This window comes from Agrobacterium salinitolerans (assembly GCF_027498475.1).
Taxonomy (GTDB): Bacteria; Pseudomonadota; Alphaproteobacteria; order Rhizobiales; family Rhizobiaceae; genus Agrobacterium; species Agrobacterium salinitolerans.
Map to the genome: position 1 here is coordinate 442,241 of NZ_JAPZLN010000004.1, position 113,751 is coordinate 555,991.

Genomic DNA, 113,751 nt, shown 5'->3' on the forward strand with positions numbered 1-113,751 from the left:
CTCGGCCTTCGTAACTGGTGTGGTCGGCGATATTCAAGCAATTGCTCCCCGTTCTAAGTCTGACTTGATCTTCTGGATACCATGAATGTGGTAAAGTTCGACCGCTTCCCAATTTTGGTAAATGCGGAAGTTTATTTCCGAGAACAAGTAAAAGTTCTTTTCCAAATCCCTGCGTAGTGGACCCAGGCGCTTTTCCATATCGCGAAGTTCCTGGCTTGTTTGAGGGAGTTGTTTAAAGCTTACGAATTGTCGAAAAACATCCCGTCTCACGTTTGTACTTTTAAACTCGGCATCAAAATAGTGTAACCGAATGTAAACGTTCCATAACGAGTGGAATTGACCAGGTGACACTATAACAACGTCAATGTCAGACTCGGTATTGTAGAGCCTGAAATCGTTGTTTGGGTTTAAGCTGTAGCCAGTCTTTCCGGAGCCGATGAGGCAAACGTTGTGCCTCGATACTTCGAAGTGAGAAGCGATCTGTTCTTTGAATCTGTCGTACATTCGTGAGGCGGTTGCCTCGTCCTGATCGCGGCTAAAGACGTATGCCTGATTGCTAAATATCACATTTTGATAAAAATCAGCCGCTGCCGAAGTCCGCAGTTGGTCACGGAACTCTTCTTTCGAAATCCAACCCATTTTTACCCTCAGACCACCTCCGCTCCTGACTATCTGTTTCACCTAAAAGGTGCAACAGTCACTTTTCCAACTTGCCGATCCACATGACGCTCCCACGGGAGTTAACGTTGCGCTAACCATACCCGCCGATAGTCGGCGGCATGTCACACAGACCGCTCGATTCGTCACATCCGGATTACGCGACGCTCGCGCCGCTGGTGGAAACCATTCTTGCTCAAGCCGGCGGGTTCGACAGTTTTGCCGAGAACGTACCCCCCCTTCTTCGCAAGGCTATTGACGAAGTCATCGATGCTCCGCGAACCGATCGATTCACCATCGACCAGGCGGAGAAGACCGAGAAGACCTATCTCGGGACGAAGATCGAAATTTTCATCAGACGCTTCCTCAAATTGTCGAAGGGCAAGACGCTCGACCTCCTTGTTAACGGCGTGGAGGTTGATATCAAGAACACAACTGCCAGAGACTGGATGGTTCCCCGCGAAAGTGTGGGGAGACCTGCGATGGTCATCAGGACCAACGAGAAAAAGGCCCTGTGCGACGTTGGGCTCGTGGTGTTCCACAAACACTATCTCGGATTGAGCGAAAACCAGGACAAGAAGGGGCGGCTGACCGCTGCCAATCGTGTACATATCTGGTGGATTCTCAATGAGTTTCCCTACCCTCCGAATTTCTGGGAAGTCTTGCCTAAAAAACAGCGTGAAGAGATCGTCAATGCCGGCAGCCCAAACTCGATGGTCGCAAAGCTCTTCGAGGTCATGCAACGAATTCCGATATCCCGGACACAGATCGAAGTAGTCGCTAAACAGCACGACTACATGAGACGTCTACGTAAGGGCGGCGGTGCTCGGGACATTCTGACCACGAAGGGAATAGCAGTACTGTCTGGCATCTACGACAAGAAGCTGATCAACGCGCTGGGCCTCGGCCCAGCGACAAGTGAAGAGTTTATTTCGGTAACACCGAAAGATGCTGCCGAAACCGCGTTGCTACGAGCGGCGGGGCATATCGACTGATGCGGCGATCCCAATCAACCGCCAGTACGACACCGACGCTACCCGTGGGACCCGCTATCGGCGCTTGACCGATGCGCGGTATCGACCGACCATGAAAAAACCGCCATCACAGGGCTCGCAACCCTCCGGCGGTTTTCTCAAGGAATGTTCGATAATGATGAACGATCTTGAAATTGTTGTAAAGCCGCCGTTGACGGCTGAGTGACCGCCGGGCTGGGACATACCCCAGCCAAGCCAACGTCACCCCCAACCCTCAGACTCAAATTTGTTGACAACCTCTTCGCTGACAAGGGGGTTACGTTCGATTCATATAGTGAGGGCCAGGCGCGTGTCCGCGCTGCCGTTGACATATCGATCCCCACCGCAGCAGCTTCGGATTACGCACTTGCACGGAGCATGGTTGCGGCTTCCGTGGCGCGGGCCCGCGCCCGTATCGCCGAAGGCGATGAGCAAGCCGAAGGCGCGCAGGTAAGGCCCAGAAAGGGCCGCCTCGGGAGTGGAGGAGCTACGGTTCCGCATCGCGGGAACGGAGTTTCTACGCTCCCGCGCCAGGTTACCCAAGCCTCTCTTCCTGGATCATCTACGGTAAAGCGATGGAGCCTCCTGTCCAAAATCCAACGGCTCTGCCGGCCCGCCGAAGAAGGTGCTCGCGGCCCCGCCGTCGTCGGCTGCGGTATGCCAGGACACGACGCCACCAGCGTCAACATCCACCTCCGCACCGGAGCCGAAACTGGCGAGATACGCGCAGGCGTTTCCGGCATCTTCCGATGTGGCTCGCCGTGGCTCTGCCCCGTCTGTGCCACGAAGAAAGCTCACGACCGAGCCGAACGTGTTCAGGCTGCTGCCGATGCCACGTTCAAGCGCGGAGGTCGCGCGGCTCTCGTGGTCCTTACCGCATCCCACTCGCTCGACATGTCGCTTGCCGACATCAAGGGTCTCGTGGCAACCGCCTCCAGCACCGCCCGGAAGGGCCGCGCCTGGACGAAGGCAATCAGGGATTACGGTATTCTCGGCGTCGTCGTCGGCCAGGAAGTGACGTATAGCGTGGCGAACGGCTGGCACTACCATCAGCACCTTTCCGTTATGGTGGACGGCCCCGACGGCGAGGGTGCCGAGTTCTACGAGTTTCCCGACGCATACGAGCGCGCCGAAGCGGCTGGCGCTTGGATCGCCAGGGCCTACGCCGAGCAAGTCCGCGCCAGAGGCGGCAAAGTTTCTGATCGGCACGGTTGGCATGTCCGGGTTGCGCGGGATGCCGTCGACGCAAGCGATTATACAGCCAAGGGCAGCATGGCGTGGGAGATCGCTGGAGGCCATAAAGACCAGACCAAGGCCGAGACGTCGCTGACACCGTGGGATATCGCCATAGCCGCGGCGGACGGCGACACCGCCATGTTCGCCCGCTGGCGGGAATACATGGAAACCATGCCCGGAACGCGCTCTTGCGTCGTCTCCGCCGCGCTCGCCAAAAAGCTCGACATTCCCTCGCTGGCCGGCGACGGTGAAGGTGGCGAGCAGGTGTTGCACGATACCGACGAAGTCGTCGGCCGTGTCGAAGCGCCCATGTGGCGCGTCTGGATGCGCCACGGTCTCGCGGCCACCTTCCTGTCACGCGTCGAGTTCGGCGGCGAGGAAGGCTTTGACACCGCGGTGGACGCCACCGAGCAGGACGCCGCGCCGCTCGAAGCCGAGTATCAACGGCTCCGGGCAGAACGTTCCTTCGTCCGTCAGGCCGAGCGGCGCGAGGCGGACCGCGCCGACAGGGATACCGCCTTCGCCAAGGCTTATGCGCTCGACCGTCTACGACGTCTCGCCGATCGTCACGGTTCGAGGGATCGCATCGCGCGCGTGATCGCGGAAGCCGCTGCCGTGTTCCCCGCGGCCCGTCCGCTCGAAGCGGTCGAACTCTACAAGGCGGTGGCCTAAACGGAATGCCGATCCGGGGGCAGTCGGTCCCGGTTCCGGCCGTGCCGGCCGCGCTATGCTGAACCTCCTGCGGCTACCCTAGCTTCCGGTCTCGGCATGCGCGAATTCCCGCGCCCTCCTAGATATCGAGGACCACTATGTTGGGCGCTCCGATACGCTCTTCTTCACCACGGATGCGGTTACCGCATTCGGATGGCCCACGGGTCCATTTTCAAGTCAAACGTGCTGTACAAGGCTCTATATGCGCCCGTACAGCACGTTTGGCCGTTTAGATGGACAAGATACCCCTGAATCCATTTCCCACCCTCACCGCCGAGTCTGCCGGCGTTCTCACTCTATCAACGGCGGTGCCGTCCTGCACTCCGTTGCGGCCCCTGCGGGGTGACTGCCGCTCCGAGCGCCGGCCGTCTTGGAGGCATCGGGACGGGGAGCATCAGAAGACCGCGCTACGCGCGGGTTCGAAGCTCGGCCTGCGGCCCGCATCGAACAAGGAGCACGGCTTTCATCTAAGAATCCTAAAATTCTACCGATCCTGTTAGCTGCCTCTCCGGCACAACTCAACCATGCCGCGTTATTGCCTGGGCTCGATTCTCACGCTGTGATAAAAAGAAATGGTAGTGAAATCAGAGGCGAAAGGCGCTCCGATGCAGATCAGCACGACAACCATTCCGGGATTGACGTTCTCTATTCAAGTCGAGGAGGTTAATCATCGGGACAGCTTCGGGGGGCTCATCTGCTACATTGCCTTGCTCTACAAAGTAGACCCCAAGACGCAGGCCCGACACCTTATCCGGCGCTCGCGCATCCCAGGCGCTGCCGACGACATGAAGCGCGAATTTCAACGTGACGGCATCCAAGCATTCCGTCGCCTCGAAGCCTCAGCCTGAAACACGAGAGGACACGCCAATGCTCGCACTTCGCATCCTGTCCATGCCGATCGCAATGGCAGCCTTCACAACCCTCTACATCGTTGTGACCAAGGCCCCCGAGGCCGTCGAGGCAACGAACATCATCCTCTGGCTCCTGCTGCCAATCGTCCTGATCGCCAATCGGGCCCTGAAGGTTTCAACCTGCAAAATGGAGAACTGAAAATGGAGTTGTATATCATGCCTTGGAAACGCGACGTCGACGTGTACGGCGAAGCCGCAGGAATGATGTGTGACGGTCGAGTGCTCGACCTTGTCGTGACGTATCGTGATGACGGGACGTTCTTTTGGGAAGTCGTAGACGACAATAGCACTAACAAGCGTATTGCATCCGGCACCGCGGCCAGCGCCGCCGAGGCCCGTCGCGCTGCTGAGGCCGCCGGCCGTCGCGCATTCATCCGCGCTGCCTGACAAAATATCTCACAGCGTGATTTTTTTATTTGCCGCCAATCTCACGCCATGAGATCATGGACACAGATCGAAAACACGAGGTAACAGAATGGATTTCAACACTTGGAAAGCCCTCGATCCCGTCGAGGAAATCGCCCATAAGCTCGGCTTTGACGTCAGCTTGTGCGGCAGTTGGGACGACTATGGCAGCCGATTCCGGGCAGCGAACGACAAAGACGTCGGCCATCTGGTCACGCGGGCTGCAGAGATCGCGGACCACCTGCCGGCCGGCGAACTCTCTGTACTGGCAGCGATGCTCCATGCCGCAGACTTCTCCCGCCAGGCCGACACCCTGTGTGGTGGAGCTACGTGGAAAGGACTGGATCGGACTCACGGCGATGACGCCACCGCCGTTGCCCTCGCCATCCTGCGGCGGTAGCACAATGGCCGAAGTCGCACTGGACCACAAGAAGCGTCAAGCAGCGTATGCAGCGAAGAACAGGCGGAAGGACAAAGCCCTCCGCCGCCCCGACGCCCGCGCGATCGCCGATGCCTACATGGCCGCCGTCGAGGGCGGCGGTCTCGAACGCATGATGCGCGTTTACATCGCGAAGCTCGCGCCGGACAGCGACGTGGATGCCCGAACTCGGGATGCCGTGGAACTGGTGCGATCCGTCGCGGTCCTCGTCCTGCTCGAGCGAGGGTACGACCTCGAGCAGATCAAAGAAAAAATTGGTTCGTTATCAGGCAGACATAGTGAATGAGCCTACGCTCATTCAGCTGTAACGTCTTTCAATAAGAACGTTTACGCTGCTCTTTAGGCTATCCCTGCATGGGTCGGTTCCCCAGATAGCTCTCTCACTCGGTGTCAGCGCTTCAAGCTTTTGGACTACCAAGTTGAGCCCGTAGGTCAGCGTCGTGGCCTGAGATTGTGTGAATCCCTGTACTCGTGCCTTAACCATCGCCTCGACCTTCAGGAAAGCCTTGATGACGTGGTTCCTATGATTACCGTCGTCAACCATTTCTCTACATTTCTCCATGGCCTCAATTATCTTATCGAAGCGAGAAACGGCCTCTTCAGCCGGGTTAAAGCGCTCAATATCGCACAACAAGCCAAGGTTGTTGGTGTCCAACTGGTAGAACTTAAAGCCTGGTCGGGCTGATCCTCTCTCATACGCCTCGGCCATATGTGATTCTGCCAAGTCCCAACGCTGTTCATCCTGCCAAAAAATGCAGTATTGTAGCCAGAAAAGGGGCTCTTTTTTCACCAACTCATCTCGACGGCAGCCTTCATACACCTTTTTCACAAGTAGGCGCTTGTCTGGCCCTTTTCCGATCACGCTTTCAATGAAGCTAAATCGGAGGATCGACGAGAGCAGCGCTCGGGCTCGTCGGAACCGTTCGGAATTGTAGTCATCTGACTCGTCTAACCGCCGGGCGGCTTCGCGAGCGAGATTTAGTATTTCGTCGGTGAAGTCCTTTGGCGACACATATTTCTTCAATAGGTGTTCAGAAACCACGGCAGAGTGCGGCTCAATCTGATCAATATCATATCTGAAAAGGTCCCATGCCTTCTCCCCCAGTTCCGTCATGACGGTGTATGGGTCCTCTCCGGTAGCATCCTCAATAAAGCTCGTATCAACCTGCTGGCCGGCAGCCTTAAAGATTGCGCTTGCACATACAACCTTCCTCGCCTCTCTCTTCGAGAGCATCGGCTCGATAATAGACCGCAGCCTTGCAGCAATTTCCGGTTCGTCGAAAGCCGCCAACAAGAAATCGCGGAATTCGAGCCCTTTGTTTATTCGGTCGGATTTGGCCAATGATGACAATCCCGCCTCAGCCAACAGCGAACGCAGTTTTTCAGAATCTCTACCGTCTAATTGGTCAACATTGATTCGCGCGACACTCTTCCCAAGAAGACGGTTCACTTCCTGAAGACGGACCTGAAGCGTGCTCGTCTGCATCTCTACGACGTACCGCGTGCTCGCATGCATACCAGCGAACAAATGGGTATTTGCAACAGCGCTGTCATAGCTCGGGAAAAATACAATGACCTTTTCCATCTTCCCAAGGAACTCTAGGTCTTGAGGTGGAGGCGTGATGTTCTCGCGGATTTCGAAGCAATTCCACCCACTCTGCGTCATAACGATTTTCAGCTCAGTCGCTAAGACAGACTTTCCGTTCCCGATCTTACTATGAATTACCAAGGTGACATTTTCGCTCAGCAAATCGATACAGCGATCAATTGTCTTTTCGCGAAACACGACATATTCGGAACCCGGGGCGGTAGCGCGAACACCTTCAAACCTCAACTTCCCGAATGCGAGCAACTCTTGAATTTCTGCAGAGGTTGGCTTCGAAAGAAGCTTATTGTCCTTTGACAAGTCCACATAGCGAAACGCCTGTAGCTCATTCTCATGCTTGGGGCTCGGCATCACCTTTGAATTGATGAGTCGATCGACGAAGCCTGCCATCTCGAATGAGTGACGAACACCATAGTCTGCAAGTTTCGATGAAGCGACTGGGCTCTTGGCGTTTCTGAGGATGAAATGCCGAACATTTTTCAAGCCTGGATACTTTATCAAGTAGCTCGCAGGTTCGAAATCGTTCAAATCATATCCCAAGAAGAATATGAACTGTGATATCCGGACGTCTCTGTCAAACCATTCCCACCAAGCTGACTTTCTCACCCGTTGCTCAACGTACGATCGCCTAGACAATACTAGCGATTCGTCCACGTTATTAGGCTGACATTTGGCTATAGAGCCATGTAAATGGACTACGGCACCCTGTCTCAGTTGCCGAGGCACATCATCAGCGATATCGAATATGTCGTTGGTGGCGCTTTTCCCTTGCTCCGTCCTGAAGACAGAGACTGAGTTATCGTAGTTCGTTGTATAGATACGTCTCCAGGGCTGAGCCAGAACTGCACGTTGCAACGGTGTTATTGTTCGAATGGTATACAATCCATCCAGGAGTTCATAGAGGTCGGTGCCTTGCGCCAGTGCATAGCCGGCCGCGTCCAGCAAATCCGAGCTGTCGTCCTCATCTAGCTTTGCGAGCTTTTTCACCTCTTTTTCCAAGCCGCGTCCGACAGGTGGATTCCCTCCAGCCTTGTTCAATGCGTCCGCAGAAAAGCCCGCCCCGAGGAACAATACGCATCGGCTCGGATCGAAATTCTTAGGAAATTCACTGGTAGTCATCTGTCCCCCTTGGATGCGCGCTTGCATTTTCGACATCGGTAAATAGTTCACATGGTTACGATGCATTGACGCACTCAATCAAGGGTTTAAATTACGTCCCTGCGTAGCAGTTGACTGTCAGTAAACGACAACTTTGTGCCAGGTCGTGCGGGCCGGCTCCACGTAATCAGCCCCCCGCGACGGGCAGGCTTCTGTTTTGATGGCGACGTCATATGTTCCTCTGCCAGGATTGCCGTAGAGGTTCCCTCCGTTCGGTCCCCCACGACGAAACGCGAAGCCTGCCGGGTATTCAACGGACCAGCGGCCCGCACAATCAGGATGCATGGACACGGACATGGCAATGTCCACCTGCGGGACGCCATAAGCTGCCCGTGCCACGGCGGGAAACCGGAAGGTTTCGGCGCTGGCGTTTCCCGTCGAGATTGCCGCCAGGATGACGGTGACGATTGAAATGGATTTCATTCCGCGCCCTCCCGTTCGTCGGGAAGTCGCCACCACCCGGCACGCGATCCCAAGATGAGAGTCCACGAGATCACGCAGGCGATAGGAAAGAGCACCAAAAAGAGGAGTGATGCCGCGCCAGCCATCCAGAGAGCCCATATCGCGACCCGTCCGATCAGCCCAGAAATCAGCTCATATCTCTCCCAATTAATTACAGATTCTCCCAATATCGATCCGTCCCGGCAGTTCATGCGCCGCCCTCTCTCTTTCCCTCGGCTGAAACATTCGCCGCAGGTTCCACCCAAGCCGCGATACGATCAGGGAGAGACCACACGACACCAAAGGACCAGACGGCGAGGACCTGCAAGGCGCAAAACACCGTTAGCGTGACCAGTGTGGCAGACAGGTGGGGCAATCCCACCAGACCGCAGACCGTCGCTATACTAAGCCCGCCGGCCGTCCAGAATGCCAGTTTCTTCATTTCGATTTCCCTCCCTTTTTCGAAAGCCCAGGAAGAATATTCTTGGGCAACATGCCGCGTCCGGCAACAGTCATCATTCCGCCGAACGCACCAGAGACGAGCCCGGACTCGCCGTAGGACGTGCTTTGACCGGACCAGGCCAGAACACGGTCAGGGAGAGCCCATATCTGACCATACGTCCTCAAGACGACGTACCAGACCATGTAAGTCTGTCCGAAGGTCAGCAGGATGTAACCAGGAAGGCCGACAACATGTCCCCCCGACTGCGCCAGGAAGGCCGTGGCCCACATACGGTCGAGCATTCCGAGGATCGGATTAAACACTCCATACGCCGCGAAGATCGCGAGCATGGCCAATGCTGGACGTAGGAAGATATTAACGATGAAGAGCAGGCCGACCTTGACGCTGTCCCCCGCGAAATCATCGCTGCCGTCCATCTTGAGCCAACGGAGGCACCAGAGCGGCAAGGCAATCATTGCCTCCATCAGGTTGGCCAGCAAGGCAACGCCGGAGACGATCATGAAGACATGCGGCATGAAGGGGATCACGTAAGCTCTGAGCGCGCCGATGATCCAGACGGGGATGATGGCGAACTTCGACCAGTCCAGAAAGTAGTCGACTGCCGCGGCCCCGAAAAACTCAACGATCTGGTTACCTGCGACGCCCGCAATTATACCACCCGCAGCGATAGCAGCGTAAACGCCTGCCATCATCGCGTGGCCGGACGAAATCAGAGAGCCCATTTCATCGCGTGGCTCCCTGTCGTCAGCAGGCTTCGCTGCCCATTCGATGATCGAGCGGGCTACCGGAGCAAGAATCTTCGTGGACGGGTCGGCCGTTTCGTCGCCGGCCGCCGCGAAATCGTTGGCGCTCAGTGCCTGCCGCTCGGCTTCACCTGATACCTGCAATCGCAACGCATCGAACGCTTTCTGGATTACTTCGCCGAAGTCCCCGTCGATACGGGGCGGGGTATCTTCGGGTCGTTCGTTTGTCATCGCGGTCGTGATTTCCGAAACCTGCGCCAGAGTTCTCCAGTACATGCCCGTCGTCAAAAATCCCTCCTGACGGGCACCGTCAACGAGTGCGTCACGGGAGCCGGCCGCGATGGTATTTGCCTCTTCCTTCGCCGCGGCCGTTATTGCACGATCGTAGGCGGCACCCATGGAGCGGATGCGCTGGACTAGATCGGAAGACAGCACATTGGACGTCACCGCCTTTGCCGCTGCGTCCGCCGAGGACAACCCCGAGGTTTCGGCGGCAAGGCGCGCGTATCGGCCAGCCTCCATCCTGAAGACAATCACGAACGCCTTTATTGCCTCACGCCGCGCCTTCGAAAAAGACGGGCGATCGTCGAGAGCGCTAATAGAGAACTGGCCGCACGTCGGACCATAGGCCCAGGTGTGGCGGCGCTCTGACCCGAAGATGCCCGTGCCCGTCTCAGCACCCTCTGGATCGGGCAGACGCGCATTCCAACCCCAAAGGCTTCCCGCCTGATTGTAGACCGACGCGCAGACTTCGTGTCGCAATATCGTCATGGCGATGCTCGACCCGTTCGAGGACGCAGGCGTTATCGTGACGCCCTCCTTGACGACGGCAGTGATCCCCGTGTTCGAAAGGGCATTACCGAGATTTATACCCGGCCGGGCAATGAAGTCGCGCAGAAGGTAATGAACGCTGGAAAACCCCGTTGAAGACACGGGAACCAGAAGCCCTATCGCCAAGACAAACCGGAGAGGCGTCCATATGATATGCCAGCGTTCGCCAAGCGCCTGCCCCGTGCGCGCCGAGGCGACGATGCCCTGCACGGTCTGGTAGGCAATGAGGAGACTGCCGAGGAATGCGAGTGTCGCCGTGAAGACCCGAAGGACGCGGCCGTACATCGTCGTCGCCTCGCTCGGCAACACCGCATTGACGATTTGCCAGGCGATATCGGTTGAAGGTGGTTCCGCGAGCAGATCGATCATTTCGGGCCTCCTTGCATCTTTGGACCCGTTGGGCCGTTCGTTCCGTCCGGGCCGTCAGGCGTGACGTCATTCTTCGCGTCGGCGTCCGAACCGCGCTTGTTGAGGCCGAGCACCTTCCGCTCGGCCTCGGTCAAGACAACGGGGACGACCGGTATGGCCAGTCTTCGTGCGGGTTTCGGTTTCGCCGCCGTTCCCGCCGATCCCGACTTCCCCGCGCTCCCCTTGTCGTCGCCGCTGCTGCCGCTGCTGCCGCTGCTGCCGCTGCTGCCGCTGCTGCCGCTGTTGCCGGAGTTCGCGTCGGCGTCGGTGGAAACAGGCGCGACTTCGAAATCCGCCACGCTCTTGGGTTTGGCCCCGTCAAGGATCGTCTGGCCGATCGCGGCCAGCTCCGGCAGCGTGTGCCAGATCGCCGCGAGCCGAGGCTTTGCGCACGGCTGCATTTCCACGTCGCGGAGGATTTCTCCACGAAGCCGTATGCGTTCTTCCAGCGTCCGCCAGTCTGCCGCATCTCCGCTGGAGGAGAGTTTTTCGAGGTACACGAGCAACGGGGGACACTCCGCTTCAAGGAATGCCTGGCGATGGTATGTCGGACGCCTGCGGTGCAGTAGACACCGATGCACGATGTCCACCGCAGCACCATGGGCCAGATCGAGGTGCAACATACCTATGTCCCAAAGGACCTCGCGCGCCTGCTGCCAAAAAATCTTTTCGCCTGTCGTCATCATGGCGTCATCCCTCCCGGTGTTAGTATCGGAGCCGGCTCGTCCAGTGCCTCCGCAAGCGCTCGCGACAGATTCCGGATTTCCTGCTGCGCGGCGAGCAGGCGTTGCCGCTGTTGGCGGAGCGCATAGCTGGCATCGTTAGCCTTTCGCTCAAACTCGCGGCGTGAGTTTCGCTCTCTGACGGCGACCGCTCTGGCTTTCTCCACGGCAGCCTTCGCCGCGGCGATCTCGGCGGCAGATTCCTGCCGGAAACTCTCACGTAGAGAGGACTCCCGTGCCCCGTCGAGGACAGCGCGAACGGCCCCGCCGACGCCCTTCAGGCGATCCGCCGAAGCTTTCACCTTCGCGGCGTCCGCCCTGATCGCAGCAGCCTTCCGTTTCGTGCTTTCGATGTAGGCGCGGCCCTTCGCTTCTACGACGGCAGCCCGCTCTACGGCCTGCTTGAGTGCCGCAGCCTGCGCCTTCTCCTGATGCCATTGCGCCCGCGTCAGGCGACGCCTCCCGGCACCGATACGGGTAAGGCCGGCGGGAACGGCCACCCGCTGGTGGTAGTCGTCTAACCACTCCCGGAGACCCGCGACGTAGGCGCGGTTTGCGCGCTTATCCAGGGCCTTCTTGTCTTCACCTGGAAGCATTCCACCGTCGATAACGGCGTTCTTCGCAACATAGCCGGCGTGCAGCCGCCCCGCCCGCATCTCCGTGTCGTCGGGAAGCAGGTAGGCATGTACGTGCGGGTGGCTTTCGTCAGTGTGCCGCACGACCGACACGAGCCGATCCCCGTACTGTTCCCGAAGCCAGTCGATCGAGGCCTGCTCCCATTTCTGGACGTCGCGGCGGACGTCGGCGCTGGCGCGGTATTCCTCCATCGTCGCGGGATGGCTGAAGACAACGGCAGCCAGGGTGTTCTGACCCTTCCGGATTGCCTTGAACGTCGTCTTGCCATTCCTGTCCGTCCGCGGTGTCTTCGCCACCGCCGCCCGTTCGTCGTGCAGCGCGCGCAGCGCGTCCACGTCGAGGCCGTACACGACCTCCGGGGGCTTCGGGGATTGGACATGCACCGACGCCGAGGGAACCCGCGTCACCTCATTAAAAATGAAATCCGTAGTTCGTCCCGCCTTGTCGGAACGGGCAAAAATTTCGATGCGGGCGAATTGGTAGGCCATTGCAGGCGCTCGGAGAAATACCCAAAGCGTGCCCGCCGGCGAAGATCAGGACAACAGAAAAGTGTACTATATAGACCGAATATAGCTTATCACTGCGTTCTAAGCATCGGCCATTTCATGGAGACCTGGCAGGGGCCATGTCGCCGCCGGAGCGACGAGGCATCACGTAATTTTACGTGGTGCCACTCGGTTATGTCATCAATCAAGCACCTGGGTTGCCTATTCCACTAGAACTAACCGAAGCTGTAGCCTGAACGGTGGCGCGCTTAAAGGTGCCCGGAACAAAGCGTCCGTATTCGTCAAATACTGCGGTCCCGAAGAAACCTTCCGCGTTGTATAGGTCGACAGTTATTTCACGCTGCCCCGAAGGCATCAAATCGGGGATGGGTTCATCGCGATTTAGTTGATACACAAAATTGTTGGCCTCCTCGTCCCCGTAGGGGCCCAGAAAAATGTCCCCGTTGGCGTAAAACACAAACCATCCGAGGCTTTTTCCGGTGTGATCCAGAAGCTCATCGACATAATATGCCATACTCTCGCAGTACTCCTTATTTAACCACACCAGTTACCAGCAAATTAGTTGACGTTTCATGTCGCGGTCATTTAAAAAACGCGACACACAACATTGGTACACACAACACCAATCCGACGGTTTAAAACACCTTGTTTCCTGAGCTTTTTTGGCGGTTAGGCGGGAGTCCCACCCTCTCCGCCAAGTTGTAATCACTCTCCGCCAGATTACCTGCAAGACCTTGGATTTCCTCGCAAAACCTCTGCTCTCCAGCGGCCCTTGAGGAGTGAAAATCATGCAGGTATCGCGCCCGGTACACCTTCCGGTACACGTCGGGGTATCGCCCGAGCAGTCGAATCAGACTCCGTCTGCAAAGCCCAAAGGCAGGGGCCCTGGTCCCTACCTCGCCAAATCAGGGTCCGTTTACATCTTCCAGGTCAAGCTACCAAAGACGAGCGGCGGCACACGTGCTATTCCTCCGTTGCGGCTCAGCCTCGGCGCCTGCTCCCACAGGCGTGCCAGGCTGTTAGCCGACCTTCTGGCGGCGAAGGTCAGATTGATGTTCGATGAGATGAGGCACGGTAGAGGCATGCAAGATGACGACGACGGCGAGATGCGGGCTCTTGAAGCCGTCATCGAGATGAAAGGCGCGCTGAAGGCCTATCTCCGGATGATCGACCGCTCGGACGCGCCGATCCCTATTGGCGAACTGCAGGCGTCCGCGACCTCGTCAGCCTCAATAGGGGACTGGAGTAGCAGGCCCGCGGCGAGCCGTTCAACGAACTTGTTGTCGGCCATTCAGAGATTCTGAAGCAGTCCGCCCTCGCAAAACTCTCTGCGTCGTCCGCGCTCTCGGAGGCTGTGTCGAAACAGGCCCCGACCATTCCCCAGTCTACGGCATCGTCGTTGCCGCAACGGGAGACGGATAAAGGACACGCACCTCCTCAGCCCCTGCCGGATGACGAAGGCACCCGTCGCGATGCTCATGGGAGGCTCATTCCGGCCTTCGAGCTGGATCGACGAACGGTTAAGCGTCCGAAGTCGCCTCAGCCGGCACTGACCGATGTGATCCCGACATATATCACCGCGCGACGCCTCGGAGGCGGAGCTAACATCGAACGCGATCTTTCGACAGCACAGAGTCGCCTCGCGTTGTTCATCGAACTGATTGGCGACCGCCCCGTTGACACGTACCGGGACCGCAGTTGATGAGAGCGGCCGGGACGCGTGGCCGCCAATAGAAGATGTTTCCGCGGCGGATCAGATTCTCGACTTCGTGGCGCACGGCCATGACGAATGCCCTGTCTTTGCCCGCAGCTTCGTCCCTCGCGCTTGAACGGCGTGGGCATCACCTCTGGGCACCAGTTTTGGGCATCAGGTCGCCGATGATGCCAAAACACTATCCGGCACGACTGGAAAATCAAGGAATTCAGGGCTTTTAGGGAGAATTGGCTGGGGAACCTGGATTCGAACCAAGATCGACGGAGTCAGAGTCCGCTGTTCTACCATTGAACTATTCCCCAAAAGCCTTAAAGCGCGTGGCGCGTTCGCTTTGGTGGGTCGTCATATAGATGATTTATTCCGGGGCGCAAGTCGAAAAAATCGAAAAATGCGTTTTATCCCTGTTTTGCGTTTGCCCGTGGCTCAGAGCCGTGCGCGGGTGGAACGCGGGGTGGAGAGCAAGAGGCTGGTCTCACTGCCGGTAATGCCGGGCACCAAGCGGATGCGGCGCAGTACCGCGTCGAAATCGCTGAGCGTGGCGGCGTTGAGTTCCACGATAAGATCCCAGCGGCCGTTGGTGCTGTGAATTTCGGAGATTTCCGGAAAACCGCCGAGTGTGCGGATGACGCGGTCCGTCACATGGCCTTCAATTTCGATCATCATGATGCCGCGGATTGCAGCCTCCACGGCGTCGGCACGCAGGATGACGGTATAGCCGATGATCGTGCCGTCGTTTTCCATTCTTTCGATGCGCGAGCGCACCGTCGCGCGCGAGGTTCCCGTCTCGATTGCGAGATCGGAAATGCTGCGCCTGCCATTGTGGCGCAGAAGGGTTATGAGCCGCTCGTCGAGATTGTCCATATGACCAATTCGCTAAATCAATTTTACCACATCGATAGCTTATTTCGATAATATTGCCAATATTTGATGTTCATTTCGCCGGATCGCTGTGGTGAACTTGGGCTTGTTGGCAGGAAAGTGAGGACGGGAATGGAAATCAGGCTTGTTGGTGCGCCGTTGCAGATCGGGGCCGGGCAACTGGGATGCGAAATGGGGCCGAGCGCCTATCGCGTTGCGGGGCTTGCCTATGCTCTCGAAGAACTGGGGCATCGCGTTGTCGATACCGGCAATGTGACGCCGGCGACCTTCCGCGAATTTAACCATCCCAATCCCGCCGTGCATCATCTGCCTGAAACCGTGGCCTGGACCGAGGCGCTGACGGAGGCTGCCTATCGTGAGAGCGCGGATGCCGTACCGATCTTTCTCGGCGGCGACCATGCGATTTCCGCAGGGACGGTCGCCGGCATGGCGCGCCGGGTGGCTGAAAAGGGCCGTCCGTTTTTTGTGCTCTGGCTCGACGCCCATACCGATTATCACACGCTGGAGACGACGCGCAGCGGCAATCTGCACGGTACGCCGGTTGCCTATTTCAGCGGGCGAAAGGGTTTTGACGGTTATTTCCCGCCGCTTTCCCATGCGGTGCCTGAGGAAAATATCGGCATGATCGGCATCCGCAGCGTTGATCCGGCCGAAAGGGCCGCTTTGGAAAAAAGCGGCATCACCGTTCACGATATGCGCTCGATTGACGAGCACGGTGTTGCCGTCCTGCTGCGCGAATTCCTCGCTCGGGTTCAGGCGGCGAACGGGCTTTTGCATGTCAGTCTGGATGTCGATTTTCTCGAGCCCTCCATCGCGCCCGCCGTCGGCACCACGGTTCCGGGCGGCGCGACGTTCCGTGAGGCGCATCTCGTGATGGAAATGCTGCATGATAGCGGGCTGGTCTGTAGTCTCGATCTCGTGGAACTCAACCCGTTTCTCGACGAGCGCGGCAGAACCGCGACGCTGATGGTGGATCTCGCCGCCAGCCTGCTGGGCAAGCGGGTCATGGACCGCCCGACGCGGGCCGGCTGAAAGGGGTGATATGATGACCGTGATACCGAACCTCAATATCGTCCCCTTCGTCAGCGTCGATCACATGATGAAACTTGTGCTGCGCGTGGGCATCGATACGTTTCTGCGCGAACTTGCGGGGGTGGTGGAAGAGGATTTCCGCCGCTGGGAAAGCTTCGACAAGACGCCGCGCATTGCCTCACATTCGAAGGAAGGTGTCATTGAACTGATGCCCACCAGCGATGGCACGCTTTACGGCTTCAAATATGTCAACGGCCATCCGAAGAACATGAAGGAAGGCCGCCAGACGGTGACGGCTTTCGGCGTGCTTTCCGATGTCGGCAATGGTTATCCGCTGCTGCTGACCGAGATGACCATCCTGACGGCGCTGCGAACCGCCGCCACCTCCGCTGTTGCCGCAAAATATCTCGCCCGCAAGAACTCCCGCTCCATGGCCATCATCGGCAATGGCGCACAGAGCGAATTCCAGGCGCGCGCCTTCAAGGCTATCCTCGGCATAGACACGCTGCGGCTATTCGATATCGACCCTTCCGCCAGCGAAAAATGCGCCCGCAATCTCGCCGGGCAGGGTTTTGCCATCAAGATTTGTGAAAGCTCGCAGGAAGCGGTCGAAGGGGCGGATATCATCACGACAGTCACCGCCGACAAGCAATATGCGACGATCCTGACCGACAACATGGTCGGGCCCGGCATTCACATCAACGCCGTGGGCGGCGATTGCCCCGGCAAGACGGAGTTGCACCGGGACATTCTGCTGCGATCGGATATCTTTGTGGAATATCCGCCGCAGACGCGCATTGAAGGTGAAATCCAGCAATTGCCGGCGGATTATCCCGTCACCGAGCTTTGGCAGGTCATATCGGGTGAAAAGCAGGGGCGGGCAAGCGACCGGCAGATCACGCTGTTCGACAGCGTCGGCTTCGCGACGGAAGATTTTTCGGCGCTGCGTTACGTGCGCTCAAAGCTGCCATCCACCGGGCTTTATACCGAGCTGGATCTGCTGGCCGACCCGGATGAACCACGTGACCTGTTTGGGATGCTGTTGCGGTGTGAGGCGGCCCTCGTCTAGGGATTTCCAGCGCTGGCCGTCTATTTCGTTTCCCGGCGGTTCCTGCGGGCAACCACATGCTCCCGCCAGATGGTGAAGAGGCCGGCGGCGATAACAATCGCCGCACCGATGACCATGTTGGGCGTCACCACTTCCCCATAGACGGTGACGCCGATGATGGAGACGAGCACCAGCTGGTAATAGGAAAAGGGCTGCACGGAGGCCGCATCCGCCAGTTCGAACGCCTTTATCAGGCAATAATGGCCGCTCATGCCGGTAATGCAAAGCGCCAGCATCCAGCCCCAATCCTGCGGAGCGAGGTTGACCCAATAAAACGGGCCGACCAGCGTCAGGGCCGCCGCGCCGGCCACGCCGGTGTAGAAGAAGCTGGTCATCGCTGAATCGCTCTTGCTGCCAAGGCGGGTCAGGACGCTGTAGAGCGCCAACATGAAGGCGGCCACGAAGGTGATGATGAGCTTGTTATCAAAACCGTCGCCCTCCGGCTTGAGAATGACGAGAACGCCGATGAAGCCGACAAAAATGGCGCTCCAGCGCCGCCAGCCCACATGTTCTCCCAGCAAAGGCATGGACAGCGCCGCAACGATCAGCGGCGCGGAGGCGAGGATGGAATGGCTGTGCGCCAGCCCGACGACGGCGAAGGAGAAGATGGAAAAAACGATCTGTACGGCAAGAAGCACGCCACGGCCGATCTGCAGCCAAGGGCGGTTGGCCATGACGGCGCCCCTGATGCCGCCGGCGGATTTTGCAGCCATCAGCAGAACAAAAACGGCAAAGGCCCAATATCGCAGCATGGCGATAAAAACCGGCGGATAGGCGCTGCCCAGATGTTTCGATATGCCATCTTGCGCCGCAAAGATCGTGAAGGCGACAAGCGCATAAAGAAAGCCGGTTCTGGGTGATGGCATAAGAAAACCGCTATCCGACTGCCGTCGGCAAAAGAGTATTCGGGATGAATGAGGTGGGTGTCGGCCATATTTTATGACGGCACCTTGTCAGACAACCTTATTTTCCGAATAGCTGCCATGCAAGTGTGGAAGCTGCGTTTTCAAGGGTCGATTGCTGGAATGTAGCTTTGCGGTGCTTTCCCCTGTGCTTGTCACAGGGTTCCAGCCAGTCCAAGTCCTTGGACTGAAAGGAGTCTCTCCCGCCGCGCAGACGCGCGTCGCCCTGCAGGTCGACGTGGAGCTCGGATGATGTTAGCCTGCTGCCGAGGGCTTTGGGACAGGCGCGGCTGTCCGCCGTCAACGATTGCCCGGCGGACAGAAGGTTCAGCAAGACGCTCAGCGTCCCGGTTGTGGCTTCAGCCGATCGTCACGGCCGTCTTCGAGGTCGCGGATTTCAGCGCGGCGTCGGCCAGTTTCAGCGCGATCAGACCGTCCTTGATGGAGGGTGACGGTGCGACATTGTTTTCGATGCTGTCGATAAAGGCGGTGATTTCCGCAGCATAGGCCGCCGTGTAACGCGTCATGAAGAAATCATGCAGCGGCGGGCGGGTGTAACCTTCCGCATTGGCGATTTCGATGGAAACCGGGCGCTGGTTTTCGGCAGCCGCCGAGCCTTCCGAACCGTGCACTTCGATGCGCTGATCATAACCATAGGTGGCGCGGCGGGAATTCGAAATGATCGCCTGCCTGCCGCTTTTCGTGGTCAGGATGATGCTGGCGCTGTCGAAGTCACCCAGCGCACCGATCTGCGGATTGACAAGAACGGAACCGGTGGCGAACACGGTTTCCACTTCCTCGCCGAGCAGGAAGCGGGCCATGTCGAAATCATGAATGGTCATGTCGCGGAAAATGCCACCGGAGACCTTGATATAGTCGGCCGGCGGCGGGCCGGGGTCGCGGCTGGTGATGGTGACCATTTCCACCTTGCCGATGCGACCATCGTCGATTGCCTTGTGGACGGCCTGGAAATGCGGGTCGAAACGGCGGTTGAAACCGAGCATCACCTTCGCACCGGTTTCCTCGACCACCTTGGCGCAGGCTTCCGCGCGGGCGACATCGAGATCGACGGGCTTTTCGCAGAAGATCGCCTTGCCGGCGCGGGCGAAACGCTCGATCAGGTCGGCATGGGTGTTGGTCGGGGTGCAGATGATGACGGCGTCGATCGTCTTGTCGGCCAGAACCTCATCGATCGTGCTGACCTTGCACTGCGCTTCGCGGGCGATTGCTTCCGCAGCGCCGGCCATGGCATCGACAACGGCCGCCAGCTGCGCACGGCTGTCGGTGGTGATCGCCTTGGCGTGGACCTTGCCGATCCGTCCAGCGCCGAGCAGCGCCAATTTCGTAACCATCTTTCCTCCGGTTTCTCACACCCATCCCTCACTCCCGGAAGGACAGAATATGAATACAAGCAATGTTTCGATATGGAATATATGTTCTATTTTGCTAGATCGACATCGCAGATGTGTCAAGCGTTTTGACGATGATCCAGGGGGCCGAAATCACGCCTTCAGGAAGATGGTGCGGCGCGGATGGCTGGTGTCGAGAAAAGCCCCGCGCAACAATCAATCAGCCGAAGCTGTCAGGGCCGTATTATGTGGCAGGGCGTATACCTCAACGGGGGTTTCGAGGCCGCGCAACAGCCATGGGCCGAGATTTTCCAGTTTTCCCTGATATCCGGCGGTGCGCACGAATTCTTCTGAGAAAAGCACATTGCGCCCGGTCTCCTTGGTCAGCGTTTCCAGCCGTGACGCGATATTGACGGCAGGGCCGATGACGGTGAAATCGAGGCGGGTTTTCGAGCCGATATTGCCATACATGACATCGCCGACATGCACGCCGATGCCGTAGCCGAGAGGATCGTGTCCCTTGCGGCGATTGATCTCATTCAGCGCAACGAGGCTCTTCTGCGCGCTGGCAATGGCTTTCAGCAGGTTTTCGCAGGCCTGCGGGTCGCTGAGCGGGAAAATCGCCAGCAGCCCGTCGCCCATGAATTTCAGGATTTCGCCACCGAATTCCTCGATGGGATCGCACATGGCGTCGAAATAACCGTTCAGAAGCTCGATGACATCGTCGCGCGGCCAAAGGTCGGAAATATGGGTGAAATTGCGCAGGTCGCAGATCAGGATCGCCGCACCCACCGTCATACCGCTGCCGCGTGTCGTTGCGCCGTTGAGGATTTTTTCGCCCGCATGCGGCCCCACATAGGTTTCCAGAAGGGTGCGCGTCATGCGGTTCTTCAGACGTATTTCGCTGACGAGCGCCAGTGCCGGAAGCAGGTTTTTCAGGGCGAGGATTTCGCTGTCGGAAAAACCGCCGGGCCGGTCGCTGGAGAATGTGGCGACATGGCGCTTGCCGAAGGTATGCTCGATCGGCCAGGCGCAATAATCCGTCAGCCCCTCGGCCCGCAGGTCTTCGTAGATCGTATAGCCGGGCTCATCGATGTCTTCTCCGTTCAGCCGGTGGCGGACTTCGGTGGCGCCCTGATGAATGTCGTTGATGGGGCTATTGAGATATTCAGGCGTATTTTCAGATCCGTAGCCATAGGTGGCGATCTCGGCGGAGGACAGGCCGGCTTTCCACAGAATGCGCGCGCCAAGCCATTGCGGATGGCGAATGCGGAAAGCGAGCACGCCCCGCGCCACGGAAACTCCGCTCTCCCGAAGCCTGTTGCAGAGTTCGACGAATATCTCGTCGATAAAGCGTTCGTCCTTGGTGCCCGTGATCAGCCAGTCAAGAATTTCCGTCTTCTCCGCCGGCCACAATTCATCCAGTGCTGAAGAAACCCGTTCTTCGGTGTCGAGACTTAGTGTCATGGCAGGATTCCGGAGGTTGTTGCTGCTCTCGCGCAAGCGGGGCACATGTCGCAAAAGCGAAACATGGTCGCTCGCGAACCCCATGTGGTGCCGGATAACGAAAATGTTAAGAGAGGAGCGCGGAAAATGTTCCGGAAGGGATTGGCTTAATCAGGCCACGCGCGCCGCCCGGATGTTCCCGGGAACATCGTCCCCGGCGGCGCTGAGATTTTTAATGATCGCCAGGTGGATCAGATAACGGTTTCAACGGGAATATGAAGTGCTGCGGCAACGCGTCTGATGCGCAGCGGATCGCTGTCCGTGCCGTCTTCCAGCGCGCGTATTTCGCTGGTGGTCAGGCCGCAGGTCACGGCAAGCTGTTCGACCGTATATCCGGCGAGATTGCGTGCGGTGAGGACCTTTTTGGCAAATGGAGCATCGGTTTCGTGATCGGAATCGGGTTGTGAGATTGAAATTGTCATTATTGCATCTCCCTCAGAATGGACACTTAAATGCGGGCGGCACAGAAAAGTTGCCGGGGCCAAATGCGACCGCGTTGCCGGAGAAGAATATCGGTGCTGCAACGCAGCGAGGAACATAGCGGCTTCATCGACCTACGCAATAGTTAAATTTTGTTAAGATTCGTGATCGCCGCATTCCTGCGGCACGCCCTGCCCGAAAATGGCCGAAAATCCCACGTTTTCAGGGCTCTTGCGAGGACGGGCGGCTTTCGCTACAGCATGCCCCAGGCGCGAAACCGGCCACGGCCGGTCACTTCCCGCAATTCCAGTTGGTTGGCGAGGCCTATAGCGCCCTGCGGCGTGGTGCCGAGTTCCTTGACAATCATCGCCGCCGAAACCACCGGTCGAGAGACGACAAGCTCCACCAGTTCCGGCAGGCGAGAGGAAGAGCGTCGGCCGGCCAGTTTGCGCATCATGCGTTCTCGCGCATGGGTCAGGCGGTCATGTTCCTTCATGCCGGCCTGCGCCGCTTCGTAAAAGCTGTCGAGAAGTGCGGCAATCCGCTGCGTCTGGTTTCGGGCGTGCCGGCGCTCCCGTGGGATCGCACGCAGACCGGCGCTCAGGGCCGGCAGGTGAGCGGGTGTGACGGCGCCGTCGCGCAGAAAGGCGGAGACCAGAAGTCGGCCGAGCCAGGGGCTGCGTTGCAACACCTCGATCATGTTCCACGCGTCGAGCAGGATGGCGGTGCGAAGGATTGCCGGCAGTTCTTCCGTGCGCGCAAGGACAGCCCACCATTCTTTCAACCGTTCGTCTTCGTCCCAGTCGGGTTCGTTGATGATCGCATGGCTTTCCTCCCTGTGCATTGGCTGAAGCGCGCCTCCGGTGGTGATCGCATCGAGCGTTGCGGCGCTTCGCGCCAGCAGCGCGTCCAGCTCGGAAAAAGCGCCGTCCAGCGATGTTTCCTCCTCTGCGTCGGCATCTTCATCGCGGGAATGGTCGAGTGTTTGCCGTGGAGGTGCTGGCTCTTCGGCAAGCGCGGCCCTGCCGCGTAGCCTAGAAAGGCCCGGCGCGGTAAAGGCCCAGCCGGAGGCATTGGAAAAGATCAGCCGTCGCGAGCGGAGAATCCGGTGCGCCGCCGTCATTTCATGGGTTGGCGCGCGCACATCCATATGGGCGTCATGCAGCACGAGATCTTCCATGTGAACGAGTTCGCCATCCACCCACATGGATGAAATGGCATCGGTGAAATCCTGTCTTTCGATGAAGCCCTGTTTCATCGGTGACCGGTCGATCCGCTCGTCCAGCCGCGCCAGCGCCTCGCCGGCGCGGGCGGCGGCAATGAGGAGCTTCTCGATCTGTACGTCCGATATATCGTAAATCATTGATATTTTTTAGTTTGAGCACGGGCGGCTTACAAGGCGGATCACAATCGGGCACCTCCGCTTTCGCGGTTTTCACCCAAAATCCCGACGAAAAGCCGTGTGGTTACAGAAATGGCGCGACGAGGGTTTTGCTCGCCCTTGCTGTTTTTTCGTCAATATTGCGGCGCGGTATAAACTTGCGCACTGCAATATGGCGGGTATATACCCCCACCGAGAGCGACAAATTATCACACCTTCCGTTCGCCCTTCCATCTCCAGACGAAGATGAATTGGAGTTTACCCGTGAATATTATGGCAAATGGTCCCGCCACCGCGCCGGATCAGAAAACCCGTTTGAAATCCATCATCGGCGGATCGGCGGGCAATCTCGTCGAATGGTACGACTGGTATGTCTATTCGGCCTTCACCCTTTATTTTGCGCCGGTGTTTTTCCCTTCCGGAAACCAGACCGCCGAGCTTCTGAGTGCAGCCGCCGTTTTCGCAGTCGGATTTCTGATGCGGCCCATCGGGGCCTGGTTCATGGGCACCTATGCCGACCGCAAGGGCCGCAAGGCCGGCCTGACCTTATCTGTCACGCTGATGTGTCTCGGTTCGCTGCTGATCGCGATTACGCCCGGCCACGAGGCGATCGGCATTGCCGCGCCGGCCATTCTGGTTTTCGCAAGGCTTCTGCAGGGTATCAGCGTCGGCGGTGAATATGGGGCGAGCGCGACCTATCTCAGCGAAATGGCCGGCAAGAACCGCCGTGGTTTCTTCTCCAGTTTCCAGTATGTGACGCTCATTTCCGGTCAGCTTCTGGCGCTGGCGGTGCTTCTGGTGTTGCAGCGGATCCTGACGCCGGAACAACTCGGCTCCTGGGGCTGGCGCATTCCCTTCTTCATCGGCGGCCTTCTGGCGATTGCGGTATTTTATATCCGCCGCGGCCTTGTCGAGACGCAGTCCTTCGAAAATGCCAAGACCGGTGCTGTCGACAAGCCGAAGTCCAGCGGATGGGCGCTGTTCAAGCACTATCCAAGGGAAGCGCTGATGGTCATGGCGCTCACCTCTGGCGGCACGCTCGCCTTTTACGCCTATACGACCTATCTGCAGAAATTCCTCGTCAACACCTCCGGCTTCAGCAAGGAAAGCGCCACGGAGATCACCACGGCGGCGCTCTTCGTCTTCATGCTGTGCCAGCCGCTCGCCGGCGCGCTGTCCGACAAGATCGGCCGCAAACCGCTGATGGTCGGCTTCGGTATTCTCGGAACGCTGTGCACCTATGCGATCTTCAGCACGCTTTCGACGACGACCGATCCCATCATGGCTTTCGCCCTCGTTCTGGTCGGTCTGTTGATCGTTACCGGCTATACTTCCATCAATGCGGTGGTGAAGGCGGAAATGTTCCCTGCCCATATCCGCGCGCTTGGCGTGGCTCTGCCCTATGCGCTGGCGAACACCATATTCGGCGGAACGGCGGAATTCGTGGCCCTGAAGTTCAAGCAAATCGGCCACGAAAGCTGGTTCTTCTGGTATGTGACGATCATGATCGCTCTGTCGCTGGTGGTTTATGTGAAGATGCGCGACACGCGCGATCACAGCCATATTCACGAGGATTGAGCGACCCGCATCCAGACCGGCAAAAGTCCCGCCCTTCCGGCGGGGCTTGTTCTTTTCTGCAGTCAGGCGGGTTCGACAGGAAGGACGATACGGGCCTCAAAACCATCCTGCCGGCCCGGCGCCGGAGAGGAAAGCAGCAGCTTTCCGCCGGCTTGCTCCACGAGGCTTTTGACGATGGCCAGACCAAGCCCGGTTCCGTCCGCCGTGGTCTGGCCCCTGGTAAAACGCGTCGTCAGCTTGGGTAAGAGCCCCCCATCGATAGCCGCCCCGGAGTTGACGATGTGGATCGTGCCGTCTGCTTCGGCGACGACCTGCACCGGGCTTTCCGCCGGACTGTGGATCAGCGCGTTTTCGAGAAGGTTGCGAATGATGATGCCGAAGGCATCCGCGCCGATCCTGCAGGGTAAACCGCCGTCGCGGCGATTGTTGAAACGGATGCGCGACGTTCCGATTGTCGTTCTGCTCATGTCATCGATCACGAGTTCGAGCACGGGGATGACGTCGCTCGTTTTATCGGTGACCCCGATCTTTGCTTCAGCGCGCGACATCTGAAGCAGTTTTTCGGCCAGGTGGGCGAGATGCTGCAGGGATTTTTCGATGTTCTCCACACGCGGCGCAAGCTCCGGCGGAATGTCTGCATGCAGCCGCTGCGCCTGCGCCAGCGCGCCGGCAATCGGCGTGCGCAATTCATGGGCGCTGTTGGCGGTGAATTCCCGTTCCGCATCGATTGCCGATCGCAATCGTCCGAGCAGCAGATTGACCGAACGGGCAATGGGATGCAGTTCGCCCGGAAATGGTTGCGTCGGCAGCGGCGCGAGATTGCCGCCGTCCTTTTTGCCGATATCGTCGCGCAGGGTCTGTATCGGTCGCAGCGTTCTGCGCACCACCACAATGACGGCAAAAATGCTGGCGGGAATGAGGATGAGAACGGGGAGAAGCAGCGCGGCGCCCGCCTCTTCGATCGCCTCGCGGCGATTGGCGAAGGCGTCGGCGACCTGCAGGAAATAATTGTCGTCCGGCGAAGCGATCGTGAAGATACGTTGCGACGATGTCTCTGAAAAACCGGGATCGAGCGGTACCTCGAAAGGTTCCGTCGAACTGTCATGTGAATGCAGCACGACTTGCCCTTCACGGTCGCGAACCTGGTAGGTCAGATATTCCGCCCCCTCCGCCGGCTTGTTGAGTTTCTGCGCGGCGGGCGCGGTATTGTTTTCGCGAAGATCGTCCAGCAAAAGCGGCAGAAGCCTTTCTGAAGTCTCCTCAAGGCCCGCGTCGAAAATCTCGGCGAACTCATCCTGCATCACCATGACGCCCAGCGCGCAGGCAAGTAGCCAGGATATGGCGACAACGCTGGTCAGCGCCGTCACGAGCTTGCGGGTCATGCTGGTCGGTCTGGCCATTTCTGCCTGCTTGTAATTCTGACTATCTGATGGTGTAGCCGACGCCGCGCACGGTCTCGACGCGGTCATGGCCGATTTTCTTGCGCAGCCGGCTGATATAGACCTCGACCGTGTTGCTTTCTATTTCCGCGCCGAATTCATAAAGCGTGTCGTGCAATTGCGCTTTGGAAACGACGGCGCCAGGATGTTCGACGAGTTTCTCCAGCACGGCCCATTCCCGGGCGCTCAGCGTCTGCGCCGTCCCATCGACCGTGATGTTGCGCGCCACCTGATTGATCTCGATGCCGGGCAGGCGGATGACGGGAGCAGAACGCCCTTCGTAACGGCGCGAGACGGCCAGCATGCGGGCCGAAAGCTCGTTGAGATCGAAAGGCTTGACCAGATAATCGTCCGCACCGGCGTTCAGTCCGGCAATGCGGTCGGAGACCTGGTCGTGGGCCGTCAGAATGATGACCGGCGTCGCGTCATCGCGCTGGCGCAGGCCTTGCAGAAGGGTAATGCCCTCGCCGTCCGGCAGGCGCATGTCGAGCAGGATGAGGCCGTAAGCCATCGTCAGCGTCGCGGCCATGGCGTCACCCAGCGTCTTGAACCAGTCGACAGCATGACCCGCCGCTGCGACATGGTCCCGCAGCGCTTCGCCCAGCACATGATCGTCTTCAACAAGCAGAACCCGCAAGACAGCTCCCTCTATCGCTTCGTCTTGCGTATCTCTTTCTCCGGATAAGCGTCAAGCACAGTGTTTCAGCTGTTCTGACGCTGGGTGCAGCCGCCGAACACATCGAGCGATGGATCGTAGACCGATGTGGAGACATTCATCATGCCGAGGATGCTGTGGAAATAATTGTCGTGCGAGCGCCCGCCCTCCGCCGCGGTTTTTGCGAGGCAGGCTTTGTTGAGCCCCATGGATTTGGCAAAATCGTCATCGAACCAGACGAGAAACGGCACATGGGTCTGCTGGTCGGGCGCCAGCAGATACGGCGCGCCATGCAGGTAGACGCCGCTCTCGCCAAGCGATTCGCCGTGGTCCGATGCATAGATCATGCTCGTCGCCAGCCTGTCGGAACGGGCCTTCAGCTTGTCGATCACGGTCGAGAGGAAATGGTCGGTGTAAAGAAGCGTGTTGTCGTAGGAATTGACGATCTCCGCGTCGGAGCAGTTGCCAAGCTCGGCCGTGCGGCAATCCGGGGTGAATTTGCGGAATTCGTCGGTATAACGCAGATAATAGGTCGGCCCGTGGCTGCCCATCTGGTGCAGCACGATCACGCTGTCTCTGGTAACGTTATTGAGCCAGGAATCGAGCTTGTCGAAGAAGATATCGTCGCGGCATTCTCCGCCAGTGCAGAAGCGGCTGTCATTGGTCGAGGGCAGATCGAAATAAGGGATACGGTCGGCCACGTTCTTGCTGCCGGTATTGTTGTCCAGCCATGTGGCACTGACACCGGCATGGACGAGAACATCCATGACGTTTTCATTGGCGAGCGCCTTGTTGTGGCTATATTGCGAACGCGGGAACTTCGAGAACATGCAGGGAATGGAAATCGCCGTCGCGGTGCCGCAACTGGTCGTGTTTGGAAAATAAATCACGCCGCGTTTTGCGAGTTCGGGATTGGTCTCGCGCCCATAACCGTTCAGGGAAAAGTTCGCGGCCCGCGCGGTCTCGCCCGCCACGATGACGGTGATGCGGGGTTTGCGGACGCCGCCCAATGAAGGCAGGATTTTCGCATCCCTGCCGACCGGGCTGACCTGAATATCGACTTCCTTGCCGGCCAGCGTGAAATAATGAATGGCCGACATGATCGGCGACAGGGGATTGACGCTTTTGACAATGTCCTTGTGCTGGCGCACGGCGGTGGTGAAGGTCTTGGAATTGGCGAAGCTGATGATGCCGGCGATGGTAAGACAGATCAGGATGCTGATCGTGTTCCATAAAAGCTTGTCGAGGATCGTCCGGTGCCGCACACGCACGGCGACGATGAGGAGGGACGGCAACAGTCCGTAAATCGCCATGTGCCAGAGAAAGCCGGGCGTGATCAGATTGCCAGCTTCCGCCTGTGTCGTCTCCATGGCGTTGCGGATCATATCGCTGTCGATAACGATGCCGTAGCGATCCATGAACCAGGAAGCGGCCGCCGCCGCGAAGATGAGGAAGATCAAGAACGGCTTGATGAGATATTTGGCGGAAAAAATAATGATTAGCGCGCCGAAAAGGGCGGCCATGGCGCCATAAAGCGCGACGATGGCGACCGGATAGGCCGAAAGATAGGTGTGAACCTTCGACCAGAATGTCCGGTTCGTGAAAAACAGCAGATAGGCCGCCGTCAGCAGGCTGAGCGGCACGCTGCCGATTTCCGGACGATATGTTACTGTTCCCGTCGCTTTCGCGGTAAAAAGAGCCACTGTCAGATCCACCAGATTTACAATAGGCCGGCGGCAACGGAGACGGGGCGAAAACGCCTCCGGAAAGGCTGCCGCATGGGCCGACCAATGGCGGATGCGTCATTTTGCTGACATCAACCTGAAAGCTTGTCATGAAAGTGTCACACTCCGTGGTGGCCGTTTGGCGGATGACGATAGAGCCCTTAATTGAGGCCCACGATGCCTGTGGCGGTGGTGCGCGTTGCAAATATGCGCGTGGCCCTGACCGGCAGCAGGCTGCCTGCGGGCAGGTTCTGGAAGGTCACCGTCGCCCCGGAAAGCAGGGTCAGGCAGAGATGGCCGCCATTGCCCACATAGATGGCGCGGGTGGGGGAAGGAAGCGGGCTCGTATCGTCCGGAACCACATCGAAAGCGTGGGATGCCGGGGATTCGAGGCCGGCGGCGTGGTGTTCGTAAGTCTCAGCCATTGCTGTCTCCCGTGAATCGAAATCTGGTGCGATTATGGGATGCGCTGCGGCCATGGGGAAAAGCGGGTACAGGAAATATCCGGACAGGATTTCGGCCTCGTCTTGGGCCTGCCCGCAAGAGCGTCATTCTTTTCGCAATTTCATGGCGTTACGCCGCCCCCGCCTTTTGCCGCCAATGCGGCGCAAACGGATGATGTCGGATTTTTCCTCCACGGGATCGACAGGCGGGCGGATGCTGCCCGCTTCAATTGCGCATGTGGAGAATGAAGGCCCTGACGGCGGGAGAGGCTTCCGTTTTCCGGTGGGCGATGGCGAGGTCCGAGGTCGTGGAACTGGCGGCAAGCGGCAGGTAGCGCACACCGGGCAACCTCAGGCAATTAAGCGAGCGCGGCACCAGCGCGACGCCGAGGCCGATGGCCACCATGCTGGCGATCGTGGTGTAGTCCCTGCCTTCCGGGGTGATCGCCGGCTGGAACCCGGCTTCATTGCAGGCCTCTATCGTATTGTAGTGAAACCCGACATCCGGCGGCTGTCGCGGGGTAATGAAGGTCTCGCCGGCAAGGTTTTTCAGATCGACCTGCATCGCAAAGGCCAGGGGATGGTTTTCAGGAAGCGCGGCCATCAGCGGTTCGCGCAGCACCACATGGGTTGTCACACCTTCCGGAACGGGCGCGGGCGGGCGGATGAAGGCGAAATCCAGATTGCCGTCGGCAATCTTGGCCAGTTGCAGCCGCATCTCCATCTCGATCAATTGCATCTCCACATCGGGATGGGAAGCACGGAAACCGGCAATGGACCGGATCATCTGGCCGGAATAGGCGGCCGAGGCGACATAACCGATGGAAATGCGCCCGGTTTCGCCGCGGTCGACGCGTTTGAGCGCCGCAAGCGTCGCCTCGGCATTGGCGAGGATCTTCCGGGCGTCGTCATAGAGAAGCTGCCCGGGCGTGGTCAGTTTCACCGAGCGGCGCGTCCGGTCGAGAAGGGGCATGCCGACAATCTGTTCGAGCGCCATGATCTGTTGGCTCAGGCCCGGCTGGGCAATGCCGAGGCGGGCGGCGGCGCGCTCGAAATTGCGCTCATCTACCAGCGTGGTGAAATAGCGCAGGTGGCGTAATTCGAATGTCTCCGCCCGGCTTGCCGGTTTCCTGCCCATCGTCACGGCCTTTCCCGGCAGATTTGAATAATTCAAAGCTATTATCGATGTGAGTTTTCATAATCAACAGTTCTGAAAAAAACCGGCTGCGCTTATTGGATCACAATCCGTCCCTTGCGTAATAAGATGACTTAAATTCTCCAGAAAATACCGTCTTGTGGTGGCGCGGGTGATGAAGGGTCTTGGCGTGCAGGGAAAAATCAAACACATTTCCAATCTGGCTGGCGGTTGCGCCGTCATCGCTTATGCGGCGTTTTTTGCCCCGGCTTCCGCCTTTGCGCAGGAGGCCGGTACGACGGTGCTGCAGACCATCACAGTGGACAGCACCAAAAATCAGGACCCCAAGGCTCCGGTGAAAGGCTATGTGGCGAAAACGAGCGCCAGCGCCACCAAGACGGGGCGATCCCTGATCGAGACGCCGCAATCCGTCTCCGTCATCACCAAGGACCAGATGGATGTGCAGAACGTCCGCACTCTCGGCGAGGCGTTGAACTATGTTCCCGGTGTGGTTGCGCAGCCGTTCGGCGCCGATCCGCGTTTCGATGCGCCGCGTATCCGCGGCTTTCAGGGGAACCAGTTGCAGTTTCTAAACGGTCTGCGGTTGATGCGCACGGCCAGTGCGCCGTCCTATGAAGTTTATGGTCTGGAGCGGGTGGAAGTCATTCGCGGGCCGGCCTCGGTGCTTTATGGTCAGGGCAATCCCGGTGGCCTCATCAATCTCATCAGCAAACGGCCGATCTTCGAGCGTTTCGGCGAAGTGGGGGCGCAGATCGGCAGCTTCGACTATTACCAGTCGATGTTCGATATCGGTGGACCGGTCGCGGGCACCGACAGTTTCGCCTATCGCCTGACAGGTCTTGCGCGCAACGCTCACCTTCAGACGGACAATCTGCAGAACGACCGCTATTTCATCGCACCGGCGCTCACCTGGCAGCCGGACGAGGATACGAAGCTGACGGTTCTTGCCTCCTATCAGCATGACAATCCGAGTTCGCCCTCCGGCCTGCCGGCGGCGCTGACCTATCTCAGACCCGGCAATATGCTGGACCGCAGCTTTTATGTCGGCGATCCGTCCTTCGATACGTCGAACCGTAAATTCACCAATATCGGCTATGAGTTCGAGCACCGTTTCGACGAGACCTTCACCTTCCGGCAGAATGCGCGTTATTCCAATTTCGACTGGTCCTACCGCGCGCTCGGCATGTCGTCGGCCAACGGCGGCATGATCGGCAATCTCATCCGTCGCAATGCGACGTTCCAGGACGAGCTGCTGAACACCTTCAACATCGACAACAGCCTGCAGGCGGATTTCTCCACGGGGTCAATCGACCACACCCTGCTTGTCGGGCTGGACTACCGTTATTTCGACAATAACGTCAAAACCGAGTTCTGGGCCGCGACGCCGCTCAATCCCGTCAATCCGGTCTATGGCGGGCCGATCAGCCTCACGTCGCGCACGCTCTATGCCGATGTGAAGACGGATATTTCCCAGATCGGCCTTTATGCGCAGGACGAGATGGCCTTCGAGAACTGGCGGGTCACCGCTGGCTTGCGGCAGGACTGGGCAAGCACCAGCGGCACGACCTTCAACGGCGCCACCTACCGCTCGCTCGACAAGGACGATCACAAGCTGACCGGCCGCGTCGGCGTCAGCTATCTGTTCGATGGCGGCATCGCGCCCTATGTCAGCTATGCGACCTCCTTCGAACCGGTGCCGCAGCCGGCTGTCGGCGATGCGCCGAAACCGACCACCGGCGAACAATGGGAAGCGGGCGTCAAATACCAGCCCGAGGGTTTCGATGGGTTCTTCTCCGCCGCGGTCTACGATCTGACACAGAAAAACGTCACGACGACTGTGGGCGGCGTGACGCAGCAGATGGACGAGGCGCATGTGAAAGGCCTTGAACTCGAGGGCGTCGCAAGCCTTGCCGACGGGCTCGACCTGCGCGCTGCCTATACCTACATGGACAGCGAGGTCTCCGGCCGCGTGAATAACGGCAAGGAGTTGGACAGCACGCCCCGCCACGCCGCAAGCCTATGGCTTGATTACACTTTCCCGGAAGATACCGCCCTTGAGGGTTTCGGCATCGGCGGCGGTGTGCGTTATGTCGGAAAACGCTATGGCGATGCCGCCAATACCTTCGAGATGAAGGGCCTCACCCTGCTCGATCTCGCTGTGCATTACGAGAAGAACGGCTACCGCGCCTCGCTTCAGGTGCAAAACTTGACTGATAAAGAATATATTTCTAGTTGCTCCACTTTCGGATGTTATTACGGTGACGGAAGAACGGTCATGGGCAAGCTGACCTATCGTTGGTGATGCCATATCAAAGTGAAGCAGCAGGGGCATGACGCGCAAGGATCGATGGATGTCCCCCCTCTGGGGGCGGCGGGAATTTTTAGGCCTGGTCGCTGCTTCTGCTCTTGCCGGCAAGGCGCGCGCGGCGGTCACGCCACGCCTTGCCGCCATTGACTGGGCCATGTTGGAAACCGCCGTTGCGCTCGGCGTCATGCCGGTGGCGGCGACCGAACTCATCCAGTTCCGGGTGGACGCGGTCGAGCCGGAAATCCCTGCAACCGTCGCCGATCTCGGCCTGCGCGGTTCGCCGAACTTCGAGCTTCTGCAACTGACCCGGCCCGATCTCATTTTGATTTCGCCCTTCTACACCCGTTATATCGGCAGGCTGGAAGCGATTGCCCCGGTCTTCTCGCTGCCCTTTTACGTGAAGGGCGAACCGCCTTTCGCAAAGGCCCTGGCGGCGGTCTCAGCCCTTGGCGGCAAGCTCGGCAGGGCAGACGAGGCGCGCAGGGTGCTGGGCGAAACGGAAGCGGCGCTGCAGGCCATGCGGACCCGCCTTGCCGGTTTCGCGGCGCGGCCGACCTATGTGATCAACATCGGCGACGCCCGGCATTTTCGCGCTTTCGGTGCTGATAGCATGTTCGGGGATGTTCTTGGTCGGCTGGGGCTTGCCAATGCCTGGGTGGATCGTTCGCAATTCACCTTCGCGGCCCCGGTGCCGCTTGAAAATCTCGCCGCTTCGCCCGATGCGCGCATCGTCATCGTCTCCGACATTCCGGTCGAGGCGCGGGAAACCTTGCGCAGCAGCGCCATATGGCGCGCGCTGCCTGCCGTGCGGGAAAACCGGGTGGTCACGCTCGGCAATGTCGGCCCCTATGGCGGCATCACCGCCGGCATGCGCTTTGCGCGGCTTCTGACCGAAGCGCTCTCGGCGCAGGGACAAGCCCTGTGACCGCGCGGCCTCTCCAGCTTTTCTTCGGGCTGCTGTTCGTTCTGGCCTGCGGGCTTTCCCTGCATGCCGGGCTGTTGCGGCTGCCTTTCGGCGCATGGCCCGGCCCGCCGTTCGATGCCGCCACCATGTCGATGGATCAGGTGATTTTCGCCTTCAGCCTGATGCCGCGCGTGGCGGTCGCCATTCTGGCGGGCGCGATGCTGGGACTGTCGGGTGCGTTGTTGCAGCAATTGCTGCGCAATCCGATTGCCGATCCTTCGACACTCGGCATCTCGGCCGGCGCGCAACTGGCCATCGTCATCGCCACCCTGTTCTTTCCTTCGGTGCTGGATGGCAACCGCGCCCTGGTCGCGCTCGCCGGCGCGGCCGCTGCGGCCGGCGTCGTGTTCCTTTTAGGCTGGCGACGCTCCTTCGAGCCGGTGACCATGGTGGTGTCGGGGCTGCTGGTCGGCATCACCGCCGCGTCCGTTTCCGCGGCGCTGACTTTGGCGCAGGGCGAATATCTGATGTCGCTGGTCGTCTGGAACGGCGGCTCGCTCAGCCAGCAGGACTGGTCGAACGCCTTGTCTCTCGCGTTTCAGCTTCTTGCCGGGCTCGTTCTGACCGGCCTGCTGATTAAGCCGCTGACGGTCCTCGGTCTCGGCGATGCCGGTGCACGATCGCTCGGCGTCTCGCTGTTTTCGATCAGGCTGGCGATCGCCGCCGTCGCGGTCATGCTGGCCGCTTTCGTTGCCGCAGCGGTCGGCCTCGTCAGCTTCATCGGTCTTGCCGCGCCGGCGCTCACCCGGGCGCTCGGCGTGCGACGGTCATCCTCCGTCCTTCTTGTTTCGCCCCTGCTGGGCGGTCTGCTGCTCTGGTTCTGCGATGGTCTCGTGCAGCTTCTGGCGACTACGACGGCGGAAGTTTTCCCGACGGGTGCCGTGACGGCGCTGATCGGCGGGCCGCTGCTTCTGTGGCTGCTGTCGAAAATCCGGCCGACCGATGTGCATCGTGGCGAAGGCGTCGATCTCGCCACACGACGCGGGCTTGCGGCCCTGCTGCCGGTGCTCTTCATCATGGCAGTGCTGGTATTTGCCGCACTCGCCATCGGCAAGGGGCCTGATGGCTGGACAATGCTCAAGGCCACTGACCTGCAAAGCCTTATGCCCTTCCGCTGGCCGCGGCTGGTGGCGGCCGTGGCCGCGGGCGGTCTTCTTGCCATGGCGGGCGCACTTCTCCAGCGGCTGACCGGCAATCCCATGGCAAGCCCGGAAGTGATCGGCGTCAGCGGCGGTGCAGGCCTCGGTTTTGCCGCCGCCATTACGATTTTTCCGGCCGCCGGTCTTTTCGAACTGTTTTGCGGCGCCGGCATCGGCTCGGCGGCCGTCATGATCCTCGTGCTGTTCTTCGCCGTGCGCCGGCATCTGGCTCCGGAAAAAATCCTGCTGGCGGGCATTGCCGTCAGTTCGCTCTGCTCGGCAGTGCTCTCGGCGCTGCTTGCCATCGGCGATCAGCGGGCATGGCAGATTCTCGCCTGGCTCAGCGGCTCGGGTTCGACGGCGACACCGGCTTCGGCGATCTTTCTCGCCATTCTTTCCATCGTGCTTCTGGCGGCGGCCCTTTCGGTGACCCGCTGGCTGACGATCCTGCCGCTCGGGCGGGACGTGCCGTTATCACTTGGTCTGCCGCTCAGCACCGCGCGTATCGCCGTTATCGCGGTGGCGGGCATTGCCACCGGTGCCGCCTCGCTGCTCGTTGGCCCCTTGAGTTTTGTCGGGTTGATGGCGCCGCATATTGCGCTGCGCGCCGGTTTCACCACGCCGCGCGACCATCTCTTCGCCTCCTTCCTGTTCGGCGCGGTGCTGATGGCGCTTTCCGATCTTGGAGCGCGGACGGTCACCTTTCCCTATGAACTGCCGCTCGGGCTTTTTGCGGCTCTGGCCGGCGCGCCTTACCTGATCTGGCTTTCAGGCAGGCGTTGATGTTATTTCAAGTCGATTTACGGAGATGAGAACCATGGGTCAGACAGCGCTTGCGGTCGGTTATGACGATATTCCGCTCTTTTCTCTCGACGGCGTGACGATGGAAGTGCCGGGCAGGACATTGTTGCAGCCGCTGACGGCCAGTTTTGCGACCGGCAAGACCATTGGTCTGATCGGTCATAACGGTTCGGGAAAATCCACGTTGCTCAAGATTCTCGCGCGCATGCAGGAGCCGACGGCGGGCAGGGTCTCATTCGAGGGTAAGACGCTCGGCGCCTGGGGCAATCGTGAATTTGCGCGAAAGCTCGCCTATCTGCCGCAATATACGCCGGCCGCCTCCGGCATGCTGGCTAAGGAACTGGTGGCGCTCGGCCGTTATCCTTGGCACGGCGCGCTTGGGCAGTTCACCAAAGCCGATCAGGAGAAGGTGGATGAAGCCATCGAACTCACCGACACCGTCGCCTTCCGCGACCGGCTTGTGGATACGCTTTCGGGCGGCGAGCGCCAGCGCGTGTGGCTTGCGATGCTGGTGGCCCAGAACGCCGAAAGCCTACTTCTCGACGAACCCATCTCCGCGCTCGACATGGCGCACCAGCTCGAGGTGCTGTCTCTGGTCAAGAGACTGTCGCGCGAAAAGGGCCTCGGCGTCATCGTGGTGCTGCACGATGTCAACATGGCGGCACGTTTCTGCGACGAGATCGTCGCGCTTCATTCCGGCCAACTCATTGCACGGGGAACGCCGCAGGAGATCATGAAGCCGGAGACGCTGCAGCGCATCTATGGCGTTCGCATGGATGTCATGACCCATGCCGCCACCGGCTTTCCCGTCGCTTTGCCGCTTTGAGATGTTGCAGCAAAACAACGGCCGGCAACGCTGGCTGTCGATGGCGATTCCGCACGCATTTCCCGCCCTAACAATGTCTTAATGGCATCCTACCGCCATCAGACATTGTTAACCGTTCCGCTTTCATCGCCTCCAATTCAATTGTTTTGGATCGATTTTTCGGAACAAACGTTAACAGTGCGGAATTCAATATCCGGAGAGGGCAAGAAGGGCTGCTGCGGGTAGGATAAAACAGGAGAAAACAAGATGAAAAAGGCTGTTGCCGTAACTTTTGCCGCATTGACGATGGGCCTTGGCGGAACCGTTTCCGCGCTCGCTGCCGACCTTGCAAGATATGAGCCGGCTCCGCAGGAGCAGGACGATCGCAACGGTGTCAAGATCGGTTACCTCACCTGCGATATCGGCGGCGGTGTCGGTTACGTGATCGGCTCGGCCAAGGAACTGGATTGCACCTTCCAGTCCACCATGGGCGCGCGCCGCACCGACCATTACACCGGCGCCATCCGCAAGATGGGTGTCGACCTCGGTTTCACCACGCAGGGCCGTCTGGTCTGGGCCGTTTTCGCCCCGACTGCCGGTTACCACCGCGGTTCGCTGGGCGGCCTCTATCAGGGCGCAACGGCTGAAGTCACCGTCGGTCTCGGCGTCGGCACCAACGTCCTCGTTGGCGGCACCTCCGGCTCCATCCAGTTGCAGACGGTCAGCGTGACGGGTCAGGTTGGCCTCAACCTTGCTGCCACCGGCACGTCTGTGACGCTGACGGCCATGAACTGATCGGCGAATTGCCCGGTGTTTTTGACCGGGCATTCTGTCGCATGTCAAAACACGCCCTCTTCGTTGCCAGACGGGGAGGGCGTTGTATTATCCGGACCATGATTTCCGTCTTCAGACAAGCCGCGGCCGTGGCCGCGTTTTCCCTCCTTCTTGCGGCAAGCGCCTTTGCCGAGGGGGATGCTGCGCGTGGTGAGAAGGTTTTCAGCCGCTGTTCCACTTGCCATAGCATCGACGCACCGCGTACCCGCATGGGGCCACATCTGATGGGCGTGGTCGGCAGGCCAATGGCGGGCGTGGCCGATTACGGTCATTATTCACGGTCGCTGAAAGACGCAGGCGCATCTGGCCGGGTCTGGACAGAAGAAGAATTGCAGAAATTCATCGCCAGCCCGAAAAAGGCAATCCCCGGAAATGCGATGCGCTTTTTCGGGCTATGGAGCGAAACCGATATTGTTGATCTAATCGCCTATCTGAAGACGCATCCCCTGCCGCAGTAAATGTTAAAGCGGCGCGTCGGAGAGGATGTCCTCCGCCTCTTCCGCTGTCATCGCCATCACCTTCGCGCCGATTTCAAAACCGAAGCCGTTGCGGGCGAAAGCGGAAAATTCCTTGGCCTTGCGTTTCTCGTCCGGTTCGACACGGCGATAAGGCCCAAAGGCGCGCTTGCGCGCGAAAATGACGGCGGCGACCAGATCGTTGGTCTCCTGCAATGCGGCCGTGGCCGTTTCCCGTGCGACGCCCTTGATCTGGAGTTTCTGCGCCAGCCCGCGTTTTGACTTGCCGCTGCGCTGGCCGCTTCGCACGGTGATTTCCGCAAAAGCCGTATCGTCGAGCGCCTTGATGCCGTAAGCGAAGGTCACCGCAAATTCGCCGAGCGCCTTTACCTGTGCCGCGCCGATATCCTCGAATTTTTCCCGGGCCTTGCGCATGATGGCGTCGCGCAGCTGCTTTTCCGTCATCATCCGCTGTTGCAGTCGGTAGAGAGCGGAATTGCGCGCCCAGGAGAGCATACGGCTGGTGGGCTCAACGGCCTGTGCTTCGTCGTCGAACTCCATATCGTCAGTCAGGAAGGGGCTGGAATCGTCACTCATGGCGCATTTATAACGCGCTTGAGCCGTCTTGCCAGTTCCCTCCCGGCCTGAATTCTCCGGTTTCGGTGTCTCAGGGCGTCTGTGCGCCGGTGGCGGCGACATAAACCGAATAGAGGGATTTCGTTGCGGTGATGAACAGCCGGTTCTTCTTCGGGCCGCCGAAGGTGAGGTTCGCCACCGTCTGTGGCACCTTGATCTTGCCGATCAGCGTACCGTCAGGTGCAAAGCAATGAACGCCGTCGCCTGCACTGGTCCAGAGGTTGCCAGCCGTATCCAGGCGGAATCCATCCGGCAAGCCATTGTCGAGATTGCAGAATTCCCGGCCATTCGTAAGCTTCACGCCATCCACCACGTCGAAGACGCGGATATGGCGCGGGCGGGAGGCGTCGTGGCTATAGGAGCTGTCGGCGACGTAGAGCTTCGTTTCGTCGAGCGAGAATGCAAGGCCGTTCGGCTGCACGAAGTCGTCGATGGCGATATCGATCTTTCCGGTTGCGGGATCGAGCCTATAGACATTGCGGGTCTTCTGCTCCGGCTCGGCCTTGTAGCCCTCATAGTCTGAAAGAATGCCGTAGGTCGGATCGGTGAACCAGACGCTGCCGTCGGATTTGACGACGACATCATTGGGTGAGTTCAATCTTTTACCGCCGTAGCTGTCGGCGAGAACCGTGATCGAACCGTCGACCTCGGTGCGGGTGACGCGGCGGCCGCCATGTTCACAGGAGACAAGTCGTCCCTTCCGGTCGCGGGTGTTGCCGTTGGTGAAGTTAGAGGGCTGGCGGAATACCGAAATCCCGCCATCCGGCACCCAGCGCAGCATGCGCTCATTGGGAATATCGCTAAACAGCAGGCAGTTCAGATCGGCGAACCAGACGGGGCCTTCGGCCCAGCGGCAACCGGAATAAAGCTCTTCCAGTTCCGCATTGCCGACGATCAGGTGACGGAAGCGGTCATCGTGGATTTCGTAAGGGGAGGTCGTGTCTGTGGTCATGAGCGTAGTCCGCTTTTAGCCGTGTCGTTCGGGGTTCAGCGCGTGGCTTTGGGGCCGCTTGCCAGAAGGATGACTGATATGATGATGAGGCCGGTGAGGATGAGGCGGATGCCGGCGCCGAAACCGTAGGTGTTCAGCATCGACACCACCAGGAACATGAAGAGCGAAGCGCCCCAGATGCCGGGAACATTGGAATCCCCACCCGCCACCGCTGTGCCGCCGATGACGACGACGGCGATGGACATCAGCAGATATTCCGAGCCCATGTTGAGCGCAGCACCGCCGGAGAAGCTGGCGAGCAGATAACCGGCAATCGCCGCCAGCACCGCGCAGAGCACATAGGTGACGAAACGTGCGCCGTCCACCGGAATGCCGGTCATACGGGCGGCGAAGGTGCTCTGGCCGATGGCGGAAATCCAGCGGCCGTAAAACGAGCGGTCGAGAAGCAGCCAGGCGATGACGGAAAGCAGCAGCGCGACAAGCGCCACGTTGGGGATGCCGAAGAAGCTCGACGTGGCGAATGTGGCCAAAGTGTCCGGCGGCTTGATGCGCAGGCCGCGGTTCGACCAGATGGCGATGGATTGCACGATGAAGCTCATGGAGAGCGTCGCGATGATCGGCGGGATGCGCAGGAGCTTGATCAGCGCATAATTGCCGATGCCGATGGCGATGCCGATCAGGATGGCGATCAGCAGTCCAGGCAGAATGAGACCGTCCGACACATCCATGAATTTGAGCGCCAGCGTGCCTGACAGCGTCATTGTGGCGGGAACGCAGAGGTCGATATTGCCGGGTCCGAGCGTGATGACGAACATCTGGCCGATGCCGACGATGACCGAAAAGGCCGCGAAGGTGAGTGCTGCATGCGACAGGCCGAAGGAGCTTGCGCCGCCGGTGAAGAGCACGGTGACGATCCAGACCGCAACAGTTGCGGCAAAGGACCAGATCCATGGTTTTCTGGTGAGGGAAGAGAGCCCGTTCATTGATTTTTCTCCCGTTTTTCAAGACGGTTGAGCAGGATGCGCAGCGCCAGCACGATGATCAGGATCGCCCCTTGAGCGCCGATCTGCCAGTCGGGCGAAATGCGCATGAAAGAGAGGAACGAGCCGGCGAGCGTCAGCGTCAGCGCGCCGATGACGGCGCCGATGGGGGAGACCCTTCCGCCGACGAATTCGCCGCCGCCGAGGATGACGCCGGCAATCGACAGCAGCGTGTAACGCAGCGCGATATTAGCGTCCGCCGATGTCGTCAGCCCCACAAGAGCGATACCGGACAGCACCGCGAAGAAACCGGCCAACGCAAAGGTGGCGGCGCGGATGCCGATGACCGACCAGCCGGAGCGCTCGACCGAGCGGAAATTGCCGCCGACGCCGCGCATCAACACGCCGAAGGAAGAGCGCATGACGATATAATGGGCGACTGCCGCGATCAGGATGCTGGCGACGATGGCGATTGGCACGAGCGGCGGTTTCGCCGTCATCAGCGTGCGGATGAAGGCAGGCGCCTGGCCGCCGGGCGAGGGGAGGATGAGGACGGCGAGGCCGCCCCAGACGAAGCTCATGCCAAGTGTAACGACGATGGAGGGCAGGTTGCGGATATGGATGATGGCGCCGAGCAATGCATAAACCGCAATCGCACCGGCAAAAATCGCAATTCCGAGGGCGGGCGTGGTTTGCAGGAAAGTGGCGGTTACACAGGCGCAGAAACTGACGAAGGCGCCCATCGACAGATCGAGATCGTTGACCGACATGATCAGCATCTGCGCAATGGTGGCGAGCGCAATCGGCACGGCCAGATTGAACAGCAGGTTCATGCCGGTATAGCTCATGGCGCGCGGCTGCATGTAGAAGACGGCGGCTAGCAGGAAGGCGAGCGAGGCGGCGGGAATGATGAGGCGGAGCGCGTTTGCGGAGAGTTTCATGCGTGGTCTTCTCCGGCAAAGGAAGCCGCCAACACATTCTGCTCGGTAATATCGTCGCCGACGAGTTCCGCCTGGATGGCGCCGTCGCGGAACACATAGACCCGGTCGCAGAGACGGATTTCATCCATTTCGGTGGAGTACCAGATGAAGGTGCGGCCGTTCGAGGCTTCGGTTCTCAAGATGTCGTAGACCTCCTGTTTGGTGCCGATATCAACGCCGCGCATCGGGTCGTCCATCAGAACGGTGCTGGCGGTGGTGGCGAGCGCGCGGGCGAAAAGCACCTTCTGCTGGTTGCCGCCGGAGAGCGAAAGGATCTTGTTGCCCATGTCGGGCGTGCGAATTTCGATGCGCTTTTTCCACTGCGCCCCAAGGTCGGTTTCCCTGCCCCTGTCCACCATGCCTGCTGTTGAAATATCTCTAAGCGAGGCGATGGACAGGTTTTTGAGGATGCTCCACAGCGGAAAAGTACCGTTCAGGGTGCGGTCGCCCGCCACGAAGGCGAGATCGGTCTTGCGCGCGGGTAGCCAGCTATTGTTGCGGGCAAGGTAAAGATCGAGCAGCGCTTCGGTCTGGCCATGGCCGCCGAGACCGGCAAGGCCGACGATCTCGCCGCGAAAGGCCTCGAAGGCAAGGCCTTCGCCCCGGCGTGCCGGCATGGAAAGCACCTTCTCGCCCGCCTTGCGGCTTTCACCCCGTCGCCTGTCCTGTTCCTTGACGACGCTGCCCATGGCCTCAACCAGCGAGCGGGTGGTGAAGTCGGCGGCCTTCCGGTCGGCCACCACCCGGCCATCCTTCATCACCACGATACGGGTGGCCGTCGAAAGAATTTCGCCGAGAATATGCGAGATCAGCAGAACCGATCCGCCCTCACGCACGAAACGGCGGACATAATCCATCAGCTGCTCGGCGAGACCGGCATCGAGGGAGGACGTCGGCTCATCGAGGATCACCAGTCTCGGTGCGTGCGGCATGCGGCAGAAATTGATGGCGATTTCCACCATCTGCCGTTCGGCGATGGAAAGCTCGGCCACGGTCAGCTCGCAATCGACGCCGTGGCCGGGAAAAATTTCATCCAGTGCCTGCCGGATCGTCGTCAGCGCACGGACGCGCCAGTTTAGCCCACCCGCGGAGGCATGCATGATGCGGACATTTTCGCTGATCGTCAGGTTCGGACAGAGCGACAGTTCCTGAAACACGCAACGAACGCCGTTCGCGCGCGCGGCGGCAATGCCGTGGCGGTTTTCGTTGCCGCCATAGGAAACGGAACCCTCATGTGGCGTTAGCCCACCATTGATAACGTTGACGATGGTGGACTTTCCCGCGCCGTTATGGCCGACAAGCCCGAGGCATTCCCCCGTGCGGATGACGAGATCGGCCCCATCCAGCGCTCTTACCGCGCCGAACACGACCTTCACGCCGCGCGCGGCGACGACTTCTTGCGCCTCGATGATGTCATTCATGAGCAATTACGCCAGTGATCTGAAATTGAATATGGAGGTCGCTGCGGCGCTTCTTTTTAAAGCGCCGCAGGAGAAGTTTGTGAATGCGCGACTTATTTTGTCGACGAAATCACCTTCTGGGCATCCTCAAGCGAATATTCCACATTCGCCACGCCACCCTTCTGGGTGTTCTTGAGGTTCTCCTCAAGATTGGCCTGGTCGATGCGCAGGAACGGAACCGTCAGGTCCTTCTTCACATCCTTGCCGTCAAGAATCTGCTGCGCCACCCAGAAAGCCAGCGTCGAAACACCAGGGGCGATGGAAACGGACATGGTTTCGTAGCCGCTGGCATCCTTCTGCTGTTTCCACCATTGCAGCTCGTCTTCACGGTTGCCCATGACGATGGTGGGCGTCGGGCGCTTGGCGGCGGCGAAAGCCTGTGCCGCACCGTAACCGTCACCGCCCTGCGTGACGACAGCGGCGATTTCGGGAAGGCTCGGCAGAATGCCGGCGACGGCGCGCTGGGCAACATCCTGCGCCCAGTCGCCGTTGACCGAACCGACGATCTTGAACTGCGGGTTCTTGGCGACGGCGTCGACGATGCCGGCATGGATTTCGTCATCGACCGAAACGCCGGCGAGGCCGCGAATTTCGAGCAGGTTTCCACCCTTCGGCATGGCCTTGGCGAGATAGTCGATCTGGCTTGCGCCCATCGCCTTGAAATCGACGGCGATGCGCCATGCGCAGGGTTCGGTGACGATGCCGTCGAAGGATACGACGGTGATGCCGGCATCACAGGCTTCCTTTACCGCGCCGTTAAGGGCGGTGGGCGAAGCGGCATTGATGACGATGGCGTCGTAACCCTGGAGAATGAGGTTCTGGATCTGCGCGGCCTGTTCGGTCGCCTGGTTTTCGGCTGTGGTGAAGGCGTCAGCGGCGGCGACCTGCTTGTCGGCAACCGCCTGCTTGGTGATCTTGTCCCAGCTCGTCAGCATCGCCTGACGCCAGGAATTGCCGGCATAATTGTTTGAAAGCGCGATTTTTTTGGCCGACGTATCGGCATGAGCGGTGATCGGCAGAGCTGCGCATGCGACAGCGGCCGATGCCATAAGCATCTTCCTGAAAGCCATTTGATTTCCTCCCTCGTGGCTTGCCCTTTTCGAGCCCGGAATTCTCGCAACACCGCAAATCTCCTCGGCGGCAGGCGGAATTCCTTTGCACTGGAGCTCCTTTCCCCAGTAAAAGCGAGAATGACCAAGAAGATTTGGCTTGTATAGGCGGATCACGGCAATCTTACTGCGGGTTTCCGCAGAAAGCATGCGGGAACCCGCAGGACGAAACGCCGCCGTCGGGCGCAGAATGAACGGTGCGGCGCCCAAGGGATTGAATTCGCTGCGATGGTCGAAGGCAGGCGCTTGGGAGGGCGTCCGCACATGCTGGATACGCCGAAAAGCGCTCTTTTTCATCATTATATGGGCATTTCGCGGCTGCTTGCCGGGCAGCTCGAATTCAACGCCATCATCCAGGCGGTCGCCACCGAGATCGGCCATATCATCCCGCATGACCATATGGATGTCTGCATCAAGCAGCTGGATGACAAATATCACATCGCTTATGAGAGCGGCCTCGTCAGCGCCTGGAGCCGGCAGCCGCCCGCCCTTCTGACCGGCAGCCCGATCCGGACACTGCTGTCAGGCGAGGTGGAATACCTCTTGAGCGGCGATGCCTGCTCCGATCCGCGCTTTCATTTCGAAGGGTCGTTTTCGAGCCCGATCATCGAACTTAACCTGCATAGCCGGCTGCATGTACCGATGAAGGTGCATGGCGACATTATCGGCGCGCTGAGTTGCTCCTCCCACCAGTCGGACGCCTATACGATGGAGGATGTGGCGAATGCCCGCGCCGTCGCGGATTTGCTGGCCCCTTATTTTTACGCCATCCGCGCCGCCGAGCAGGCCAAACGCTCCGCCATCGAGGAGGCGCGCGCCAATGCTCGCGAAGAGGGCCTGCGGCTGGGCGCGCTGCAATTGACGGAGGCGCTGGAGGCCGAACGACAGCGTATCGGCATGGATCTGCACGACCAAACACTGGCGGATTTGACGCGGCTGGCGCGGCGCATCGAGCGTATGAGCCATTCGGCCGATGTTTCCGGCGAGATGCTGGAACCGGTGGTGCGCAGCCTGCAGCATTGCATGCAGGACCTGCGCGAGATCATCGAGGAGGCAAAACCCTCGATTCTGCAATTGTTCGGTGTCGTTGAGGCGATCGAGACCTATGTGGACCGTTCCGTGCGCGACAGCGGCTCGGTTATAGAGTGGTCGGTCACGGATGAGACGGACGGGCTGGTGGAAAGGCTCGACAAGACGGTGGCCATCTCGCTGTTCCGCATCGTGCAGGAGGCGGTCAACAACGCCATTCGTCATGCCCAGCCGGAAACCATTGCCGTGAACCTCACCGCCGTCGATGGCGGGCTCAGGGTGACGGTGAGCGATGATGGCAATGGCGGCGGTGACGGCGCGGCTTCCGGCGGCCTCGGCATCGGCAATATGAAGACGCGGGCGCGGCTGATCTCGGCGAGATTCGATATTGGCGGCAATCGCAACGGGGCGGGCACATGCATCACCGTGACCCTGCCGGAAGGTGCTTTCGATCACCGGGAGGATGTGTGACATGGACGTGCTGATCGTCGAGGACGATGCGCTGCACCGCGCCTATTTGAACGAAGCGGTGCGCGCCGCGCTGCCGGAATGCGATAATGTGCTGGAAGCGGCGAACGGCAGGACCGGCGAGAAGCTTGCGCGGGAAAACCGGGCCGCCCATATCGTCATGGATTTGCAGATGAACGAGCGCAACGGCATCGAGGCGGCGCGCACCATCTGGAAGGAAAGGCCGGATACCCGCATCCTGTTCTGGTCCAACTATTCCGACGAGGCCTATGTGCGAGGGGTCTCGCGCATCGTGCCGGAAGGCGCCGCCTATGGTTACGTACTGAAATCGGCCTCCGATGACCGCCTGCGGCTGGCGCTGCGCAGCATCTTCATCGAGGCGCAATGCGTGATCGACCGGGAGGTGCGCGGCCTGCAGGAAAAGAGCCTGGGCAAGGCCCATGGCTTCACCGATTCCGAATATGAAATCCTGATCGATGTCGCGCTCGGCCTCACCGACAAGGCGATTGCCCGCCGTCGTAACCTGTCGCTGCGCAGCGTGCAGAACCGGCTGCAAAGCCTCTACGAGAAGCTGAACGTGCATCAGGCGGCCGGCGACGACGAGGCGGAGGGACGATATAATCTCCGCACCCGTGCGGTTACCGTCGCTTTCCTGCGCAAGCTGTTGAATTACAGCGCGCTGGAAAGAGCCGAACGGGAACTGGCGGAATGGGCCGGCGGCCGCTGAGCCCTAGAGCACATCCGCTCTAAACGGAAGCGGCGGATGTGCTCTATCTTTTCGTTTTATCGCATTATCCGGACGTAAAACCGCTACGCACTTTTACTGGAAATGCTCTAAGGCAGGAAGGCCAGCAGCCGTCTTTCATCCGCCCTGAGGCCGGAGACGGGCTTTGCCCCGACCTTCAATATGCGGCCAAGTTTTTTCTGCGCTTTTTCTTCTGTGGCGATATCGAGGACGGCCGGGTGCACATAGCTCTTGCGGCAGATGGCGGGCGTGTTGGAAAGCTCGGCCGCCGCTGCCTGGCACATGCCCTTTATGCTTGGCTTGTCACCCGCCGCCACATGTTCCATTGCGTTGCAGAAGGCCGCCAATGTTCCACCCCAGGTGCGAAAGGTCTTGGCGGAAATGCCTTGTCCGCCGATGCGGGAGAGGTAGGCATTGAGGTCGCTGGAATCGACCGAATGCACCCGGTTTTCACTGTCCTGCCACACGAAGAGTTCCTTGCCGGGCAGGTCGGAGATCTCCTCGAGGATTTTCTGAAGGCGCGGGTGGCGCAATTGCCGTTTTACCTTCTGCCCGCCCTTGGCGGCAAATCGCAACTCGATAGTTTCTCCGAAGGAGACGTGCCGCTTGAGCAGCGTCGTTGCGCCATAGGTGCCGTTGGTTTCGAGATAGGAGCGGTTGCCGACGCGCAGATAGGCGGCATCGAGCAGCAGTGTGAGCGCTGCAAGCGTCATTTCCTGCCAGTGGTCCTGTTTTTCTATATCGGCGATGGCGCGGCGGCGGATGGCGGGCAGCGCCTTGCCGAAGCTTTTGAGGTGGAAAAATTTCGTCTCGCCCCGGAACGCGTGCCAGTCGGGATGATAGCGATATTGTTTTCGTCCCCGGGAATCGAAGCCCGTAGCCTGCAGATGGCCGGCGGGGTCGATGCATATCCAGACGTCCCTATAGGCGGGCGGCACGCCGAGCGCTTTGATGCGCTTCAGTTCGACGCTGTCGGAGAGAAGCTCGCCGCCCGGCAGGCGGTAACAGAAACCGCGCCCGCGTTTCTCCCGGGCAATGCCCGGCTCCTGATCGTTGACATAGGCAAGTCCGATTTTGGCAAGAAGGCGGGTTGGCGGTTGTGGCATTGTTTTTCCCGGCAGGTTTCACGCTGCGGCAAACGAAAAACAGGCCGCCTTCGTTCCGGCGGCCTGTCGCTCCAATCGTGAGTTTTCTCAGCCGGTCTTTTTAATCAGCCGGCCTTGGCGATCCGCAGAATCTGCGAGTTCCCGCCGCCGCGCTCTTCGGTCACGGCGTACACCGCACCATCCGGCCCGATCTTCACGTCGCGAATGCGCGCCTCCAGCGGCAACCGGCTTTCGGTCGCGACCCTGTCGCCATCGATATGCAGGATGACGAGACCCTGGCTTACCAGACCGCCGACGATGAAAGCGCCCTTCCATTCGGGGATCTGGTCGCCGTCATAATAGGCCATGCCGGAGGGGCCGATGACCGGGTCCCAATAATAAGCCGGCTGTTCCATGCCTTCTTTTGCGGTAACGCCTTCGCCAACCGACCTTCCGCTATATTCGACGCCATAGGTGATGACCGGCCAGCCGTAGTTCAGGCCGGCTTTCGGCATGTTCAGCTCATCGCCGCCGCGCGGGCCGTGTTCCACGGTCCAGAGCCTGCCTTCTCCGTCCAGCGCTGCCGCCTGCAGGTTGCGGTGGCCATAGCTCCAGATTTCGGGCAGGGCGTTCTGTTGGCTGGCGAAGGGATTGTCTTCAAAGGCCTTGCCCTGTGTATCGATGCGGAAGACCTTGCCAAGCCCGCTCGACAGGTCCTGCGCCTGCACGCGAGGCTTTGCGTCCGAACGTTCTCCGACAGTGACATAAAGCTCGCTGTTTGGCCCGAAAACGAGGCGGGAGCCGAAATGCTTGTCGCCGTCGTAGGTCGGCATCTGACGGAAAATAACCGAGACATCGTCCAGCTTTGCCGCGCCGCTTTCCTCGGTCAGTTTTGCCGAGGCTACCGACGTGCCATTGCCGCCATCGCGCGGTTCGGAGAAGGAGAAGAAGATCGTGCGCGATGTTTCGAAATCGGGAGCCAGCGCGATGTCGAGAAGTCCGCCCTGTCCGTCGGACGCCACCTCCGGTACACCTTCTATCGCCGGGCCGGCCTTGCCGTCGGCGACGATATGCATGGCGCCTTCCTTGGCCGCGACGATCATGCGGCCATCTGGCAGAAACTCCATCGACCAGAGATGCGGCAGGGCGTCAGCAATCACGGTTTTTTCAACGCTTGGCTGCGCGGCGGCCTGCGGCGCGCGGGTCTGCCCCTCAAAAGCCGGTTTCTGATCCGGCGCGTTCGGCCGTTTCGTTTCGGCAGCCGGGGCCTGGGCCTGCGCAATCCCGGCAAGCGGCATGGTGAGCAGCGCGCACAGGATCGTCGAACTCAGAAATCGGTTGTTGTGGAACATGGGTCTCCCTTCCATCGTTTACGTCTGGTCGAGAACCATTTGGGGAGCATTTCGTTTCCTGCGATAGTTTCAAGAAAACTTGATCATTGCGTGTGCAGACGGCACGCTCTTTTCTCATCCATGCGAATTCATAAGGAACCGCCGGCCTGCGGTCACGTTTTCCTCTTTGTTACACGGAGGGCGCCATGCAGATCATCGACAACAAGACCGTAGACGGGAACAGAGCCAAGCCGATCCTCAACGTCGCGGAATTCTGCCGGCGTTACCGGCTGGACAAGGCAGAGGAAACTCGCCTCAGAAAGCTGTTCGGCGAATTTGCTTCGCGGCACGAGCTTCTGATGAATGCGCAGCGCAAGCCGAGCTTTCGCTGATCATTCTTGCCGGTCGATAGATTTTCCGAAGATCATGAAGACATCATAGCGGGTGTTCTTGCCCGTTATCTGATGCGAAGGCTTGCGAATGCCCGGCATCGGATCGGCGCGGAGCGGCCATTTCAGAACCACCCGCTTCGTTGCATTCTCCAGTGCAACCTCCATCAGCTCCACCTGGTCCGGGTCGGAGCCAACCAGTTCCCTCAGCACCCGCATCTCCTTTTTCACCAACGCCGTGTTGTGGCGCGGCGGATGCATGGGGTCGACGATCACCACCTCCGGTGAAAGCTCTTTCAGCAACTGGCGTGAATCTCCGTGAAGCAGCGTCATGCGCGCCGCCGCCTCGGCATAGGCGCCGCCCGCCTCCAGCGCGCGGCGAATGCCATCGGCGAGGTGAGCATGCATGTCCAGCGAGCGTTCGATGAGGGTCACTTCCGCGCCGAGTGAGGCAAGCAGAAAGGCATCCCGCCCGAGCCCGGCCGTGGCATCGACGATTTTTGGCATGCGGCCTTTGGTGAAACCGGCGGCTTTCGGCAGGGCCTGCCCGCGCCCTTCGCCGGAGCGGAAACGGTGCCCGACCGCGCCGCCGACAAAATCCACCACGAAGCTTTCGTTTTGTTCCTTCATCTGGACCTCAGAACGGGCAGGGTACGGTATAGGTGACGTCACGGCCATCGGGATGGCGGAACCCGACCTCCTGCGCATGCAGCATCAGGCGCGGCGCGGCGGCGAGCGCTTCGCCTTCGGCATAAAATTCGTCACCGAGGATCGGATGGCCAAGCGCCTTCATATGCACCCGCAATTGGTGGGTGCGGCCGGTAAGCGGGGTCAGCGCCAGTCTGGTTGCGGGAAGCGGCAGTCGCTCCAGCACCCGCCAAAGGCTCTGCGCCGGTTTGCCGTTTTCTTGGTCGACCCGGTGACGGGGCTTGTTTTCGGGATCGATGGCCAGCGGCAAATCCACCTCGCCCTCTTCGCCCGCGACATCTCCCCAGACAATGGCCACATAGGATTTGCGCGTCTCACGGTTTTCGAACTGCGACGCAATCGCCGCATGCGCCTTGCGGTTCAGGGACATCAGCACGATACCCGATGTGTCCTTGTCGAGCCGGTTGATCATCAGCGCTTTCGAGAACTGTTTCTGCACACGCGACATCAGGCTGTCCGAAAGCGCCGGATCGCGCCCCGGCACGGAGAGAAGCCCGCTTGGCTTGTCGAGCACCAGAAGATCGTCGTCGCGGTGCACGATGGTGAGCCAGGGGTCGAGCGGCGGATGATAGACGGGGTTGGAAAGCTTGGATGACATGTCGCTTCCTTAGCACGAATTGCGCATTCGGACAGGCGCGAGAGCATTCCCAGGAAAAGTGGAACCCGGTTTTCCGTCCGGAAATGCGCCAAAACAAAGAGTTAGAGTGTTTTCGCGATTCGAAGAAAAGCGAAAACTTTAGTCGGGAATATGGAGATTGACCCGCCCGCTGGTCAGGTCGCTGAGAAGACGGGTAAGCCGTTCGGTTTCCTCGGCCGGAACCGAGAGCAGCATATCCGCGCCGGCGCCGGTAAAATCTTCCCTTTCCAGACGCAGGTTCGGTGTGGCGGAGAGGCGCGATTTCACCAGCGCCAGATCGGAGAATGGGCAGCTGAGCGTCGCAATGACATAGGCGATGACCGGTGACGTCTCGCCAAGTCGCAGGCAGGCAGCCGCGGTGCCGCCATAAGCGCGCATCAGGCCGCCGCTGCCAAGGAGAATGCCGCCGAACCAGCGGATGACGAGAACGGCGACATTATCGAGTGTCTGGCCGTCGATGGCCTGAAGGATCGGTTTTCCGGCCGTTCCCGAGGGTTCGCCGTCATCGCTGAAACGATAGGCCTGGCCGCTTCGCCATGCCCAGCAATTATGGTTCGCATCCGGATCGGAATGCGCCGCAAGAAAGTTCTTCGCATCCTCTTCACCCGTCACCGGCGTGGCAAAGGCGATGAAGCGGCTTTTCTTGATATCCTGCGAAAAGGTGACGGGTCGGTCGAGCGTGAACATGGGCGTTTCAATATCGCATATATTCGCATGCGGAAATCGGTATAAGGCTCGGAATGGCGAAGATGGCGATGGAGAGGGTTTTGGCAAAGGCGAGGCAGGTCGCGATTATCGGCGGCGGACCGGCGGGGCTGATGGCGGCCGAGATGCTTTCGGCCGCAGGCCATGCCGTGACGGTGTTCGAGGCGATGCCGACCGTGGCGCGTAAATTGCTGATGGCCGGAAAATCCGGCCTCAACATCACCCATGCCGAAGACTACGACAGCTTTTGTCACCGGTTCGGCGATGCGGAACCGAGGCTGCGTGCCGCTCTCGATGATTTTACACCGGATAGGCTGCGCGACTGGGCGCAGGGGCTGGGGCAGGAAACTTTCGTTGGCACTTCGGGCCGGGTGTTTCCGACCGTCATGAAGGCCTCGCCGCTGCTGCGGGCATGGCTCGCCCGGCTGGAGGCGCAGGGGGTGACGATCAGGACGCGGCATCGCTGGACGGGTTTTTCCGGCAAGCACCTGGTTTTCGCGACACCGGAGGGCGAGATCACCATCAAGGCCGATGCCGTTCTTCTGGCGCTCGGCGGCGCAAGCTGGCCGCGTCTCGGCTCCGATGCGGCATGGGTTCCGGCGCTGGCGGAGAAAGGCGTGGCGCTTTCCCCGTTCCGCCCCGCCAATTGCGGTTTTGACGTGGACTGGAGCGATGTCTTCCGCACGCGTTTTGCGGGTGAAGCGGTGAAATCCACGATCACCATTTCGCCGGCAGGGGCCTTTCGGGGCGAATTCGTCATCACGAAGCATGGTATTGAGGGCAGCGTTATCTACGCCCATTCCGCTGCGCTGCGCGACCGGCTGGAAGAGGCGGGCAAAGTGTCCCTCGCAACCGATCTTGCGCCCGGACGTACGGTGGAACGCCTCAGCCGCGATCTGGCGAAGCTCGGGCGGAAGGAGAGTTTTGCAAACCGCATGCGCAAGACGGCCGGCTTATCGGCGGTGAAAGTCGGGCTTCTGCGGGAAATTTTTCCCGACATCGCCGCCATGCCGGATGAGTTCGTCGCCGCGAGAATAAAACATGCCGAAATACCGCTCTTGCGGCCGAGACCGATTGCCGAGGCGATTTCATCGGCCGGCGGCGTCGCGTGGAACGGTCTCGATGGGAACTACATGCTGGAAATGCTCCCCGGCATATTTGCTGCCGGGGAAATGCTGGACTGGGAAGCGCCGACCGGCGGTTATCTCTTGACCGCCTGTTTCGCCACCGGCAAGGCCGCTGCAAAGGGCATGGCCGCGTGGCTCGACGCTTAGCCTGACAGCCGTTCCGCCATGCCTGCATCTTCGCCGGAAGCGGTTCTGACGAGGCAGCGCATGATGGCGTCGGTGGTGACGGCGCCGAGCGCCTTGCCGTCTTCACCGACGACCGTGGCGCTGCTGACATTTTCCCGGACGAGCGCACGCAGACCCTCTTCGACCGTCATGTCCGCGTCGAGCTGAAGCCGCGACTGGCCGGAAAATTCCGGCTGAACGACGGCGCCGAGGCGGATGACCCGGCCGCGATTGACCTCCTCCACGAAGGCCTCGATATAACTGTCGGCAGGCGACATGACGATTTCGGCGGCGGTGCCCTGCTGGATGATCTCGCCGTCGCGCAGGATGGCGATCTTGTCTCCCAGCCGCAGCGCCTCGTCGAGATCGTGGGTGATGAAGACGACGGTCTTTTTCAGTTCCTTCTGCAATTCCAGCAGCACCGTCTGCATGTCGACGCGGATCAATGGATCGAGTGCCGAATAGGCTTCGTCCATCAAAAGGATTTCGGCATTGTTGGTCAACGCGCGCGCAAGGCCCACACGCTGCTGCATGCCGCCCGAAAGCTGGTTCGGATAGTGGCTGGAGAAGCCTTCCAGCCCCACGCGCCTGATCCAGACTTCCGCCCTTTCCTCCCGCTCGCGCTTGTCGACGCCCTGCACCTCGAGACCGTAGACGACATTCTGCAGCACGTTGCGGTGTGGGAGCAGACCGAATTTCTGGAACACCATCGCCGTCTTGTGGCGACGAAACTCCAGAAGGTCCGCTTCGTTGAGGCGACAGACATCGGTGCCGCCATAGAGGATTTCACCGGCGGTCGGGTCGATCAGCCGGTTGACGTGGCGGATCAATGTCGACTTGCCCGAGCCGGAAAGGCCCATGATGACGGTGATCTGTCCGCCCGGCATGGTGATGTTGATATCGCGCAGGCCGAGCACATGACCATGTTTGGCGTTGAGGTCCGCCTTGGACATGCCGGCCTTGACGGGTTCGACATAGTCGGCCGCCTTGGGCCCGAAAATCTTGTAAAGGCTGCGAATTTCGATCGATTGACTAGCCATGCGCCACTTCCCGGTGTTTTTGCAGGCGAAGGCCATAGGCCTGGCTGATGCGGTCGAAGATGATGGCGATGCCGACAATGGCAAGCCCGTTGAACACGCCGAGCGTGAAATACTGGTTGGCGATTGCCTTCAGCACCGGCTGGCCAAGACCCTGCACGCCGATCATGGAGGCGATGACGACCATGGCGAGCGCCATCATGATGGTCTGGTTGATGCCGGCCATGATGGTGGGCAGTGCGAGCGGCAGCTGCACCTTGAAAAGCTTCTGGCGCTTCGAAGAACCGAAGGCGTCCGCTGCTTCCAGCACATCGCTGTCGACCATGCGGATGCCGAGATTGGTGAGCCGGATCATCGGCGGAATGGCGTAGATAACAACGGCTATGACGCCGGGCACGCGGCCGATGCCGAGCAGCATGACGACGGGAATGAGATAGACGAAACTTGGCATCGTCTGCATGACGTCGAGAATGGGATTGACCACGCTCTGCAGGCGGTTGGAGCGCGCCATGGCGATACCGATCGGCAGGCCGACAATGATGGACAGCACGGCGCAGACGAAGATCATCGAGACCGTCTTCATCGTGTCTTCCCACATGCCGAACCAGCCGATGGCGAAAAGAATGCCGCAACACAGCGAAACAATGGTGGCGCTGCGGCTGCCGAACCAGGCAAGCACGCCGACAATAAGAATAACGATCGGCCAGGGGGTTCCGATCAAAAGCCTTTCCGCCCAGATGAGAAAGCTCTGGAGGGGAGTGAAGAGCCCCTCTATCGCGCCGCCATAGGTTCGGGTGAAGCCCCGGAAACCTTCGTCGATGATTTTTTTCAGCGCGCGCAGAGCATCGTCATTCATGGTCGGAAATTTGAAAAGCCATTCCATATCCTGTTCTCCATGACGAACCGGAGGCGGGGATCGATATCCTCCGCGCTCCGGGAGTAAAATCGCAAGAGCGCCGCGCGTCCATCAGAACGAAAGGGCGGAACGCTCTGTTGAGCCAACGCATCGTCACCGGAAAGCCGGAAGGCGTTCCAGAGCCGAGGCGGGTGCGGCGTCGCCGCTGGCGGACGCCGTTTCCCAGGCAGATATGCAGGAACCAGCTTTTAAAGGGCGGCCTTGACCTTTTCCGCGACATCGGGAGATACCCAGCCTGTCCACAGTGCTTCGTTTTCCTTCAGGAAGTGCTTGGCACCGTCTTCACCGGTCGCCTGGTTGTCGGTCATCCATGCGATCAGCTTGTTGACGGTGTCGTTGGTCCAGGCGCGCTTGTTCAGATAGTCCATGGCTGGGCCGGCGCGGTCGGCAAAGTCCTTGCTGACAAGTGTCTGTACGTCATCCACCTGCCATGCGTTCGGCTTCGGGTCGGCGCAATCGGCGACCGAGGTGCAGCGCTTCCATTCGGCGGCATCATAGTCGGTGCCGAAGCCGAGCTTCACCATCTCGTATTTGCCGAGCAGCGAAGTGGGCGCCCAATAATAACCGACCCATGGCTGCTTGGCTTCATACGCCTTGGCGATGGAGCCATCGAGACCTGCGGCCGAGCCGGTGTCGACGAGGGTGAAACCGGCTTTTTCACCACCGAAAGCCTTGAAAAGCTGTGCGGTGACAACCGTGCCGCCCCAACCCTGCGGACCGTTGAACACGGCGCCCTTGGACTTGTCTTCCGGCGCGGGAAACAGTTCAGGGTGCTTGAAGAGGTCGGGAATGGTCTTGAGATCCGGATTGGCGTCGGCGACATATTTCGGAATCCACCAGCCCTGGACCGCGCCGTCCGAAAGGATCTTGGCAGCTGCGACGACCTTGCCGCCTTCCAGGCCGCGCTTGACGATTTCCGGCTGCAGGCTGACCCAGGCTTCCGGGGCAATATCCGGCTGGCCTTTTTCGGCCATGGAGGTCAATGTCGGCACAGTGTCGCCTGTCACGATTTCGGCGGAACAACCATAGCCGTTGTCAAGAATGAATTTATCGAGGCTGGCGGCGACTTCGGCGGATTGCCAGTTCATGCTGGCAATCGTCACGTTTCCGCAGTCGGCGGCATAGGCGGCGGCCCCCGAAAAGGCGAAGCCGGCTGAAAGAATTGTGGCACCCAAAAGTATTTTCATTTTTGTTCCCTCTGGTCGCGGTGTGGCGAAGACCCGGGTGCTGACGACACCGCGACCGCCAGCACTCTTATTGAGGCTTAATAATTTCTTTGTGGCCATTCCGTTTGCGGCAATTTCTGGCGTATTGAGGATGCCAATTCTCAGACTACCCGCTTTCCCCGGGGGGATATGAGTAAATTTTCCGGTGCGAAGGCCCTGAATTTTCATGCTCTTTAGCGGATGCGACAGGAAATTTCCGGCACCGTGGAACTTTTTCGATTTTTTGAAAAAACTTCTGGAACAATCAGCGGAAGTTTCTGTTTTCGTGGACTTTTCTCTCGTCATATATTACGGGAGATTTCCTCTCGATTTGTGGTGATGTTGAATGACCAATCTTCGTGCTGCCCCGGTATGGCCGATCGGCGGCGGTGAAACGGGTGAGCTTGTGCGCCGCTTCGACTGGTCGAAGACATCGCTCGGTCCTATTTGCGACTGGCCGCAAAATCTGAGGCAAAAAGCCAACTCCGTCGTCAATTCCCCTATTCCGCAGGTGCTGATGTGGGGCAAGGATCATGTGATGATCTATAATGACGGCTATGCGGAGATCGCCGGCAATTATCACCCGCAGGCGCTGGGGGGAACGGTGCCCGGCATCTGGCCGGAAATATGGGACTGGAACAGCCGCATTCTAGAAGCCGGTTTTCGCGGCGAGGTCATGGCCTATCGTGACCAGCCGATGACGCTGAAGCGGCATGGCGTGCCGGAAGAGGTGATCTTCGATCTGTTCTACACGCCGATCTACAATGAAGGAGGCACGGTGGACGGCGTTTTATGCACCGTGCTTGAAAATACCGACAAGGTGAAGGCCCTGGAGGCGCTGGAGCAGAGCCGCAAGGAGCTGAGCCGGCTTACCAATGCCCTGCCCATTCTGGTCGGATATGTCGACCGTGATTATGTTTATAAATTCGCCAATGACGGCTATCTGGAATGGTTTGGCCGCCGCGCCGACGAGGTGATAGGCCGCAGCGTTCCCGAAATCGTCGGCGAGGCTTTTTTCGAGGCCCGCAGGGCCTATCTCGACCGCGCACTTAGCGGCGAGAAGATCGTTTCGGATACCGTGATCAGCAGACCCGACGGCACGGCGCGCGCCGCCGAAATCCGTTATGTTCCACGTTACATCGCCGACGGCTCCATCGACGGCATTTATGTGCTGATCATCGATATCGAGGATCGCAAGCGCTCGGAGCGGGAAATCCTCATCAGCAACAATCGCTTCCGCGCCGCGGTGGACGCCGTTCACGGTGTGCTGTGGACCAATAGCGCCGAAGGAAAGATGCTGGGTGAGCAACCCGCCTGGAGCGCTTTGACGGGCCAGACTCCAGAAGAGTATCGGGGTTTTGGCTGGGCGGACGCGGTCCATCCCGAGGACCGGCAGGGGTCTGTCGACAGCTGGAACAAAGCGGTCGCCGAAAAGTCGACCTATATCTGGGAGCATAGGGTGCGCCGCCACGACGGCGTCTACCGCACGTTTGCGATCCGTGGCGTGCCGATTTTCGACAAGGCCGGTGCGATCGCCGAATGGGTCGGCGTCCATACGGATGTCACCGAACAGCGGCGGGCCGAAAATACCCTCAAGGAACATGCGAGCAATCTCGAGCGTGAAATTCGCCACCGCATCCGTGCGGAAGAGCAGCTTCGCCAATTGAACGAAAGCCTAGAGGCTCGTGTCGAGGCGGAAATAGCGGAGCGCCGCCAGGCCGAAAAGGCATTGCAGCAGGCGCAGAAGATGGAGTCCATCGGCCAACTCACCGGCGGTGTGGCGCATGATTTCAATAATCTTCTTCAAGTGATCGCCGGCAATCTGCAATTGCTCTCCAAGGATGTGATCGGCAATGAACGTGCGGAGCGGCGGCTGGAAAATGCGCTTGCCGGTGTCCATCGCGGCGCAAAACTGGCCAGCCAGCTTCTGGCCTTCGGCCGCAGGCAGGCATTGGAGCCGCGTGTCATCAATATTGCCCGTTTCGTAACCGGCATGGACGATCTGCTTCGCCGCTCGCTTGGCGAGGCGATCGAGGTGGAAGTCATCACCTCGGGCGGTCTGTGGAACACCTATGCCGACCCCAACCAGGTGGAGAACGCTCTTCTCAATCTGGCCATCAATGCGCGCGACGCCATGGAAGGGCAGGGCAAGCTGACCATTGAGGTCGGAAATGCGGTTCTCGACCGCGATTATGCCCGCAAGCACTCGGAAGTCTCGGCGGGGCAATATGTGATGCTCGCGGTCACCGATACGGGGTCGGGCATGTCGCCGGAGATTCTCGAAAAGGTCTTCGAGCCGTTTTTTTCGACCAAACCGGAAGGCAAGGGCACCGGGCTGGGGCTTTCGATGGTTTATGGTTTTGCGAAGCAGTCCAGCGGCCATGTCAACATCTATAGCGAGGTGGGGCAGGGCACGACGGTGAAGATGTATCTGCCCCGCTCCGCCGCCGATGAGGACAGGGAAGTTGTGACGCCGAACGGTCCCGTGGAGGGCGGAACCGAAACAATTCTTGTGGTGGAAGATGACGAGGAAGTGCGCAACACCGTTGTCGAAACATTGGGCGATCTCGGCTACCGCGTGCTCACCGCCCGTGATGCGCAGGCCGGTTTGACCGTGGTGGAAAGCGGCATTCCAATCGATGTCATCTTCACCGATGTGGTAATGCCCGGACCGTTGAAAAGCCGGGAAATGGCGCGCCGCGCGCAGGAACGGCTGCCCAATCTCGCCGTTCTCTTCACCTCGGGTTATACGGAAAATTCCATCGTGCACGGCGGCAAGCTGGATGCCGGGGTGGAGCTTCTCTCCAAACCCTATACGCGGGAAGCGCTGGCGCGGCGCATTCGCCACGTCATCGCCAACCGCAAACAGGTGTCGTTGTCGAGAGCGCAGCCGACGTCTGCGCCGGATTCTTCGAAACCTTCCGAGCCGGTCAGGGCGGTCGAAAATAAAAACCGGTCTATACGCGTTCTTCTGGTCGAGGATGACGAGCTGATACGGATGAATTCGATGGAGATGCTGTCAGAGAGCGGCTTTGCCGTCGTCGAGGCCGGAAATGCGGCGCAGGCGCTAAAGGTTATTGAAGCCGATCAGGTCGACGTTCTCGTCACCGATATCGGCCTGCCGGACATGAAGGGCGGCGAACTGGCGGTGGAGGCCCTGCGCCGAAAGCCAGGGCTTGCCATTGTTTTTGCGACGGGGGATAGCCATTTGCCGGAAGGAGCGCCGGCAAGCGCGGTTCTCCTGACCAAGCCCTATGACGAACAGCAGATTGTCGCGGCCGTCAAACAGGCCCACACGGCAAAGAGCGCGGCGACGCAATAGGCTCGTCGCCGCTTTGCCGGCTCAATAACCGCGGGCCATGTCGACCGTTTCCGGCAGCCCGCCGGTCTCGCGCCATGTGCGCACATTGCCGGCCACGATGCGGGCCGAACTTTCCCGGCTTGTCGGCGCGGAAATATGCGGCAGGACGGTCACTTTGGGGTGTTGCCAGAAGGCGGAAGCAGCGGGCAAGGGCTCCTGCTCGAAGACATCGAGAACGGCGTGCGAAAGCCTGCCGGAATCGAGCGCTGCAATCAGGTCATCTGCGACTATCACTGCGCCGCGGGCGAAATTGATGAGTGCCGCGCCCTGCTTCATTGCGGCGAGACGCTCGGCGTTCAAAAGACCGCGCGTCGCATCGGTAAGCGGCACGAGGCAGACGAGAATGTCGCTCTTTTCCAGCAATGCCTGCAGCCCGTTATCGCCGGACAGCGTTTCCACGCCATCGACCGCCTTGGCCGAACGGCTCCAGCCAGCGACGTTGAATCCGGCATGGGTGAGGCGCTCTGCCGCTGCCGTGCCGAGCGCCCCGAGGCCGAGGAGACCGATGGTCATTTCGCCGGGGTGGCGGTAATCCAGCTCCTGCCAGAGCGCCTTTTTTTGGTTTTCGCGATAGGCGGGCATATCGCGTTGCAGATAATAGGTCCATGCCAGCACGGCTTCGGCCATCACACGCGAAAGCTCAGGATCTTTCAGCCGAACGATGGGAGGAGCCTTTTCGCCCAGTTCCAGCACCAGCCGCTCGACACCTGCCCACAGGCTGTGGATCCATTTGAGGCCCGGAAGCGCCGCGATATCGGCAGGATCCGGATTGGCGACGATGGCGAAATCCACCTGGTCTTTCTGTTCCGCGCTCAGTTCGGAAAAGGAAAGAATGTTCTCTTCCGGCATGGCGGCGCGCAGCGCCTGCTTCCAGACGGTCTCCGTTTCCGCATTCATCCGCGAAACAAAGGCTATGGGTGATGGCATGAGACTGATCCTGCTTGCGATTTTAGCTTCGCGCCATCAATGCGCAATTTCGGCTGACAATACCATGGGTTAGTCGTTCGAATCGTCAACGGAATGAAACGGCCCGGTTTTCACCGGACCGTTTCACCATTACGCGTCTTCCTTCACCGGCGGCTTTGCATCGCCGTAATAGGCCGCGAATTTCTCGTGATAATGCTCCGAACCGCCGGGGCCGGCATAACGCTGCAATTCCGTCATGTCGGTCTTGTTGAGCACGATGCCAAGCGTCTTGTTGGCGATCTGCGGTTCGTTGGCCATCAGGTTCTGCACCATCTGGATCGGCGTCTTGCCCCATTCGGTCACGAAGACGAAACCGTCTACCTGCGGCGCAAAGGCCTTGGCGTCGATGACGGGGACGACGGGCGCGAGGTCGATGATGATGTAATCGCAGGCCTCCCGGGCAGATTCGATGAATTTGCGCATGCCGGGGGAGGAGAGCAGCTCGCTCGAATGGGCGAACTGGTTGCTGGTGGAAACCGGCAGGATGCCCATTTTCGTACGCGTATCCACCTTCACCGCCTGCGTCCACGGGATTTCATCGAGCACCACTTCCACCAGACCGGCGGATTGCCGTGTGGTCAGCATGCGGCTGAGGCCGGGATTGCGGATATCCGCATCCACGACAAGCGTTCGTTTGCCGGTGGAGGCGATCAGCCCGGCGAGATTGAGCGCCACGACAGACTTGCCCTCGTTCGGCAGGCAGGAAATGACGCCGATGACCCGGCAGGGCCGCTCCTGAATGACGACGTCCGCCGTCAGCTTCACATTGCGGAGCGTTTCCGCAAAGCTGGAACGCGGGCTGTCGACGGCAAGGCGCAGCATCTTCTGGAACGAGACCTGGCCGCTGTCATCAAGCGTGGCGTTCTCGCCGCCGGGGGTGGCGGCGCTGTCGCCGGTCTTGGCGTTTTCCACGCCCCTTTCCCCGATAAAGGGAAGGTAACCGAGAAAGCGCATGCGCAGATTGTCGCGTACATCGTTGCCGGTGTGGAAGAAGCGATCCCGGAATTCGAGAAGCGCTGCAATGCCGCCGCCCAGCATCAGGCCGAGAACGACCGAAAGCGCCATGGTCATGGTCTTTTTCGGGCTGGAAGGCGAAGTCGGCAGGCCCGCTTCGGAAATGATGCGCGCCTTGGCGATGGGCAGCGACTGCTTCTGGGAAGCCTCCTCGAAGCGACCGAGATAGGACTGGTAGAGGGTGCGCAGAGCGGTTGCCCGCTGCTCGAGTTCGCGCAGCTGGACCATGGTGATATTGGCTTGCGAATTGCGGCCCGCCACCCGGTCGATATTGTCGCGCAACGACTGCACGCGGGAATTGGCGACGTCATATTCGTTCTTGAAGCTGCCGGTCAGCTGCTGCAATTCCTGGAAGATCTGCTGCGATACTTCTTTCTTCTCGGCCTCAAGCGCGGTCGCCTGCGGATGGTCGGCGCCGAATTGCTGGATGATACCCCGCTGCCGGTCGGAGATGGTAATGTAGCGCTTTCGCAGATCCTGAATGACCGAATTGTCGGTATCGCGGGCCGAGACAACGGCGTTATCGACCGCCGTTTCCGGTCCACGGTCGATGATCGACTTATACTGGTTGTAACGGGCGGAGGCCGTCGCGGCATCCGCCTGCGCGGCAATCAGCTGGCCGTTGAGGTCGGCAAGCTGGCTTTCCGACATCAGTTCGCCGCGCGAGGAGACGATGTTGTTGTCCGACTTGAATTTCTGCACCGCCAGTTCAGCGGCCTGGGCGCGCTGGTTGAGGTCGGTCATGCGTTCCTGCAACCATACCGAAGCGCGCTCGCTGGCGTCGAAATTGGCGTTAAGCTGTTCTGTAAGATAGGCCTGTGCATAGGTCTTGGCGATCTGCGCTGCAAGCTGGCGGTCGGTCGAGCGGGTGGAGATGGCGATGACCGAGCTGCGGCCGACACGTTCCACCGTCAGCGACTGCTGAAGCACCGCGGCGGCCTTCTCGCGGCGTCCAGCGCGCATTGCGGCCTCGGAAACCGGCGGATCGCCCGGCAGGACGAGATCGAGAATGCCGCGCACGGAGGATTTGACGAGCTGGACCGGCGACATCGGCGGATTGACGATGGTGTCGTTCTCATCGAGCTTGGCCTTGTCGACTACGGTCAGCGCCATTTCCTTGGATTTCAGAATTTCCACGGCGCTGGCGATGCGGTTGTCGACGATCTGGGCTGCGGGCACCGGTGATTCCTCTTCCGCATAGCGGGAAAGGCTTTCATCCAGGAGCACCTGCGTCATCGCGGTGTAAACGGGGGTCGCAAGCACCAGGTAGAGGCCGGCCAGAACCACGGCGGCGATGACGGAGGCGGCAATGACATTGGCGCGGCGCACCACGGCGGCCCACAGGCGGTCGAGGTCGATGAACGTGTCGGAATCCTTGCCGGATTCCGGAAAACCGATATTGGATTTAAAGGTCTTGTGGTGCATGGACCTACCTTGTGAACTAAAAATGGTACGCGGGAAGCCGAGCAAACTCGCCTTCCCGCCTCCCGTTATTGGTGCGCCGGCCGCCTCCCCCGGCGGCGCGATGAAAGTCAGGCCGCCTGGACGCGGCTTTCGTGGTTCGCCACCAGTTCCTTCACCGAAGCGAGAACCTGTGCTTCCATGTCCGCCCGCATCAGCGAAAAGGCGACGTTGGCGGCAATGAAGCCCTGCTTGCTGCCGCAATCAAAGGTGCGGCCCGAATATTTCTGCGCGTGGAACGGCTGCTTCTCGGCGAGCCGCTTCATGCCGTCGGTCAGCTGGATTTCATTGCCCGCGCCGCGCTCCTGCTTGGCGAGAATATCGAAGATTTCCGGCTGCAGGATGTAACGGCCATTCAGGTAATAATTCGAAGGCGCCTTGGATGGTTCCGGCTTTTCAACCATTTCGGTGACGGCGAAGCCGTAATTGACCTTCTGGCCGACGCCAACGACGCCATAGGACGAGACTTCTTCAGGCAGGCATTCTTCGACGCCGAGAATATTGCCGCCGACTTCATCGTAAAGCTCCATCAGCCCGGCGATACAGCCGCGTGCGCCGTAAGAAACCATGTCCGGCAGAAGCAGGGCGAAAGGCTCCTTGCCTACCAGCTCGCGCGCGCACCAGACGGCGTGGCCGAGACCGAGCGGCACCTGCTGGCGCGTATAGCTGACGGTGCCGGCAACCGGCAGCATCTTTTCCAGCTGCAGCACCTGCACGGTCTTGCCGGAGCGGGTCAGCGTATTGATGAGTTCCGGCGCGCTGTCGAAATAGTCCTCGATGGCGGTCTTGTTGCGGCTCGTCACGAAAATAATGTGTTCGATGCCGGCCTGCATGGCCTCATCGACGGCATATTGCACGACGGGACGATCCACGATCGTCAGCATTTCCTTCGGCATCGCCTTGGTGGCGGGCAGAAACCGTGTGCCGTTGCCAGCTACGGGAATGACGGCTTTTCTGACAGTTTTGTTCAGGTCCATCGCGTTCTCCTTCATCAAGGTTTGATCTGTCCCCAGTCCCCGCGCAGATTTCGTCCACGCGTCAATTTCACGAAATCTGTCTTTTCACCCCTGTATTCGCCGCGGGCGCAAACATGGCGTCCCGCAACCTCCTCAGCCGCACTGCAATTGGCATTCGCAAATGCCCCAGCACGGCAGGATCCCTTATCGTGGTCTTCAAGGCGCCGAGTACCGAGCGGCTCTTGATGTTTTCCACCAATGTCAGAAAATTATGCGCCAGCCGCAGGCTGCGGCTTCTCGCCTGCTGCGCATCCATGGCTGCCGGCAGCAAAGTGTAATGGCTGAGGAACTCCTGATCCGCCCGCATCATCGCTTCGACGTGATGAAGTTCGAGCACACGCGAAATCGAGCCTTCGCGGATATTGTAGATATAGCCCGGCTTCGGTTCGATGACACAGAGGCCGCCGGCGGCGAGCGCCGAGGCGAGCAGGATATAATCCTCGCCGATGCGTATATCCTCGCGGAAGCGCAGAGCCTCGCTATTGAGGAAATCGCGCCGGAACATCGGCTTCATGTAGCCGAAATTGAAGGTGGAACGGAACAGGATGTTGGAGGAAATGAAGTCCTCGAGCGTGAGGGCAGAGCGTTCCTCCAGAAACTCTTCCGGAAACATCGTCTCCATCGGTCTGCCGTCGGTATAGACGACATCGAGATTATCGACAGCGATCTCAGCATTCGCGGCCTCCGCCCGGCACATCATGCAGGCGGAACGCTGCGGACGGATGACGTCGTCGGAATCGAGCACGGCGATCCAGCGTCCCGTCGCGGCCTCGATGCCGGCATTGCGTGCACCACCCGGACCGCGGTTTTCTTCCAGCGCAAGCAGGCGCACACGTGGGTCAATGGCGGCAATCCCCTCAACGAACGGGATAGTGTCATCGGCGGAACGGTCGTCGACGACGATCACTTCCAGCGTCACACCCTGCTGGTCGAGCGCGCTGTGGATGGCGGCTTCGATTGTATCGGCCGCATTATAGGCGGCGATGATGAAGCTGATATCGGGCGGTGAGGCAAGGTTTTCCATCAGGTCGCCTCCACCGCGCCATACTGGCGGATTTCGCGCACGCCGAAAGCGCCGCTCATCGAGCCCATATGCAGTGCGCCACGCAGCGCATAACGATTGCGGCGCACGGCGTTGAGACCGTTCAAGGCGGCGAAGAGCGCGCAATAAAGCACTTTCGAACCTGCCTTCAGCACCTGCCCCACGCGGCGTATACCGGGTTTCCTGTCCGCCAGCACGCGGCCGTGGGTCTGGCCGGAGCGGAAGCGGCGTTTGGCAAGCCATAGGAAGCTTGCGCGATTTTCCGGCACGGGTTCGGACAACATGGCATCTTCCGCAAAGACAATACGCCCGCCGGCGGCGTGAAGATGCGAGAAGAAATGGGTGTCTTCGCCGCCGCTCTGGCCGAGCGCCAGCGCGAAGCGCCGGCCCTTCACCGAAGGCGCATCCATCTTGAGCAGCGTGTTGCAGGTATAGCCGGTGATGATCTCGCCATTCACCCAGACCGGAACGGTCGAGTGGAAATCGCCGCGTTTCATCCATCCCGGCGCATTGTCCCGGTAAACGGCCGCTACGGGGCCGAGAACCGCTTCCGCACCGGTCTCGCCGGCCTTTTCCAGAAGGGCGGAGAGCCAGTGCGGCGGGGCGGTCTCGTCATCATCGATGAAGGCGAGGTAATCCGCCTTGCATTCCGACAGGCAGGCATTGCGGGCAATCGAAATATTCGATTTCGGGCAATGCACATAGGTGATCTCGAACGGGGCGGTTTCGCGCAGGCGATCGACGCTCGCCTTGGCGCTCGGCTCCTCGTCATTATCGGCGACGATAAGACGAACTTTCACACCTTCCGGCACGTCCAGCTCGAAGAGTGACAGAAGTGTGGCGATAAGTGCCGGGCGTCTGTAGGTGCAAATGCCGATATCGACGGTTTTCGAATCATCTGGGCGGGTGACGGTGTTGTCAGTCATGAGACAGCCTTTCTTCCCCGGAATTTCAGGAGTTCCAGCCAGAAGCCGGTGGACCAGGCCAGATGCATCACCATCGCCGAAAAGGCGGCGAGCGGGCCGTATGGGTTTTTCTGACCTATTGCCATCCACAAGCCATAACCCAAACATGCGGCGATCCAGAGGCCTAGCGGGATAAGGGCCGCCCAATGCACGAGCGATAGCAGCGCGAAGATGAACACCGGCAGCACGGCGAGCGGGATCATCTGGCGGATTTTCGGGATCGAGCGATGCTTCAGGAGGTTCTTCGCCCGGCCGCGGCCATAGGCGAGATATTGCCGGAACAGCGGCATGACGCTGGCGCGCGGATAATAGGTCATGCGGGTCTTGTCGGTCATCCAGATACGGAAACCGGATTTGCGCAGGCGGAAATCCAGTTCGGCATCCTCATTGTGGCTGAAGCTCTCGTCATAACCGCCGACCGCGTCGAAGGCGGCAATCCGCATCAAGGCGTGATGGCCATGGTCGATCCAGTGGCCTTTGGCACCCTCGCGGTGCTTGGAACCGCCATTGCCGAGCTTGGAATTCTGGGCGACGGCCGTCGCTTTCTGAAACAGGCCGTGTCCGATGGTATCCATGGCGACGACGACAGAATCCGCGCCGGTGCGTTCCGCATCTTCGATCAACCGCTGGCAATAGTCATCGGGATAATCGCCATGGGCGTCGATGCGGATGAGATAGTCGAAATCCTCGCCGAAGGTGGCAACGGCAAGGTTGATGCCAGCGCTCTGGATGCGCTTCGCATTGGCGAGAAGTGTGACGCGGTCATCCGTCGCCGCAAAGGCGGAAACGATATCGCGAGTTCCATCCGTGCTGCCGCCATCGGCAACCACGATACGGAAGAGACGCCCCTGCATTGCATTGGTGAATTTGACAAGCAGCCCCTCGATTGTCTTTGCCTCGTTGAGGCAAGGAATGACGATCAGCGTTCTGATGCCGGAATGACCAAGACCTTCCATGATTTGCCCCCTACGCACTACACGGGTGAAAACTGCGCTTCACGGGCATGGCCGGAAGCGGATTTGGAAAGCGAGGACAAGTGCTGGACCAGCTGACGGCAATCGTCGCGGTCGGTCAGCCATTGTTTCCTGTCTGTTGCCGACAGGGTGTGGAAGGCGTCCGCATAGGTTTGCGGCGTCATTTGGCCGAACAGTGCGGCGAGGTCGTCCGGGCTTGCATTTGCCAAGAAAAAGCCGATATCGCGTTTTTCGATGAATCGGGCGGTTTCCGTGCCGGAAAGCGCAATCGGCAGGGTGCCATAAAGGCCGCCTTCATAAAGCCGATTGGGCAGCAGCCAGCTGGAATTCTGGCCTTCTTCGAAAAAGTCGATCGCCCAGGTGAACTGCACCTCGTTGTAGATCGCGGCTAGATCCTCGGGGTTTTTGTAAGGTCCGTGGAAGTGCAAATGCGGGGCAGCGGCCACGAAGCCATCGAAATCGGTAAACTCCGAATAGGCCGGCCGGCCACGCAGGATGATTTCGACCCGGCCTTCCATGCGGCGGGCAAACTCAGCGAGGATTTCCAGCGACCTACGGCAGCGAAGCGCCCCGAACCAGCCGATTTTCCATGGTTCGCCGGGCTTGGGGGGGCGGGGTTGCGGCGGGGCGGCAACGGTGCTGTCGAGCGCCAGCACCTTGTTTTCCTGCAAAAGGACGGGAAGGTCGAGGCCCGAGACAGGTTTGAAATAATGCTCCACGAATGCCGGAGAACTCGTGACCAGCAGTTTGGCGTCGCGTGCGAAATAACGTTGCGCAGCATTCAGCAGCTGTCCGGGCCTGCCTTTGTTGAGAAGCAGGCGGTGAATATCGAGACATTCGTAAACCAGTGCTGGCTGGCCGCCATAGATCGACATGGCCCGCTTTGCCAGAGCCAGCATTTCGAGGTTCCTGGCAAGAACGATGTCGGGTGTCGGGATACCGCTCAGGACCTTTCCAATCGAAAGGCTGGCTTTTGCCACAGCCGCCATGCGCTGCAGAAACTGCCCGTCGGCGGTCTCCCCAAGCACGACGGGCACGACGCCCTCGATTTCCGCCAGCCGGTTCCGCCCGCGCCGGAAACCTGCCAGCGTGACCCGCGCCCCGCCCGCGAGCAAGGTCAGCACCCGCCGGCGAATGGCGGGGTCCGACAGATCATGCGCGAGATAGAGAATATGGGTCATGCAGGGTTCCGGTTGGTTCGCGCGTCAAAGACGTCGCAGCACAGGTTTTGGTTCAAAAAATCCGGTCAGTTCAGAGCGCAGGCGATGCTTTCCGGGAACTGGCACTTGTCTCCGAGGGCAGTGAATGAGAAGCGGTCAACGACCATCTGCGACGGCCCGGCATAAGCAAACTTGCCCATCCAGTCCTTCAGCGTATCGGTGCCCCACAGGCTGAAGAAAATCTTCTGGGCGTTTTGCGGGATTTTCGTTGCGTCCGTGACTTCATGAACGAGCTTGCCGTTGACGTAATAACGCAGGCGCTGTGGTTCCCAGACAAAGGCATAGTCGTTGAAACCGGCATCGGCTCCACCTTCCACCGGCACCAGCTTCTCATTGCCGCCCTTGGCGGAGATATATTGGTTGAGCTGCACCTGGCCGGTATTTTTGCCGAGAACCTCGAAGTCGATTTCGTCGTGCGGTTTCTTGTCGGTCGGGCCAATGTAGGTGAAGAAGGCGGAGTTCAGTCCGGAGCCGGTGGCGGCCTTCATGCGCGCTTCATAGGTGCCGTAACGATAACGGCCCTTGGTCTGGATTTCGCCGCAAGCGAATTTGCGGTCCCCAGCCTTGGCTTCTTCGAAACCGAGTGTGAGCTGGCCGTTTTCCACCGTCGCCAATTTTTTCGACCAGGTGCAGTTTTGATGCGCGCCGTTGTTCCAGCCGTCTGAAACGTACCAGAAGCTTCTGTCCATCTGGTCGAAATTCTCGGTGAAGGACGCGCCGTTGCCTTCCTGCGCCTGCATCGGTGTTGCGAAAGCCGTGGCCGAAAGGGCTGCGGCAAGAAGAATGCGTGTCTGAACGCGGGTGACAAATGTTGTCATTGGTTCACCTCTGTCGTTGCGAATAAAGCGTTTCGGATGTGGGCGGGCCGATTATGGAGGCCCGTTTGGTCGGGGAAGCAGTTGCCGTCTCGCGTTTGCCGCTGCGGCTCCCGGTGAGCACGGAATAGACGGTGGGCAGATATTTGCGTGTCTGCGCGTTGCTGATGATCAGGATGACGAAGGCGGACAATGTCGCGCTGATATAGAAGGCGGGATAAAAGTCCGGCCCGCCCTTGTTCCAGACCATCCACATGATGACCAGCAGCGGGTAGTGGGCGCAGAATATCCAGAAGCTGAGGCTGCCGGTCTCGGCAAGCCGCTGGCCAAGCCTGCTGCGGATCAGGATCGATGAAGACACCCAGAAGCCAAGCGCGCCGAAGACCGCGAGCAGATTGCGCGACATGTTGAGCCAGAAGGTGAATTCCGGGCCGGTGAAATAAAGACCCGTAGCAAGAATGGCGGATGCCGTGAAGGTTAGCACCATGATCGGCAGGGCGTAGGGATCAAGCGCCTTGACATCGACCCGGTGCAGCGCAAGCGCAATGCCGAGCGAAAAGCTGAAGAGGATCGACTTCTTTTGCACGATGAAGATCGTCAGGTCCGGCATGGCCGTGATGATCAACAGGATTGCGAGCGTCGGCAGCGCGAAGCGGCGCATCAGAAATGCGAGCACCGGCGACAGCAGAATGCAGACAAAAAGGTCGCGCAGAAAATAAAGCGGCACGTTAACCGGCAGTTCTTCGAGTGCCGTACCATGGCTGAGGATTTCGCGCGGGCTGGCATTCCACAGATCGGGGAAATACCCCACGCCGACATCGAAGAGCTGGATCAGCAATACGGCGGCAAACAGCGCGCCATTCCACAGAAGGAAGGGCAAAAGCACGGTCTTCGATTTGGAGCGGATTGTTGCCGGATAATTGAATTCACTCATGCCGCGGCGAAACAGCAGGTAACCGGAGATGGCGCTGAGGCAGGGCACGCCGATACGGAAGAGCGCATCGCCCAGGAACACGCGCAGCCAATCGAAGAAGCCGTAAAGGCCGAGGAAAGGGCTGGTTTCGGCATCGTGCGGCACATGCACGAACACGATGCCTGAAATCAGCAATATGCGCATCAAATTGATACGGGAGGATAGGTTCTGATCGACAGTCACATCAGTCACCCCTATTGGGCGGCGTCCACCCACGCCGCGTTGCAACCAGAGCGAACTTAAGCCCGCACTGGAAAGTCTGGTTTCGACTTTGGGATAAAATGTGGCGACGCGGGAAAAACACAAGCTTAGATTTTGCGGGTGAATGTCTGGCGTTCCAGTCATTCCTGTCGCTTCAAAAATTCAAACATTTGAAATTAATATCATTTTTATAAAAATGGCCATCGTTAAAAATCGCTCTAGCGTGTGAAATTGTCATTTGTCGTGATATTGCGCTGCAAAAAGAACCGCCATACGCCCCTGCCGCGGTGAGGGAAATCACCGCGGAAAAGGCCGGTTAACGGCGGAAATGAGGCGCGTTTTTCTGCGATTGAATTAACCTTGGGTTGCATTGCTCTGCATGCGCCGCGATTTGACCATTCCGAGAATTTTCCTGAGCAGCGCCCGTTCAGTCAGCAGGATCAGCACCGCATAGATGACGCCACCCACGGCAGCGCCGATGAGAACCTGAAGCGTGGCATTGGGAACGCGCTCAGCCAGAACGTGAAGCAGATAACGCACCGCACCGGCCATGATCAGCGCCGCGATCATCGGCCGGCTGCTGACATAAAGGCCGCGGAAGAAGGGTGTATCGCTTGCCTTGAACACCGCCCAGGAATAGGCGACCAGCGTTACCGCATTGACGATGCAGAGCCAAACCATCGCGTCGATCAGGGTGCCATAAAGCGCGGCAAGCCAGACCGCGACGGTGGTGACGATGGCGCGGATCGTCGCCGACCAGAACAGCACGCGGCCGTAACCTGCTCCCTTCAAATACGGGATGAAGGTGCTGCACGGCGTCAGAATGGCCTTCGACAGGGCGAGCAGGCCGAGAACGGGCCAGGCATAGGCCCAGTTCTGCCCGAAGATGACAAGCATGGCCGGCTCCGCCACGGCCCAGAGGCCGAACATCATCGGTGCCAAAAGCACGGTCAGCACCTGCGTACTGAACATCAGCGCATCGCGCCGGCGCTGCGGATCGTCCATCATGCGGCTGAAGGCGGGAAACAGGACACCCATGACAGCCGACAGAACCACCTGGTTGGGAATGCTGGCAAAGCGGTTGGAGGCGGAATAGGCGCCGGCATCCGCCAGCCCAAGATGCCGGGCAATGACCACCATCGGTGACTGGAAGGTAACGAAATTGGCGATTTCCGAGCCCATCAGCCCCGAACTGAAGCCGAGAAGCGGCACCAGTCGGCGCGGTTTCATGACGAAGCGCGGGCAATAGCGGGAAACGGCATAAAGCCCGACAAGCCGGATGAGGGCTGCGGCAAAAAGCTGGATGATCAGCGCCCAGACGCCAAAACCCATGAAAGCAAGTGCGACCGCGACAATGGCCGCGATGCTTTCCGATGCCATGCTCCACAGCGCGTCCTTGCTGAAATTCATCCGTCGCGCCAGCAGCGAATAGGCGACATCACCGGCAAGCTGCAGCGGGATGAGAAATGCCATGATGCGCAGCAGATAGGCGCTTTCCACCGCACCCAGCAGTTCGCCGAAAAATTCCGCGAAGATGTAGAGGACGGCGGCCATGGTGCAGGAGATGGCGAGATTGGCCCAGAAGACGGTATGGATCGTTTCCATATCCTCTTCCTTCTCGACGATAAGGGCGGACGTCAGGCCCGCCCCGGCGATCATGGTCAGGAACTGTACAACCGTAAGTCCTACCGCCACCACCCCGAATTCTTCCGGCGTGAGGAGACGAGCGAGAATTGGGACCGTGACAAATTTAAGCCCGAATGTCCCTGTTTTTGATAAAACGCTCCAGCCGACATTCGTGGTGATGGTCTTTACATTTGGCGCTGGGGGCATACAAGCATCCTGTTTCTGGAGGCCGGCGGGAGGAAGCCGGTTGGGAGTTGCCGATACCATCGGGGCCGCTTTTAGGATCGGGCCCGACACTTCTTGATCAACGCAAGGGGCGAAACAATGGCAAGGTTTACTGTCGTCATTCCCTACTACCAAAAGCAGCACGGGGTCTTGGGACGTGCACTCGCATCGGTTTTTGCGCAGACCTACCAGGACTTCGATCTTGTCATCGTCGATGACGAATCGCCATACCCGATCGATCAGGAACTTGCGGAACTTTCGCAGGGTGAGAAAGACCGGATTCTTGTCATTAAGCAGGCCAATGCCGGCCCGGGCGGCGCGCGTAACACCGGTCTCGACCATGTGCCTGGCGGCACCGACTACGTTGCCTTTCTCGATTCCGACGATATCTGGACGCCAGATCATCTGCAGAATGCGGCCTTCGCACTAGAGACTTACGACGGCGATTGCTACTGGGCATCGATGCAGGCAAGTGACGAATTTTATTATCATTTTGCCATTTCCGAGTTGGAGAAAAATGAGGGCGCGGCACGGCTTTCCGAGAAACCGCTGGTGATCGAACTGCCGGATCTGGCAAGTGTGATGCTGCGCAACTGGAGCTTCCTGCATCTCTCCTGCATGGTGATTGGCCGTCCTCTTTTTGAGAAAATCCGCTTCGATCCGGCGCTCAGACTGGCGGCGGAAGACGTGCTGTTTTTCTGCGATTCCATCCTCGCATCGAAGCGGACGCTGCTCTGTGACGATGCCGGTGCGATGCGCGGAATGGGCGTCAATATCTTCCACAGCATCGACAATACCTCGCCGGAATTCCTGCGCCAGCAGTTCAATACCTGGGTGGCGCTCGATACGCTGGAGGGGCGTTTTTCACGCCGGCCGGACGATGTCGCCTCCATTGCGTCCTATAAAAACACGGCGCGCAAACAGGCGCTGTGGAGCCAGGCGGGCAACTTGAAACGGCGAAAGGCGCCCGAATTCGGACTGTTGTTGAAGTGGGCGATGCGTGATCCGGCACTGCTGCGTGCCGCTTTCGAACTCGGCGCCGGAAAAATCGTCCGCCCGCGATGAGCGAATTCTCGCCCGCAAGAATTTATATGTTTTTCACCCAGGAGTGACCTCATGAAACCTTACCACTGGGAATCTCATCACGGAAATTTCGGTGACGATCTCAATCTGTGGCTGTGGGACTTTTTGCTTCCGGGCCTGCGCGATGTGCATGACGATGTCATGCTCGTCGGAGTCGGCACTGTCCTGAACGATGTTCTTTTGCCGGGAAAACAGCGCAAGCTGGTGATCGGCAGCGGTTATGGTTACGGCGCGGTGCCGGATACCAGCACCGAATTCTGGGACATTCGCTGCGTGCGCGGCGAAAAAACTGCCGCCAAGCTCGGGCTCGCGCTCGAAAAAGGCATTGTCGATCCCGCCGTCATGGTCACCGAGATGCCCGATTTCAAAGACCTGCCGAAACTCTACAAGAAGACCTTTGTTCCGCACTGGGAATCGGCGGAATTCGGCATGTGGGAAACGGTCTGCGAGCCGGCAGGCCTCACCTATCTCGACCCGCGCGGCGAGGCGAAAGCGGTCATCCGCGCCATTGCCCAGTCGGAATTCATCGTGGCTGAATCCATGCATGGTGCAATCCTTGCCGATGCCTTCCGCGTGCCGTGGGTCGCGGTCAGCACCTCGCCGTCGATCAACAGCTTCAAATGGAGCGATTGGGCCGGCAGCGTGGGTGTCGACTATCAGCCGCGCTATGTGCCGGTCTCCACCCGCGCCGAGGCGGCGAAAAAGGGCTCGCGCTTCTGGGGTATGAGCTTCCCGCCGCCGCCCGGCCCCGTCATTGCCGAGGCCGGTTCCGTTCCGGTGCATGAAGGTCCGGCGCATGAGGGTGACGTGCTGGTCCGGCCGCAGGAAACGCAGTCCCGGTCATTGCGCAAATTGGCCAAGCAGGTGCTGGCCGCGCCTTCCACGCTGGCGCTCTGGCAGGCAAGCCGCGCGGAGCCGCGTCTCAGCCCGGATGGCCGGCTGGAAGAGCGCAAGGAGCGTTTCGCCGCCGTTCTGGAAACGGTGAGGCGGGATTATCTCTGAGGGCGAAGAGTGGATGCGGCAGGGAATTTTCTGCCGCCTTCGCGTGACGATGCCATCCTCTAGGGTCTCTATCGTCATGCTCGGGCCTGTCCCGAGCATCTGCAACCGACCGATCATACGATACGTGAATAAATCCTCGGGACAAGCCCGAGGATGACGGCGAGAAATTGGCGGAGGTCGCCTTTTCCCTTACGAAACCGGCGTGCCGTCCAGCAGATAACGCACATCACGCACCGGTGGCGATTTGCGGAAGCGGGCAGTCTTGTCGCTCCAGATGCCGCGCGTGATGGCGGGCAGGGCGGGGAGGCGCGCAAGGGCGTGGCTTAACGCGCCGCCCATGCCTTTCTGCTTTTTCGTATCGAGAAAATGGCGAAGCTCGAATTTGGCGCGGATATGTTTTTCATGTTCGCGCAGGATCGCCGTTTCCTCTGCCGAAAGCCGGCAACCAGCGAGAATGGCTTTGTCCGCCTCGTATAAGCGGCGAAGATCTTCGGTGCGATGGCGGCCGCTCAGCGAGTTGCCACGCACGATCGCGCCGTAACCGCAATGGTGGATGACCTTGTAGCGCGCGCCGGCGGCCAGCGCCCGCACGTAAAGCTCGTAATCTTCGCCAAGCCTCAGAGCCTCGTCATAACGCAGCGCATGTTTGTCGAGAAAAGAGCGGCGTATCACCGGTTTCAGAAATCCGGTTTCTCCGCGCTCCACGCCGGGCCTGGAAATATTGCCCTCGACGAATTCCGTGAGCGATAAAAACCGCGCCTGCGGCTCGAAACGGGCCGGCTGCATGGAGGAAGCGCCGGAAACCGATTGCTGGATGAAAGCGATATTGTCAGCCACGAGATCCCAGTCGTCATCGGTCAGCATGGCAGTGAAGCGACCCCTGAAGAAGAAGTCGTCCGCATCGAGAATGCTGATGAGCGGGGCAGATGAAATCGAAATCGCGTGGTTGCGCGCGGCCGAAGGACCGCGATTCACATCGAACCGCACGACCCGCAAACGGCCCGTGCCATCATCCGCCGCATGCGCCACGTCGCTTGTCGTGTCGGTGGAGCCATCGTCGATAACCACGACTTCCCCGACCTCGGGCTCCGCAAGGGCGGAGCGAATGGCGATATCGATGGTTTCAGATGCGTTTTTCGCAGCGATGATGACGCAAATGGGCTGTGAACCGCTCACCATGTGGTGTCCTTCTGCTTTGATCAACCGTCAGGATTTGGCCAGCAGAAAGTGTCAGGCGTATGGATGCAAGCGATTTTTTGCGGCGCAATAAAAGAAGCTGCGTAAAAGCTTACATATCGGTGAGTTTGGCGCCGTGCGGCGGGGCGCTTTTTGCCGGTTCCGCCGCCATGGTCTCGGCGCTGCGATCACGCGAAAAGGTTTCCCGCATCCGCCGTTTTTCTCGGGCGACGAGAACCAGAATTCCAATAAAATAGCCGATTTGCAGAATGACTGCACAGATGAGCGTCTGGATGAATGCGGTATAGAATGATCCGTGGATGAAATACGTGCCAACCGCAAAGGCAAGCAATGCACCGATCATGCTGAAAAAGACACGAGGTGCATACATGGTGCTCTCCTCCCGAGAACGATTTCTCCATTTTTGACTGCGCTGCGGCATTTTTTTTCTTTGCAAGAAATATACGATGAGACCGGTGCTGTTTCAACACACATATATAGTTCTTCTAACGGTTGCGGCATGAAATTTCGGTAATCTGGATTGGTAAATTCCTCCATAACTGCCGATTCGCGCCGATCAGGCCTGCCTGACGACACCGGCTCCTGCGTCTGGAAGCGCCAGAACCGTGCTGCGGGCGGCCCTTGCAGGTTGTCTGTCACGCTCTGCAGACTTCGTTAACCATCTCGCCTTTAAAAAGTCGGTATTGATTCCTCGAAGAGCAGGGTGCCCGCGTGACGACGAGTTCAGAAGTAATCGCCTTTCCGGCAAAGAACCGCATTGCCGACGTAAAACGATGTGCAACCATGCTCGACCGGCTGCATGGTGTGGAGGCGAATGATTTCTGGCGCAGGGAGTGCCGTGAACTTGCCGCCCGTCTGACGGCGCTTGGCTATGAGGACGCCGCCATGCGGCGCGAGGTCATGGAATTTCAAAACGCCGTGCAGGCTGAATTGTGGGCGGGGGACGCCACGCCCGAGGCACGCCGCGACAGCCATTGATGGTTCTTTTTCTTCAATAAAAAAAGCCGGCGGGTTATAAACCAGCCGGCTTTTTGTTGGTTCCGTACGCCTCAGGAGGCGCTAGCGGCGCCGCGCGTGCGGGCAACGCCATCCAGTGCGGGCTTGTATTTAGGATCGAGTCGCGCCGCATGCGCATAGGACTTGGCAGCCTTGGCCATCTCACCGCGGCGCTCATAGACCAGCGCCTGGTTGGCCCAGGATTCCGCCACATTACCATCAAGCGAAATCGCGTGGTTGAAATCGGCGAAGGCGTTTTCATCGTCGTTCAGCGCGACATAAGAAAGGCCGCGGCCATTATAGGGCTCGGGCGACGTCGATGACAGCGAGATCGCCTTGGAGAAGTCCTCGATGGCCTGGGCATGCTGGTTGCGCAGCTGGTAGATCAGGCCACGATTGTGCCAGGCGCGCCCGTCGGTTGTTTCCAGCTCGATGGCGCGGGAGAAATCGTTGAAGGCTTCGTTCACGCGGCCGGACTGGCGGTAAAGATTGCCACGGCCGATGAGCGCCACATCGTAGCTCGGATTGATCTGCAGGGCAGCGTTGTAGTCCTGAAGGGCCTGCTGCTGCTGGCCGCTATTGCGGTAAACCAGCGCGCGGTTGGCATAGGCCTGGTAGAAGCGCGGGTTCAGCTGCAGCGCCTTGTTGAAATCCTCGATGGCGCGGCGCGAATCGCCGGCGCGGCCGTAGGCCGAACCGCGAACATTGTAACCTTCAGGGTCCTGCGGATTGGCGTTGATGACCGAGGTGAGCGAGGCGATGTTTTCCTGCGAGCCCTGGGCGCGGTCGATCCGGAACACATCTTCCGTCTGGTTGGATGTCGCACAGCCGGAAAGACCGGCAAGGATGGTGCAGACGACCAGAGAAGCGCGGAACCCTCTGTTGTTTTTCAGTGGCAACCGGCGCGCAGAGGCATCGGCGTTTTTCACAACACAGGCGTCGACAGCGATCATTCGGTGTGGGTTCCCTCGCAGGCCGGTCTCACGATCGTTCTCAAGAACATTCTCCGGCCACAAACACAAAAAGCGGCGGCGAATTGATCGCCCCCGCCCAACAAGCATTCAAAAACGTCCAAAAGACGGCCTATTAACGGCCTGCGCGGGGGCCTGCAACCAGACCTTCGCGCTGTGCACGCTTGCGTGCCAGCTTGCGAACGCGGCGAACGGCTTCAGCCTTTTCGCGGGCGCGCTTCTGGGAGGGCTTTTCGTAATAATCGCGCATTTTCATTTCACGGAAAATGCCTTCGCGCTGCATCTTTTTCTTGAGGGCGCGAAGCGCCTGATCAACGTTATTGTCGCGGACTAGTACCTGCACGTTAAACCCGTTCCTTTAGTTTGGTTATCTTGCTGTGAGAATAAAGGCATTCGCACGCAAACGAAAAATGGTTCGTCCGGCTGTCCAGCTGGGCGATTGGTGACGTGCAATAACAGATCATTTGCGCCAAGTCCAGCCGGTAGCGCATAATCCGCCTGCAAAATACGGGCTGTCCCGCGTTCGTCCCGCAATGTCGAAACAAAATCATTGCGACGTCGCAAAATGAATATTGCCTCCCCTCCCGATTTGCCATGTGTATGATATGGGCCGGGACTATCTTTACGGCCTCTGGCCGGTTCTTGAGGAGCAGATTGCGAATGCGCAAATATTCCGTTTTTGCCGTGGCGCGTGAGGCGCTCAGGGGTCATAAGGGGTGGGATGCGCAATGGGCCTCGCCCGAACCGCGCAAGGACTATGATGTCATCATCATCGGTGGTGGCGGACATGGTCTCGGAGCGGCCTATTACCTTGCCAAGGAACACGGCATTACCAATGTCGCAGTTTTGGAAAAAGGCTGGCTTGGCGGCGGCAATACCGGCCGCAACACCACCATCATCCGCTCCAACTATCTCTATGAAGAGAGCATGGATATTTACGAGCATTCCCTGAAACTGTGGGAAGGCCTGAGCCAGGATCTCAATTACAACGTCATGTATTCGGCGCGCGGCGTGATGATGCTGTCGCACAATATTCACGACCGGCAGTCCTTCAGCCGCCATATCAATGCCAACCGTCTTTATGGCATCGACAATGAATGGCTGACGCCGGAGCAGGCGAAAGCCTATTGCCCGCCGCTCGATATCTCAGGCAATGCGCGGTATCCGATCAATGGCGCAGCGCTCCAGCGCCGCGGCGGCACGGCTCGCCACGATGCGGTGGCCTGGGGTTATGCCCGTGCGGCCTCCGACCGCGGCGTGCACATCATCCAGAACTGCGAGGTCACGGGTATTCGCCGTGGGCCGGACGGAGCGGTGACGGGTGTGGAGACCAATCGCGGTTTCATCGGCGCGAAAAAAATCGGGGTTTCCGCCGCCGGCCACTCCTCCGTCATCATGAAAATGGCTGACGTCCGCGTTCCCCTGCATTCCAATCCGTTACAGGCACTGGTGTCGGAGCCGCTGAAGCCGATCTTCCCCTGCGTGGTCATGTCCAACACGGTGCATGCCTATATTTCGCAGTCCGACAAGGGCGAGCTGGTGATCGGTGCCGGCACGGACCAGTATAATTCCTATTCCCAGACCGGTGGTTTGCAGATCATCACCCATACGCTCGACGCCATCTGCGAACTCTTCCCGATTTTCCGCCGTGTCAAGATGATGCGCCAATGGGGCGGCATCACCGACAACACACCCGACCGCTCCGCCATCCAGAGCGTGACGCCGGTGCAAAACCTCTTCGTCAATTGCGGTTGGGGCACGGGTGGCTTCAAGGCGACGCCGGGTTCGGCCAATCTCTTCGCGCATCTCATCGCCCGCGGTGAACCGCATCGCCTGGCGGCCGGGCTGACGCTCGACCGGTTCCGTACCGGCCGCCTGATCGATGAGGCTGCCGCTGCCGCGGTGGCGCATTGATGCTGGCGGCGGCCATGCTTGCGATCAACATATCAGGCGCGGTTGCGGCCGTGCCCGCCGGCAGCGTCATTCCCGAGGCCAGGGATTTTCGCAGTCAGAAGATTGCGAAGATGCAGGGCGAGAAAGACTGGCCGTTCGCGGCGGAAAAAGGCCTGCTTCTCTGTGCTCCCAGTCTTGCAAACAAGATGGTTTATTTTGTCGGCGAGAAGGAGGATGGCGAGCAGGATTACCCTTTCGCGATCGATACCGACATGATGGCGGTCGCCATCGTCAATATGGGCCGGGCCTCGGCGCTGCGTCCCTTCGATAATTTCGAGCAGCTTTTAAAGCGGCTTTCCCCTTTCGTAGCCATGGGAAAGCGGCTGTGTGACCAACCCGCCGGAACCATACTTCCGGAAAACTCTCTCTAGGTGGAGCGACGATGCTTCTGATCCATTGCCCCTATTGCGGGGAAGACCGTTCCGAACTGGAATTCCGCTGGTCGGGCGAAGCCCATATCGCGCGTCCGACAAACATTGCCGATATCTCCGATGAGGCCTTCGCGGAATATTTCTTCATTCGCGACAATGACAAGGGCCTTGTTTTCGAGCGCTGGCGTCACATTCACGGCTGCGGCCGCTTCTTCAACGCCGCCCGCGATTCAGTCAGCGACAAGTTCTTGATGACCTACAGGGCGGGTGAACCGAAACCGGATACTGAGACGGTCCTTTCCGCAGAAAAGGGAGCCGGGCAATGAGCGGCGATTATCGTATAAAGGGTGCCGGCCGGCTGACCCCGGCCAGAACCGCCCGTTTCACCTTCGACGGCAAGATCTATCCGGCGTTGGAAGGCGATACCGTCGCGTCGGCGTTGCTGGCCAATGGCGTGCATCTGATCGGCCGCTCGTTCAAATATCACCGCCCGCGTGGTTTCCTGTCCGCCGGGCCGGAGGAACCGAATGCGCTGATCGACGTCTCCCGCGACAGCCTGCGCAAGCAACCCAACGTGCGCGCCACGGTGCAGGAAGTCTTCGACGGCGCGATCATCGCCTCGCAGAACCGTTTCCCGTCACTCTCCTTCGATCTGAGCGCCGTCAACGATCTTCTCTCGCCGATGTTCGCAGCGGGCTTTTATTATAAGACCTTCATGTGGCCGAAGGCCGCCTGGCATAAGATTTACGAACCGCTGATTCGCCGCGCCGCTGGTCTCGGAAAAGCGCCGAGCGAGCCGGATGCGGATCATTATTCCGGCCGTTATGCCCATTGCGACGTGCTGGTGGCCGGCGCCGGCGTCGCCGGCCTGACGGCGGCGCTTGCCGCGGCAAAAACCGGTGCCAGCGTCATTCTGGTGGATGAAAATGCCGAAGTCGGCGGCGCGCTGCGCTTCGACACCGGTGCGGTGATCGACGGCCTGCCCGGCTACGAGTGGGCGCAGAAGGTTCTTGCCGAACTGCAATCCATGCCCAACGTCCGGGTTCTGACCCGCACGACGGCCTTCGGTTACTACAACCACAATTTCGTGGCGCTGGCGCAGCGCGTCACCGACCATCTCGCCACGCCCGCCAGACACCAGCCGCGTGAGCGGCTGTGGCAGGTGTGCGCCAAGAAGGTCGTGCTCGCGGCAGGCGCGATCGAGCGCCACATGGTTTTCGCCAATAATGATCGCCCCGGCATCATGCTGGCTTCGGCGGCCCGCACCTATCTCAACCAGTACGGCGTCGCCGTCGGTCACAATGTCGGTGTCTACACTGCGCATGATTCGGCCTATGAGACGGCCTTCGACCTGAAGAAGGCGGGCGTGAAGATCGCCGCCATCGTCGATTGCCGCGAAAATCCGGACCAGCGTCTGCTGGACGAGGCCCGGGCGCTCGGCATCGAGGTGCTGGCGGGCCACAGCGTCTACAACACCGCCGGCCGCCTGCGCGTCTCTTCCATGACCGTTGGCCGCAATGGCGGCTCCAACAAGCGCAAGATCGCCATCGATGCGCTTGTCGTTTCCGCCGGCTGGACACCGTCGGTGCATCTCTTCTCGCAATCGCGCGGCAAGCTGAAGTTTGACGCGGCTAATCAGCGTTTCCTGCCTGATATCCATGTGCAGAACTGCGTCTCCATCGGCGCCTGCAACGGCACGGACGATCTTTCCGCGATCATTGCCGAAGCGGCAGCTGCTGGCGGCGGTTCGGTGGAATTCTCCGGCGAAAATGCCCGGGCATGGACGGGCGGCATGATCGGTGCGGCCGAAGGCGCAGGCGAGGGCACCGGCGTCAAGGCCTTCATCGATTTCCAGCACGATGTCTGCGCCAAGGATATCCGCCTTGCCGTGCGCGAGGGCATGCATTCCGTCGAACACATCAAGCGCTTCACCACCAATGGCATGGCGTCCGATCAGGGCAAGATGTCGAACATGCATGGCCTCGCCATCGCATCGGAAGCGCTCGGCCGGGATTTGCCCAAGGTCGGTCTCACCACCTTCCGCCAGCCCTATACGCCGGTCACCTTCGGCACGCTCATCAACCATTCGCGCGGCGCGCTGTTTGACCCCACCCGCAAGACGCCTATGCACGAGGAAGAGCTGGCCGCCGGCGCGGTATTTGAAGATGTCGGCAACTGGAAACGTGCCTGGTTTTTCCCGCGTGCGGGCGAGGACATACATGCGGCGATCAACCGCGAATGCAAGACGGTGCGGACAAGCGTGGGCGTGTTCGATGCCTCCACACTCGGCAAGATCGAGGTGGTCGGCCCGGATGCGGCGAAATTCCTGAACCTCATCTACACCAATGCTTGGGATACGCTGAAACCCGGCCGGTGCCGTTATGGTATCATGACGCGCGAAGACGGCTTCGTTTACGATGACGGCGTCGTCGGGCGTCTGGCCGAGGACCGTTTCCATGTCACGACGACGACGGGCGGCGCGCCGCGCGTTCTCCAGCATATGGAAGATTATCTTCAGACCGAATTCCCCGATCTTAATGTCTGGCTCACCTCGGCCACCGAGCAATGGGCTGTCATTGCCGTGCAGGGGCCGAAGGCGCGCGAGGTTATCGCGCCCTTCGTCGAGGGCATCGACCTGTCGCCGGAAGCCTTCCCGCATATGGCGGTGGCCGAGGGCAAGTTCTGCGGCGTGCCGACGCGGCTTTTCCGCGTCTCCTTCACCGGCGAACTCGGTTTCGAAATCAATGTGCCTGCCGATTATGGCGCAGCCGTCTGGTCGGCGATCCGCGAAAGGGCGGAAGCCGAGGGCGGCTGCCTTTACGGCACCGAGACCATGCATATCCTGCGTGCGGAAAAGGGCTATATCATCGTCGGTCAGGACACGGACGGTACGGTGACCCCTGACGATGCCGGGCTTGCCTGGGCCGTTTCCAAGAAGAAGACGGATTTCGTCGGCATTCGCGGCCTGAAACGCATTGACCTGACGCGCACCGGCCGCAAGCAGCTCGTCGGTCTGAAGACGAAAGACCGACTGACCGTGCCTGACGAAGGCGGACAGATCGTTGCCGATCCGAACCAGCCGAAGCCGATGACCATGCTCGGCCATGTCACTTCGGCCTACTGGTCGGAAAATCTCGGCCACTCCATCGCCTTTGCGCTGGTGGCGGATGGCAGGGCGCGCATGGGTGAAACGCTTTATATTCCGCTTGCCGATAAAACCATTGCCGTCGAAGTGACCGACATGGTCTTCCTCGACAAGGAAGGAGTCCGTCTCAATGGCTGACATGCTGCACGCAAAACGCAAATCCGTGCTTGAGGATTTTCACGGCGGCTCGCCTTTCGTTTCGCTGAAAACCGCCGCCTCCGCCTCGCGGCTGTCGCTGCGGGCGCGGGAAAGCGCCGTGCCGGCGCTCTCGGAAGCACTCGGCCTTGCTCTGCCCACCAGCCCGAAAGGCTCCGTCACGTCGGGTCTGCGCTCCGCTTTGTGGCTCGGCCCGGACGAATGGCTGGTGATCGATCAGGGTGAAAGCGACCTGATGGCTGCGCTTGCCGGCGTCTCCGGGCTGTTTTCCGCAACCGATGTTTCCCACCGCAACACGGCCGTCATCGTCTCCGGCCCAGGCGCGGAAGCAGCACTCAATGCCGGCTGCCCGCAGGACCTGTCTTCGGCACGGTTCCCGGTGGGCGCCTGCTCACGCACGGTTTTCGGTAAGGCGGAAGTGGTGCTGCTGCGCACGGCGGACGATACGTTCCGGGTGGAATGCTGGCGTTCCTTTGCCGAATATGTCGGCGGGCTGTTGCAGGAGGCGGCCGAGGACGTGGCGGTTTAACCCGCCATCCAGCCTCGCCATTCCACCCATCGCCCATGGAAATCGGCCCGGCCGATTTCCTGCTTCTCGCCGGTCGGCCAGATCTGAAGGGTAATGGCGGCGCTGCCCGGCGTCGCGTTTGCCTCCATTTGCAGCCGGGCAAGCGGGGCATCCGGCGTAGCGCGGTCTCCGGCTTCGCTAATTACAGCCTCGCCGGCCTCCTTCAACGCATCGGGCAGATATTGCCAGGCGACTGAGTGATAGACGACATGGGCAGCACCCGGATATTGCCTGGCAAGGCGGCGTTTCAGCCAGTCGACCGCGTCCACCTTCTCGACATGCAGACCATGTTCTACGGCTATCCGCAGGGCGGCGGCGGTTCGCTGCAGCCTGTCTGTCTGATCGGCCCAGACATAGGACATCAGCCGCAGGCGATCTTCGGCGGATGACGGGTCGAGCGGGTTGAGATCGCAGCCGGCGCGCTCGATAACCTCGATCCGGCCATCCGGCGGGGTGTTGCCGCGCCATTCCGGCGACAGGAAAACATCGGATCGTTCACCCCAGGTGAGGCCGCCGAGGCGATATCGGTAACGGTCGAATTGCAGGTTGAGCCCGGCGCTCGCTCCCACCTCCGACAGCACCAGCGGCTTGCCGGTCAGTGCCGCGATCGAAAGAAAGCCCGGCAGCAGAACGGCGGAACGGCGAACCTCGTTGGTCTGCGGCGGTGATTTCAACCTTGCGAGGATGAAGGGCGAATGAAAACGAAGGGCGCTGGCGCAGGCCTGCCAGAGCGCTTCTTCGTCTTCCGGCGCAATATCGGCAAGCGGCGCGATCTTTTCCTCGATGGCGAGCGCATGCAGGGCGCCCGCCAGCCGCAGGGGAACGGAATCGCCCGAGGGGCCGACATCACCGGGCCAGGATAAAATGCGCTCGCCTATCTCGGTTTGCCTGTCGAGCCTTGCTGCCATGGCACGGCAGAGCCGTGCGGTAAAGGGCGAGCCGAGGCTGTCGCAGGCTCTTGCCTGCGAAAGAAAGGCATTCCTTACGGCTTCGTCATGCATGCCGTCTCTCCGTTGCGGTGGTTTCAGGCGTCTTCCGGCCTGTCCTCCGGGTTGAACTGGCTGATGGTGGTCCAGCGGGCGGTAAGCGCCGGCTTTTTTTCGTTTTCGATTTCCACCGTCACGTCATAGGTTGTCATCAGCATGGCCGCACCGCGAAAACGCGCTTCCGCCAGCGTGAAACGGCCGCGCACCCGCGCACCGCTTTTGACCGGCGTCACGAAACGGACGGTATCGAAGCCGTAATTGATGCCCATGGTCTGTTCGCGAATACGGGGCAGGGCGTCGTAATTCAGCGCCGAAAGCAGCGACAGCGTCAGGAACCCATGGGCGATGGTGCCGCCAAAAGGGCTTTCAGCACGGGCGCGCTCAGGGTCCATATGGATGAACTGTTCATCCAGTGTCGCTTTCCCGAAGGCGTTTATCATCGTCTGGTCGACGGTGATCCAGTCGGAAACGCCCATTTCCGTACCGACGCAGTCCTTCATGTCGGCCAGCGCAATTTCTTTTGTCATGTTACCTCGTCCGCATTGTTTTAGCGCGACTTATACGGCTCGTGGTGCGAATGGATCAACCGTGCAGATAAAACACGACGGAACGGGCCGGCAGGAATGCGGGGTTGCCGAAATCCGTGCCGATGGCGCGCCAGCCGTCGCCCGGCAGGGTGAAGGGAACGATGTCTCGGCTGCGGTTGATGAGAATGGCGAGTTTGGCGTCTTTACCGGTCTCCCGGTCCGGGGTGGAAAGCAGCATGGCGAAGGCCTGCCCATCCGGTCTTTCCCAGTCCGCAACGGTCATCGGTTCGCCACTCGGCGCAAGCCAGGTCACATCGCCCCTGCCGGAGAAGAAGCCACTCTCAGAAAACACACCGAAACGTTTGCGCAGGGCGGCGAGAAACGCCGTATGGTCAATCAACTCAGGGACAAGCGATGACCAGTCGACCCAGTTGATGTCATTGTCCTGGCAATAGGCGTTGTTGTTGCCCTGCTGACTGCGGCCGCCCTCGTCACCCGCCGTCAACATCAGGGCGCCGCGGCTGACAAAAAGCGTGGAAAGCAGCGCTTTTACATCCGCAAGGCGAGCGGCGACAATGGCGGGATCGTCGGTCAATCCCTCGAAACCATTGTTCCAGGAATGGTTGTCGTTATGCCCGTCGCGATTGTTCTCGCCGTTTTTTTCATTGTGCTTGTGTTCGTGGCTGACGAGATCGAACAGGGTGAAACCATCATGGGCGGCAAGGAAATTGACGCTGCGGCTTTTCAGGCGGCCATGGCGGGAAAAGATCGGCGAGGAGCCGGACAGGGCATTGGCCAGCGCCCCGGTCGTGCCAGCATCTCCACGCCAGAAACGGCGCATGTCATCGCGGGCGCGGTCGTTCCATTCCAGGAAACTTTCTGGGAAATTGCCGAGCTGATAACCGCCGGGGCCGATATCCCAGGGTTCGGCGATCAGCAGGCGGTCGTAAAGCACCGAGTCCGAATGCATCGCGGCCAGCGTCTCGCTCGCCATGTCGAAACCCGCGGCCGTCCTCCCGAGCACGGGCGCAAGATCGAAACGGAAGCCATCCACGCCGGCATTGAGAACGAAATGCCGCAGCGAATCGATGATGAGCTGGCGAATATAGGGGTGGTCGCAGGCAACCGTGTTGCCGGTGCCGGTATCGTTGACCAGCACGCCCGGCTTTCCCGGCGGATGGCGGAAGGCGGTGAGGTTATCGAGTCCCCGCAGCGACAGGATCGAGCCTTCGATATCGCTTTCACCGGTATGGTTGAAGACGAGATCGAGAATGACGCCGATGCCCTCTGCATGCAGCGCCGCAACCGTATCGCGCAACTCCCGCACACCGCCAGGGCAGAGGCGCGGATCGAGTGTCATGAAACCGACGGGATTATAACCCCAGGCATTGGAAAGGCCGAGCGGCGGCAGGTGGCGCTCATCGATCCATGCGGTGATCGGCATCAACTCCACCGCATCGATGCCGATTTTTTTCAGGTGCGCGACAATGGCGGGATGCGCAAGTGCGGCAACGGTGCCCCTGATCTCTTCCGGCACTTCAGGATGCAGCCGGGTAAAGGATTTGACGGCGAGTTCGTAAATCAGCCCGCCTTCGGCAAAAAGCGGCGGTTGACGCCTGACCGGCTCATATTGCGAAAGGATCGTTTTCGGCATGATCCCGCCGGTCTCCGCACCAAAGGCGTAAAGCGCGGGGTCGTGCCGGAAGGGGCGGTCGATCTCCGTGGCATAGGGGTCGAGCAGCAGTTTCGCAGGATCGAACCAGAGGCCGTGTTCAGGGGCGTAAATGCCGTGAGTGCGAAAGCCGTATCGCGTGCCGGGGTCCGCGTCGGAGACGGTCAACCGGTGAACGTCATCTTCACCGCGCGCCATCGGCAAACGCGCCGTTTCTTTTTCGCCCTTCGTATCGAAAAGGCAGAGATCGATCTGCGAGGCGTGCCGGGAGTAGACCGTGAATTCCGTTCCGTTTTCCGTCTGGATTGCGCCTTTGGGGAAAACGGAAGGTGTCTGCATGGTCGGTCTCTCCGGGAAATGGTGTTTCTCTTCCAGAATGGAGCAGGGAGGCAAGGCCGAGTGAGGGACGCTTTCAGTGCGTCCCTCATGAGCGGGCGGCAAGCCCTTACGTAATAACGCTCGGTGCGTTGCGGCCGGTATGAGCCTTGATGCCGGCGATGGTATCGGCAACGGAAATCAGGTCGGCAAGTGCCTCCTGGGTTTCGATACCGTGGCGGGCCGCATCCGGCTCGTAACGCTCGACATAGAGGCGAAGCGTGGCGCCCGCAGTACCCGTGCCGGAGAGGCGAAGCACGATGCGCGAGCCGCCTTCGAACAGGATGCGGATGCCCTGATTTTTGCTGACCGACTGATCGACCGGATCGTGATAGGCAAAATCATCCGCCGCCGCGACCTTCAGATTGCCATAGCTGGTGCCGGGAAGTGTGGCGAGTTTTTCGCGCAGGGTGGCGACCAGCGTGTTCGCAGCATCCGAATCCACTTCCTCATAGTCATGGCGGGAGTAATAGTTGCGGCCATATTCGGCCCAGTGCTTGGTGACGATGTCCTTCACACTTTCCTTGCGGGCGGCGACAATGTTCAGCCAGTAGAGCACGGCCCAAAGGCCATCCTTTTCTCGCACATGGTTGGAGCCCGTGCCGAAGCTTTCCTCGCCGCAAATCGTTACCTTGCCAGCATCCATGAGATTGCCGAAGAATTTCCAGCCGGTCGGTGTCTCGTACATGCCAAGGCCAAGCTTTTCGGCGACGCGGTCCGCTGCCGCACTGGTCGGCATGGAGCGGGCGATGCCGGAAATGCCGGAGGCATAACCGGGCGCCAGTTTGGCATTGGCGGCGATGATCGCCAGACTGTCTGATGGGGTGACGAACATGCCCTTGCCGACAACCATGTTGCGGTCGCCATCGCCATCGGAAGCCGCGCCGAAATCGGGGCCTTGCGGGCTCATCACATCGTCATAAAGCTCCTTGGCGTGGACAAGGTTCGGGTCTGGATGGTGGCCGCCGAAATCCGGCAGCGGCGTTGCATTGCGGACGGAGCCCTTCGGCGCGCCGAGACGCTTTTCGAGGATTTCCACCGCATAGGGGCCGGTGACAGCGCTCATGGAGTCGATGACGACCCTGAAGCCGCCAGCGATGAGCGCACGGATGGCGTCGAAATCGAAAAGTTCTTCCATCAGGGTGGCATAGTCTGTGACCGGGTCTATCACCTCGACTGTCAGCTCATCCACCTTGAAGCTGCCGATCTTGTCGAGGTCGATATCGGCGGCATCGGAAATCTTGTAGCTGTCGATGACCTTCGAGCGGGCATAGATCGCGTCCGTGATCTTTTCCGGCGCGGGGCCGCCATTGCCGATATTGTATTTGATGCCGAAATCTTCGTTCGGGCCGCCGGGATTATGGCTGGCGGAAAGAACGATGCCGCCGAAGGCCTTGTATTTGCGGATGATGTTGGAGGCGGCCGGCGTGGAGAGAATGCCGCCCTGACCAACCAGCACCTTGCCGAAACCGGCGGCGGCAGCCATTTTGATCGCCTTCTGGATGACTTCGCGGTTGTAATAGCGGCCGTCGCCGCCGATCACCAGCGTCTGTCCTTCAAAGCCTTCAAGCGCGTCGAAGATCGACTGGATGAAGTTCTCGGCGTAATTTTCCTGGGTGAAGACCGGCACCTTCTTGCGCAGGCCTGAAGTGCCCGGCTTCTGGTCCTGATAGGGCTTCGTCTGAACGGTCTTGATCATTGTTTCAATGGCCTTTCGAAATAAGCTGGCTGTAAAGCGCGGCGTAAAGACCGGCGCTCTTTTCCCAGGAAACATCGGATTTCATTCCGAGTTTCTGCATTTGTGTCCACAGTTTCGGGTCGTGGTAATAACGGACGGCCCGGCGGATCGCCTGTTTCAGACCATCGAGCGTGACGGGTGAAAATTGCACGCCGGTCGCCGATTTATTGGCGATGGCGGCATGGTTGGCGTCGATCACGGTATCGGCAAGACCGCCGGTGCGGGCGACGACCGGAATGCAGCCGTAACGCAGCGCGTAAAGCTGGGTGAGGCCGCAGGGTTCAAAACGAGAGGGAATGATGATCGCATCGCAGCCCGCCTGCATCAGGTGCGAGAGTGGCTCGTTATAACCGATAGCGACACCGACGCGGCCATGGTGGCGGGACGCCGCCGCCAGAAGCGCGCCCTCCAGCGCTACTTCCCCCGCGCCCAGCACCACGAGGCGACCGCCAAGGGAAACGATCTCGTCCACGGCTTCCGCCATGAGGTCGATACCCTTTTGCCAGGTGAGGCGGGAGATGATGCAGAAAAGCGGGCTGTCATCATCGTTGATGCGGAAATGTTCGGCGACCGCTTTTTTGTTCAGCGCACGGTTCTTGAGATTGGCGGCTGAATAATTGTCGTGAATCAGGTGATCGGTGGCCGGGTTCCAGACGTCGGCATCGATGCCGTTGACGATGCCGTGCAGTACATGGGCGCGGCTGCCGATGACGCCGTGCAAGCCCATGCCGAATTGCGGGGTGAGGATTTCCTCGGCATAGGACGGGCTGACGGTGCTGAGCGCCGTTGCCGTCTGCAGGCCGCCCTTCAGGAAGCTCACATCGTTGTAATACTCGATGCCTTCCATGCCGAAGGCATGGGCGGGGAGGCCAAGCTTGCTGAAGATATTCGCGCCGAACTGGCCCTGAAAGGCGATGTTGTGGATGGTGAGAAGGCTCGGTATCTCAGGCGTTTCGGCATAACGCATATAGACCGGCGCCATTGCGGCCTGCCAGTCATGGGCATGCACCATATCCGGCCACCAACCGGGAAGCGCACCGGCGGCGATGCGGGCGGCGGCCAGGGAAAGCGCCGCGAAGCGTTTCCAGTTGTCAGAATAGTCCTTGCCAGTCTGGTCGAGATAGGGGCCGCCGGAGCGCTCGTAATAGGCGGGCGCGTCAAGAATGAGGAGGTTCAGTCCCTCATGCCGCACTTCGAGCACATCGGCTTTTTCGCCGAGCAGATCGGTAAATTCGAAGCATTTGACGGGGTCCGTCACGGCGGCTTTCACCGCCGGATATCCGGGTATCAATGTGCGCGTCGTGACGCCATGGGCTTCCAGCGCGATGGGGAGTGCGCCAACAACGTCGGCGAGCCCTCCGGTCTTGATCAGGGGATAGATTTCGGATGAAACCGAAAGGACATTCATGGGCTCTACAGGTCCAGCTTGTCGATCATCGATTGGGTGATAAGGCAAATGCCGTTTTCAGTGCGGCGGAAACGTTTGGCATCCAGTTCTGGGTCTTCTCCTACAATCAGTCCTTCCGGAATGACCACGCCATGGTCGATGACGACATTGCTGAGCTGGGCGTGACGCCCGATCTTCACACTTGGCAGTACTACGGCATTCTCAAGGCGGGAATATGAATTAGCCCGCACACCCGTAAAGAGGAGGCTGCGGTTGAGGGCGGCGCCGGAAATGATGCAATCGCCGGAGACGACCGAAGACACGGCCGAGCCGCGGCGGTTCTCGTCATCGTGCACAAATTTCGCCGGCGGTGTGATTTCCGCATAGGTCCAGATCGGCCAGGATTTGTCGTATATATCGAGGTCCGGCACCACATCCGTCAGGTCGATATTGGCCTGCCAATAGGCATCGATGGTGCCGACGTCGCGCCAGTAGGGGCCATGCTCGAAATCGGAACGCACGCAGGAATCCGCGAAGCGATGGGCGACGGCTTTGCCGTGCTCGACGATGTAGGGAATGATGTCTTTGCCGAAGTCTCGGCTGGAGCTCGGATCGGCGGCGTCGCGGCGCAGCGCTTCCATCAGGAATTTCGTGTGAAAGACGTAGATGCCCATCGAGGCGAGCGCGAAGCCTTCATTGCCGGGAATGCCCGGCGGATCGGCCGGTTTTTCGATGAAATCAATGATCTCGTCTTTTTCATTCACATGCATCACGCCGAAGCCGGTCGCTTCCATGCGCGGCACTTCAAGGCAGCCGATCGTTACATCGGCGCCGGAATCGACATGCTGCTGCAGCATGTATTCGTAATCCATTTTGTAGATATGGTCGCCGGCGAGAATGACCATATATTCCGGCGCATAGGGCTCAATGATGTCGATGTTCTGGTAGACGGCGTCGGCCGTGCCTTCATACCATTGCGTTTCGGAAACGCGCTGGGAGGCCGGCAGAATATCGAAGCTTTCGTTACGCTCGGGACGGAAGAAGTCCCAGCCGCGCTGCAGGTGGCGGATGAGCGAGTGCGCCTTGTATTGCGTGGCGACGCCGATGCGGCGAATGCCGGAATTGAGCGCGTTGGAGAGCGCGAAATCGATGATGCGCGCCTTGCCGCCGAAATAGACGGCGGGTTTTGCCCGGCGGTCCGTCAGTTCCTTCAGACGGCTGCCTCTGCCGCCTGCGAGGACATAGGCCATTGCATCGCGTGCCAAAGGCTGAACTCTTTTTTCCGACATGGTGTCCTCCCTCTGTGTCTGTCAGTTTTCCGGCTCGAGCATGATCGTCGCGAGCGGTGGCAGGACGAGCATTGTCCCGATGTCTCCTCCGGCATCGACCGCCTGAACGCGCCCGCCATTTCCCTTGCCGCTGCCGCCATAAATTTCGGCATCGGTGTTGAGAATCTCCCTCCACCGCCCCGCCTGGGGCAGCGGCACATAATAGTTTTCCCGATAGACCGGTGTCAGATTGCAGATGACCGCCACCGGTTTTTCGCCGGGCGCCGTGCGCAGCCAGGCAAAGACGGAGTTCTCGTGATCATCGACCACCAGCCAGCGGAAGCCGTCGGGTTCGCAATCGCGGGCGTGCAGGGCGGCTTTGGATCGATAGGTGAGGTTGAGATCGCGCACGAGGCGGCGCATGCCCTCATGCATCGGATATTGGCGCAGGTTCCAGTCGAGCGAACCCTTCTCGCTCCACTCGCTCCACTGCGCGAATTCCTGCCCCATGAACAGCAGCTTCTTGCCGGGATAACCCCACATGAAGCCGTAATAGGACCGCAGATTGGCGAATTTCTGCCAGTCATCGCCGGACATTTTGGCGATCAGCGATCCTTTGCCGTGCACAACCTCGTCGTGGGACAGCGGCAGCACGAAATTTTCGGTGAAGGCGTAAAGCAGGCCGAAGGTCAGCTCCTGATGGTGGAACTTGCGATGCACCGGCTCACGCGAGAAATAACTGAGCGTGTCGTGCATGAAGCCCATATTCCACTTGAAACCGAAACCGAGGCCGCCCTCGTGGACGGGCTGCGATACTTTCGGCCAGGAGGTGGATTCCTCGGCAATGGTCATGACGCCCGGATGGGTGCCATAAACGAGGGAATTCATCTTCTGCAGGAAGCGGACGGATTCCAGGTTCTCGCGCCCGCCATATTCGTTGGGGATCCACTCGCCTTCCTTGCGGGAATAATCGAGATAGAGCATCGAGGCGACCGCATCGACACGCAGGCCGTCGAGATGGAATTTCTCGGCCCAATAAAGCGCGTTGTTGATGAGGTAGGACATCACCTCCACGCGGCCGAAATTGTAGATGGCCGTGTTCCAGTCGGGATGGAAACCCTGGCGCGGATCGGCATGTTCGTAAAGCGCGGTGCCATCGAACCAGCGCAACCCGTGCTCGTCGGTCGGAAAATGCGCGGGAACCCAATCGAGCAGAACACCGATGCCGACCTTATGGGCGCCGTTGACGAAACGGGCGAAACCTTCTGGATCGCCGAAACGGGCAGTCGGGGCGTAAAGGCCAGTGGTCTGATAACCCCAGGAAGGGTCATAGGGATGTTCGGTGATCGGCAGGAACTCGATGTGGGTGAAGCCCATATCCGTGCAATAGGGAATGAGCTCGGCGGCCAGTTCGTCCCAGCTCAGGAACGTGCCGTCCTCGCGCCGCCGCCAGGAGCCGGCATGCACCTCATAGATACTGATAGGCTGGCGGCGCTGGTCCACCTGCGCCCAATGTTCCCGATGGGCCTGGTCTTCCCATTCCTGGGTGAGTTCAGGCGCGGTAACGGAGGCGTTCTTCGGCCGCAACTCGGCGCGCCGCGCATAGGGATCCGCCTTCAGCGGCAGGAGCTCGCCGTTTGCGCCGAGGATTTCGAACTTGTATGCGCAGCCGGCATAGACGTCAGGCGCGAAGATTTCCCAGATGCCGGTATCCTTGCGGAAACGCATGACATGCCGTCGGCCATCCCAATTGTTGAAATCGCCGACAACGGAAACGCGCCGCGCATTGGGCGCCCAGACGGCGAAGTGGAAACCCTCGACGCCCTCGAGCTTCAGCGGATGCGCGCCCATCCTGTCGAAGAGCCGCAGATGCGATCCTTCGCGAACGAAATAATCGTCCATCGGTCCGAGAACCGGGCCGAAACTGTAAGGGTCGGTCACCGCCCATTCGGCATCGTCGCGGCTGGCGCGATACCGCACCGGTTGGCGCTTTGAAAGATCGATCCGGCCTTCGAAAAAGCCGTCGGGATCGAGCCGCTTTAATTCGCCCACGAAGTTTCCGTCCAGCGTAAGGACGGAAACCTCCTCGGCGCCGGGAATGAAACAGCGGGCGGAAAATCCTTCCGGTGTTTCGTGAACGCCGAGAAGGGCAAAGGGATTGGAATGCAAACCGCTCTTGATCGCCTCGATTTCAGCCTTCGTAATATCGCCAGTCTTTTTCTCTTCGGCCGAATTGAGCGGTTTTTTCATCAGGCTCTCCAGATCTCGGTGGCGTATTGACGGATCGTCCTGTCGGACGAGAACCAGCCCATACGCGCCGTGTTGCGCACTGTCTTGGCATACCAGCTGTCCGGATCGCTCCAGATCGCGTCCACCTCGCGCTGTGCATTGGCATAGGCGTCGAAGTCGGCGGCGACCATGAACCAGTCGCTGTTATAGATACCGTCGATCAGGCCGGCGAAACGAGAGCGGTCATCCGGCGAGAAGACGCCGGAGGCGATGGAGGACAGCGCCTGCGACAACTCCGCCGATCCTTCGATGATCGCGCGTGGATTGTGGCCTTCGGCGCGCGCCTTGGCCACTTCATCCGCCGTCATTCCGAAGATGACGATATTCTCCGCGCCGACATGATCGCGCATTTCGACATTTGCGCCATCGAGCGTGCCGATGGTGAGCGCGCCGTTGAGTGCGAATTTCATATTGCCGGTGCCGGAGGCTTCCATGCCGGCCGTCGATATCTGTTCGGAAAGATCGGCGGCGGGAACCATGATTTCGGCCAGCGAGACATTGTAGTTCGGAATAAACACCACTTTCAGAAGCCCGCGCACGGCCGGATCGTTGTTGATGACCCGGGCAATATCATTGGCAAGCTTGATGATCAGCTTCGCGTTGTGATAACTCGGCGCCGCCTTGCCTGCGAAGAACTTAACGCGCGGCACCCAATCCAGTTCCGGGTGAGAACGGATCTGGTCGTAAAGCGCGACCGTCTCCACGAGGTTCAAAAGCTGGCGCTTATATTCATGGATACGTTTGATCTGGATGTCGAACATGGCGGAAGGGTCGACGCGGATGCCCATGCGCTGCGCTACCGTATTGGCAAGCCGCACCTTGTTCAGACGTTTCACCTCGGCGAATTTTTCGCGGAAACCGGCATCGTCGGCGAAACGGTCGAGCGCTGTCAGCTTTTCCGCATCGTCGAGGAAATCGTCGCCGATCGCCTCGCGCAGCAGGCTGGTGAGGCCCGGATTGCACTGCATCAGCCAGCGGCGCGGCGTAATGCCATTGGTCTTGTTGTTGATACGGTCAGGGTAAAGGCTGTGCAGATCGGCAAAGACCGTTTCCTTCATCAGATCGGTATGAAGGGCGGAAACGCCGTTGATGGAATGTGAGCCGATAAAGGCGAGATTGCCCATGCGCACGCGACGCTCGCCGCCTTCGTCGATCAGCGAGATCGAACGGATCTGCTGATCCGCCATCTTCTTTTCCTTGCGGGCGAAAAGCAGCGTGTTGGCGTTGATCGCATAGACGATCTGCATATGTCTTGGCAAAAGACGCTCGAGCAGCGGCACCGGCCAGCTTTCCAGCGCCTCCGGCAAAAGCGTGTGGTTGGTGTAGGAGAAGGTGCCCTGCGTGATCTTCCACGCCTCCTCGAATTCCAGACCGTGCACATCGCACAGAAGACGCATCATTTCGGCGATGGAGATCGCCGGATGCGTGTCGTTGAGCTGGATCGAGACCTTCTCGGGCAGCGACGTGAAGTCCGGATATTGCTGCAGGTGACGGCGCAGAATGTCCTGCAGCGAGGCGGAGGAGAAGAAGAACTCCTGTCTGAGGCGCAGTTCCTGACCGGCCGGCGTCGCGTCGGCAGGGTAGAGAACCCGCGTCAGGCTTTCCGCCTTGTTGCTCTCGCGCAATGCGCCGATATGGTCGCCGGCGTTGAAGGCGGCCAGTAGAATGGGGTCGATCGGCTGCGCGGACCAGAGGCGGAGCGTATTGACGCGGGTGCCGCGCCAGCCGACGACCGGCGTGTCATAGGCCATGGCGATCACGCGTTCGGCCGGTTTCCATACGAAACGCTGCGGATCTTCGTATCCGCCGATGGTCTCTACCGATCCGCCGAAGCCGATTTCATAAGAGCTTTCGCGTCGCTCGAATTCCCAGGGGTTGCCATGCGCAAGCCAGGTTTCCGGCAGTTCCACCTGCCATCCATCCGCCATCTGCTGGCGGAAGAGGCCGTGCACGTAACGGATGCCGTAGCCATAGGCGGGAATGTCGACGGTCGCCATGGATTCCATGAAACAGGCGGCTAGACGGCCAAGGCCGCCATTGCCGAGTGCGGCATCCGGCTCCAGCCCGGCGATAACGTCAAGATCGACGCCGAGCGAGGACAGCGCATCGCGAATTTCATGCATCAGGCCGATATTGGAGATGGCGTCGCGCATCAGGCGGCCGATCAAGAATTCCAGCGACAGATAATAAACGCGCTTGGAATTGTTGGCATAGGCCTTGCGGGTGGATTCCATCCACTTGTCGATGATGCGGTCGCGCACGACGAGGATGGTTGCGGTCAGCCAGTCATGGGGCTTGGCGACCTTGACGTCCTTGCCGATGCGATAGGTCAGTCGTTCGATGATTTCCGCGGCCATGATTTCCGGGTTGGAACTGCGCGGGGCGGGGCGGGGAAGATCGGCGGTGTTGAGGTTATTGATCATTGGTCGGTCAGCACCTTGGTGGGAGGAGAGGGTCTGAGAGGTCGATCCGTGTTGCCTTTGCTGATGCCAGTTTATGCATCGATATGGAGGTGTGGCAACAGCAATTTTCGCGGAAAGTTGAGCGGCTTAGGATTATGAAAAATAAGACCTTTTCTTCCGCATCCCAAGGATCGCGCAAGGCATTGCCGGCCCTTTATCCGCCGTTACCGAAAAGGTTTGCGTGGTCATTGCGATGCCGGGCATCGTTCAAAAAAGGGAAAGAGGCTGCAACACTTTTAAATGGTTCACCGGTCCTGAAATCTGTTTCGCTCAATGTATCCTGTTTTAAACACCGGGCCAAAAACCGCTTAGCGGGTTCGGTCTGATACTTAGGATCACACACTAGCCTTCGCGGCTGTAACAATTCAATGAAAATAAATAGGCCTTCGCCGCAGCCGCACCTGTTGCCGGTGGCGGCGGCGTGAAACCGGGCGATATCGCCGTGTTCACCCGAGGCAAAAAGGCCGCGTCATCATTTCCCCGGCGCGGATCGTTACGCAGGTATTGGGTGGAACGGCGCACCATGGGGTGCAATCAAACGAAAAGGGCTCGGAACTCAGCGCAATACCCTCTTCCAACCCACGCCAGTAGAGCGTCGGTGGTTTGTCATCGCTAGACCAGCGGAAGGCATGCACGCAATCGCCGTCCATCAGCACGGCGCTGAAGCGCAGGGCGGAGGAGACGCCCGCTGCGATCATCTTTTCCTGACAGAGGCGAAGCGCGGTGGAAATGGCGCGTACCGGATCGGCATCAAGGCCGAGGCCGGCGGCGATGAGGAAAATAGCTTCGCTGTCGCCGGTGCCGCGCCGGGATGCATAGATATCATCGGGAATAAGGGAGTCGATATCGCGCCTTATCTGCTCGTAACCGCCGATCTGGCCGTTATGCATGAAGAGATATTGCCCATGCGCAAATGGGTGGCAATTGGCGCGGGATACTTCGCCCGACGTGGCGGAGCGGACATGGGCCATGAACATGCCCGAACGAAGCTGGTGACAGAGTGCCGCGAGGTTGGCATCCGACCATGCGGGTCTGGTATCGCGAAAGACGCCGGGCGTTCCGCGTTCGCCATACCAGCCAAGGCCGCAACCATCGCCATTGACGACGGTTTTCGCTTCCCTTGCGGCCATGGACTGGCTGACCAGCGATGCTTCCGGCTCGATCAGCAGGCTGTCGAGCCAGACGGGTTTACCGGAATAGGCAAAGAGGCGGCACATTCATGCGGCTCTGTTCAGGGCCTTGTTTCCGAGCGCGAAGCCGACGGCGGCCTTCGCGTGAATGGCGGTCGAATCGTAACCCGGCAGCGGCAGGGCATCGGGATCGATCAGCAGCGAAATCTCGGTGCAGCCAAGAATGACGGAATCGACGCCAAGTGCGCGGGCTTTTTCGATGACCGCGAGATAGCGCTCGCGCGAGCAGGACTTGATTTCGCCCCGGCAGAGTTCGCCGAAGATGATGTCGTGGATCGCAGCCCGGTCTTCCGCATCGGGCACAATCACTTCGACGCCATGGCGGCGCATGCGCTCGGTGTAAAAACCATGTTCCATCGTGTAGCGGGTGGCGAGCAGAAGCGGCTTGCGGCGTCCGTCCGCCTTCAGGGCAGCGGCGGTTTCGTCTATGATATCGATAAGCGCCACGCCGGACATTTTCGCTACGGTGTCAGCGACAAGATGCATGGTGTTGGTGCAGATCAGCACGCAATCGGCGCCCGCATTGGCAAGGCGCGCACCGGCAGCACCCAGAAGTGCGCCTGCCTCATCCCAGCGATCGGCCTTCTGAAGGGCGACGACCTCGGAAAAATCGAGCGAATGCATGACGATGTCGGCCGAAACCAGCCCGCCGCGGCTGTCGCGCACGGCCTCATTGATCATGCGGTAATAGGTTGCGGTGGATTCCCAGCTCATGCCGCCGATCAGGCCGATCCGTTTCATAAGAGTTCCCTTATCGAGTTTGATTGAAAATAAGAATGCCATCGTCGGGGCGAAAACGGCATGCGTTTTTGCAAGGATTTCACGATATATATGCAAAATCAGGGCGTTCTTTCTATGAAAATCGCAAATTTATTGCGCTATTACGTTAACCTGTGCATTCTTTAACGATGATTGATGATCGCGACCGCCGAATCCTTGCGATTCTCCAGGAAAATGCAGAAACGCCGCTCGCCGACATTGCGGAGGAAGTGGCGCTGTCGCTATCCGCCTGTTCGCGGCGCATCACGCGGCTGCGGGCGGAAGGTTATGTGACGGGTACGATGGCGCTGCTCGACCGTCGCAAGATCAACTTGCCGACCACGGTTTTCCTGCTGGTCAGAACCGGCCTGCATGCGGAGGACTGGCTGGACCGGTTCCATGCCGCCGTCAGCACCATACCCGAAATTGTCGAGGTTCACCGGCTGACCGGCAATTTCGACTATATTCTGAAACTGGTGCTGCCGAATGTCGAATATTACGACACGATCTACAAACAGATCCTGCGCCGCGTCGAGCTTTACGACATGTCCGCCTATATCTCCATGGAGACGGTGAAGCTGTCGTCTTCGCTGCCGACGACACATATCTGAGTGTTCGTCGGGCCTTGATCAGCGCGCCGTCTTAAAACGGACGCCAAAGCGAAAGCTTCGCGTCTCGCCGGCTTGCAGCGTAATCGCATCCGCGAGTTCCGGTTGGTTGAAGGCGTTGGTCGGCGTTTCCACCGGTTCGAGCGCGATGGATTGCCGCCTGCCGCGTGCAAGCGTATCGCCGGTGAAGACATGCATGTGCCCGCGCTCCTGCCAAACCGTCAGGCTCGAACCGTCGTGGTGGTTTTCCAGCCTCGTCTCGTAAAGCCCGTTTTCGGATGCGATGAGATCGGTGAAGCAGACATCGAGTACATGGCCGGACAGCGGTGCGTAAAGAAAGCGGGTGTCGTCCCGTTTGACCATCCCGCCCTGTGCGCCGCGAAGGGGGATCAGGTCCTCGTCTGTTTCAATCGCCGTTCGCGAGGGCAGCGTGAGGAGAAGATCGTCGATAGACGTCGTGCCGGGCAGGCGGAAATAGGGATGCCACCCGGCGGCGAAAGGCAGGGGCCGGTCATCGCGATTGATGCCGCGTATGTCGATGGTGACCTCATGGCCGGCGAAACGATATTCCACCTCGATGGCGAGACGGTAGGGATAACCCTCAAAATCCGCAGGCGCTATTTCGGCGCGGAAGACGAGAGTGTGAGCGCCGTGTTCCTCGAAAGACTGCGTAAGCGCGAAGGGCAGGGCTCTGGCAAATCCGTGGAAGACGAGGTCTTCATGGGCAAGCACCGGCTCAATGCGGTGCGATTGTCCGTCAAAACTGAACTGGCCATCCGGGATGCGATTGGTGAAGGGTGCGAGAATGCCGTTTCTCACGCCGTTTTGCGATTGCATTTCGGCAGGCGTCGAATAGCCGTCGACAAGATTTTCGCCTTCGCCGCCATCGGTAGAGACCGGCCGCCAGCTTAGAAGCGTCGCGCCCTCATAAGCGACTTCGGCTGTGAAACCGTTTCCAGAAACGGTCATACCGGCAATCCCCGTGCCTGTCGTGGGGGTAGTCATCGGGAAATTGTCCTTTGCATACATGCATCTGCGGTCATCGGGGCGACTGCCCTGCCGATTCGCCCGATCATCTTCGCTGACGGACAATTTCGCAATGGCCGTTAAAGGCCCGCAAGGGCTGTATCAACAGGCTCCGCCATTCCGGGTCCGCCGGGCAAATCAGTCCGGAAAAGTGCGTTTCGCGCCGCTGAAATATTCCATCAGTGCGGCCTGATCCTCCCCACCCAGCCCGGCCGCAGTCAGCATGCGGTGCACCTCGGCGCAAACGGCTGTCAGCGGCATGGCCGTGTTGGTGCGCCGCGCGAGATCCTGCGCGCCGTTCAGGTCTTTCACCATATTGTCGATGCGTCCGGTGCGGCGGTAATCTTTCGCCACATAACGCGGCATGTATTCCTGCAGGATGGCGCTGTCGGCGCGGCCGCCCTTCAGCGCCTGCGGTATCTTGGCGGCATCGACGCCGGCATCCAGCGCAAGCTGCGTTGCTTCCGCCACAGCAAGGAAATTCAGCCCGCACAGAACCTGGTTGATGAGTTTCGTCGTCTGCCCTGCGCCACAGGGACCCATATGGGTGTAGTTGCTGGCCACATGCCGCAGCACGCGATGCGCATCGGCCACATCCTTGTCGCTGCCGCCGGCCATCAGCGTCAATTGCCCGATGAGCGCCTTGGGTGCACCGCCGGAAAGGGGGCTGTCCACCCAGCGCAGGCCTTTTCCCGCAGCGTCGGCCGCCAGTTCCTTCGTCGCTTCCGGATCGATGGAGGACATGTCGATGATCAGCGTGCCGGGTTTCGCCCCTGCCGCGACGCCATCCTTGCCGAAAACGGCGATGCGAACGATTTTCGGCGAATTGAGGCTGAGGATGACCACATCGGAAACCGAAGCCGCTTCCGCAGCCGTCCCCGCGCTCTGCGCGCCAAGGCTCGTCAGCGCCGCCACCTTTTCCGCATCCAGATCGAAAACCGTCAGCTGATTTCCGGTCTCGATGAGCCGTGTGCCGATCGCCCCGCCCATGGCGCCGGCGCCGATCAGGGCGACTTTGTTCTTCTCGGTCATGGTGTTCACGGCCTCCTCCCAAAGTGTCGTGGTGTCGTCGGTTCAAAACCGGATGGCGGCCGCAGCCGCCGGTCCGGTTTCGGTGTTTTAAAGCGAAGCGGTGATGCCGCCGTCGACATAGAGAATATGTCCGTTCACGAAGGACGAGGCATCGGACGACAGGAAGATGCAGGCCCCGACAAGCTCTTCGACCTTGCCCCAGCGACCGGCGGGCGTGCGCTTTTCAAGCCATGCCGAGAAGGTTTCGTCCGCCACCAGGGCCGCGTTGAGCGGCGTGTCGAAATAGCCGGGTGCGATGGCGTTGCATTGCAGGCCGTATTTGGCCCAGTCCGTCGCCATGCCTTTCGTCAGGTTGCCGACGGCCCCCTTGGTGGCGGTGTAGGGCGCGATGCCGGGGCGGGCAAGGGCGGTCTGCACGCTGGCGATGTTGATGATCTTGCCACGGCCACGGCCGATCATGTGGCGCGCGGCAGCCTGCCCGGCGTGGAACACCGAGGCGATGTTGGTCTGCAGCAGGCGCTCGAAGGCATCGGCTGGAAAATCCTCCAGCGGGGTGCGGTGCTGCATGCCGGCATTGTTGACCAGAATATCGATGGGGCCGACCTCCGCCTCGAAACCGTCGATGGCCTTGCGCACCGCTTCGTGATCGGTGGCGTCGAAGGCGAGTGTTTTCGCACCCTTGATGCCGGCGGCGGCGGCTTTCAACTTCGCCTCGTCACGCCCGTTCAGCACCACTTCCGCGCCCGCTTCCGAAAGCCCTTGCGCCAGCGCGAAGCCAATGCCCTGGGACGAACCCGTGATCAGGGCGCGGCGGCCGGAAAGATCGAACAAATTAAGGCCCACTGTTTCCTCCAGTCTCTCGACATTGCATTCGTACAGAATTATGTTATCGATAACATTCATCCCTTTCGGGCGTGGATGTCAAGGCTTAAACGCCCGCTCTCGGTACGGGCCGGGCGCGCGGGGAGGCCGCACGACGTGTAAATGCGCGGCAGGCGGCGGTGACAGGGATGCGGATTATTCGGCGCGCCATTCAGGCGAGATGTGGAGCGGGAGATATTTATGAGAGCGATTGTCGCCCATGGGGCAAAGGATGTGCGCATCGAGGAGCGGCCCGAGGAAGCGCCGGGGTCGGGAGAAGTGCGGCTTCGTCTGGTCCGGGGCGGAATTTGCGGCAGCGATCTGCACTATTACAATCATGGCGGCTTCGGCGCGGTGCGGCTTCGTGAACCCATGGTGCTCGGCCATGAGGTCTCCGCTGTCGTCGAAGAACTGGGCGAGGGCGTGGAAGGGCTGAAGGTCGGCGGTCTGGTTGCCGTTTCGCCGTCCCGCCCGTGCCGAACCTGCCGCTTTTGCCAGGAAGGCCTGCACAACCAGTGCCTCAACATGCGGTTTTATGGCAGCGCCATGCCTTTTCCGCATATTCAGGGCGCTTTCCGTGAGGTTCTGGTGGCCGACGCCCTGCAATGCGTGCCGGCCGATGGCCTGAGCGCTGGCGAGGCCGCCATGGCGGAGCCGCTGGCGGTGACGCTTCACGCCACGCGCCGCGCCGGCGATTTGCTGGGGAAACGCGTGCTTGTCACGGGTTGTGGCCCCATCGGCATCCTGTCCATTCTGGCTGCGCGCCGGGCGGGTGCAGCGGAAATCGTCGCCACCGACCTTTCCGCTTTCACGCTTGCCAAGGCGCGTGAGGCGGGTGCGGATCGTGTCATCAATAGCAAGGATGAGCCCGACGCACTTGCCGCTTATGGTTCGAACAAGGGAACTTTCGATGTTCTCTATGAATGCTCTGGCGCAGCCGTCGCACTTTCCGGCGGCATTACCGCGCTTCGTCCGCGCGGCATCATCGTCCAGCTCGGGCTTGGCGGCGATATGAGTCTGCCGATGATGGCGATCACCGCCAAGGAACTGGATCTGCGCGGCTCTTTCCGCTTCCACGAAGAATTCGCCACCGGCGTTGAATTGATGCGTAAGGGCCTGATCGACGTCAAACCGTTAATCACCCAGACCGTCGATCTCGCCGACGCCATCTCGGCTTTCGAATTCGCTTCGGATCGAAGCCGTGCGATGAAGGTGCAGATCGCTTTTTCGTAAGCGCGTTTCCCCGAAATAGCGGGCTGGCTTATTGAGTCGGTGGCGGAGCCTCCGCCACCAATTTCTTATTTGCCATCGTGGATCGCGTCATTCCGCCCTGCATGTTATCGATATCATGGGCGTTCGCTGGGTTGTCGATGCTTCCTCGCCTCATTGTACGGCTGGTTTGCACATTTTGACGCAGGTCAAAAAGGTGATTTGCCACCTGCCGCTATTTGCGTTATCGAAATTTCAGAAATTACTGAAAATTCAGGAAACGAAGAAATGCCGACCAACCTCTCGCCGCTCGTTCAGTCCTTCGTGCTGCATTTCGGTGAGATGGGCAGCCGCTGGGGCATCAACCGCACGGTCGGCCAAGTCTATGCTTTGCTCTATATTTCGCCGCAGCCGCTGTGTGCGGACGATATTGTGGAGGCCCTCGGTATTTCCCGTTCCAACGTGTCGATGAGCCTGAAGGAGTTACAGGCGTGGAACCTCGCAATTCTCAAGCATTTTCCCGGCGACCGGCGCGATTTTTTCACAACGCCTGACGATGTCTGGCAAATTCTCCGCACCCTTGCCGAAGAGCGCAAGAAACGCGAGATCGATCCCACGCTCAGCGTGCTGCGCGAAATTCTGATGGAAACGCCCGAAAACGAAGACGAGCGGCATGCGCAACAGCGCATCGATGAGATGAAAACGCTGATCGAGCAGCTGACCGGCTGGTATGACGATGTGAAGCGGCTGGAGACGGAACGGCTGGCTTCGCTTCTCGCGCTCGGTTCGAAGGTCACGAAGTTTCTGGAGGCCAAGGACAAGATCGTCTCCCTCGCCAGACCCCGCGGCGCGAAGAAGGACGGGTGAGGAGATCGGCCGTGAGCATATCAGTGGAAATTCGCCAGGGGTCCGATGGTGACGGGGCAGTCTGTCCCGTTCCGGCTGCAGTCTCGCCCGATACGATGGGGCGGCGCAAAGCCAACCGCAAAACCTTTCGCGACAGAGCTGACGGGCGGGCGAAAATGACAGGCGCGCCGGTGGTGGGGAAATTCGTTGCCCTGCCGCATGTGCTGGCGGCGCTGCTCTGGTTGCCGCAGGCAGGCTTGCTTGCCTTTTCAGTCGGAAGAATTGCCGACGGCGCGCCGATGATGGCGATCGTGCCCGCCGCGGCTGCGGTTCTCATCCTCGGCCTCATCAAGGCATGGCTGGAAAAGATGGCGGCGCGTCTGTCGTTTCGTGCCGCCCGTGCGGCGCTGTCGCAACGGCGGCTGGAAGCGCTGAAGGCCGTGGCGAAGGTTTCCCCGCTCGATCTGTCACGCACCGCCTCCGGTGAGGCGGCAGGCGTCGTGGCCGAGGTGGCGGAAGCGCTGGTGCCCTATCTTTCCCGTTTCCAGCCGGCGCGGATGAAGGCGACCTTCGTGCCGCTGGTTTTCGTGCTGGCGATCCTGCCATTCACCTGGATTGCGGCGCTGGTGCTGCTGCTCGCCATGCCAACCATCCCGCTTTTCATGGCGCTCATCGGCTGGCAGGCGAAGGCCACCAGTGAAAAGCAGCTTGTTGAGACGGGCAATATGAATGCCTTCCTGCTTGATCGCCTGCGCGGGCTGGAAACGATCCGCACGCTTAAAGCCGTCGATCTGACTGCAAAGCGTCTTAGCGCCGATGCGCAGAACCTGAAGAAGCGGACGATGGCAGTGCTCAGGATCGCCTTTCTCTCCTCGGCGGTGCTGGAGCTTTTCGCAGCGCTCGGCGTTGCCATGACCGCCGTCTATATCGGTTTTCATCTGCTCGGTTTTCTCAATTTCGGCGCCTGGGGCCACAAGCTGACACTCGCCGAAGGTCTTTTCATCCTGCTTCTGGCGCCGGCCTTTTTCGAGCCGCTGCGGGAACTCTCCGCCGTCTGGCACGACCGCGCAGCCGGCGAAGCGGCGCTTGATGCGCTCGGCAAATTGACGGCCGGCGGCGCGGCTATTACGGGCGAGGGCGCGGATGTGGCGTTTGTCCCATCCCCGATGCCCGGCCTGGTGGAGATCAATAATCTCTCTTTCGCTTATCCGAGCGCCCCACCTATCATCCAAAATCTCAACCTGACGGTTCAGCGGGGTGAGAGAGTTGCGATCCTTGGGCCTTCCGGTTGTGGCAAATCCACTGTACTCTCCTTGATTGCCGGGTTGGCCGAGGCTGGAGAGGGCTCGATCAGGGTCGGTGGCGTCAAGCTCGATAATGCGACGGCGGATGGGCTGCGCAGGACGATCGGCTGGGTCGGCCAGAAGCCGTTCTATTTTGCCGGTTCGCTGAAGGCGAATATTCGCTTCGGCCGTTCGGTTGTCAGTGACGGCATGGTGGAAGAGACGCTGCGCCGCACCGGGCTCGACGGCTTGTCGCATGCACGCCGGCGCCTGCAGATCGGCGATGGCGGATATGGAATCTCGGGCGGGGAGGCGGTGCGGCTTGCCATTGCGCGTTCTTTCGCAGACCCCGCAACGCAGCTAGTTCTGGCCGACGAGCCGACAGCCCATCTCGACCGGGAAACGGCTGCTCTCGTCACGGATAACCTGCTGCAACTGGCAAATGGCAGGACATTGATCGTCGCGACCCATGATCCGGTGCTTGCGGCGCGCATGGACAGGATCGTGGATATGACGGCGATCCATTCGAGGGGGCAGCCATGATCGCGCATTTTGCGATATTGAGACCCATTATTGGCCTGTTCTGGTCGACGCGGCGCGGCATGCTGCTGGCGGGCGCGGCTCTGGCGGTAACGACGGTGCTGGCGGGCATCGGCCTTCTCGGCGTTTCCGGCTGGTTCATCACCGCTACGGCGATTGCCGGCCTTCTGCCGGCAACGGCCTATGCTTTCGATGTCTTTGCGCCTTCGGCCGCCATTCGTCTTCTGGCGCTGGCGCGCACCGCCGCCCGTTACGGCGAACGCATGACGACCCATGACGCCACGCTTTCCGTGCTTGCAGCCCTTCGGGAAAAGCTGTTTCGTGGCTTTGCCGCTCCGCAGGCTGCGAAATCCCTGGAGGCGAGGCCTGCGCGCCTGCTGAACCGGCTGACGGCGGATATCGACGCGCTGGATTCGCTTTATCTGCGTGTGCTGGTTCCCGCCGCCGTGGCGATCCTTGCCGCAATCGCGACAGGCCTCGGGCTTGCTTTTCTCCATCCTCTGGCGGGCATTCTGGTGGCGGTTTTCCTCATCGCGGCGGGGCTTGGAATTTCGGTGCGCGCCGCCTTGCGGGCGGAAACATTCTCGCGCCGCCGGGCAATCGGGCTGGAAGCCCTTCGCGCCCGCACGGCCGATCTCGTGAACGGGCAGACGGAGTTCTTGACCGCCGGCCGCCTCTCCGCGCAGGTCGCGGCGGTGAAACGGGCGGATGATTACCTCTCTGCCTGCGATGATACCCTGAACCGCATCGAGACCGGTGCCGGTTTTTCCTTCGGGGTTTCAGCGGCCGTTCTTTTGAGCGCGGCCCTTCTCGGCATGGCCTGGCTTGCCGAACGGGGGGCGGTCACCGCGCCGACGGCGGCGCTCGGGCTGCTGGTCTGTTTTGCCGCGCTGGAGCCTTTCACGGCGCTGCGCCGCGGGGCGATGGAGCTTGGGCGCACGCTGTTTTCCGCAAGGCGCATCGCGCCGCGTCTCTCGGCAACGGTTGACGGTCGCTGTCCCGTCTTGCCGGCCAGCGGGATGGCGGCAAAACTCGAAGATGTGCATCTAGAGCGGGAGGGGAACGACAATCCTGTCCTGACGAATATCAACCTTGCAATCGCTGCCGGGGAACGGGTTGCGATCGTCGGCCCGAGCGGCGCGGGCAAGACAAGTCTCATCCAGCTTCTGGGGGGTGAATTGCAGCCGGTTGCAGGCACGGTCAGCGCCCTGCCGTCCACTCTTATGACGCAGCGAAGCCAGCTTTTCCGCGACAGTATCGCAGACAATCTGCGGCTCGCGAAACCCGCCGCAACCGGGACCGAGCTATGGGACGCGCTTGAGGCGGCAGGCCTTGCCGAACACGTCAAAACCTTGGCCGCCGGGCTGGAGACAAGGCTTGGCGAGGCGGGCCAAGGGCTTTCCGGCGGCCAGTCGCGCCGGGTGGCGCTCGCCCGTTTCCTGCTCGCCGACCGGCCGCTCTGGCTTCTCGACGAGGTGACGGAAGGGCTGGACGGCGAGACAGCCCGCGACGTGCTCACCCGGCTGTTTGCGAGGGCGGAGGGAAAGACTGTCGTGATGATCACCCATAATCGCCGCGAGGCGGAATTTGCCGATCGCATCATCGTGCTGAAAGACGGGCGCCAACTTGATCAATGTCAAAGCGGCACCCCGGAATACGACGTAGTGCTTGAGACACTACGTCCGGACTGAGATTTTTGAGAGCCGGCGTCGTCTTTGAAATGGAAGGCCGGTCTTCCGGAAAAGGTGGGTAAGACTATGGAACTCGACATAGTGGCGCTGTCGCGCCTGCAATTTGCAGTGACGGCTTTATATCACTTTCTGTTCGTTCCCCTGACGATTGGGCTGTCGGTGGTGATCGCCATCATGGAAACGGTCTATGTCATGACCGGCCGCACGGTCTGGCGGCAGATGACGAAGTTCTGGGGCACGCTGTTCGGCATCAATTTCGTGCTGGGTGTTTCCACCGGCATCGTGATGGAATTCCAGTTCGGCATGAACTGGAGTTATTACAGCCATTATGTCGGCGATATCTTCGGTGCGCCGCTGGCCATCGAGGGTATGATGGCCTTCTTCCTGGAAGCCACCTTCGTCGGCCTGTTCTTTTTCGGCTGGGACAAGCTGTCGAAACTCGGCCATCTCGTCGCGACATGGTGCGTGGCGCTCGGTTCGAATTTTTCGGCACTGTGGATATTGATCGCCAATGGCTGGATGCAGAACCCGACGGGCTCCGCCTTCAATCCCCAGACCATGCGGATGGAGGTGACTGACTTCTTCGAGGTTCTGTTCAACCCGGTGGCGCAGGCGAAGTTCGTTCACACGGTTTCTGCGGGTTACGTGACGGCCTCCATCTTCGTGCTCGGCGTTTCGGCCTGGTATGTGCTGAAAGGCCGCCATGTCGATCTCGCCAAGCGTTCGATGACGGTTGCCGCTTCCTTCGGTCTGGCGTCCGCGCTGTCGGTCGTCGTGCTGGGGGATGAAAGCGGTTATCTCTCCACCGAACACCAGAAGATGAAGCTCGCCTCCATCGAGGCCATGTGGGAAACGGAGCCGGCGCCTGCCCCCTTCACGGCCATCGGTTTTCCTGATCAGGAAGCACGCGAAACGCATTTCGCGGTGAAGATCCCGTGGGTGATGGGCCTCATCGGCACCCGTTCGCTCGATACGCAAATTCCGGGCATCAACGATCTGGTGGAGCAGGCGAAGAGCCGCATCCGTGACGGCATCAAGGCCTATGATGCGCTGATGCAGATACGCGCCACCGGCAAGGGCGCGCAGCTGCCGGAAGAGGTGCGCGGCACCTTCGCTGAAGTCGGCCATGAACTTGGTTATGCGCTGCTGCTGAAACGTTATGTCGACGATCCACGCCAGGCGAATGAAGAGCAGATCGCAAAAGCCGCGGCCGACACCATCCCGCATGTGCCGACGCTGTTCTGGTCGTTCCGCATCATGGTCGGTCTCGGCATGTTCTTCATCCTTCTCACGGCGACTTTCTTTTATCTCTCCGCCCGCCGCCGCCTGGATCATTATCCACTGTTGCTGAAGGTGGCGGTTTTCGCCATTCCGCTGCCGTGGATCGCCGCCGAAATGGGCTGGGTGGTTGCAGAATTCGGCCGCCAGCCATGGATCATCGAGGGCGTGCTGCCCACGGCTGCCGCCGTCTCCAGCCTCAGCGCCTCGACCGTCCTCATTACGCTCCTGGGTTTCATCGCCATCTACACGGTGCTGTTCATTGTCGAAATGGGGCTGATGCTGAAGGCGATCCGCAAGGGGCCGGATCCGGACCATGAGCCGGAAGCGCCGCTCGTTCCTGAAAAACTCGTCGCTGCGGAGTAAACGATCATGATATTGCACCAACTCATCGACTATGAAATCCTCCGCGTCATCTGGTGGCTGCTGCTCGGCGTGGTGCTGATCGGTTTTGCCGTGACCGGCGGTTTCGATCTCGGCACTGGCGCGCTCCTGCCCTTCGTGGCGAAAACGGACATCGAGCGCCGTGTCGTCATCAATTCCATCGGCCCCGTCTGGGAAGGCAATCAGGTGTGGCTCATCCTTGGCGGCGGCGCGATCTTCGCCGCCTGGCCGCCGCTTTATGCGGTGTCGTTTTCAGGGTTTTACCTGGCGATGTTCGCCACCCTGTTTGCGCTGATCCTGCGGCCGGTCGGTTTCAAATATCGCTCCAAGCGTGAAAGCACCGCGTGGCGCAGCGCCTGGGATTGGGCGCTCTTCATCGGCGGTTTCGTTCCCGCGCTGATCTTCGGCGTGGCGATCGGCAATGTGCTGCAGGGCGTTCCCTTCCACCTCAATGACGACCTCAGGATTTTCTATGATGGCACGACGCTGTTCGAACTTCTGAACCCCTATGCGGTTCTCTGCGGCCTCGTTTCGGTGTCCATGCTCGTCATGCACGGTGCCGCATGGCTGGTACTGAAAACGGATGGTCCGGTAGCCGCCCGCGCTCGCGGCTTCGGCAGCGTTGCGGCCCTTGCCACGTCAGTTCTTTTCGCGCTCGGCGGCGTCTTTCTGTGGCTCGGTATCGATGGCTATCGCTTTACCTCGGAGGTCGTGACCGACGGTCCGTCCAATCCGCTGTCGAAGACGGTCGAGGTTGCGGGCGGTGTCTGGTTTGCCAATTATGCGGCGCATCCCTGGATGATGCTGGCGCCAGCGCTTGGTCTTGTCTTCCCGCTCGTCGCTTTCGTCTTGCTCCGGGCCCGCAGGGAAGTGCTGGCGCTGCTTTCCAGCTCGCTTGCCATTTTCGGCGTCATCTCAACGGTGGGGCTGACGATGTTTCCCTTCATCCTGCCGTCTTCGGTCGATCCGAAATCGAGCCTGACAGTGTGGGATGCATCTTCCAGCCATATGACGCTGTTCATCATGCTGGTCGTCGCCCTCATCTTCATCCCGATCATCGTTGCCTATACATCATGGGTCTACCGCGTGCTGTGGGGCAAGGTGGATGAAAAGGCGATCCGCGACGACAGCGGTCATGCCTACTGAGACTCAAGAAAGAAGGAGATCGAACATGTGGTATTTCGCCTGGCTGCTCGGCCTGCCTCTCGCCGCCATCTTCGCCGTCATGAACGCGATGTGGTATGAGCTGATGGAAGAAAACGCTAAAAAGGCTGAAGCTAAACTGGAAGAATAAAGTCTTGAGGTACGTCATTAAAAAAGGGCGGCACCCAAATCGATGCCGCCCTTTTTGTAATTACCGCGCCCGCGAGACGCAGCCTCAGTGGATCGCGATACCGCGCTTGTCCGCTTCTTCCTTGATGATGTCTTCGACAATGGCTCGCTTGAGATTCGGATCTCCCAGCAGGTAGTCATCGGCGATTTCGAAAATCGACTTCGGGTTCTCGGTCCTGTGCAGGGTGTCGAGATCCTGGCCGATCTGCTCTCTCAGGCTGGAATAGTCGTCCATCGCGGTTCTCCCGTTTATCGGTTCAATCCAGAAGGTCGGCCGGAACCTTGCCGCCGTTTTCGGAGAGCTTCTTGATGACCGCCTTGTGCAGCCAGATATTCATGGTCGCCGAATCCGAGGTGTCGCCGGTGTAGCCGAGTTCGCTCGCCAGTTCCTTTCGGGCGGTAAGGCTGCTGTCCAGATCGAGCGCCTTCAGAAGATCGACGATAGAATGTTTCCAGTCGAGTTTCTGTCCGTTCTTCTTGACTGCCGCATCCAGGATGGAGGCGACGTCGACGGTGCCGGTGGGCGCGGGAGCTGCAGCTGTCGGTGCCGATGAGGCAGGCTGGGCCGGTGCTGCCGAGCTTGCGGTGGTTGTGGATGTGCCGGCCGGAGCCGACGTCTGCGGCGCGGCCTCGGCCTTCCCGAAAATCGCGTCCTTGATCTTGTTGAAAAAGCTCATTCTGTCCTCCCCTTATCTGCGAAATGCGCGCCCGACGGCGATGAGAATGCAGGCACCGATGAAACCGGCGATGAGATAGCCAATCCAGCCTCCGAGCGAGACGCCGATGAGCCCCAGAAGGAAATTGGCGACGATGGCGCCAACAATGCCGAGGATAATGTTCATGAAAACACCCATATTGCTTTTCATGAACTGTTCGGCGAGCCAACCGGCTACGCCGCCGATGATGATTGCTGCAATCCAGCCAACTTGTGCGTCTTCCATAACAGGCCTTTCCTTTCTAGAGAGAGGTCAGAGGCATATGGACCCGCATTTTTTGCGCACGTCCCCCCGCCTTGAATTGACCCCAGGCGCTTATTAACGAAGAGGCGGAAGTTTTGTTCCGTGAGACGTGTACGTTAGCGCAAACTCAACTCTGGCTCTCAAAATCCAGCCCGATATCAAGAACCGGCGCACTATGGGTGATCCAGCCGATGGAGATGAGATCGACGCCGGTGGCGGCGATGGCTGCCGCTGTCTGCGGATTGATACGGCCCGAGGCTTCGGTGATGGCGCGACCGGCAACGATCTCCACCGCCTCACGCAGCTGTTCCGGTATCATATTATCGAGAAGAACCGCATCCACGCCCTCTTCCATGGCCTCGTGCAGCTGGATGAGCGTATCGACTTCCACCTCGATCTTGACGAGATGTCCGACACCCTGCCTTGCACGACGTATGGCTTCACGCACGCTGCCGGCAACCGCGACATGGTTGTCCTTGATGAGAACCGCGTCATAAAGCGCAAAACGGTGGTTCATGCCGCCGCCGGCGCGCACGGCATATTTTTCCAGTGCCCGCAGCCCTGGCGTCGTCTTGCGGGTGCAGGCGACCGACGCTTTTGTGCCGGTAATGGCGGCAACGATTTTTGCGGTGACGGAGGCGATGCCCGACAGATGGCCTAGGAAATTCAGCGCCGTGCGCTCCGCCGTCAGAAGGCTGCGCGAGGGGCCTTCGATTGTTGCGATGATATCGCCGGGCGCCACGGTGGCTCCGTCCTGCACATGCCGTTTCATCACGATGGCCGGCTCCACGAGCTGGAAAGCCAGTTCCGCCGCGTCGAGACCGGCAATAACGCCCGGTTCGCGCGCGGCCATGACGACGACCGAGCGATGATCGGCGGGAATGACGGCGGCGGACGTGATGTCGCCCGCCAGGCCGAGGTCTTCCAGAAGGGCGTTGCGTACAAGCGGTTCGATGATGAGGCGTGGCAGGGGAGAAAGGGTCATGTCAGGCGCTCCGTGCAAGGCTGGCCGAAGAATGGCTGGAGGAGGAAAATTCGTGGGCGATGGCGAGGACGTCGCTGAGGCTCAGTCTGCGCCTAGTGGTCGTCGCATCCTTTTCGGGAAAATCATCGCGGAAATGTGCGCCGCGCGATTCCGTGCGCAGCGCCGCGAAGACGGCGATGGCAAGGGCAACAAGGGCGGGATCGGATGCCGGGCCGTTCCGCTCGGTCAGTGGGAGAAGATCGCGGATTGCGCCCGTCAGCCCTTCCGCCTGTCTTACGATGCCGAGATGGCGGGAAACGATGGGCCGCACGGAAGAGAGGTCGACTGCCGGGAAGTCAGGTGCGGGGAGTGTTGCGATTTCAGCTGGCTTTTTTCCAGCATAAGTGCGCCTGCCAGCAATATCTTCTGCCGCGTGCATGCCCATGGCGGCCGCTTCCAGCAGGGAATTGCTGGCAAGCCTGTTTGCGCCATGCAGCCCCGTGCAGGCGGTTTCGCCGGCAACCCAAAGACCCGGCACCGAGCTTCGGCCTTTGCCATCGGTGGCGACGCCACCCATATGGTAATGCACCGCCGGGCGCACCGGAACGAGCTCACGGGCGGGGTCTATCCCGGCTTCGCGGCAGAGCAGGTCGATGGAGGGGAAACGGCTGGCAAAACCGGAGCCGAGCGCCTTGCGGGCATCGAGAAACACCCTGCCGCCACGCAATATTTCGCGGTCGATGGCGCGGGCGACAATATCGCGCGAGGCAAGTTCCGCACCCGGAACTCCCGCCATGAAACGTTCGCCGTTTTCGTTGAGAAGCAGCGCGCCTTCGCCCCGCACCGCCTCGCTCACCAGCGCCAGCGGCCGTCTGGGCGAGGAAAGCGCGGTTGGGTGGAATTGCACGAATTCCATGTCGGCGAGGATGGCGCCGGCGCGGGCGGCGAGCATGATGCCCTGCCCGAAGTTGCCGGAGGGATTGGTCGTCGCCTCATAAAGCCCGCCGAGGCCTCCGGTGGCGAGAACGACCTGTGTAGCCGGTAAAGTGAAGCAGCCCTTTGGCCCAATGCAGGCGAGACCGGCGATGACGCCGTCCTCGGTCAGCAGGCGGCGCACTTCCGTGCCTTCCAGCATGGTGATGGACGGCGTGCGAAGAACGGCGGCTGCAAGCGCCCTGACGATCGTCGCACCCGACCCGTCGCCTTCTGCATGGAGAATGCGCCGCCGGCTATGGGCGGCTTCCAGCCCGAAGACATAGTTGCCTGAGGCGTCGCGGTCGAACCTGACGCCCGCCCCCTCCAGTGCATCGATGACGGCGGGGGCCGCGGATATAATCTCAACGGCCAGATATTCATCGCAAAGGCCATCGCCCGCAGCGAGCGTATCGGCAAGATGCAGGGTCGCGCGGTCATCAGGGCCGAGACTTGCCGCGATGCCGCCCTGAGCCCAGGCGCTGGAGGTCTCGCCGCCGAGCGCGCCGCGTGTCAGAAGCAGCACGGGCTGCGGCGCAAGCGTTAGCGCCGCCATCAGGCCCGCAATGCCGCTGCCGACGATGACTGTCCAGTCCCGCTGCGGCGAAAATGCGCTCATACTTCCAACATCCTTTCCACGGCGCGGCGGGCGGCGACAGCGATGGCCGGATCGACCGTCACTTCGTGGCGGTTTTCCTCAAGGGCCGCGCGGATATTGCCAAGCGTGATGCGCTTCATATGCGGGCAGAGATTGCAGGGGCGGATAAATTCGACATCGGGGTGATGCACAGCGACATTGTCGCTCATCGAGCATTCCGTCAGAAGCACCACGCGGGCGGGGCGCTCGCGGCCGACATAATCCGACATGACGGCGGTGGAGCCGGAAAAATCCGCAGCCTCGACGACATCGGGCGGACATTCCGGATGCGCCAGCACCACGACGCCGGGATGGCTCTCTCTCAATTCCCTGATGTCATCGGCGGTGAAAAGCTCGTGCACCTCGCAATGGCCGCGCCAGGCGATCAGCTCGACATTGGTTTCCTTGGCCACGTTCTTCGCCAGATATTCATCCGGCAACATCAGCACGCGCGGCACGCCGAGCGATTCCACCACCTGGCGGGCATTGCCCGAAGTGCAGCAGATATCCGAAGCAGCCTTCACCGCCGCTGATGTGTTTACATAGGTGACGACGGGAACGCCGGGATAGGCCTTGCGCAGAAGTGCGATGTCTTCGGGCGTGATGGAATCGGCGAGCGAGCAGCCGGCTGCCATATCCGGAATGAGCACGGTTTTTTCCGGATTGAGCAGCTTTGCCGTCTCGGCCATGAAATGCACGCCGGCCAGAACTATGACATCGGCTTCCACCTCCATTGCCTTGCGGGCAAGGGCGAGGCTGTCCCCGACGATATCGGCGACGCCGTGGAAGATTTCCGGTGTCTGGTAATTATGGGCGAGGATGACGGCGTTGCGCTGGCGCTTTAGCGCCAGGATCGCCTCCACATCGTCCTGAAAGCCCATCCATTCGGCCTTGGGGATGACGCGGGCGACGCGATCATAAAGGCTGGCGGCGGAAATCTGCTCGTTCACGGTGCTCTCCCATTTATACTCTTATTGAGTATATCTAGAGCAAAGACATATTCTCATTGTGAGCATATGTCAATTGCGGGAGA

General features: G+C 59.9%; 106 protein-coding genes and 1 tRNA gene (2 of these 107 only partly in view). 38 read left to right on the forward strand and 69 right to left on the reverse strand.

The features are described from left to right. Nucleotides 1-37 carry the 5' portion of a DUF262 domain-containing protein gene (locus tag O9X91_RS17225; protein WP_269834337.1) on the reverse strand. The gene continues 1,091 nt to the left of window position 1, outside the view, so only the first 37 of its 1,128 coding nucleotides appear in the window; the start codon lies at nt 35-37; its stop codon lies off the left edge, out of view. Then, nucleotides 34-639 (reverse strand): hypothetical protein, encoded by a 606-nt coding sequence (locus O9X91_RS17230; RefSeq protein WP_269834338.1) that lies wholly within the window; start codon nt 637-639, stop codon nt 34-36. Before O9X91_RS17230 ends, O9X91_RS17225 begins: the two co-directional genes overlap by 4 nt. Nucleotides 640-779: 140 nt before the next feature. Between O9X91_RS17230 and O9X91_RS17235 the strand changes: the two genes are divergently transcribed. The 7 genes from O9X91_RS17235 (at nt 780) to O9X91_RS17265 (ending at nt 5,658) form a co-directional block, all read left to right on the forward strand. Continuing rightward, on the forward strand, nt 780-1,652 hold the full coding sequence (locus O9X91_RS17235) for a NaeI family type II restriction endonuclease (protein WP_269834339.1): 873 nt from the start codon (nt 780-782) through the stop codon (nt 1,650-1,652). An 882-nt stretch (nt 1,653-2,534) separates the two neighbouring features. Beyond that, nucleotides 2,535-3,578, forward strand: a complete 1,044-nt coding sequence (locus tag O9X91_RS17240) for a hypothetical protein (RefSeq protein ID WP_269834340.1) — start codon at nt 2,535-2,537, stop codon at nt 3,576-3,578. A 611-nt stretch (nt 3,579-4,189) separates the two neighbouring features. Further along, nucleotides 4,190-4,465 carry a hypothetical protein gene (locus O9X91_RS17245; protein WP_269834341.1) on the forward strand — a complete coding sequence of 92 codons (276 nt, stop codon included), beginning with the start codon at nt 4,190-4,192 and terminating at the stop codon, nt 4,463-4,465. 19 nt (nt 4,466-4,484) lie between these two features. Next, nucleotides 4,485-4,667, forward strand: a complete 183-nt coding sequence (locus tag O9X91_RS17250) for a hypothetical protein (protein WP_269834342.1) — start codon at nt 4,485-4,487, stop codon at nt 4,665-4,667. A gap of 2 nt (nt 4,668-4,669) precedes the next feature. Next, the gene (locus O9X91_RS17255; RefSeq protein WP_269834343.1) at nt 4,670-4,915 is read left to right on the forward strand and encodes a hypothetical protein; all 246 of its coding nucleotides are present in this window, start codon (nt 4,670-4,672) and stop codon (nt 4,913-4,915) included. A gap of 88 nt (nt 4,916-5,003) precedes the next feature. After that, nucleotides 5,004-5,333 (forward strand): hypothetical protein, encoded by a 330-nt coding sequence (locus O9X91_RS17260; protein ID WP_269834344.1) that lies wholly within the window; start codon nt 5,004-5,006, stop codon nt 5,331-5,333. 4 nt (nt 5,334-5,337) lie between these two features. Further along, nucleotides 5,338-5,658, forward strand: a complete 321-nt coding sequence (locus O9X91_RS17265; protein WP_269834345.1) for a hypothetical protein — start codon at nt 5,338-5,340, stop codon at nt 5,656-5,658. Nucleotides 5,659-5,670: 12 nt separating this feature from the next. On the opposite strand, the gene O9X91_RS17270 is transcribed toward O9X91_RS17265, so the two are convergent. From O9X91_RS17270 to O9X91_RS17300, 7 genes are all read right to left on the reverse strand, one after another. After that, the gene (locus O9X91_RS17270) at nt 5,671-8,097 is read right to left on the reverse strand and encodes an SIR2 family protein (RefSeq protein WP_269834346.1); all 2,427 of its coding nucleotides are present in this window, start codon (nt 8,095-8,097) and stop codon (nt 5,671-5,673) included. Between the two features lie 117 nt (nt 8,098-8,214). Further along, a complete protein-coding gene (locus O9X91_RS17275; RefSeq protein ID WP_269834347.1) occupies nt 8,215-8,559 on the reverse strand; it encodes a hypothetical protein in 345 nt (114 codons plus the stop codon). Between the two features lie 226 nt (nt 8,560-8,785). Next, on the reverse strand, nt 8,786-9,019 hold the full coding sequence (locus tag O9X91_RS17280) for a hypothetical protein (RefSeq protein ID WP_269834348.1): 234 nt from the start codon (nt 9,017-9,019) through the stop codon (nt 8,786-8,788). Continuing rightward, nucleotides 9,016-10,983: a DotA/TraY family protein gene (locus O9X91_RS17285; RefSeq protein WP_269834349.1), complete on the reverse strand. Its 1,968-nt coding sequence runs from the start codon at nt 10,981-10,983 to the stop codon at nt 9,016-9,018. The genes O9X91_RS17280 and O9X91_RS17285 overlap by 4 nt, the downstream gene beginning before the upstream one ends. Beyond that, nucleotides 10,980-11,708: a hypothetical protein gene (locus O9X91_RS17290; RefSeq protein ID WP_269834350.1), complete on the reverse strand. Its 729-nt coding sequence runs from the start codon at nt 11,706-11,708 to the stop codon at nt 10,980-10,982. The genes O9X91_RS17285 and O9X91_RS17290 overlap by 4 nt, the downstream gene beginning before the upstream one ends. After that, nucleotides 11,705-12,868 carry a plasmid recombination protein gene (locus tag O9X91_RS17295; RefSeq protein ID WP_269834351.1) on the reverse strand — a complete coding sequence of 388 codons (1,164 nt, stop codon included), beginning with the start codon at nt 12,866-12,868 and terminating at the stop codon, nt 11,705-11,707. The genes O9X91_RS17290 and O9X91_RS17295 overlap by 4 nt, the downstream gene beginning before the upstream one ends. Nucleotides 12,869-13,070: 202 nt before the next feature. Next, nucleotides 13,071-13,400 carry a hypothetical protein gene (locus O9X91_RS17300; protein WP_269834352.1) on the reverse strand — a complete coding sequence of 110 codons (330 nt, stop codon included), beginning with the start codon at nt 13,398-13,400 and terminating at the stop codon, nt 13,071-13,073. A gap of 568 nt (nt 13,401-13,968) precedes the next feature. Between O9X91_RS17300 and O9X91_RS17305 the strand changes: the two genes are divergently transcribed. Continuing rightward, nucleotides 13,969-14,190: a hypothetical protein gene (locus O9X91_RS17305; RefSeq protein ID WP_161596368.1), complete on the forward strand. Its 222-nt coding sequence runs from the start codon at nt 13,969-13,971 to the stop codon at nt 14,188-14,190. Between the two features lie 638 nt (nt 14,191-14,828). Here O9X91_RS17305 and O9X91_RS17310 read toward each other — a convergent pair. Further along, a tRNA-Gln gene (locus tag O9X91_RS17310) sits at nt 14,829-14,902 on the reverse strand. A gap of 121 nt (nt 14,903-15,023) precedes the next feature. Continuing rightward, nucleotides 15,024-15,461 (reverse strand): Lrp/AsnC family transcriptional regulator, encoded by a 438-nt coding sequence (locus tag O9X91_RS17315; RefSeq protein WP_077984743.1) that lies wholly within the window; start codon nt 15,459-15,461, stop codon nt 15,024-15,026. 129 nt (nt 15,462-15,590) lie between these two features. On the opposite strand from O9X91_RS17315, the gene rocF reads away from it, so the two are divergent. Next, nucleotides 15,591-16,511 carry an arginase gene (gene rocF, locus O9X91_RS17320; protein ID WP_077984744.1) on the forward strand — a complete coding sequence of 307 codons (921 nt, stop codon included), beginning with the start codon at nt 15,591-15,593 and terminating at the stop codon, nt 16,509-16,511. 13 nt (nt 16,512-16,524) lie between these two features. Beyond that, the gene (locus O9X91_RS17325; RefSeq protein WP_077984848.1) at nt 16,525-17,580 is read left to right on the forward strand and encodes an ornithine cyclodeaminase; all 1,056 of its coding nucleotides are present in this window, start codon (nt 16,525-16,527) and stop codon (nt 17,578-17,580) included. Nucleotides 17,581-17,600: 20 nt separating this feature from the next. Here the strand turns inward: O9X91_RS17325 and O9X91_RS17330 are convergent, their stop codons facing one another. The 5 genes from O9X91_RS17330 to O9X91_RS17350 form a co-directional block, all read right to left on the reverse strand. Continuing rightward, nucleotides 17,601-18,485 carry a DMT family transporter gene (locus O9X91_RS17330; RefSeq protein ID WP_137412541.1) on the reverse strand — a complete coding sequence of 295 codons (885 nt, stop codon included), beginning with the start codon at nt 18,483-18,485 and terminating at the stop codon, nt 17,601-17,603. A gap of 395 nt (nt 18,486-18,880) precedes the next feature. After that, nucleotides 18,881-19,873: an inositol 2-dehydrogenase gene (gene iolG / locus O9X91_RS17335; RefSeq protein ID WP_269833306.1), complete on the reverse strand. Its 993-nt coding sequence runs from the start codon at nt 19,871-19,873 to the stop codon at nt 18,881-18,883. A 213-nt stretch (nt 19,874-20,086) separates the two neighbouring features. Beyond that, nucleotides 20,087-21,337 (reverse strand): adenylate/guanylate cyclase domain-containing protein, encoded by a 1,251-nt coding sequence (locus O9X91_RS17340; protein ID WP_142913383.1) that lies wholly within the window; start codon nt 21,335-21,337, stop codon nt 20,087-20,089. 230 nt (nt 21,338-21,567) lie between these two features. Next, entirely contained in the window at nt 21,568-21,798 is a 231-nt protein-coding gene (locus O9X91_RS17345; protein WP_003522093.1) for a helix-turn-helix domain-containing protein, read from the reverse strand. A gap of 251 nt (nt 21,799-22,049) precedes the next feature. Next, entirely contained in the window at nt 22,050-23,159 is a 1,110-nt protein-coding gene (locus O9X91_RS17350) for an RHE_PE00001 family protein (protein ID WP_077984748.1), read from the reverse strand. A gap of 291 nt (nt 23,160-23,450) precedes the next feature. Between O9X91_RS17350 and O9X91_RS17355 the strand changes: the two genes are divergently transcribed. Continuing rightward, nucleotides 23,451-24,755 carry an MFS transporter gene (locus O9X91_RS17355; protein WP_269826974.1) on the forward strand — a complete coding sequence of 435 codons (1,305 nt, stop codon included), beginning with the start codon at nt 23,451-23,453 and terminating at the stop codon, nt 24,753-24,755. A gap of 62 nt (nt 24,756-24,817) precedes the next feature. On the opposite strand, the gene O9X91_RS17360 is transcribed toward O9X91_RS17355, so the two are convergent. The 5 genes from O9X91_RS17360 to O9X91_RS17380 all read right to left on the reverse strand — a co-directional run bounded on the left by O9X91_RS17360 (nt 24,818) and on the right by O9X91_RS17380 (nt 30,154). After that, nucleotides 24,818-26,155 (reverse strand): sensor histidine kinase, encoded by a 1,338-nt coding sequence (locus tag O9X91_RS17360; RefSeq protein WP_269833304.1) that lies wholly within the window; start codon nt 26,153-26,155, stop codon nt 24,818-24,820. 22 nt (nt 26,156-26,177) lie between these two features. Beyond that, nucleotides 26,178-26,831, reverse strand: a complete 654-nt coding sequence (locus O9X91_RS17365) for a response regulator transcription factor (protein WP_269833303.1) — start codon at nt 26,829-26,831, stop codon at nt 26,178-26,180. A gap of 65 nt (nt 26,832-26,896) precedes the next feature. Next, nucleotides 26,897-28,564 carry a phosphoethanolamine transferase gene (locus O9X91_RS17370; protein WP_269833302.1) on the reverse strand — a complete coding sequence of 556 codons (1,668 nt, stop codon included), beginning with the start codon at nt 28,562-28,564 and terminating at the stop codon, nt 26,897-26,899. 170 nt (nt 28,565-28,734) lie between these two features. Continuing rightward, nucleotides 28,735-28,998, reverse strand: a complete 264-nt coding sequence (locus O9X91_RS17375) for a spike base protein, RCAP_Rcc01079 family (RefSeq protein WP_059755951.1) — start codon at nt 28,996-28,998, stop codon at nt 28,735-28,737. A gap of 244 nt (nt 28,999-29,242) precedes the next feature. Then, nucleotides 29,243-30,154 carry a LysR family transcriptional regulator gene (locus O9X91_RS17380; protein ID WP_269833301.1) on the reverse strand — a complete coding sequence of 304 codons (912 nt, stop codon included), beginning with the start codon at nt 30,152-30,154 and terminating at the stop codon, nt 29,243-29,245. A gap of 157 nt (nt 30,155-30,311) precedes the next feature. On the opposite strand from O9X91_RS17380, the gene O9X91_RS17385 reads away from it, so the two are divergent. The 6 genes from O9X91_RS17385 (at nt 30,312) to O9X91_RS17410 (ending at nt 37,481) form a co-directional block, all read left to right on the forward strand. Then, nucleotides 30,312-32,474, forward strand: a complete 2,163-nt coding sequence (locus O9X91_RS17385; RefSeq protein ID WP_269833300.1) for a TonB-dependent siderophore receptor — start codon at nt 30,312-30,314, stop codon at nt 32,472-32,474. Between the two features lie 28 nt (nt 32,475-32,502). Next, nucleotides 32,503-33,405 (forward strand): iron-siderophore ABC transporter substrate-binding protein, encoded by a 903-nt coding sequence (locus O9X91_RS17390; protein WP_269833299.1) that lies wholly within the window; start codon nt 32,503-32,505, stop codon nt 33,403-33,405. Beyond that, on the forward strand, nt 33,402-35,366 hold the full coding sequence (fhuB, locus tag O9X91_RS17395) for a Fe(3+)-hydroxamate ABC transporter permease FhuB (RefSeq protein WP_142913388.1): 1,965 nt from the start codon (nt 33,402-33,404) through the stop codon (nt 35,364-35,366). The genes O9X91_RS17390 and fhuB overlap by 4 nt, the downstream gene beginning before the upstream one ends. A gap of 34 nt (nt 35,367-35,400) precedes the next feature. Then, on the forward strand, nt 35,401-36,210 hold the full coding sequence (locus O9X91_RS17400; protein ID WP_142913389.1) for an ATP-binding cassette domain-containing protein: 810 nt from the start codon (nt 35,401-35,403) through the stop codon (nt 36,208-36,210). Nucleotides 36,211-36,456: 246 nt separating this feature from the next. Continuing rightward, on the forward strand, nt 36,457-36,984 hold the full coding sequence (locus O9X91_RS17405) for a DUF992 domain-containing protein (protein WP_003498285.1): 528 nt from the start codon (nt 36,457-36,459) through the stop codon (nt 36,982-36,984). A 98-nt stretch (nt 36,985-37,082) separates the two neighbouring features. Beyond that, nucleotides 37,083-37,481 (forward strand): c-type cytochrome, encoded by a 399-nt coding sequence (locus tag O9X91_RS17410; RefSeq protein WP_162520541.1) that lies wholly within the window; start codon nt 37,083-37,085, stop codon nt 37,479-37,481. 3 nt (nt 37,482-37,484) lie between these two features. On the opposite strand, the gene recX is transcribed toward O9X91_RS17410, so the two are convergent. The 6 genes from recX to O9X91_RS17440 form a co-directional block, all read right to left on the reverse strand. After that, the gene (gene recX, locus O9X91_RS17415) at nt 37,485-38,075 is read right to left on the reverse strand and encodes a recombination regulator RecX (protein ID WP_142913391.1); all 591 of its coding nucleotides are present in this window, start codon (nt 38,073-38,075) and stop codon (nt 37,485-37,487) included. Between the two features lie 70 nt (nt 38,076-38,145). Then, nucleotides 38,146-39,066, reverse strand: coding sequence for an SMP-30/gluconolactonase/LRE family protein (locus O9X91_RS17420; RefSeq protein WP_142913392.1), 921 nt, complete (start codon nt 39,064-39,066; stop codon nt 38,146-38,148). A 35-nt stretch (nt 39,067-39,101) separates the two neighbouring features. Next, nucleotides 39,102-40,049 (reverse strand): ABC transporter permease, encoded by a 948-nt coding sequence (locus O9X91_RS17425; RefSeq protein WP_137412528.1) that lies wholly within the window; start codon nt 40,047-40,049, stop codon nt 39,102-39,104. After that, nucleotides 40,046-40,987: an ABC transporter permease gene (locus O9X91_RS17430; protein ID WP_077984760.1), complete on the reverse strand. Its 942-nt coding sequence runs from the start codon at nt 40,985-40,987 to the stop codon at nt 40,046-40,048. The genes O9X91_RS17425 and O9X91_RS17430 overlap by 4 nt, the downstream gene beginning before the upstream one ends. Then, a complete protein-coding gene (locus tag O9X91_RS17435; RefSeq protein WP_142913393.1) occupies nt 40,984-42,447 on the reverse strand; it encodes a sugar ABC transporter ATP-binding protein in 1,464 nt (487 codons plus the stop codon). The genes O9X91_RS17430 and O9X91_RS17435 overlap by 4 nt, the downstream gene beginning before the upstream one ends. 92 nt (nt 42,448-42,539) lie before the next feature. Next, nucleotides 42,540-43,556 (reverse strand): ABC transporter substrate-binding protein, encoded by a 1,017-nt coding sequence (locus O9X91_RS17440; protein ID WP_077984853.1) that lies wholly within the window; start codon nt 43,554-43,556, stop codon nt 42,540-42,542. A gap of 303 nt (nt 43,557-43,859) precedes the next feature. On the opposite strand from O9X91_RS17440, the gene O9X91_RS17445 reads away from it, so the two are divergent. Both O9X91_RS17445 and O9X91_RS17450 read left to right on the forward strand, forming a co-directional pair. Continuing rightward, entirely contained in the window at nt 43,860-45,095 is a 1,236-nt protein-coding gene (locus tag O9X91_RS17445) for a GAF domain-containing sensor histidine kinase (protein WP_269833298.1), read from the forward strand. A 1-nt stretch (nt 45,096) separates the two neighbouring features. Then, entirely contained in the window at nt 45,097-45,819 is a 723-nt protein-coding gene (locus O9X91_RS17450) for a response regulator transcription factor (RefSeq protein WP_137412523.1), read from the forward strand. A gap of 107 nt (nt 45,820-45,926) precedes the next feature. Here O9X91_RS17450 and O9X91_RS17455 read toward each other — a convergent pair whose 3' ends face one another. After that, nucleotides 45,927-46,943, reverse strand: a complete 1,017-nt coding sequence (locus tag O9X91_RS17455) for a DNA topoisomerase IB (RefSeq protein ID WP_269833297.1) — start codon at nt 46,941-46,943, stop codon at nt 45,927-45,929. Nucleotides 46,944-47,047: 104 nt separating this feature from the next. Further along, nucleotides 47,048-48,274: a PQQ-dependent sugar dehydrogenase gene (locus O9X91_RS17460; RefSeq protein WP_269833296.1), complete on the reverse strand. Its 1,227-nt coding sequence runs from the start codon at nt 48,272-48,274 to the stop codon at nt 47,048-47,050. Between the two features lie 185 nt (nt 48,275-48,459). On the opposite strand from O9X91_RS17460, the gene O9X91_RS17465 reads away from it, so the two are divergent. Next, nucleotides 48,460-48,645: a hypothetical protein gene (locus O9X91_RS17465; RefSeq protein WP_077984766.1), complete on the forward strand. Its 186-nt coding sequence runs from the start codon at nt 48,460-48,462 to the stop codon at nt 48,643-48,645. Here O9X91_RS17465 and O9X91_RS17470 read toward each other — a convergent pair whose 3' ends face one another. The 3 genes from O9X91_RS17470 to O9X91_RS17480 all read right to left on the reverse strand — a co-directional run bounded on the left by O9X91_RS17470 (nt 48,646) and on the right by O9X91_RS17480 (nt 50,674). Further along, complete coding sequence (locus O9X91_RS17470) at nt 48,646-49,272, reverse strand: class I SAM-dependent methyltransferase (RefSeq protein ID WP_269833295.1); 627 nt, start codon at nt 49,270-49,272, stop codon at nt 48,646-48,648. Nucleotides 49,273-49,279: 7 nt separating this feature from the next. After that, nucleotides 49,280-49,948: a pseudouridine synthase gene (locus tag O9X91_RS17475; protein ID WP_269833294.1), complete on the reverse strand. Its 669-nt coding sequence runs from the start codon at nt 49,946-49,948 to the stop codon at nt 49,280-49,282. A gap of 138 nt (nt 49,949-50,086) precedes the next feature. Then, nucleotides 50,087-50,674: an IMPACT family protein gene (locus O9X91_RS17480; protein ID WP_269834353.1), complete on the reverse strand. Its 588-nt coding sequence runs from the start codon at nt 50,672-50,674 to the stop codon at nt 50,087-50,089. Nucleotides 50,675-50,727: 53 nt separating this feature from the next. Between O9X91_RS17480 and O9X91_RS17485 the strand changes: the two genes are divergently transcribed. Further along, nucleotides 50,728-51,966 (forward strand): TIGR03862 family flavoprotein, encoded by a 1,239-nt coding sequence (locus tag O9X91_RS17485; RefSeq protein ID WP_269833292.1) that lies wholly within the window; start codon nt 50,728-50,730, stop codon nt 51,964-51,966. Here O9X91_RS17485 and O9X91_RS17490 read toward each other — a convergent pair. From O9X91_RS17490 to O9X91_RS17500, 3 genes are all read right to left on the reverse strand, one after another. Beyond that, nucleotides 51,963-53,024: a quaternary amine ABC transporter ATP-binding protein gene (locus O9X91_RS17490; RefSeq protein WP_137412516.1), complete on the reverse strand. Its 1,062-nt coding sequence runs from the start codon at nt 53,022-53,024 to the stop codon at nt 51,963-51,965. The genes O9X91_RS17485 and O9X91_RS17490 overlap by 4 nt on opposite strands. Then, nucleotides 53,017-53,904, reverse strand: a complete 888-nt coding sequence (locus O9X91_RS17495) for an ABC transporter permease (RefSeq protein ID WP_077984771.1) — start codon at nt 53,902-53,904, stop codon at nt 53,017-53,019. The genes O9X91_RS17490 and O9X91_RS17495 overlap by 8 nt, the downstream gene beginning before the upstream one ends. A gap of 221 nt (nt 53,905-54,125) precedes the next feature. Continuing rightward, on the reverse strand, nt 54,126-55,124 hold the full coding sequence (locus O9X91_RS17500) for an ABC transporter substrate-binding protein (protein WP_080794454.1): 999 nt from the start codon (nt 55,122-55,124) through the stop codon (nt 54,126-54,128). Nucleotides 55,125-55,488: 364 nt separating this feature from the next. Between O9X91_RS17500 and O9X91_RS17505 the strand changes: the two genes are divergently transcribed. Beyond that, nucleotides 55,489-58,464, forward strand: a complete 2,976-nt coding sequence (locus O9X91_RS17505; protein ID WP_269833291.1) for a PAS domain-containing protein — start codon at nt 55,489-55,491, stop codon at nt 58,462-58,464. 21 nt (nt 58,465-58,485) lie between these two features. On the opposite strand, the gene O9X91_RS17510 is transcribed toward O9X91_RS17505, so the two are convergent. The 10 genes from O9X91_RS17510 to O9X91_RS17555 form a co-directional block, all read right to left on the reverse strand. Next, entirely contained in the window at nt 58,486-59,430 is a 945-nt protein-coding gene (locus tag O9X91_RS17510; protein ID WP_269833290.1) for a 2-hydroxyacid dehydrogenase, read from the reverse strand. A 129-nt stretch (nt 59,431-59,559) separates the two neighbouring features. Beyond that, nucleotides 59,560-61,908, reverse strand: a complete 2,349-nt coding sequence (locus O9X91_RS17515; RefSeq protein ID WP_269833289.1) for a Wzz/FepE/Etk N-terminal domain-containing protein — start codon at nt 61,906-61,908, stop codon at nt 59,560-59,562. Nucleotides 61,909-62,015: 107 nt separating this feature from the next. Then, a complete protein-coding gene (locus O9X91_RS17520) occupies nt 62,016-62,921 on the reverse strand; it encodes a UTP--glucose-1-phosphate uridylyltransferase (protein WP_142913404.1) in 906 nt (301 codons plus the stop codon). Nucleotides 62,922-62,988: 67 nt separating this feature from the next. Next, nucleotides 62,989-63,984 carry a glycosyltransferase family 2 protein gene (locus O9X91_RS17525; RefSeq protein WP_142913405.1) on the reverse strand — a complete coding sequence of 332 codons (996 nt, stop codon included), beginning with the start codon at nt 63,982-63,984 and terminating at the stop codon, nt 62,989-62,991. Then, nucleotides 63,984-64,928, reverse strand: a complete 945-nt coding sequence (locus tag O9X91_RS17530) for a glycosyltransferase family 2 protein (RefSeq protein ID WP_077984776.1) — start codon at nt 64,926-64,928, stop codon at nt 63,984-63,986. The genes O9X91_RS17525 and O9X91_RS17530 overlap by 1 nt, the downstream gene beginning before the upstream one ends. Continuing rightward, nucleotides 64,925-65,923, reverse strand: a complete 999-nt coding sequence (locus tag O9X91_RS17535) for a glycosyltransferase family 2 protein (RefSeq protein WP_077984777.1) — start codon at nt 65,921-65,923, stop codon at nt 64,925-64,927. The genes O9X91_RS17530 and O9X91_RS17535 overlap by 4 nt, the downstream gene beginning before the upstream one ends. Nucleotides 65,924-65,940: 17 nt before the next feature. Further along, nucleotides 65,941-67,122, reverse strand: a complete 1,182-nt coding sequence (locus O9X91_RS17540) for a glycosyltransferase family protein (protein WP_142913406.1) — start codon at nt 67,120-67,122, stop codon at nt 65,941-65,943. A gap of 65 nt (nt 67,123-67,187) precedes the next feature. Continuing rightward, entirely contained in the window at nt 67,188-67,979 is a 792-nt protein-coding gene (gene exoK, locus O9X91_RS17545; RefSeq protein ID WP_077984779.1) for an endo-1,3-1,4-beta-glycanase ExoK, read from the reverse strand. Between the two features lie 4 nt (nt 67,980-67,983). After that, entirely contained in the window at nt 67,984-69,132 is a 1,149-nt protein-coding gene (locus O9X91_RS17550; protein ID WP_142913407.1) for an acyltransferase family protein, read from the reverse strand. A 372-nt stretch (nt 69,133-69,504) separates the two neighbouring features. Next, nucleotides 69,505-70,983: a lipopolysaccharide biosynthesis protein gene (locus tag O9X91_RS17555; protein ID WP_142913408.1), complete on the reverse strand. Its 1,479-nt coding sequence runs from the start codon at nt 70,981-70,983 to the stop codon at nt 69,505-69,507. Between the two features lie 117 nt (nt 70,984-71,100). Between O9X91_RS17555 and O9X91_RS17560 the strand changes: the two genes are divergently transcribed. Further along, on the forward strand, nt 71,101-72,066 hold the full coding sequence (locus tag O9X91_RS17560; protein WP_077984781.1) for a glycosyltransferase family 2 protein: 966 nt from the start codon (nt 71,101-71,103) through the stop codon (nt 72,064-72,066). Between the two features lie 51 nt (nt 72,067-72,117). Beyond that, nucleotides 72,118-73,086, forward strand: a complete 969-nt coding sequence (locus tag O9X91_RS17565) for a polysaccharide pyruvyl transferase family protein (protein WP_142913409.1) — start codon at nt 72,118-72,120, stop codon at nt 73,084-73,086. Nucleotides 73,087-73,275: 189 nt separating this feature from the next. Here the strand turns inward: O9X91_RS17565 and O9X91_RS17570 are convergent, their stop codons facing one another. Together O9X91_RS17570 and O9X91_RS17575 are read right to left on the reverse strand one after the other, a co-directional pair. Continuing rightward, on the reverse strand, nt 73,276-74,265 hold the full coding sequence (locus tag O9X91_RS17570) for a glycosyltransferase family 2 protein (RefSeq protein WP_077984783.1): 990 nt from the start codon (nt 74,263-74,265) through the stop codon (nt 73,276-73,278). Nucleotides 74,266-74,374: 109 nt separating this feature from the next. Next, nucleotides 74,375-74,653 (reverse strand): exopolysaccharide production repressor protein, encoded by a 279-nt coding sequence (locus tag O9X91_RS17575; RefSeq protein ID WP_077984784.1) that lies wholly within the window; start codon nt 74,651-74,653, stop codon nt 74,375-74,377. Between the two features lie 341 nt (nt 74,654-74,994). On the opposite strand from O9X91_RS17575, the gene O9X91_RS17580 reads away from it, so the two are divergent. Further along, nucleotides 74,995-75,261, forward strand: coding sequence for a DUF6074 family protein (locus O9X91_RS17580; RefSeq protein ID WP_077984785.1), 267 nt, complete (start codon nt 74,995-74,997; stop codon nt 75,259-75,261). A 71-nt stretch (nt 75,262-75,332) separates the two neighbouring features. Here O9X91_RS17580 and O9X91_RS17585 read toward each other — a convergent pair whose 3' ends face one another. Together O9X91_RS17585 and rpsU are read right to left on the reverse strand one after the other, a co-directional pair. Further along, nucleotides 75,333-76,232, reverse strand: coding sequence for a tetratricopeptide repeat protein (locus tag O9X91_RS17585; protein ID WP_077984786.1), 900 nt, complete (start codon nt 76,230-76,232; stop codon nt 75,333-75,335). Nucleotides 76,233-76,365: 133 nt separating this feature from the next. Further along, a complete protein-coding gene (gene rpsU, locus O9X91_RS17590) occupies nt 76,366-76,593 on the reverse strand; it encodes a 30S ribosomal protein S21 (protein WP_003508541.1) in 228 nt (75 codons plus the stop codon). Nucleotides 76,594-76,910: 317 nt separating this feature from the next. Here rpsU and O9X91_RS17595 point away from each other — a divergent pair, with 317 nt between their 5' ends. From O9X91_RS17595 to O9X91_RS17615, 5 genes are read left to right on the forward strand one after another with little or no spacing between them, the layout of a single operon-like run. Beyond that, on the forward strand, nt 76,911-78,164 hold the full coding sequence (locus O9X91_RS17595; protein WP_059756984.1) for a sarcosine oxidase subunit beta family protein: 1,254 nt from the start codon (nt 76,911-76,913) through the stop codon (nt 78,162-78,164). Beyond that, nucleotides 78,164-78,574 carry a hypothetical protein gene (locus O9X91_RS17600; protein ID WP_162520537.1) on the forward strand — a complete coding sequence of 137 codons (411 nt, stop codon included), beginning with the start codon at nt 78,164-78,166 and terminating at the stop codon, nt 78,572-78,574. The genes O9X91_RS17595 and O9X91_RS17600 overlap by 1 nt, the downstream gene beginning before the upstream one ends. Nucleotides 78,575-78,585: 11 nt before the next feature. Further along, complete coding sequence (locus O9X91_RS17605) at nt 78,586-78,900, forward strand: sarcosine oxidase subunit delta (RefSeq protein WP_137412503.1); 315 nt, start codon at nt 78,586-78,588, stop codon at nt 78,898-78,900. Further along, nucleotides 78,897-81,857 (forward strand): sarcosine oxidase subunit alpha, encoded by a 2,961-nt coding sequence (locus tag O9X91_RS17610; protein WP_269834354.1) that lies wholly within the window; start codon nt 78,897-78,899, stop codon nt 81,855-81,857. The genes O9X91_RS17605 and O9X91_RS17610 overlap by 4 nt, the downstream gene beginning before the upstream one ends. Continuing rightward, nucleotides 81,850-82,404: a sarcosine oxidase subunit gamma gene (locus O9X91_RS17615; protein WP_142913411.1), complete on the forward strand. Its 555-nt coding sequence runs from the start codon at nt 81,850-81,852 to the stop codon at nt 82,402-82,404. Before O9X91_RS17610 ends, O9X91_RS17615 begins: the two co-directional genes overlap by 8 nt. On the opposite strand, the gene O9X91_RS17620 is transcribed toward O9X91_RS17615, so the two are convergent. The 10 genes from O9X91_RS17620 to O9X91_RS17665 form a co-directional block, all read right to left on the reverse strand. Further along, nucleotides 82,401-83,444 carry a DUF2332 domain-containing protein gene (locus tag O9X91_RS17620; RefSeq protein WP_142913412.1) on the reverse strand — a complete coding sequence of 348 codons (1,044 nt, stop codon included), beginning with the start codon at nt 83,442-83,444 and terminating at the stop codon, nt 82,401-82,403. The genes O9X91_RS17615 and O9X91_RS17620 overlap by 4 nt on opposite strands. 23 nt (nt 83,445-83,467) lie before the next feature. After that, on the reverse strand, nt 83,468-83,956 hold the full coding sequence (locus tag O9X91_RS17625) for a MaoC family dehydratase (protein ID WP_142913413.1): 489 nt from the start codon (nt 83,954-83,956) through the stop codon (nt 83,468-83,470). 55 nt (nt 83,957-84,011) lie between these two features. Beyond that, nucleotides 84,012-85,967 (reverse strand): glycogen debranching protein GlgX, encoded by a 1,956-nt coding sequence (glgX, locus tag O9X91_RS17630; RefSeq protein WP_269833287.1) that lies wholly within the window; start codon nt 85,965-85,967, stop codon nt 84,012-84,014. A gap of 106 nt (nt 85,968-86,073) precedes the next feature. Then, a complete protein-coding gene (locus O9X91_RS17635) occupies nt 86,074-87,702 on the reverse strand; it encodes an alpha-D-glucose phosphate-specific phosphoglucomutase (protein WP_269834355.1) in 1,629 nt (542 codons plus the stop codon). A gap of 4 nt (nt 87,703-87,706) precedes the next feature. Continuing rightward, complete coding sequence (glgA, locus tag O9X91_RS17640) at nt 87,707-89,149, reverse strand: glycogen synthase GlgA (RefSeq protein WP_269833286.1); 1,443 nt, start codon at nt 89,147-89,149, stop codon at nt 87,707-87,709. A 5-nt stretch (nt 89,150-89,154) separates the two neighbouring features. Further along, complete coding sequence (gene glgC / locus O9X91_RS17645; protein ID WP_077984795.1) at nt 89,155-90,417, reverse strand: glucose-1-phosphate adenylyltransferase; 1,263 nt, start codon at nt 90,415-90,417, stop codon at nt 89,155-89,157. Between the two features lie 21 nt (nt 90,418-90,438). After that, entirely contained in the window at nt 90,439-92,646 is a 2,208-nt protein-coding gene (gene glgB, locus O9X91_RS17650) for a 1,4-alpha-glucan branching protein GlgB (RefSeq protein WP_077984796.1), read from the reverse strand. After that, nucleotides 92,646-95,108 carry a glycogen/starch/alpha-glucan phosphorylase gene (locus O9X91_RS17655; RefSeq protein ID WP_137412494.1) on the reverse strand — a complete coding sequence of 821 codons (2,463 nt, stop codon included), beginning with the start codon at nt 95,106-95,108 and terminating at the stop codon, nt 92,646-92,648. The genes glgB and O9X91_RS17655 overlap by 1 nt, the downstream gene beginning before the upstream one ends. Nucleotides 95,109-95,593: 485 nt before the next feature. Continuing rightward, nucleotides 95,594-96,364, reverse strand: coding sequence for a class II glutamine amidotransferase (locus O9X91_RS17660; protein WP_077984798.1), 771 nt, complete (start codon nt 96,362-96,364; stop codon nt 95,594-95,596). Continuing rightward, a complete protein-coding gene (locus tag O9X91_RS17665; RefSeq protein ID WP_142913417.1) occupies nt 96,365-97,078 on the reverse strand; it encodes an aspartate/glutamate racemase family protein in 714 nt (237 codons plus the stop codon). It abuts the gene before it with no gap. Nucleotides 97,079-97,245: 167 nt separating this feature from the next. Between O9X91_RS17665 and O9X91_RS17670 the strand changes: the two genes are divergently transcribed. Continuing rightward, the gene (locus O9X91_RS17670) at nt 97,246-97,707 is read left to right on the forward strand and encodes an Lrp/AsnC family transcriptional regulator (RefSeq protein ID WP_077984799.1); all 462 of its coding nucleotides are present in this window, start codon (nt 97,246-97,248) and stop codon (nt 97,705-97,707) included. 18 nt (nt 97,708-97,725) lie between these two features. Here the strand turns inward: O9X91_RS17670 and O9X91_RS17675 are convergent, their stop codons facing one another. The 3 genes from O9X91_RS17675 to O9X91_RS17685 all read right to left on the reverse strand — a co-directional run bounded on the left by O9X91_RS17675 (nt 97,726) and on the right by O9X91_RS17685 (nt 100,605). After that, entirely contained in the window at nt 97,726-98,709 is a 984-nt protein-coding gene (locus tag O9X91_RS17675) for an aldose 1-epimerase (RefSeq protein ID WP_142913418.1), read from the reverse strand. A 159-nt stretch (nt 98,710-98,868) separates the two neighbouring features. Next, nucleotides 98,869-99,762 carry an NAD(P)-dependent oxidoreductase gene (locus O9X91_RS17680; protein ID WP_077984801.1) on the reverse strand — a complete coding sequence of 298 codons (894 nt, stop codon included), beginning with the start codon at nt 99,760-99,762 and terminating at the stop codon, nt 98,869-98,871. Between the two features lie 87 nt (nt 99,763-99,849). Then, the gene (locus O9X91_RS17685) at nt 99,850-100,605 is read right to left on the reverse strand and encodes an SDR family oxidoreductase (RefSeq protein ID WP_077984860.1); all 756 of its coding nucleotides are present in this window, start codon (nt 100,603-100,605) and stop codon (nt 99,850-99,852) included. Between the two features lie 219 nt (nt 100,606-100,824). Here O9X91_RS17685 and O9X91_RS17690 point away from each other — a divergent pair, with 219 nt between their 5' ends. The 7 genes from O9X91_RS17690 to cydX all read left to right on the forward strand — a co-directional run bounded on the left by O9X91_RS17690 (nt 100,825) and on the right by cydX (nt 109,148). After that, a complete protein-coding gene (locus O9X91_RS17690; protein WP_269833285.1) occupies nt 100,825-101,856 on the forward strand; it encodes an L-idonate 5-dehydrogenase in 1,032 nt (343 codons plus the stop codon). A 264-nt stretch (nt 101,857-102,120) separates the two neighbouring features. Beyond that, complete coding sequence (locus O9X91_RS17695) at nt 102,121-102,699, forward strand: GbsR/MarR family transcriptional regulator (protein ID WP_137412489.1); 579 nt, start codon at nt 102,121-102,123, stop codon at nt 102,697-102,699. Nucleotides 102,700-102,716: 17 nt separating this feature from the next. Then, entirely contained in the window at nt 102,717-104,504 is a 1,788-nt protein-coding gene (cydD, locus tag O9X91_RS17700) for a thiol reductant ABC exporter subunit CydD (RefSeq protein WP_269834356.1), read from the forward strand. Then, the gene (gene cydC / locus O9X91_RS17705; RefSeq protein WP_269833284.1) at nt 104,501-106,192 is read left to right on the forward strand and encodes a thiol reductant ABC exporter subunit CydC; all 1,692 of its coding nucleotides are present in this window, start codon (nt 104,501-104,503) and stop codon (nt 106,190-106,192) included. Before cydD ends, cydC begins: the two co-directional genes overlap by 4 nt. Before the next feature lie 66 nt (nt 106,193-106,258). After that, nucleotides 106,259-107,836, forward strand: coding sequence for a cytochrome ubiquinol oxidase subunit I (locus tag O9X91_RS17710; protein ID WP_269833283.1), 1,578 nt, complete (start codon nt 106,259-106,261; stop codon nt 107,834-107,836). A 6-nt stretch (nt 107,837-107,842) separates the two neighbouring features. Further along, nucleotides 107,843-109,000, forward strand: a complete 1,158-nt coding sequence (gene cydB, locus O9X91_RS17715; RefSeq protein WP_142913422.1) for a cytochrome d ubiquinol oxidase subunit II — start codon at nt 107,843-107,845, stop codon at nt 108,998-109,000. A 25-nt stretch (nt 109,001-109,025) separates the two neighbouring features. Then, complete coding sequence (gene cydX / locus O9X91_RS17720; RefSeq protein WP_142913423.1) at nt 109,026-109,148, forward strand: cytochrome bd-I oxidase subunit CydX; 123 nt, start codon at nt 109,026-109,028, stop codon at nt 109,146-109,148. 84 nt (nt 109,149-109,232) lie between these two features. Here the strand turns inward: cydX and O9X91_RS17725 are convergent, their stop codons facing one another. From O9X91_RS17725 to O9X91_RS17755, 7 genes are all read right to left on the reverse strand, one after another. Then, complete coding sequence (locus O9X91_RS17725) at nt 109,233-109,421, reverse strand: hypothetical protein (RefSeq protein WP_006313812.1); 189 nt, start codon at nt 109,419-109,421, stop codon at nt 109,233-109,235. Nucleotides 109,422-109,443: 22 nt separating this feature from the next. Continuing rightward, nucleotides 109,444-109,863: a DUF3597 domain-containing protein gene (locus O9X91_RS17730; RefSeq protein ID WP_142913424.1), complete on the reverse strand. Its 420-nt coding sequence runs from the start codon at nt 109,861-109,863 to the stop codon at nt 109,444-109,446. 12 nt (nt 109,864-109,875) lie between these two features. Next, complete coding sequence (locus O9X91_RS17735; RefSeq protein ID WP_046801707.1) at nt 109,876-110,127, reverse strand: GlsB/YeaQ/YmgE family stress response membrane protein; 252 nt, start codon at nt 110,125-110,127, stop codon at nt 109,876-109,878. A 145-nt stretch (nt 110,128-110,272) separates the two neighbouring features. Next, a complete protein-coding gene (nadC, locus tag O9X91_RS17740) occupies nt 110,273-111,130 on the reverse strand; it encodes a carboxylating nicotinate-nucleotide diphosphorylase (RefSeq protein WP_142913425.1) in 858 nt (285 codons plus the stop codon). 1 nt (nt 111,131) lies between these two features. Next, nucleotides 111,132-112,700, reverse strand: coding sequence for an L-aspartate oxidase (locus tag O9X91_RS17745; protein ID WP_142913426.1), 1,569 nt, complete (start codon nt 112,698-112,700; stop codon nt 111,132-111,134). Beyond that, nucleotides 112,697-113,668 (reverse strand): quinolinate synthase NadA, encoded by a 972-nt coding sequence (nadA, locus tag O9X91_RS17750; RefSeq protein WP_077984810.1) that lies wholly within the window; start codon nt 113,666-113,668, stop codon nt 112,697-112,699. The genes O9X91_RS17745 and nadA overlap by 4 nt, the downstream gene beginning before the upstream one ends. Nucleotides 113,669-113,737: 69 nt before the next feature. Beyond that, on the reverse strand, nt 113,738-113,751 hold the final stretch of the coding sequence (locus tag O9X91_RS17755; protein WP_142913427.1) for an NUDIX hydrolase. 889 nt of this gene lie beyond the right edge of the window; the window shows 14 of its 903 coding nt (coding positions 890-903); its start codon lies beyond the right edge, outside the window — the gene reads right to left on this strand; the stop codon is at nt 113,738-113,740.

What these genes read in the sequence shown, in the direction of transcription:
- O9X91_RS17230 (WP_269834338.1), bottom strand. Translation starts at nt 639, where the DNA reads ATGGGTTGGATTTCGAAAGAAGAGTTCCGTGACCAACTGCGGACTTCG.
- O9X91_RS17235 (WP_269834339.1), top strand. Translation starts at nt 780, where the DNA reads ATGTCACACAGACCGCTCGATTCGTCACATCCGGATTACGCGACGCTC.
- O9X91_RS17245 (WP_269834341.1), top strand. Translation starts at nt 4,190, where the DNA reads ATGGTAGTGAAATCAGAGGCGAAAGGCGCTCCGATGCAGATCAGCACG.
- O9X91_RS17250 (WP_269834342.1), top strand. Translation starts at nt 4,485, where the DNA reads ATGCTCGCACTTCGCATCCTGTCCATGCCGATCGCAATGGCAGCCTTC.
- O9X91_RS17255 (WP_269834343.1), top strand. Translation starts at nt 4,670, where the DNA reads ATGGAGTTGTATATCATGCCTTGGAAACGCGACGTCGACGTGTACGGC.
- O9X91_RS17260 (WP_269834344.1), top strand. Translation starts at nt 5,004, where the DNA reads ATGGATTTCAACACTTGGAAAGCCCTCGATCCCGTCGAGGAAATCGCC.
- O9X91_RS17265 (WP_269834345.1), top strand. Translation starts at nt 5,338, where the DNA reads ATGGCCGAAGTCGCACTGGACCACAAGAAGCGTCAAGCAGCGTATGCA.
- O9X91_RS17270 (WP_269834346.1), bottom strand. Translation starts at nt 8,097, where the DNA reads ATGACTACCAGTGAATTTCCTAAGAATTTCGATCCGAGCCGATGCGTA.
- O9X91_RS17275 (WP_269834347.1), bottom strand. Translation starts at nt 8,559, where the DNA reads ATGAAATCCATTTCAATCGTCACCGTCATCCTGGCGGCAATCTCGACG.
- O9X91_RS17280 (WP_269834348.1), bottom strand. Translation starts at nt 9,019, where the DNA reads ATGAAGAAACTGGCATTCTGGACGGCCGGCGGGCTTAGTATAGCGACG.
- O9X91_RS17285 (WP_269834349.1), bottom strand. Translation starts at nt 10,983, where the DNA reads ATGATCGATCTGCTCGCGGAACCACCTTCAACCGATATCGCCTGGCAA.
- O9X91_RS17290 (WP_269834350.1), bottom strand. Translation starts at nt 11,708, where the DNA reads ATGATGACGACAGGCGAAAAGATTTTTTGGCAGCAGGCGCGCGAGGTC.
- O9X91_RS17295 (WP_269834351.1), bottom strand. Translation starts at nt 12,868, where the DNA reads ATGGCCTACCAATTCGCCCGCATCGAAATTTTTGCCCGTTCCGACAAG.
- O9X91_RS17300 (WP_269834352.1), bottom strand. Translation starts at nt 13,400, where the DNA reads ATGGCATATTATGTCGATGAGCTTCTGGATCACACCGGAAAAAGCCTC.
- O9X91_RS17305 (WP_161596368.1), top strand. Translation starts at nt 13,969, where the DNA reads ATGCAAGATGACGACGACGGCGAGATGCGGGCTCTTGAAGCCGTCATC.
- O9X91_RS17315 (WP_077984743.1), bottom strand. Translation starts at nt 15,461, where the DNA reads ATGGACAATCTCGACGAGCGGCTCATAACCCTTCTGCGCCACAATGGC.
- rocF (WP_077984744.1), top strand. Translation starts at nt 15,591, where the DNA reads ATGGAAATCAGGCTTGTTGGTGCGCCGTTGCAGATCGGGGCCGGGCAA.
- O9X91_RS17325 (WP_077984848.1), top strand. Translation starts at nt 16,525, where the DNA reads ATGACCGTGATACCGAACCTCAATATCGTCCCCTTCGTCAGCGTCGAT.
- O9X91_RS17330 (WP_137412541.1), bottom strand. Translation starts at nt 18,485, where the DNA reads ATGCCATCACCCAGAACCGGCTTTCTTTATGCGCTTGTCGCCTTCACG.
- iolG (WP_269833306.1), bottom strand. Translation starts at nt 19,873, where the DNA reads ATGGTTACGAAATTGGCGCTGCTCGGCGCTGGACGGATCGGCAAGGTC.
- O9X91_RS17340 (WP_142913383.1), bottom strand. Translation starts at nt 21,337, where the DNA reads ATGACACTAAGTCTCGACACCGAAGAACGGGTTTCTTCAGCACTGGAT.
- O9X91_RS17345 (WP_003522093.1), bottom strand. Translation starts at nt 21,798, where the DNA reads ATGACAATTTCAATCTCACAACCCGATTCCGATCACGAAACCGATGCT.
- O9X91_RS17350 (WP_077984748.1), bottom strand. Translation starts at nt 23,159, where the DNA reads ATGATTTACGATATATCGGACGTACAGATCGAGAAGCTCCTCATTGCC.
- O9X91_RS17355 (WP_269826974.1), top strand. Translation starts at nt 23,451, where the DNA reads ATGGCAAATGGTCCCGCCACCGCGCCGGATCAGAAAACCCGTTTGAAA.
- O9X91_RS17360 (WP_269833304.1), bottom strand. Translation starts at nt 26,155, where the DNA reads ATGGCCAGACCGACCAGCATGACCCGCAAGCTCGTGACGGCGCTGACC.
- O9X91_RS17375 (WP_059755951.1), bottom strand. Translation starts at nt 28,998, where the DNA reads ATGGCTGAGACTTACGAACACCACGCCGCCGGCCTCGAATCCCCGGCA.
- O9X91_RS17380 (WP_269833301.1), bottom strand. Translation starts at nt 30,154, where the DNA reads ATGGGCAGGAAACCGGCAAGCCGGGCGGAGACATTCGAATTACGCCAC.
- O9X91_RS17390 (WP_269833299.1), top strand. Translation starts at nt 32,503, where the DNA reads ATGACGCGCAAGGATCGATGGATGTCCCCCCTCTGGGGGCGGCGGGAA.
- O9X91_RS17400 (WP_142913389.1), top strand. Translation starts at nt 35,401, where the DNA reads ATGGGTCAGACAGCGCTTGCGGTCGGTTATGACGATATTCCGCTCTTT.
- O9X91_RS17405 (WP_003498285.1), top strand. Translation starts at nt 36,457, where the DNA reads ATGAAAAAGGCTGTTGCCGTAACTTTTGCCGCATTGACGATGGGCCTT.
- O9X91_RS17410 (WP_162520541.1), top strand. Translation starts at nt 37,083, where the DNA reads ATGATTTCCGTCTTCAGACAAGCCGCGGCCGTGGCCGCGTTTTCCCTC.
- recX (WP_142913391.1), bottom strand. Translation starts at nt 38,075, where the DNA reads ATGAGTGACGATTCCAGCCCCTTCCTGACTGACGATATGGAGTTCGAC.
- O9X91_RS17420 (WP_142913392.1), bottom strand. Translation starts at nt 39,066, where the DNA reads ATGACCACAGACACGACCTCCCCTTACGAAATCCACGATGACCGCTTC.
- O9X91_RS17425 (WP_137412528.1), bottom strand. Translation starts at nt 40,049, where the DNA reads ATGAACGGGCTCTCTTCCCTCACCAGAAAACCATGGATCTGGTCCTTT.
- O9X91_RS17430 (WP_077984760.1), bottom strand. Translation starts at nt 40,987, where the DNA reads ATGAAACTCTCCGCAAACGCGCTCCGCCTCATCATTCCCGCCGCCTCG.
- O9X91_RS17435 (WP_142913393.1), bottom strand. Translation starts at nt 42,447, where the DNA reads ATGAATGACATCATCGAGGCGCAAGAAGTCGTCGCCGCGCGCGGCGTG.
- O9X91_RS17440 (WP_077984853.1), bottom strand. Translation starts at nt 43,556, where the DNA reads ATGGCTTTCAGGAAGATGCTTATGGCATCGGCCGCTGTCGCATGCGCA.
- O9X91_RS17445 (WP_269833298.1), top strand. Translation starts at nt 43,860, where the DNA reads ATGCTGGATACGCCGAAAAGCGCTCTTTTTCATCATTATATGGGCATT.
- O9X91_RS17450 (WP_137412523.1), top strand. Translation starts at nt 45,097, where the DNA reads ATGGACGTGCTGATCGTCGAGGACGATGCGCTGCACCGCGCCTATTTG.
- O9X91_RS17455 (WP_269833297.1), bottom strand. Translation starts at nt 46,943, where the DNA reads ATGCCACAACCGCCAACCCGCCTTCTTGCCAAAATCGGACTTGCCTAT.
- O9X91_RS17460 (WP_269833296.1), bottom strand. Translation starts at nt 48,274, where the DNA reads ATGTTCCACAACAACCGATTTCTGAGTTCGACGATCCTGTGCGCGCTG.
- O9X91_RS17465 (WP_077984766.1), top strand. Translation starts at nt 48,460, where the DNA reads ATGCAGATCATCGACAACAAGACCGTAGACGGGAACAGAGCCAAGCCG.
- O9X91_RS17470 (WP_269833295.1), bottom strand. Translation starts at nt 49,272, where the DNA reads ATGAAGGAACAAAACGAAAGCTTCGTGGTGGATTTTGTCGGCGGCGCG.
- O9X91_RS17475 (WP_269833294.1), bottom strand. Translation starts at nt 49,948, where the DNA reads ATGTCATCCAAGCTTTCCAACCCCGTCTATCATCCGCCGCTCGACCCC.
- O9X91_RS17480 (WP_269834353.1), bottom strand. Translation starts at nt 50,674, where the DNA reads ATGTTCACGCTCGACCGACCCGTCACCTTTTCGCAGGATATCAAGAAA.
- O9X91_RS17485 (WP_269833292.1), top strand. Translation starts at nt 50,728, where the DNA reads ATGGCGAAGATGGCGATGGAGAGGGTTTTGGCAAAGGCGAGGCAGGTC.
- O9X91_RS17490 (WP_137412516.1), bottom strand. Translation starts at nt 53,024, where the DNA reads ATGGCTAGTCAATCGATCGAAATTCGCAGCCTTTACAAGATTTTCGGG.
- O9X91_RS17495 (WP_077984771.1), bottom strand. Translation starts at nt 53,904, where the DNA reads ATGGAATGGCTTTTCAAATTTCCGACCATGAATGACGATGCTCTGCGC.
- O9X91_RS17500 (WP_080794454.1), bottom strand. Translation starts at nt 55,124, where the DNA reads ATGAAAATACTTTTGGGTGCCACAATTCTTTCAGCCGGCTTCGCCTTT.
- O9X91_RS17505 (WP_269833291.1), top strand. Translation starts at nt 55,489, where the DNA reads ATGACCAATCTTCGTGCTGCCCCGGTATGGCCGATCGGCGGCGGTGAA.
- O9X91_RS17510 (WP_269833290.1), bottom strand. Translation starts at nt 59,430, where the DNA reads ATGCCATCACCCATAGCCTTTGTTTCGCGGATGAATGCGGAAACGGAG.
- O9X91_RS17515 (WP_269833289.1), bottom strand. Translation starts at nt 61,908, where the DNA reads ATGCACCACAAGACCTTTAAATCCAATATCGGTTTTCCGGAATCCGGC.
- O9X91_RS17520 (WP_142913404.1), bottom strand. Translation starts at nt 62,921, where the DNA reads ATGGACCTGAACAAAACTGTCAGAAAAGCCGTCATTCCCGTAGCTGGC.
- O9X91_RS17525 (WP_142913405.1), bottom strand. Translation starts at nt 63,984, where the DNA reads ATGGAAAACCTTGCCTCACCGCCCGATATCAGCTTCATCATCGCCGCC.
- O9X91_RS17530 (WP_077984776.1), bottom strand. Translation starts at nt 64,928, where the DNA reads ATGACTGACAACACCGTCACCCGCCCAGATGATTCGAAAACCGTCGAT.
- O9X91_RS17535 (WP_077984777.1), bottom strand. Translation starts at nt 65,923, where the DNA reads ATGGAAGGTCTTGGTCATTCCGGCATCAGAACGCTGATCGTCATTCCT.
- O9X91_RS17540 (WP_142913406.1), bottom strand. Translation starts at nt 67,122, where the DNA reads ATGACCCATATTCTCTATCTCGCGCATGATCTGTCGGACCCCGCCATT.
- exoK (WP_077984779.1), bottom strand. Translation starts at nt 67,979, where the DNA reads ATGACAACATTTGTCACCCGCGTTCAGACACGCATTCTTCTTGCCGCA.
- O9X91_RS17555 (WP_142913408.1), bottom strand. Translation starts at nt 70,983, where the DNA reads ATGCCCCCAGCGCCAAATGTAAAGACCATCACCACGAATGTCGGCTGG.
- O9X91_RS17560 (WP_077984781.1), top strand. Translation starts at nt 71,101, where the DNA reads ATGGCAAGGTTTACTGTCGTCATTCCCTACTACCAAAAGCAGCACGGG.
- O9X91_RS17565 (WP_142913409.1), top strand. Translation starts at nt 72,118, where the DNA reads ATGAAACCTTACCACTGGGAATCTCATCACGGAAATTTCGGTGACGAT.
- O9X91_RS17570 (WP_077984783.1), bottom strand. Translation starts at nt 74,265, where the DNA reads ATGGTGAGCGGTTCACAGCCCATTTGCGTCATCATCGCTGCGAAAAAC.
- O9X91_RS17575 (WP_077984784.1), bottom strand. Translation starts at nt 74,653, where the DNA reads ATGTATGCACCTCGTGTCTTTTTCAGCATGATCGGTGCATTGCTTGCC.
- O9X91_RS17585 (WP_077984786.1), bottom strand. Translation starts at nt 76,232, where the DNA reads ATGATCGCTGTCGACGCCTGTGTTGTGAAAAACGCCGATGCCTCTGCG.
- O9X91_RS17595 (WP_059756984.1), top strand. Translation starts at nt 76,911, where the DNA reads ATGCGCAAATATTCCGTTTTTGCCGTGGCGCGTGAGGCGCTCAGGGGT.
- O9X91_RS17600 (WP_162520537.1), top strand. Translation starts at nt 78,164, where the DNA reads ATGCTGGCGGCGGCCATGCTTGCGATCAACATATCAGGCGCGGTTGCG.
- O9X91_RS17605 (WP_137412503.1), top strand. Translation starts at nt 78,586, where the DNA reads ATGCTTCTGATCCATTGCCCCTATTGCGGGGAAGACCGTTCCGAACTG.
- O9X91_RS17610 (WP_269834354.1), top strand. Translation starts at nt 78,897, where the DNA reads ATGAGCGGCGATTATCGTATAAAGGGTGCCGGCCGGCTGACCCCGGCC.
- O9X91_RS17615 (WP_142913411.1), top strand. Translation starts at nt 81,850, where the DNA reads ATGGCTGACATGCTGCACGCAAAACGCAAATCCGTGCTTGAGGATTTT.
- O9X91_RS17620 (WP_142913412.1), bottom strand. Translation starts at nt 83,444, where the DNA reads ATGCATGACGAAGCCGTAAGGAATGCCTTTCTTTCGCAGGCAAGAGCC.
- O9X91_RS17625 (WP_142913413.1), bottom strand. Translation starts at nt 83,956, where the DNA reads ATGACAAAAGAAATTGCGCTGGCCGACATGAAGGACTGCGTCGGTACG.
- glgX (WP_269833287.1), bottom strand. Translation starts at nt 85,967, where the DNA reads ATGCAGACACCTTCCGTTTTCCCCAAAGGCGCAATCCAGACGGAAAAC.
- O9X91_RS17635 (WP_269834355.1), bottom strand. Translation starts at nt 87,702, where the DNA reads ATGATCAAGACCGTTCAGACGAAGCCCTATCAGGACCAGAAGCCGGGC.
- glgA (WP_269833286.1), bottom strand. Translation starts at nt 89,149, where the DNA reads ATGAATGTCCTTTCGGTTTCATCCGAAATCTATCCCCTGATCAAGACC.
- glgC (WP_077984795.1), bottom strand. Translation starts at nt 90,417, where the DNA reads ATGTCGGAAAAAAGAGTTCAGCCTTTGGCACGCGATGCAATGGCCTAT.
- glgB (WP_077984796.1), bottom strand. Translation starts at nt 92,646, where the DNA reads ATGAAAAAACCGCTCAATTCGGCCGAAGAGAAAAAGACTGGCGATATT.
- O9X91_RS17655 (WP_137412494.1), bottom strand. Translation starts at nt 95,108, where the DNA reads ATGATCAATAACCTCAACACCGCCGATCTTCCCCGCCCCGCCCCGCGC.
- O9X91_RS17660 (WP_077984798.1), bottom strand. Translation starts at nt 96,364, where the DNA reads ATGTGCCGCCTCTTTGCCTATTCCGGTAAACCCGTCTGGCTCGACAGC.
- O9X91_RS17665 (WP_142913417.1), bottom strand. Translation starts at nt 97,078, where the DNA reads ATGAAACGGATCGGCCTGATCGGCGGCATGAGCTGGGAATCCACCGCA.
- O9X91_RS17670 (WP_077984799.1), top strand. Translation starts at nt 97,246, where the DNA reads ATGATTGATGATCGCGACCGCCGAATCCTTGCGATTCTCCAGGAAAAT.
- O9X91_RS17675 (WP_142913418.1), bottom strand. Translation starts at nt 98,709, where the DNA reads ATGACTACCCCCACGACAGGCACGGGGATTGCCGGTATGACCGTTTCT.
- O9X91_RS17680 (WP_077984801.1), bottom strand. Translation starts at nt 99,762, where the DNA reads ATGACCGAGAAGAACAAAGTCGCCCTGATCGGCGCCGGCGCCATGGGC.
- O9X91_RS17690 (WP_269833285.1), top strand. Translation starts at nt 100,825, where the DNA reads ATGAGAGCGATTGTCGCCCATGGGGCAAAGGATGTGCGCATCGAGGAG.
- O9X91_RS17695 (WP_137412489.1), top strand. Translation starts at nt 102,121, where the DNA reads ATGCCGACCAACCTCTCGCCGCTCGTTCAGTCCTTCGTGCTGCATTTC.
- cydC (WP_269833284.1), top strand. Translation starts at nt 104,501, where the DNA reads ATGATCGCGCATTTTGCGATATTGAGACCCATTATTGGCCTGTTCTGG.
- O9X91_RS17710 (WP_269833283.1), top strand. Translation starts at nt 106,259, where the DNA reads ATGGAACTCGACATAGTGGCGCTGTCGCGCCTGCAATTTGCAGTGACG.
- cydB (WP_142913422.1), top strand. Translation starts at nt 107,843, where the DNA reads ATGATATTGCACCAACTCATCGACTATGAAATCCTCCGCGTCATCTGG.
- cydX (WP_142913423.1), top strand. Translation starts at nt 109,026, where the DNA reads ATGTGGTATTTCGCCTGGCTGCTCGGCCTGCCTCTCGCCGCCATCTTC.
- O9X91_RS17725 (WP_006313812.1), bottom strand. Translation starts at nt 109,421, where the DNA reads ATGGACGACTATTCCAGCCTGAGAGAGCAGATCGGCCAGGATCTCGAC.
- O9X91_RS17730 (WP_142913424.1), bottom strand. Translation starts at nt 109,863, where the DNA reads ATGAGCTTTTTCAACAAGATCAAGGACGCGATTTTCGGGAAGGCCGAG.
- O9X91_RS17735 (WP_046801707.1), bottom strand. Translation starts at nt 110,127, where the DNA reads ATGGAAGACGCACAAGTTGGCTGGATTGCAGCAATCATCATCGGCGGC.
- nadC (WP_142913425.1), bottom strand. Translation starts at nt 111,130, where the DNA reads ATGACCCTTTCTCCCCTGCCACGCCTCATCATCGAACCGCTTGTACGC.
- O9X91_RS17745 (WP_142913426.1), bottom strand. Translation starts at nt 112,700, where the DNA reads ATGAGCGCATTTTCGCCGCAGCGGGACTGGACAGTCATCGTCGGCAGC.